The sequence below is a fragment of the Mesorhizobium sp. RCAM 05099 genome (genome assembly GCF_059683685.1).
Window position 1 is genome coordinate 3049458 of the sequence record NZ_CM185035.1, and the last position, 112463, is coordinate 3161920.

Sequence of the window (112463 nt, forward strand, 5' to 3'; positions counted from 1 at the left end):
CGGGTCCGCATCTGGGATGAGAGTGGCAAGATCGCCAACATGAAGACACGAACGTTTCGCGACTATGTCCCGCTGCTGCAGCAGGTGGTGACCAGGTTCGCGGCTGACAAGGCGTAGCCATTCGCGATCGAACAAAGAGGGAGGCACGGCCAGGACCATGCCTCCCTTCTTTTTGGCTTCCCCGGATGGCCCTACGACTATCCCTTGTGATGGACCTGCTGCAGCCCGTAGACCGGCGTCGGCAGGCCGACCTGCCGGGCCTTCAATTGCAGCGCCAGGAACTGCGAATAGTGGCGTGACTGGTGCAGATTGCCGCCATGGAACCACAACGCCTCCTGCTGCGTCGGTTTCCACATGTTGCGCTGTTCACCTTCCCAGGGGCCGGGATCCTTGGTGGTGTTCGAGCCGAGACCCCAGCATTTGCCGACCTTGTCGGCGACCTCCTTCGAGATAAGCTCCGCCGCCCAGCCATTCATCGAGCCGTAGCCGGTGGCGTAGACGATGACATCGGCCGGCAGTTCGGTGCCGTCGCTGAGCAGGACGGAATGTTCCTTGATCTCCTTCACGTCGACGCCGCTCTTCAGCTTGATGGCGCCGTCGATGATCAGCTGCGAGGCGCCGATATCGATGTAGTAGCCGGAGCCGCGCCTGAGATATTTCATGAACAGGCCCGAACCGTCATCGCCCCAGTCGAGCATGAAGCCGGCCTTTTCCAGCCCCTTGTAAAAGTCGGCATCGCGCTTCTTCATCTTTTCGTAGAGTGGGATCTGGAACTCGTGCAGGATCTTGTAGGGCAGGGAGGCGAAGATGAGGTCGGCCTTGGCCGTGGTCATGCCGTTTTGCACCGCCTGTTCCGAATAAAGCGCGCCAAGGCCGATATCCATCAGCGTGTCGGACTTGACGATGTGTGTGGTGGAGCGCTGCACCATGGTGACGTCGACGCCAGCTTCCCACAGTGCTGCGCAGATGTCGTGGGCGGAATTGTTCGAGCCGATGACGACCACTTTCTTGCCGGCATATTTATCGGGACCAGGATGCTTCGAGGAATGGTGCTGTTCGCCCTTGAAGTTCTCCATGCCCTTGAATTTGGGCAGATTGGGCCGGCCCGACATGCCCGTGGCCAGCACCAGCTGCTTCGGCTTCAGCGTGATGTCCTTGCCGTCGCGGTGGACCACGACGGTCCACTCCTTCGTCTTGTCGTCGTAGGAGGCGCTCTTGGCCTCGGTCGAGGACCAGTAGTTCAGCTCCATGACCTTGGTGTACATTTCCAGCCAGTCGCCGATCTTGTCCTTCGGCGAGAAGACCGGCCAGTTCTTCGGGAAATCGATATAGGGCAGATGGTCGTACCAGACGGGATCGTGCAGGCAGAGCGACTTGTAGCGCTTGCGCCAGCTGTCGCCGGCCCGCTCGTTCTTCTCGATGATGATGGTCGGCACGCCGAGCTGCCGCAGTCGCGCGCCGAGCGCGATGCCGCCCTGGCCGCCGCCGATGATCACCGTGTAGGGTTGCGTCTTGAAGCCGAGTTCGGCGGCTTCCTTTTCGCGCTCCTCCTTCCATGTCAGGCGGTTCTTGGCCGAACCATGCTTGGCGCCCATCGGCCGGGCGAAGCCCGCCGGCTCCTCGTGGCCTTTCAATTCGACCATGGTGGTCAGCAGCGTCCAGATCTTGCCGTCCTTCAGCCTGATATGGCCAAAGCCACGCGCCACCCCGGTCTCGAAACTGATCCAGCCTTCGATCAGCCCGCCGCTTTCTGTCGCGTCCTCGCCCTTGGCGATGGCAAGATGTGACGGCTTGATCTTCGACAGCTGGCTTTTCAGCATGTCGCGGACCTGATCGCGGCCCTCCATGGTCTTGATATTCCAGGTGAAGGTGACGAGGTCGCGCCAGTAACAATCCTCCTGAAAGCAGCTGACAGCCTTCTCAATGTCGTTGGCGGCAAGGGCGGCGCCGAATTGATCGAGCAGGTCGGACAGTTTCTTGTTTGGGGCCTTGTCGAGCATCAGCATTCCTCCCGTAAAATCCAAATCGTCATGGTGGCTCCTCCCGACTTGCAAGCCGGACGATCAGTATCGGCAGAGATGGCCGCCTTCGTCACGCCCCACCATAGTTTCCAGTGATTTCAATGGCTTGCCAAAAACAAGTCGAGGGAGAGCCGTTCACCCTCCGCCAGCAACGATGCAGGCGAAGAAGATATCCAAATGCGATCCGCACGTTTCCCTCTGCAAGGGAGCGGGCTGACCGGCGCGGGGACCGAACGGAATCCGGGGGAGCGGCGCGGGCCGCTTGCCGGGGCCAGGCAACGCAGCTGCGCGCCGACCGCCGGCTCGATTTTTTCCCGTTGACAGGTTGCCTTTCCCGCCCTTAGTGTCCGCCACCATGAAAACGGTACTCATTCTCGTAGGAAGGCGCGTGGGCAAGGCGGTGTAACCGCCGGGCGAAAACCTCCCATGCGCACACACAGGCTCCCTCGGGGGCCTTTTTTATTGCCTGAAACACGACTAAACGACCAGCAACGCCCAAATGGCGACAGTACGGGACCAGACCGATGAGCAACGGACAGAGTGAGCGGCGCGAAATGACGGGCGCCGAAATGGTGGTGCAGGCGCTGAAGGACAATGGCGTCAAGCATGTCTTCGGCTATCCGGGCGGTGCCGTCCTTCCGATCTACGACGAGATCTTCCAGCAGGACGAAGTCGAGCACATCCTGGTGCGCCACGAGCAGGGGGCCGGCCACGCGGCCGAGGGCTATGCACGCTCGACAGGCAAGGCCGGCGTCATGCTGGTGACCTCAGGCCCGGGCGCCACCAACGCGGTGACGCCGCTGCAGGACGCGCTGATGGATTCGATCCCGCTGGTCTGCCTGACCGGGCAGGTGCCGACCTCGCTGATCGGTTCGGATGCGTTCCAGGAATGCGATACGGTCGGCATCACGCGCCCCTGCACCAAGCACAACTGGCTGGTGAAGGACGTCAACGAGCTCGCCGCGACCATTCACGAGGCTTTCCATGTCGCGACGACCGGTCGTCCCGGTCCGGTGGTCGTCGACATCCCGAAGGACGTGCAGTTTGCCAAGGGCTTCTACGTCCCACCACAGATGGCGCCACGCACCAGCTACCAGCCCAAGGTCCAGGGCGATCTGGAAAAGATCAAGGCGGCGGTCGAGCTGATGGCCAGCGCCAGGAAGCCGATCATCTATAGCGGCGGCGGCGTGATCAATTCCGGCCCCGAGGCGAGCCATCTGCTGCGCGAGCTGGTCGATCTCACCGGTTTCCCGATCACCTCGACGCTGATGGGGCTCGGCGCCTATCCGGCATCGGGCAAGAACTGGCTGGGCATGCTCGGCATGCACGGCACCTATGAAGCCAACATGGCCATGCATGATTGCGACGTGATGATCTGCATCGGCGCGCGCTTCGACGACCGCATCACCGGCAGGCTGACCGCCTTCTCGCCGAACTCGAAGAAGATCCACATCGACATCGACCCATCGTCGATCAACAAGAACGTCCATACCGAAGTGCCGATCATCGGCGATGTCGGCCGGGTACTGGAGGATATGGTGCGGCTGTGGCGGGCGACCGCCAAGACCGACAAGAAGGCGCTCTATCCCTGGTGGGAGCAGATCGCCAAATGGCGCGCGCGCGACTCGCTCGCCTACAAGATGAACAACGACGTGATCATGCCGCAATATGCCATCCAGCGGCTCTACGAACTGACCAAGGGCATGGACACCTACATCACCACCGAGGTCGGCCAGCACCAGATGTGGGCCGCGCAGCACTATCATTTCGAGAAGCCGAACCGCTGGATGACGTCAGGCGGGCTGGGCACGATGGGCTACGGCCTGCCGGCGGCACTCGGCGTGCAGATCGCGCATCCCGACGCGCTGGTCATCGACATCGCCGGCGACGCCTCGGTGCAGATGACGATGCAGGAGATGAGCGCTGCCGTGCAGCACGACGCGCCGATCAAGATCTTCATCCTGAACAACCAGTATATGGGCATGGTGCGGCAGTGGCAGCAGCTGCTGCACGGCAACCGGCTGTCGCATTCCTACACCGAAGCGATGCCTGATTTCGTCAAGCTGGCGGAAGCCTATGGTGGCCACGGCATTCGTTGCGAGAAGCCGGACGAACTGGACGACGCGATCAAGGAGATGATCTCGGTCAGGAAGCCGGTGCTGTTCGACTGCCGCGTGGCGACGCTCGCCAACTGCTTCCCGATGATCCCGTCCGGCAAGGCGCATAACGAGATGCTGCTGCCCGACGAGGCGACCGACGAGGCGGTGGCCAACGCCATCGACGCCAAGGGCAGGGAACTGGTCTAGTCCGGCCGAGCCGAGGCAGGGCTGTCGCGAGAAAGCCGTGCGCAACAGAGAACTAGATCAAGAGTTTGAAATCGAGATTCATGTCATGAACGCACAGCTACAACCCACCGGCTCCGCCTATTTCATCGCCAAGGAAACGGAAAAGCCCGAGAACCACACGCTTTCGGTGCTGGTCGACAATGAGCCGGGCGTGCTTGCCCGGGTCATCGGCCTGTTCTCCGGGCGCGGCTACAACATCGAGAGCCTGACCGTCTCCGAGACCGAGCACGAGAAGCATCTGTCGCGCATCACCATCGTGACGCGCGGCACGCCGCATGTGCTGGAGCAGATCAAGCATCAGCTCGAGCGCATCGTGCCGGTGCACCGCGTGGTCGATCTCACCGTGCGCTCGCATGAGTTCGGCCAGGAGCGGCCGCTGGAGCGGGAGCTGGCGCTGGTCAAGGTTGCCGGCACCGGCGAAGCCCGCGTCGAGGCGCTGCGGCTGGCCGACGCGTTCCGCGCCAGCGTCATCGACGCCAACACCGAGCATTTCATTTTCGAGATCACCGGCAAGGGCTCCAAGATCGACCAGTTCATCGCCATCATGAAGCCGCTCGGCCTGGTCGAAATCTGCCGCACCGGTGTGGCGGCACTGAACCGTGGCCCGCAGGGCATGTAGGCCGCCCAAGCCGATCCAGATCTTCCACAAGCGCCAAACTCTGGCTCGGCCACAGGCCGGCCACTGGCCTTTGTGCGGCCATCGGAAAGAGACAATAGTGTTGACGTATCTGGGAGGATATCATGTCGCTTGACGCATTCCTCGCCTTGCTGGTCTACGCCTTCGTGACCTCGATCACGCCGGGGCCGAACAACCTCATGCTTCTGGCATCGGGGGTGAATTTCGGCATCGCCAGGACCGTGCCACACATGTTCGGCATCAGCATCGGTTTCCTGGTGCTGCTGGTGGCGGTCGGGCTTGGCCTTGGCGCGGTGCTGACGGCGTTTCCGGCACTGCATACCGCACTCAAGATCGCCGGCGGCGCCTATCTGCTCTACCTTGCCTGGAAGATCGCCATGTCGCGCTCGCTTGCCGGCAAGGGCGAGGCGAAGGGGCAACCGATGCGTTTCATCGATGCGGCTGCGTTCCAGTGGGTCAACCCCAAGGCCTGGGTAATGGCGATCACCGCCATGGCCGTCTATACCAATCCGCAGCATCCGTTCCTGTCGGTGGTGCTGATCTCGATCGCCTTCACCATCGTCAATTTGCCGAGCGTCTCGGTGTGGGCGGGCTTCGGCACAGCGCTGCGCGGTTTCCTGTCCGACCCGGTGCGGCTCAAGTGGTTCAACATCGCCATGGGCGTGCTGCTGGCGGCGACGCTTTGGCCGATGCTGCGTTAGGTCGCGGGCTGTCCTGTTCGGAATGAAGGCCGATGCACAGCCATTGTGCAGTGCACATTAAATCTTCGTAATGCCGTGTTTTGGCCCTTTTCCGCCCAAGGCATGTCCTATCTATTCGGCGAAATGGCGGCAAGAGGCCGTGATTTGCGCTAGAATAAGACCATCAGGCCACGGCGTGTCGGATGGAGAGGGCCTTTTGATCATGCGTGGGAAAGCCATCCTTTCATTGCTTGCGGTCGCCTGCGTAGGCGCCGCCTGGCTTTACCTTTCGCCCGACACGATGGGCAAATTTCAGCAGATCATCGGCGGAAAGCCGGTCGCGGCGTCGGACAAGGCGGCGGCCGGCAAGCAGGCCGGCGGCGGCAATGGCGCTCGCTCAGCCTCGATCGTTTCCGCGACAGCAACGACGGCTGATTTCCCGATCCGGCGCTACGCGATCGGCTTCGTCTCCTCTCCGGCCGTGGTCAGCATCAATGCGCGTGTATCCAGCCAGATCGTGTCTATCGACGTCAAGGACGGGCAGATGGTTAAGGCCGGCGATCTTCTGTTCTCGCTCGATGACCGCGCGCTGAAAGCGCAACTCGCCAAGGACCAGGCGACGCTCGCCAAGGACCAGGCGATGCTCGCCAGCTCGCAGTCAGATCTTCAGCGCGCCAAGGACCTTGTCGCCAAGCAAGCCGGCACGCAGCAAACCTACGATCAGGCGATGGCGGCGCAAAAGGCCGCGGCCGCGACCGTCGATGCCGACAAGGCGACAATCGACGCCGACAACGTCCAGCTTGGCTTTGCCGCGATCAGGGCGCCGATCTCCGGCAGGCTGGGCGCCGTCAATGTCGCTGTCGGCGACCTCGTCACCACCAGCAATGGCAACAGCAGCACGGCGACCCCGCTGGTGACGATCACCCAGATGGATCCGCTGCAGGTCAACTTCAACCTTCCCGAAAGCAATCTGGCCCTTCTGCACAAGGCGTTGGCGACGCCCCAGCAAGGTGCCGTGACGCTGATCAAGGACGGTGATCCGACGCCGGTCGGCAAGGGCACGCTCGATTTCGTCGATTCCAGCGTCGATACCGCTTCCGGCACGATCGCGACGCGGGCGAGCGTGCCGAACTCCGATCTCTCCTTGTGGCCAGGGCAGTATGTCAACGTCGTGCTCGATGCCGGCATCATGCCACAAATGACATCGGTTCCCACGGTCGCGGTGCAGCCCAGCCAGAAGGGGCCGTTCGTCTATGTGGTCAAGCCGGACAACACGGTCGAGATGCGGCCGGTGCAGGTGGCGCTGACCGAGGGTGAAAACAGTGCCATCAGCGAAGGTCTGAAAAGTGGCGAGAAAGTCGTCGTCGAAGGCCAGACAAAGCTGAAGGAAGGTGCCGCGGTGCGTGAAGGCAAGGCTTCAGCCGGCGCCGATGGCCAGGCCGTTCCCAAGGTTGCCGAGGCCGACAAGGCCGGCGAGGCACGCCAATGATTTCCGAATTCTGCATCCGCAGGCCGGTCGCCACACTGCTGATGTCGTTCGCCCTCGTGCTGGGCGGGCTTTTTGCCTACAAATTCCTGCCGGTGGCCGCACTGCCGAGCGCCGAGTTCCCGGTAGTCAATGTCTCGGCTTCGCTGCCGGGCGCTTCGCCGGAAACCATGGCGACCTCGGTGGCGACGCCGCTGATCAAGCAGTTCGCCACCATTGCCGGCATCGACTCGATCTCGACGACCAACTCGCTCGGCTCGACCTCGATCGCCATCCAGTTCGTGCTCAACCGGGATATCGACGCGGCAGCGGCCGACGTGCAGGCGGCGATCGCGCGCACGCAGCGCCAGTTGCCGCCGGAGATGACGGCGCCGCCGAGCTACCGCAAAGTCAATCCGGCCGACGCGCCGATCCTGTTGATGTCCCTGGTCAGCGACACGGTTCCGCTGACCGATCTCGATGCCTTTGCCGAGAATGTCATCTCGCCGTCGCTGTCGACAATCGACGGCGTGGCGCAGGTCTCGATCTTCGGCCAGCAAAAATACGCCGTGCGCGTCCAGATCGATCCGACAGCGCTTGCCGCACGTGGCATCTCGATCGACCAGCTGCAGACGGCGATTGCCTCGGCCAACAGCAACACGCCGCTCGGCGTGCTGCAGAACGACCAGCAGCAGCTGACCATCACGGCCAACACGCAGCTGACCAATGCGGCGGGATTTTCCGATCTCATCATCGCCACCAAGAACGGGCATCCGGTACGGCTGGGGGAGGTGACCCGCGTCATCGACTCGGTCGAGACCTCGACCACGGCGAGCTGGTATGACGGCACGCGCGCCATCATTCTGGCGGTGCAGCGTCAGCCCGACGCCAACACCGTCGACGTCGTCGACCGCGTCAAGGCGATGCTGCCATCCTTCCAGGACCAGATGCCGGCGGCGGCCAGCATCAAGCTGCTCAACGATCGCTCGACCTCGATCCGCGCCGCCGTCGACGACGTGCAGTTCACCCTGCTGCTCACCATCGCGCTGGTGATCATGGTGATCTTCCTGTTCCTGCGCCGGGTGACGGCGACGATCATCCCGGCGGTAGCGGTGCCGATCTCGCTGATCGCCACGCTCGGCGTGATGTTCCTGTTCGGCTTCTCGATCGACAACATCTCGCTGATGGGCCTGACGCTGGCGGTCGGCCTCGTCGTCGACGACGCCATCGTCATGCTGGAAAACATCTTCCGCCACATGGAGGAGGACGGGCTCTCGGCCTTCGAGGCATCGCTGAAAGGCGCGCGCGAGATCGGCTTCACCATCATCTCGATCTCGATCTCGCTGGTCGCCGTATTCATCCCCGTGCTCCTGATGGGTGGCGTCATCGGACGCATCTTCAACGAGTTCGCGGTGGTGGTCACGGTCGCCATCCTGGCATCGATGTTCGTGTCGCTGACGCTCACTCCGATGCTTTGCTCCAGGCTGCTGTCGGTGTCGAAGGCCGAGCGGGAAGCCGCGCACGGCGAGGGCCAGAAGCATAATTTCTTCATGCGCGGCTATGACTGGCTGCTGACCTTCTGCCTGCGCCACACATTCCTGGTTTTCCTGGTCTTCATCGCAACGGCGGCGGCGTCGGTCTGGCTGATCCAGATTTCGCCGAAAGGCTTCTTCCCGCAGGAGGACATCGGCCAGGTCTCGGTGACGACCATTGCGCGCCAGGACATCTCGTTCGATGCGATGGTGAAGCTGCAGGGGCAAGTGGCAAATGTCTTTTCCCACTCACCCTACGTCTCGCATGTCGCCTATTCGGCGGGCGGTGGCGGCAGGGCGCTCAACCAGGGTCAGCTCTATGTCCAGCTGAAGGACAAGGACCAGCGCCCCGACATCGACAAGGTGCTGTCGGACCTGCGCAAGCAACTCGCCAATGTGCCAGGCATCGAAACCTATATGCAGCCGGTGCAGAACCTCAGGCTAGGCTCGCGCTCTTCGGCAAGCGCCTACCAGCTGGTGGTGCAGGGCCTCGATACGGGCCAGACCGACCTCTGGGCGCAGAAGCTGAACGACGCCATGGCGGCCGATCATGCGACCTTCACCGACGTCACCGACGATCTGCAGAACAATGCCCTGCAGGCGACGCTGGTGGTCGACCGCGACAAGGCGGCGACGCTCGGCATCGATACCGACACGCTGCGCTCGAGCCTCTATGGCGGTTTCGGCACCCAGCAGGTCTCGACCATCTTCGGCTCGGCCGACAGCTACGAAGTCGTCATGGAGCTCGATCCGAAGATCGAGTGGTCGCCCGAGCGGATGCTGGCCATCCAGGTGAGGACGGCCAGCGGCAGCCTGGTGCCGCTCGGCGCCTTCGCCCGTGTCGACCGAACCGCCGGCGCCTTGACCGTCAATCAGCTTGGCCAGCTTCCGGCGGTGACGATCTCCTACAACCTGCCGCAAGGTGTGGCGCTCGGCGATAGCGTGACCCGCATCGACGCGCTGAAAGAGCAGATCGGCATGCCGAAGGCAATCTCGACCACCTTCGCCGGCACGGCCAAGACATTCCAGGATTCACTTGCAAACCAGGGCCTGCTGATCGGCGGTGCGATCCTCACCATCTATATCGTGCTTGGCATCCTCTATGAAAGTTTCATCCATCCGCTCACCATCCTGACCGGCCTGCCATCGGCGGTGCTGGGCGCACTGGTTGCGCTCAGGCTTGCGGGGATGGATCTGTCGGTCATTGCCGTCATCGGCATCCTGATGCTGATCGGCATCGTCAAGAAGAACGGCATCATGATGATCGACGTCGCGCTCGAATTGCGACGAGAAGGCATGTCGCCGGTCGAATCCATCCACAAGGCCTGCATCATGCGCTTCCGCCCGATCATGATGACGACGCTGGCAGCGCTGATGGGCACCATCCCGATCGCGCTCGGCACCGGCGCCAGCGCCGAACTGCGCCAGCCGCTCGGCGTGGCGGTGGTCGGCGGCCTTGTCGCCTCGCAGGCGCTGACCCTGTTCGTGACGCCGGTGATCTACGTCTACATGGAGCGTTTCTCCGGCTGGCTTATCGGGCTGTGGCCGAAGCGCGAAGTCGAACCGCGCCCAACCGAGGCGCCTGCCCAGCCGTCCCTGTTCGAGGTCGATGAGGAGCAGCTGGTCGAGCCGCAGAAGGCGGCGGCCGAATAGTGCCGACCCGCCGCGAACGCGCTGGCCCAAGCCGTCGCGCTTGCGGCCTTGTGTCTGCGATCGTAATTTGCCGTGATGTCACACGATCATGACCACGACAACGAACTCGATCCTTTTGCCTCGCGCGTGCGCGCGCTGGAGACGATCCTCACCCGCAAGGGGCTGATCGACCCGGCCGCGATCGACGTCATCGTCGACACCTACGAGACCAAGATCGGCCCGCGCAACGGCGCCAGGGTGGTGGCCAAGGCGTGGGCGGACCCGGAATTCGCGGCGTGGCTGAAGCGCGACGCAACGGCGGCGATCGGCTCGCTCGGCTATACCGGCCGTCAGGGCGAGCACATGCAAGCGGTGTTCAACACGGAGGACACCCACAACCTCGTCGTCTGCACCCTGTGCTCCTGTTACCCGTGGTCGGTGCTCGGCCTGCCGCCGGTCTGGTACAAGGCGCCGCCCTATCGTTCGCGCGCGGTCATCGATCCGCGCGGGGTGCTGGAGGAATTCGGGCTGATGCTGCCGGCCACCAAGAAGATCCGCGTCTGGGATTCGACCGCCGAACTGCGTTATCTCGTGGTGCCGATGCGGCCCGACGGCGCCGAGGGCTGGAGCGAGGAGCGGCTGGCCGACCTGGTGACACGCGATGCGATGATCGGCACTGCCCTGGCGAAGGAGCCGGCATGAACGGGCCGCAGGATCTCGGCGGGCAGATGGGCTTCGGGCCGGTGGCGCCGGAAACAGACGAGCCGTATTTTCATGCCGAATGGGAAAAGCGGGCGCTCGGCGTGACCTTATGCGCCGGTGCCATGGGCGCCTGGACCATAGATGAGAGCCGGCATGCGCGGGAATCGCTGCATCCGGCGGACTATTATGCCTCCAGCTATTATCAGATCTGGATCAAGGCGCTGGAGGTGCTGCTCAAGCGCCATGGCTTCGTCAGCGCGCGCGATCTGGCGGCAGGCACGGCGGTTGATCCGGCGGCAACCCCCAAAAGGGTGCTGAAGGCGGAAAACGTGCCGGCGGTGCTGGCCAAGGGCGGTCCCTGCGACCGGCCGGTGGCCACGCCAGCGCGATTCAAGGCCGGCCAGCATGTGCGGACCAAAAACTTCAACCTGACCGGCCACACGCGGCTGCCGCGCTACGCACGCGGCAAGCAGGGGGTCATCGAGGCCGTGCGCGACGGCTTCGTGTTTCCCGACAGCAACGCGCATGGCCAGGGTGAGAACCCGCAATGGGTCTATACCGTCGTTTTCGAAGGGGCTGAGATCTGGGGCGAGGGGGCTGACCCGACGCTGGCCGTGTCGATCGACGCCTGGGAGAGCTATCTTGAACCGGCATGAGGCAAACGAACACGCCGCCGGTTTGCCGGCGGGCGTCGATGCGCCGGTCTTCGCCGAGCCATGGCAGGCGCAAGCCTTCGCGATGACGGTCGCGCTGCACGACAAGGGCCTGTTTTCGTGGAGCGAGTGGGCAGAGGTACTGTCGACCGAAGTCAAGAAACCCGGCGCCGCGGCTGACGGCCATGACTACTACGAGCACTGGCTGGCGGCGCTGGAAGGCCTGCTGGCGTCCAAGGGGCTGGCCGGAAAGTCCGATGTTGACGCGATGGCTGAGGCCTGGGAACGCGCCGCACACGCGACCCCACACGGCAAGCCGATCCTGCTGGAGAACGATCCCGGGCCGACCGAATAAGTCATGGCGGCTTGCCCCGCCTGTTCCGTGCGTTCACTTTACGTTCCAGTTTGGGCCTGATAGCCTGACCCTTGCCGCCAAGGATTGATCGTGGTGGCCGCCGAGCTTGTCTTTCCCTCGCGAATCCGGTCTGTCGCACTGATGGAATTCTCTCCCCAACAGGACGAGGCGCTGCAAGCGGTCGCCCGCTGGCTCAAGACCGGCAAGCCGCAGTTGTTCCGGCTGTTCGGTTATGCCGGCACCGGCAAGACGACGCTGGCGCGCTATTTCGCTGAACATGTCGACGGCCAGGTTCAGTTCGCCGCCTTCACCGGCAAGGCCGCGCAGGTGCTGCGCTCGAAGGGCGCGGTCAACGCCCGCACCATCCATTCGCTGATCTACCGGCCAAAGGGCGAGGAATCGGTTGCCGACGAGGTCACTGGCAAGACCTCGATGTCGCCGACCTTTTCGCTCAACAGGCAGAGCCCGATCTCGCGCGCCAAGCTCGTCGTCATCGACGAATGCTCGATGGTCGACGAGCAGCTAGGCCGCGACCTGATGAGCTTCGGCACGCCGATCCTGGTGCTTGGCGACCCCGGCCAGCTGCCGCCGATCTCGGGCGGCGGCTTCTTCACCGACCACGAGCCGGATTTCCTGCTGACCGAAATCCATCGGCAGGCGCGCGACAATCCGATCCTGCGGCTGGCGCTCGATGTGCGCGAGGGCCGCGAATTCATGCGTGGCGATTACGGCACGGCGCAGGTGATCGGCAAGGAAGACGTCACTCAGGAACTCGTGCTGAAGGCGGACCAGGTGCTGGTCGGCACCAATCGCACCCGTCGCCGCTACAACCAGCGTCTGCGCGAGCTCAAAGGGTTCAATGCAGACTACCCGCAGGCGGGCGACAAGCTGGTCTGCCTGCGCAACGATCCGGCCAAGGGGCTGCTCAACGGCTCGCTGTGGAAGGTGATGACCTCGTCGCGCGAGACGGTGAAGCCGGGCATCAACCTTCTAGTTTCGCCGGAAGAGGATGATCCCGATCGCGGCGTCGCCAAGATCAAGCTGCTCAAGGCGGCCTTCGAGGATCCGGACGCCGATATTCCCTGGCAGCAGAAGAAGCGCTTCGATGATTTCGACTATGGCTACGCGCTGACCGTGCACAAGGCGCAGGGCTCGCAGTGGAACGAGATCGTGCTGTTCGACGAGAGCTGGGCCTTCAAGGAAACCCGCCAGCGCTGGCTCTATACCGCGATCACACGCGCGGCCGAACGGCTGACGATCGTCAGGTAAGTGTCTGCCGGGACTTTCGGACAGTGTTCCATTCGACGGCTGGCCTTTCCTCCCCGCGCTATTGATCCCCGATCGGTTCGGCATCGAGCCACTGCCGGGCCTCGGCTTCCTCCTCGGCACTGAAGTGCCTGAGCTCGACAGGAGCAGAAGCTGGCATGAGCCGCCGAGCGTCCGCAGTCCAGTCCGGTTCGCCGATCGCCGCGCAACGGCCGACATGCTCCAGCGCACGGATCGTGCCCTGTTTCAGCGTGTCGTCCGAAATGTCGACCCAATCGACGCCCTCGTGGTCGATCAGGCGCACGGCCACATCGATTCGCGGGTGGAGGGCATAGGCCGCCTCCAGCAGGCCGAACAGGTTTTCGGCGTCCGCGGCTGAAACATAACCGACGACGTCGATGGCAAAAAGGTCGTCGCGATCGGTGTCGATGCGGCGGATCGCCGGCACTGTGTCGAGAAAATTCATGGACGCTTCCTTTCGCGGACCAGTTCGTCTCCCTGGAACACCCGAAACCCCCTGTCTGTTCCCGCCAAAGGCATTATAGGTGGCGCGTCAAATGAATTCCGAGGCCGCTCCATGCCCGCAAAGCTCTCCGTCAATCTCAACGCCATCGCCATGCTGCGCAACCGGCGCGACCTGCCCTGGCCGAGCGTGACCGGTCTCGGCCGCATTGCGCTCGCGGCCGGGGCGCACGGCTTGACCGTGCATCCGCGCCCCGACGAGCGGCACACAAGACACTCCGATCTGCCTGAGATACGGTCGCTGATCGATGATGAGTTCCCGCGGGCGGAATTCAATATCGAGGGCTATCCGAGCGAGGATTTCCTGGTTCTTGTGGAAAAGCATCAGCCGGAACAGGTGACGCTGGTGCCCGACGACCCGGCCCAGGCGACCTCCGACCATGGCTGGAACTTTGCCGCCGAGGCGGCGTTCCTGACACCGATCGTCAAGCGTCTGAAAAAGGGGGGAGACTGTTGAATAACTAGCTGGAACCACCCCAGGGCACTGGAGCCGATTGGTTGGCGCCATGTCTGCCGAACCGGTCCACTTCATGCAGCGGCCAGCCGTCTTGCCAACAGTTGGAGGTTCTGAACCGCTGCGGCGAGAAGGAATTCTTCTTTTGCCCCGCTCAGGCCGCGTAGCCTCAATCGTCGAAACGCGATGTTGCGCTTGAGGTGGCCAAAGAGCCGCTCGATCCTCTTGCGCAGTCGCCGTGAGCGGGCATAGCTAGGTGTGTCGCGCAACGCTCGTACCTGATCACGCGCATCCTCGTCGAAAGATCGTGTAATTCGTCGCGCTGATCCGTCTGTGCAATCCAGCTTTGAGCGACAGGCGCCGCAGTCGGACGGGCGAGCGAAATAGACATTGGCGCGCGCGCCGATGTCCCTTCCCCGATAGGTCAATTGCCGACCTTCAGGACAGGTAAAGCTGTCGCTCTGCCTGTCATAGGAGAATGCGTCGCGGGTCAGTTTGCCGGCGGTCTGGTGTTGGCGTTCAATCACCGGGATATGCGGTTCGATACCCTGCTGCAGAAGCCAGCTTAGAAGACCGGCGCTGCCGTAAGCCTTGTCAGCTGCCAGCCGTTCAGGCGTCAGCCCAAGACGCTCGCGCGTCCGCAACACCATTGTCTTGGTTGTGTCCACCTCTGCGGCGAAGCGAGCCGGGCTGGCCTCGACGTCAAGAATGACGCTGGTTTCAGTGTCGATGTAGTAGTTGGTTGAATACCCGAAACGGCCACGTCCATGCTTGTTTGACCAGCCAGCTTGCGGATCAATCGGCGATATATGTTTCGGCGTCGAAGGTTCACGCTCATCTGGGGCCTGCGGCAGCGCTGCATCGAGAGCGTCGAGATACTCATGCACTGGCCGCGAGATAGTGCCACCGTCGGACCAGGCGGTTGCACCGGCGTCACCAGGAAGTTTCTTCTCCCAGCTCGCATCCGCCTCGATGAAGCTGGCATCGACTGCAGTATCCGTGCCTGAGACCAACCCAGCCGTGGCACAATGACCAACGATCTCCTCGAATAACTTTCGAAACAGATCCCCTTGGCGAAAGCGGCCGTAGCGGTTTTTGCTGAACGTTGAGTGGTCCGGCACAGCTCCGTTGAGGCCGAGCTTGCAGAACCAGCGGAATGCCAAGTTAAGATGAACGTCCTCGCAAAGCCTCCGCTCTGACCGAATGCCGTAGAGATACCCCACGAGGAGCATTCGTAGCATCAACTCGGGATCGATCGAAGGCCTGCCAGTGTGGCTGTAGCTTGAGGCGAGGTGCTCATGCACAAAGCTTAGATTAAGCGTCGCATCGATGCGTCTGAGTAGGTGACCGGCAGGTACGTGCTCATCAAGCCGAAACTCGTAGAAGAGTTGTTCTTGAAGAACGAGCCTGCCCATCATGACAAATCATCTCCAGCGCTCAGCAGAGAGATGGAATCACGTGTTGGGCGGCCATTCAAGCCGAGTTTTTCAACAGTCTCGGGGGCTTCCGCGTGTCGTTGTTTTCCGATCCGGACCCCGATTGTGTGACCGCCGCGCGCGACACTGGCGCCGACCGTATCGAGCTCTATACGGGTCCATATGGCAGCTATCATTCCGATCCAGCCAGAGCAGCCAAGGAACTGGAAAGACTTGGAAAAACCGCCGACGCCGCCTTCGCTGCCGGCCTTCAGGTCAATGCCGGGCACGATCTGGTGGTGAGCAATCTGCCTGCGCTGGTCAAGCGCATTCCGGCATTGGCCGAAGTGTCGATCGGACATGGGTTGACAGCCGACGCGTTGGAGTATGGCATGGCCGGCACGGTGGGGCGATTTCTGAAGGCTTGCGGGTGGTAGAGTGAGAAGCCTTGCGTTGCAGGTATGGCAGCCGTCGTGTGCAATTGATATCGTAGCATGAATAAGGCATCGCACGCTTATCGGGGAATGGTCGATGGCCCTTGCCAGCAGCGGTAGCGAGGCTCAAACCGTCGAACCATCGGGTCATTCCGCCGTCGAACAGCACAGCATCAAGGTCCTGATGCTCGGCGCACTTGGCGTCGTCTATGGCGATATCGGCACCAGCCCGATCTACGCCTTCCGCGAGGCGCTTCATGCTTCGCCCGGCACCGATACGCGCACCGATGTCCTGGGCGTGTTGTCGCTGATCGTCTGGGCGCTGACGATCATTGTGACCATAAAGTATGTTGCGTTCGTGCTTCGTGCCGACAACAAGGGCGAGGGCGGCACGCTGTCGCTGATGTCGCTTGCCCGCACCGCCTATCCCAAAGGCGCCCGCCTGATCCTGGCGATCGGGCTATGCGGCGCGGCATTGTTCTTCGGCGATGCGATCATAACCCCGGCCATCTCCGTGCTGTCCGCGGTCGAGGGCCTTGAGGTGGTGACGCCAACGTTGGACGCCTTTGTCGTCCCCATTACGCTGATCATCCTGGCCTTTTTGTTCTCGGTGCAGCGCTTCGGCACTGGCAAGGTGGCGGCCGTATTCGGACCGGTGACGGCTCTGTGGTTCTTGGCCATAGGCGTCGCCGGACTCTATCACCTGATGGACGATCCTTCGGTCCTGCTGGCGATCAATCCCTATTATGCCGTCGCCTATCTTGTCAGCACGCCGACCGCTGCTTTCGTCACCGTCGGCGCTGTATTCCTGGCCGTGACGGGAGCCGAAGCGCTCTATGTCGACCTCGGCCATTTTGGGCGCAAGCCGATCGTATTGGCATGGTTTTCCGTGGTATTTCCGTGCCTGCTGCTCAACTATTTCGGGCAGGGCGCCTTTGTCCTTGCCAATGGCGGCCGGCCGACCAATCCATTCTTTCAGATGCTGCCGGACTGGGCGCTCATGCCGATGGTGGGCCTGGCAACGGCAGCGACCGTTATCGCCAGCCAGGCTGTTATCTCAGGCGCTTTTTCGTTGACCCGCCAAGCGGTGCAACTCAACCTTTTGCCGCGCATCGAGGTGCAGCATACGTCCGAAATGCAGTCCGGCCAGATCTACATGCCGCGTGTCAACCTGCTTATCGCGATGGGGGTGATGGTGCTGGTTGTCGGTTTCGGCAGCTCGAGTTCGCTGGCTTCCGCCTACGGAATTTCCGTGACCGGCGAAATGCTGATGACGACCATCCTGCTGTTCGTGGTGATGCGCAAGCTGTGGAAATGGAAGCTGGCGCTCGCACTGGCCCTGGCCCTGCTGTTTGGCACCATCGATAGCGGCTTCTTCCTGGCCAATGTCGTGAAGATCGTCGAAGGCGGATGGGTCTCGATCACAGTTGCCTGCCTCATGGGGCTGATCATGTCGACATGGATCCGCGGCAGCCGCTATCTGTTCGACAAGACCCGCCGCAACGAGATCCCGCTCGATTTCCTCGCCGGCAATCTGTTGAAGAAGAAGCCGCAGCTGGTGTCCGGCACGGCGGTGTTCCTGACCAGCGATCCGCTCAGCGCGCCGACCGCGCTGATGCACAGCCTGAAGCACTACAAGGTGCTGCATGAGCAGAACGTCATCCTTTCGGTGGTGACCGCGCCGCAGCCGGTGGTGCCCGACAGCGACCGGGTCAAGATGGAGACGGTCAACGAGCTGTTCATGCGGGTGACGCTGACCTTCGGCTACATGGAGCAGCCCAACATCCCGCGCGCGCTGGCGATCTGCCGCAAACAGGGCTGGAAGTTCGACATCATGACGACGTCGTTCTTCCTGTCGCGCCGCTCGCTCAAGGCTTCGCCCAATTCCGGCATGCCGGTGTGGCAGGACCGGCTGTTCATCGGTCTGGCGCGCACCGCGGCCGACGCGACGGAGTATTTCCAGATCCCAACCGGGCGCGTCGTGGAAATCGGCACGCAAGTAGCTATCTAAGTGACATACGGCAGGTATTATGGGCGCACGCCGTGCCGGACGTAGCGGCAGATTCAGCCCACGAACATCGGATGATCAGCCATTTGCCTGAGCGGCCCAGTGCTGTAGGCATGGCAGCCATCACGCTACGGTACTTGATATTGCATCGCAGCAAGCGTAGAGCACCGCGCGCTTATCGGAGTGTCGTCCATGGCCCTTGCCAATGCTGGTAGTGAGGCAGAACCCGTCGAACAATCGAGCCATCCAGAAATCGAACAGCACAGCACCAAGGTGCTGATGCTGGGCGCGCTCGGTGTTGTCTATGGCGATATCGGCACCAGTCCGATCTATGCCTTTCGCGAGGCGCTGGTGGCGTCGTCCCATGGCGCCGTTGCTGATCGCGGCGATATTCTCGGTGTGCTGTCGCTGATCATCTGGTCGCTGACGATCATCGTGACGATCAAATACATCATGTTCGTGCTGCGCGCGGACAACCGCGGCGAGGGCGGCGTGCTGTCGCTGATGGCGTTGGCGCGCGGCAGTTTTCCGACGCGCTCGGCGGTGATCCTGGGCATCGGCATCGTCGGCGCCTCGCTGTTTTTCGGCGATGCCGTCATCACGCCGGCGATTTCGGTGCTTTCGGCGGTCGAAGGCATGAACGTTGTCACCCCTGCCTTCCAGCCCTACGTCGTGCCGCTGACGCTGGTCATTCTCGCAATAGTGTTCGCGGTGCAACGCTTCGGCACGGGCGGGGTGGGATTGGTCTTCGGTCCGGTGACTGCGGTATGGTTCCTGGCGATAGGCCTTTCAGGTCTCAACCATATCATCGCCGATCCGGAAATCCTGTGGGCGATCAGCCCGCACTACATTGTCGCGTTCCTGATCCATTCGCCCGACGTCGCCTTCGTGACGATCGGCGCTATCTTCCTGGCCGTCACCGGTGCCGAGGCGCTCTATGCCGATCTCGGTCATTTCGGACGCAAGCCGATCGTGCTCGCCTGGCTGTCGATCGTGTTTCCCTGTCTGCTGTTGAACTATGCCGGGCAGGGCGCTTTCGTGCTGGCGAAGAACGGTGTGGTCGGCCATCCGTTCTTCGAGATGAACGAGGGCTGGACGCTGATCCCGATGGTGGTGCTGGCGACCGCCGCGACGGTCATCGCCAGCCAGGCGGTGATTTCCGGTGCCTTCTCGCTGACCAGGCAGGCAGTGCAGCTCAACATGCTGCCGCGCCTGCAAATCCTGCACACGTCGGAACGACAGTCCGGCCAGATCTACATGCCGCGCGTCAACCTGTTGCTGGCGTTGGTGGTGATGCTGCTGGTCGTCGGCTTCGGCGAATCCAGCAAGCTCGCCTCGGCCTACGGCATCTCGGTGACCGGCAACATGCTGGTGACGACGGTGCTGCTCTATGTCGTGATGACGCGTATCTGGAAATGGCAGCTCTGGCTGGCAATCTCGCTGACGGCGCTGTTTGCCTTCATCGATATCGGTTTCTTCGCCTCCAACATCGTCAAGGTGTTCGAAGGCGGCTGGGCCTCGCTGGCGGTTGCCTTCACCATCGTGCTGGCCATGTGGACGTGGGTGCGCGGCAGCCGCTATCTGTTCGACAAGACCCGCCGCAACGAGATCCCGCTCGATTTCCTCGCCGGCAATCTGTTGAAGAAGAAGCCGCAGCTGGTGTCCGGCACGGCGGTGTTCCTGACCAGCGATCCGCTCAGCGCGCCGACCGCGCTGATGCACAGCCTGAAGCACTACAAGGTGCTGCACGAGCAGAACGTCATCCTCTCGGTGGTGACCGCGCCGCAGCCGGTGGTGCCCGACAGCGACCGGGTCAAGATGGAGACGGTCAACGAGCTGTTCATGCGGGTGACGCTGACCTTCGGCTACATGGAGCAGCCCAACATCCCGCGCGCGCTGGCGATCTGCCGCAAGCAGGGCTGGAAGTTCGACATCATGACGACGTCCTTCTTCCTGTCGCGCCGCTCGCTCAAGGCCTCGCCCAATTCCGGCATGCCGGTGTGGCAGGACCGGCTGTTCATCGGTCTGGCGCGCACGGCGGCCGACGCGACGGAGTATTTCCAGATCCCAACCGGGCGCGTCGTGGAAATCGGCACCCAGGTCGCCATTTGAGGGTGTAGAACGGGCCGATAGCCGAGGAGGCGGGAATGAGCGGCGAATTGGTGCTTGTCACCGGCGGATCCGGCTTCCTCGGCGCTCATTGTATTCTCGCCCTGAAGAAGGCCGGCTACCGCGTGCGCACGACCGTGCGGTCCGCCAAGCGTGAAGCCGATGTGCTCGCCATGCTCAAGGCCGGCGGCGCTGAGCCCGGAGTGGCACCCTCGTTCGCCATCGCCGATCTCATGGCCGATGCCGGCTGGCCGCAAGCCGTCGACGGTTGCGACTATATCCTGCATGTCGCCTCGCCCTTTCCGCCCGGCGTGCCGAAGCATGAAGATGAACTGATCATACCGGCCCGCGAGGGCGCGCTAAGAGTGTTGCGGGCGGCGCGGGACGCTGGGGTGAAGCGTGTCGTGCTCACCTCGTCCTTCGCGGCCATCGGCTATGGCAAGCTGCCGCCTGACGGCCGGCCGTTCACCGAGGCGAACTGGACCGATCCGACGGGCAAGGTCAGCGCCTATGTGAAATCGAAGACCCTGGCCGAGCGCGCGGCGTGGGATTTCATTGCCGCCGAGGGCAGGGCGCTGGAGCTTGCGGTCGTCAATCCGGTCGGCATCTTCGGACCGGTTCTCGGGGCCGACCATTCGACCTCCACCGAATTCATCCGGCGCATGATGGATGGCGCCATGCCTGGCTTACCGCGCCTGTCCTTCGGCGTCGTCGATGTGCGCGACGTGGTGGATCTGCATCTGCGCGCGATGACCAACCCCGCCGCCGGTGGCGAACGGTTTCTGGCGGTTGCCGGTGACTTCATGACCGTGCGGGAGATGGCCGAAACCTTGAGGGCACGGCTGGGCGACGCTGCGGCGCGCGTCTCGACGAGGGTGCTTCCCGACTGGCTGGTCCGCTTCGTCGGGCTGTTCAGCGCGGAAGCCGCGCAGGTCGTGCCGGAGCTGGGCAAGGCCAAGAACGCCACCAGCGAGAAGGCGGTGCGCATGCTCGGCTGGGCACCGCGACCACGCGAAGATGCGCTGGTCGCGACTGGCGAAAGCCTGATCCGGCTTGGGTTGCTGAAGACATCGAAGTAGCGGCGGAAAGCCGAGGCTTCCCGCCGCGCTGATCGTCAGGCGGCCAAAGCGGCTTTATTGGTCTCCAGGAACTGCTTCAGCGACTCCGATTTGCGGCCGGAAAGCTTTTCGACGGAGTCCGTCACCATGCCGAGGCCACCGACCCGCGTGGCGGCGTCGAACGATACGAGAAGCCGGGCGATGGGTTCGGGAAGGCCGGCCGACTTCATTCCCTCGGTCAATGCTTCGTCGGAAAGCTGGATGACCTGGATGGGCTTGCCGGTGACTTCGGTGACCAGCGCTGCGACCTCGGCGACAGTGTAGGCCTCGGGGCCGGTCAGCGTGTAGGTCGTGCTTTCGCGGGTGTCCGAGGCGAGCCCAGCAGCTATGGCAGCAGCGAGATCGTCACGTGCGCCATAGGAAATGGCACCATCGCCCGCCGATGTATACCATTGGCCCGATGCGAGGATCTGCGGCATCGCCATGAACAGGTTCTCGTCATACCAGCCATTGCGGAAGATCGTATGGGGGATGCCACTCGCCTTGATCGCCTGTTCGGTGTCGTAGTGGTCGGGGGCGAAGAGCACCGGTGAACCCGGCTCGGTGTTGGGCATCGAGGTGTAGAGCAAGTGGGCGACGCCTGCTTGCTTCGCGGCGGCGACGGCAGCGAGCTGCTGCTGGCGCCGCTTTCCTGGATCGCCAGTTCGTTGGTCGAGATGATGAGCACCCGGTCGGCGCCTTGAAAAGCCTCGGCGAGCGAAGCCGGATCGTCGAAGTCGGCCGCCCGGACGGCGACACCGCGCGCCGCCAGATCGGCAAGGTTGGCCGGCGTGCGGGTGGTGGCGATGATCCGAGCCGCCGGCACCTTCAATGTGTCCAGCAGGTGGTTGATGACGCTGCGGCCAAGCTGGCCGGAAGCGCCGGTGACGAGGAGAGTTTTGCTCATTGGTGATCCTGGCATGGGTCGGAGGGAAGGGGCGAGTGGTGGTCTCAAAAAGAGACCAGCACTAAAATAGGAATTGACCCCTGGCCGTAAAGAAGGCAGTTTTTCGGGAGGTAGGCACAGGCAAGGAACCAGCCGTGGACAGCACGATCGTCAATCTGAGATCCAAGCTCGAGATCTACAAAGCCATGACTGGCGGCGGAAACCTTGCCGATTGCCCGGTTCGCGATGTCATGCAGGGCCTTAGCGGCAAATGGAGTTCGCTTTTGATGGGAGCCCTGGCCGAGCAGCCATATCGCTTCGGCGAGTTGCGGCGGCTGGTGCCCGACATTTCGCAGCGCATGCTCACCCAGACGCTCCATGATTTGCAGCGTGACGGCTATGTGCATCGCGAGGTGTTCCCGACCAAGCCACCGAGCGTCGAATACAGTCTCACCGACCTCGGGCGGTCGATGTTCGGCGCCTTGCACCAGCTGATCCTGTGGGCCGAGCTCAATCATGACGCGGTGCGCGAGGCGCGCGCCGGTTTTGATGCCGCCCAGGCCTGAACGGCGACTAGTGCCGGGAGAGGCGGCTTGATTTAGTCCGGCCGCTGAAGGATTGTCCCGACCAATCCGGCTTTGGGGGCATTGGCATTTCCTACGATATCGCAATTGCGGGCGCCGGGCCGGCGGGGCTGGCGGTGGCGCTTTATCTCAGGCGTGCCGGACATCGGGTCACCGTGTTCGAGCGCTTCGAGGAGCCGAAGCCGGTCGGCTCCGGGTTGATCCTGCAGCCGACCGGGCTGACGGTGCTGGCCGATCTCGGCCTGCTCGATGACATACTGGCGCTGGGCAGCCGCATCGATCGGCTGCATGGCGCCGACGCCACGACCGGCCGCACCGTGCTCGATGTCCGCTATGATGCCCAGCGCGGTCGCCGTTTTGGCTTGGCTGTGCACCGGGCGGCCTTGTTCGGCGTGCTTTTCCGGGCCGCACAGCGCGAAGCGATCGCCATCGAGACCGGCGTCGAGATCGAGGCGCTGGAGGCTGGCGACCGGGCGACGCTGATCCGGGGCAACGGGCGAAGGGCAGGGCCGTTCGACCTTGTCGTCGACGCAAGCGGCTCAAAGTCGAAACTGCGGCGGTGCGCGGGCAATTCAGGCGCGCCGCGTCCACTCACCTATGGCGCGTTCTGGGCGTCGCTCGGCTGGCGCGGCGACGGCTTCGACGAGCATGCGTTGCTGCAACGCTACGACAGGGCCAGCGTGATGATCGGCGTGCTGCCGATCGGCCGGCCGGAGCCGGGCGCCGAAAAGATGGCAGCCTTCTTCTGGAGCCTCAAGCCGGCGGACACCGACGCGGTGCGCGCCCGGGGCCTCGACGCCTGGAAGGAGAGGGTGGTCCGGCTGTGGCCGCAGAGCGAGGCGTTCACCAGCCAGATCGACAGTTTCGACCAGCTTTCGCTGGCACGCTATGGCCACCACACGATGAAGCGGCCGGTCGGTCGGCGGCTGGCCGTCATCGGCGATGCCGCGCATTCGACCAGTCCGCAACTCGGGCAAGGGGCGAACATGGCGCTGCTCGACGCGGCGGCGCTCAGCCATGCACTGGCACGGACGGGCAACGTCGAAGCGGCGCTCGAAGCCTATGCGGCAGCGCGGCGCTGGCATGTGCGTGTCTTCCAGGCGCTGTCGCTGGCGTTCACGCCATTCTACCAGTCGGATTCCGTGGTGCTCCCGTTCATCCGTGACAGGCTGGTGGCGACGGTGGCGAAAATCCCGCCGGCGCCACAATTCCTCGCCTCGATGGTGGCCGGAACGGTCATCGATCCGTTCAGGCGGATCGGGCTAAAGGAGGCGCGCTGGCCGGATCGCTTCGGCGGATGAGGCTCGAAAGGCAGGATCCCTTCGCCTGCAGGAAGGCGTGCAGGCGCCGCGGATAGTCCGGCGCCACGGCGTGCTTGATCGAGGGGCGTCCGCTCAACGCCTGGCGCCAGGCCTTGACGAGCGGCTTGCCATCCAGAATGCCGAAATCGCCGATCCGGTCGAAGGCGTCGAAGTAGCGGAAGACTGGTCCGTAAACCGCGTCGACGAGCGAGAAGCGCTCGCCGGCGAACCATGGCCCGTTCCGTTCGGATCCCGCCAGCTCGGCCTCAAGGCGACCGAACATCGCCGAAAGAGCCTCGCTTTCCGCAAGGAAGCCTGCCTCGGTCGAGGCAGAATAGAAACGGCCGATGGCGTTGAGCATGGCCGAGCCGAACTCAATCCAGGCGCGATGCCGGGCGCGTGCATAGGGGTCGGCAGGGTGGAGGGGATTGGCTTGGGTGTCTTCGAGGAATTCGAGGATGACGGCGGACTCGAAGATTGCCGTCTGCTCGCCCTTTCGCTGCGTACGCAGCAGCGGCACCTTGCCCAGCGGCGAGATCGCCTTGAACCAGTCCGGCTTGTCGGCGAGGTCGATGTCGACGCGCTCGAACGGCACGCCCTTTTCGGCCAGCGAAATCGCGGCGCGTTGCACATAGGGGCAGAGATGGTGGCTGACCAGAATGAGCTTGTCGTCCATCTCACTCGCCCCAGACATAGTTCAACGCGCCGTCCTCGACGCGTGTCGACAGGAACATCAGGCGAGAACCCTTTGGCGCCGGACCGTCAAGGCGATCGCCTGATGCCATGTCGAAGGAAGCGCCGTGCCATTGGCAGATCAGCCTGCCGTCCTTGCAGTCGAGCGGTCCGCCGAAATGCAGACAAACATTGGCGGCGGCGCGGATGCGCTCGCCGCTGCGCCAGACATGGACCTCACGGCCGAAGAACGGCGCGATCATGCTGCCCGTCCGTGGAATGTCGTCAACCTTGCAGATTTCATGTTTCATGGGATTTGCCTTCCATGGTTAATGCAATTGCATCTATATAGATGCATGTGCATTAATAGTCAAGCTTGATGCACCTGCATCTATCGCCTAGGATGCAGTCATGACAGAGCAAGCCACGCCTTCGCCCGAAGCCATCAAGGCCTGGGCCCGCCTGATGCGGGTTTCGCGTCAGCTCATCGAACAGGCCGAAGACGCGCTGAAGGAAAGCGGCCTGCCGCCGCTTGCCTGGTACGACGTGCTGCATGAGCTGGCCGAAGCGGGCGAGGGCGGGCTGCGGCCGTTTCAATTGATCGAGCGCACACTGTTTGCGCAGTACAATATCTCGCGGCTGCTGGCGCGGCTTGAGGCCGATGGGCTGGTGGAGAAACTGCCGGTGGCCGATGACGGCCGCGGTCAGACTATCCGCATCACGGTCAAGGGTCGCGACACGCGCCGTCGGATGTGGTCCGTCTATGGACGATCGATCGCCGAACTGGTCGGCGCCAAACTCTCGGCGGATGAATTGAGCATGGTGTCGGCATTGCTTGGCCGGCTGCGCCATCCGCCTGCCAGCGATTGAGCAAACTCGCCGCACGCATTGTGCGGCTGCTTCGAGATATTTTTCAGTGCGTCCTCTTGCGCCAATCATCGAATTGCGCAATATGCCGAACCGTAACGTACGGTACGGCTGTCGTTTGAACCGCGCCGCCGCCACTATCAAACGGGAAAAAAGCGTGTTGCTGGCAAACGCCGACATCGACAACAGCCAAGCGCTGACGGAGCGGCAGAAGGCCGTTCTGGACGCGGCGCTTCGGCTGCTGGTCGAGGAGGGCGATCACCTGACCATGACCGCTGTGGCGCGCCGCGCGAGCTGTTCCAAGGAAACGCTCTACAAATGGTTCGGCGACCGTGACGGGCTGCTGACGGCGACGGTCCAATGGCAAGCCTCGAAAGTGCGGGTGGCTCCGGTCGACGGCAAGGGGCTCGATCTTGCCTCGCTGACGGCAAGCCTTGAGCGCTTCGCCTCGGACTGGCTGAAGGTGATTTCGAGCGACACCTCGATCGCGCTCAACCGCGTGGCGGTCGGCCATGCCGGTTCCGGCAAGGACGATCTCGGCGCCGTCGTGCTGGAGAATGGCCGTTTCGCGCTGGCCAAACGGCTGAAGCCGGTGCTTGAGGCAGGCCGGCAGGCCGGGCTGCTGGAATTTTCGGACGCCGAGACAGCGTTCCGCACCTTTTTCGGGCTGGTCGCCCGCGACGTGCAGATCCGTCTGCTGCTTGGCGACCGGCTGGAATTGACTGAGGCGGCGATTGGCGGCGATGCCGCACGGGCGACGCAGCAGTTTCTCGCTCTTCATGGAGCAAAACCGGGCCGCAAGGCCTCTGATTTATAAAACGGGAAGGAAGACAAAATGCGTGTCTATTACGATCGTGATGCCGATCTCAACCTGATCAAGGGCAAGAAGGTCGCCATCATCGGCTATGGCAGCCAGGGCAGGGCGCATGCGCTCAACCTCAAGGATTCCGGCGTCAAGGACATCGCCATCGGCCTCAAGGCCGGCTCGGCGACCGCCAAGAAGGTCGAGGCCGACGGGCTCAAGGTGATGAGCGTGGCCGATGCCGCCAAATGGGCCGACTTGATGATGATGGCGACGCCCGACGAACTGCAGGCAGACATCTACAGATCAGAGATCGCGCCGAATATACGTGACGGCGCTGCGATCGCCTTCGCGCACGGCCTCAACGTGCATTTCGGCCTGATCGAGCCGAAGGCTTCGGTCGATGTCGTCATGATCGCGCCGAAGGGGCCGGGCCACACGGTGCGCGGCGAATACCAGAAGGGCGGCGGCGTGCCGTGCCTGGTCGCCGTCAACCAGGACGCCTCGGGCAACGCACTTGATCTGGCTCTGTCCTACGCCTGCGGCGTCGGCGGCGGCCGTTCGGGCATCATCGAGACCAATTTCCGCGAGGAATGCGAGACCGATCTGTTCGGCGAGCAGGTCGTGCTGTGCGGGGGTCTGGTCGAACTGATCCGCGCCGGTTTCGAGACGCTGGTGGAAGCTGGCTACGCGCCTGAGATGGCCTATTTCGAGTGCCTGCACGAGGTCAAGCTGATCGTCGACCTGATCTATGAAGGCGGCATCGCCAACATGAACTATTCGATCTCGAACACCGCCGAATGGGGCGAGTACGTCTCGGGTCCGCGCATCATCACCGCCGAGACCAAGGCCGAGATGAAGCGCGTGCTGAAGGACATCCAGACCGGCAAGTTCACCTCGGAATGGATGCAGGAATACCGCGCCGGCATGTCGCGGTTCAAGGGCATCCGCCGCATGAACGACAGCCATCAGATCGAGGAAGTCGGGGCCAAGCTGCGCGCGATGATGCCGTGGATTTCGAAGAACAAGCTGGTCGACAAGGCCAAGAACTGACCGAAATCCAAATGCTCGAAGACCCAGTGGCTTCGAACGGCAAGAATCAAAAACGGCGCCACATGGCGCCGTTTTTTTCATTGTGTCTCAGCTACAGCTTAGCTCAGCTATAGGGCGACCAGCACTGCTGGCGCGGGCCGTTGTAGGGCTGGAACGTGTTGTCCCAGGCGCGATACGAGCGGTAGCGGTTATAGCACCACTGGACATGGGCGCTCGAAAGCCGGCCTGCGCGGTAGTAGCGGCGCGGCGGCGCGTCGTAGTAATTGTAATTGTTGTACATGCTGCCAAGGCCAAGCCCGAGGCCAAGGCCAAGGCCAAGGATCGCGGCGCTCGCACTGTCATCATAGTAGCGGTCGTGATAGTGGCGGTGTCGCCAACGCCAGTTGTTTCCACCGTTCCAGTTGCCGCCGTTCCAGTTGCCACCGTTCCAGTTTCCACCACCGTTCCAGTGTCGGTTGCCATTCCAATGGCCCGACCGGCGCCATCTCCAATTCTCGTTGTAGAGTTGCCGGTCATTGCCGCCCGCCCAACTGTCGCGGACTGGCGTGATCGTCGGCGCCGCCGTGCTTGTGGGAATCGACAGGTCCGGCTGCAAGATCGGGCCGGCCGCGGACGGTGCCGTGATGCTCGAGAGGATGCCGAGCGCTATCAGCCCGGATTTGACAGAGGAAGAAAAGAGCGAATTCATTGCACTCTCCAAGAGATACAGGCCCCACGCCCACCCTGGGAATGCGGCCAATGTGGACCTTTGCGTCTGAACGGCGGATGAACGGAAAGGTTCCGTCAACCATGGCGCGCACGCCGTCAGGACCAATCGATATCGACAGTGGTCCCGCGACCTTGTTTTCTCCCGCGCTTGTGGGCAAAGGTCAGGACATGTCGCTGCGCCTCGCCACCTTCAATGTCGAGAACCTGATGAACAGGTTCGATTTTTCCGGGTATCGCAACCAGCTCAACGAAGACCGCACGCTGGCGCTTTTCGATATCCAGAGCGAAGCCGAATACAAGATGCTGGAGCAGGCCCGCGCCATCGCGCAGTCCGACGACACGCGCCAGCTGACGGCGCTGGCGATCGCGGCGACCCGCGCCGACATCATCTGCATGCAGGAGGTCGACAATATCGAGGCGCTGAAGGCCTTCGAATACGGCTATCTGTTCAAGATGGTGGGGGAGGGTTACCGGCAGAAATACACCACTGCCGGGAACGATTCGCGCGGCATCGATGTGGCGGTGATGATGCGCGCCGAGACCGCGCAGGGCCAGCCGATCGAATTCGTGCGCATGACCAGCCACGCCTATGTCACCTTCGAGCAGTTCGGCCTGCACACGCCGGAACTGGAAGCGCTTGGCAATCAAGCCAATGAGCGCATCTTCCGCCGCGACTGCCTGGAAATCGATGTGACTGTCGGCGGCGTGCCGCTGACGCTCTATCTCGTGCATTTCAAATCGATGGGCTCGCCGCGCAACGGGCTCGACGGACGCGAGGCGACGATGCCGCTGCGCATCGCCGAGGCGCAAGCGGTGCGCCGCATTATCGAGGAGCGCTTCGGCAAGGATCATGCCGCCGACAAAAGCTGGGCGATCTGTGGCGACATGAACGATTACCGGCAGCGCGTGAAGATCGCCGGCGATGCCATCGACGGCTACCGCTTCGAGGTGGTCGATGAGAACCAGTCCTGCATCAACGTGCTGACGGCAGGCGGCTTTTGCGAGAACGTCGTCGAGCGGCGGCCGGAGATGAACCGCTGGAGCTTCTACCACACGCGAGGACCGGAAGAGCGGCACCTGTGCCAACTCGACTACATCCTGCTCTCCAAGGGGCTGGCGGAGAAGAACGCCACGGCCATTCCCGACATCATCCGCAACGGCCAGCCCTGGCGCACCATTTTTCCGCCGGGCCAGGAGGTGGACCGCTTTCCGCGCGCCGGCTGGGACCGGCCGAAGGCATCCGACCACTGCCCGGTGGCGATCACTCTGGACATGGCCTGATCACATGAGTTTCGATCTGCCGCGCAATGTCATCCTGCCGGTCGACGCCGTCGACGTCCGGCTCGATCCCGGTCCGCACCCCTTCGCGCTGGATAACGCGGAGGCGATCGCCGAGAACTGGCAGCGCGAGATATCAGCCAATCCGGCGCTGTTCGACGGCACGGTGGTGCTGCTGTCGCAACTCGCCTGGCGCGACAGCCGTCTCGTCGGACGCTGCCACGCGGTCAACTACTCCACGTTCATGCTATGGCGTAAGCGGCGCGAGAATTCGGGCGCCGAGCATGCCTATGCCCATGCCGTGCTGGTGGCCGGCGACAATGCGCTGGTGGCGATCCGCATGGGACCGCACACGGTCAATGCCGGCCGCGTCTACTTCGCCGCCGGCTCGTTCGAGCCGATCGATTTCCGCGACGGGCTGGTCGATGTCGATTTCAACATGATCCGTGAGGTGCGCGAAGAGACCGGCCTGGACCTGTCGGTTGCTGAACGCGGCCAGCGTTATCACGCTTTGTCGACGAACAGCGGCACGGTGATCTTTCGCCGCTATCACGAGCCGGCGCCTGCAGACGAGATCGCTCGGCGAATCTCGGCCTTTGTCGCGGCCGAGACTGATCCCGAGATCGAGGGGCCGGTGATCATCCGCCATGCCGCCGACCTGCCGGACGGGCTGTCGGCACACATGAAGCCGCTGATCGAGTGGCATTTCGCAGGCAAGGGTTAGCGGCGCGCCCTGATCTGTGCTGCCTTGCGATCGTTGCGGGCGGCGACGAAGAACAAGATAAATCCGATCCCCAGCAACCCACCCATGGCCAGTCCCATCGTCTGGCCGACAACCGCCTGAAAATCGGCGGTGACGCGGTCGGGGTTGGCCATGCCGAAGCGGGCAAGATACCACCAGATGCCGGCAAGGAAGGCTTCGATGATCACCATTACCAGGATCAGTCGCGCCTTCTTGCTCATCCGCTATTCCTCGACCGGAGATACCTTGCCCTAACATCGCGAACCGCACCGCGACAGTGGAGGCACAGCGCGGAAACGTCGAAAGTTGTGCAAAATCAAATCGGGTCCTATTCGTGCCGCAGCGCGTCGATCGGATCGAGGCGAGCGCCGCGCAGCGCCGGGAAGAAGCCGAACACCATGCCGATCAGCGCCGAAAAACCGACGGCGAGCAGGATGACCGCCGGGCTCGGCGCGAAGGGGATGGTCAGCGTCACCGCGGCGAGGCCGGCCAGCGCCAGCCCGATCAGGATGCCGATGATGCCGCCGAGCAGCGACAGCACCGTCGCCTCGACCAGGAACTGGATGAGGATGTGCTTTTCATGCGCGCCGATGGCGAGCCTGATGCCGATCTCGCGCGTGCGCTCGGTGACCGACACCAGCATGATGTTCATGATGCCGATGCCGCCGACCAGCAGGCTGACGCCGGCGACCGCGCCCAGCATGCCGGTCATGGTGGCGGTGGCGCTGGCCATGGCGTCGGCGATCTGGGTCATGTCGCGAATGGCGAAATCGCTTTCGCGGTCGGGCGTGATGCGGCGCGCATCGCGCAAAATGTCCTCGACGCGCGGCTGCAATTCGCTGGTCGGGGTGCGGTCGTCGGCGGCGATGTAGATGTTGTCGATGTCGCGGTTGCCGGCGATGCGGCGCTGATAGGCGTGCAGCGGCATCAGCACGACATTGTCCTGGTCCTGGCCGAAGCCGGTATAGCCCTTGGGTTCGAGCAGGCCGACGATCTTGCAGGAGGTGCGGTTGACGCGGATGATCTCACCCTCGGGGTCGCCGGCGCCGAAGAATTGCTGACGCACCGTCTCGCCGATCAGGCACACGCCGGTGCCCGAGCGGGTTTCGGAATCGCTGAACGGGCGGCCGGAAACCAGCTTCCAGTCGCGCGCGTCGAGATAGGCGCTGTCGGTGCCGGTGACGCCCGAGGTCAGGCTCTCGGTGCCGAAGATGACACGGACCTGCTTCTGCGAGGCCGGCGAAATGGCGCGCGCGCCGGTGAGATGCGCAACCAGCGCCGCAAGATCCTTCTCGGCCAGCGGACGCACCACCTGTTCGAGCCCGCCTGGACCCCCGGGACCGGCCGGGCGGCCGGAACGGACGACCAGCAGGTTGCTGCCGAGCTTGGAGATGTCGGCCTTGACCTTTTCGGTGGTGCCGGAGCCGATGGTGAGCATGGCAATGACGGCGGCAACGCCGATGACGATGCCAAGCAGTGTCAGGAACGAGCGCAGCACGTTGCGGCGGATCGAGCGGAGCGAGAGGCGGACGGTTTCCCAGATCATGGTCAGAGCCTTCCATCCCGACAGAACCGGGATGGGGCTCTATCTCTGTGTTCGGCCACGATCTTCTCCGAAAACCGGAGTCCACTTTTCGGGATCATGGCTGAGCCACTTCCAGCGTCGCGGTGTCCGAGGCGACGCGGCCGTCGACGAAGCGGATGGTGCGCTTGGCATATTCGGCGACATCGGCCTCGTGGGTGACCATGGTGATGGTCAGGCCAAGCTCCTCGTTCAGCTTCGTCAGCAGCTCCATGATTTCATGGGTGCGGGCGGTGTCGAGATTGCCGGTCGGCTCGTCGGCGACGAGCAGCGTCGGCCTTGTGACGATGGCGCGTGCGATCGCCACGCGCTGCTGCTGGCCGCCGGACAACTCGGCCGGCGTGTGGTGCTCGCGGCCGACAAGGCCGACCTGGGCCAGCGCCTGCATGGCGAGGTCGCGGCGCTCGCGGGCGGCAACGCCGCGATAGATGAGCGGCAACTCGACATTTTCCGCTGCGGTGGTGCGGGCCAGCAGATTGTAGCCCTGGAAGACGAAACCGACATAGAGGTTGCGCAGCATCGCGCGGCGGTTGCGGTCGAGCCTGCCGGCATCGATGCCCATGAAGGAATAGGTTCCGGCCGTCGGCGTGTCGAGGCAGCCGATGATGTTCATGGCTGTCGACTTGCCGGAGCCGGACGGGCCCATGATGGCGACGAATTCGCCACGCCTTATGGCAAGGACGACGCCGGCCAGCGCGTGGATCCGAGCCTCGCCCTGACCATAGCTCTTCCAGACCTTGTCGAAGGTGATGAGGTGCGCGCCCGAAGCCACGGCCTCAGCTCCGCTGCTGTGACGCGGTGATGACCTGAGCGCCTTCCTCCAGGCCCGAGGTGATCTCGGTCAGTTCGCCGTCGGTCGAGCCGATCTTGACGTTGACCGAACGGGGCCGCCCCTTCTCCAGCACGTACAGCGTGCGCGAACCGTCCGTGGCCGGCGGCGCGGCCTGGCGCTGGCGATTGCCGCCGGGACGCCCCATGCGGCCTGTGAACAGGTCGCTCAGGCTCCACGCGCGGGCCGCAGGTGCCGGGGGGCGATAGCGGAAGGCGGTGGCCGGGACGGTGAGCACACCCTTGGCCTGCCGGGTGACGACCGAAACGGTGGCGGTCATGCCGGGCCGCAGCAACAGCTCGTTGTTGTCGACCTCGAGCCGCGCATTGTAGGTGACGACGCCATCGGTGGTGACCGAGGCATAGGAGATGTCGCGGATCTCGGCATCGAACGGCCGCTCCGGGAAGGCGTCGACGGTGAAGCGGGCATGCTGGCCGGTCTTCACCGTGCCGATGTCGGCCTCGTCGACCGCCGCCACTAGTTCCATGTTCTTCAGGTCGGCGGCGATGATGAACAACACCGGCGCCTGCAGCGACGAGGCGACCGTCTGGCCGGGGTCGACCGAGCGCGTCAGCACGATGCCGTCGATCGGCGCATAGATGGTGCTGTTGGCGAGGTCGGTCTGCTGCGATTTCAGATCGGCATTGGCGATGGCGAGATTGGCTCGGGCGCTGTCGAGCGCCGCCTTGGAGCGGTCGCGCGTCGCGGTCGCCGCTTCGAGCGACTGGTCGGTTGCCATGCCGCGCTTGGTCAATGCCGCCGCGCGGATAAGCGAGCTTTCGTTCTCGGCAAGCGTTACCGTGGCGTCCTCGACATTGGCGGCCGCCGCCTTGGCGGACGCCTCCGCCCGCTCGATCTGCACCTGCAGCTTGGTGGTGTCGAGTGCGGCCAGCACATCGCCCTTCTTGACCTGCTGGTTCTCCTCGACGGATACCGAACGGACAATGCCGGAGAGCTGGCTGGAAATATCCACCTGGGTGAGGGGCTGCAGCGTGCCTGTCGCGGACACTTGGACAGTGAGGTCGGCCTTGGCGGCCGGCACGGTGGTGTAGTCGATCCTGGTGGGCGAGCCAGCATACCACTGATAGACGCCGAGGCCGGCGGCGAGCACGATCAGCGCCAGCAGCGCATAGAGCCAGCCACGCCGGCGCGACTTGCGCAGACCTCGTCTGTCGAGTCCGAGCGCGGTCTCGATGGCGGAATCCGATTCCGTCTTTGGCAGATTGACAATCTGGTCCACGCCGGACCCCTATAATGCGCAGTGTCCCTATCTGTGCACAGATCAGGCTTACTGGTTCGAATATCAAATTAAATTTCGCCCATGTTTGGATTGAGGCAGGAATGAAAACCCGGAACTACTTGCTTTACGATGTGTTTACGACCGAGCGGCTGGCCGGCAATCCGCTGGCCGTCGTGCTGGATTGCAAAGGCCTGGACACGCGCGCCATGCAGGCCATCGCGCGCGAATTCAACCTGTCCGAATCCGTTTTCGTGCTGCTGCCGGACAATCCCAAGCATAAAAACCGCATCCGCATCTTCACGCCCGACTATGAAATGCCATTCGCCGGCCATCCGACTGTTGGCGCCGCGATCGCGCTGGCCGAATTGGCCGAAGAGGGCGGCGCCGGCATCTTCGTGCTGGAGGAGAACATTGGCCCGGTGCGCTGCGCCGTCAGCAAGCACGATGGCGCCACCTTCGCCGAGTTCGACCTGGCCAAATTGCCGGAGCCGTTGAAGCTCGAGGCCGATCCGCACGCGATTGGCGCTGCCCTTGGCCTGGCGCCGCACGAAATCGGCTTCGAGAATCACCGCGTCGCGTTCTGGTCGGCGGGCGTGCCCTATGTGACCATCCCGGTTGCCAATCTCGAGGCGGCGGGGCGAATCCGGCTCGACAACCAGGCGTGGTCGGAGCTGGCACCGCGCAAGAGCGACTGGGCCTTCGCCAGCCCGTATGTCTATTGCCGTGAGACGGTGAACCACGAAAGCGCGTTCCATGTGCGCATGATCGTGCCGGGCACGCCTTCCTATGAGGACCCGGCGACCGGCTCGGCGGCGGCCGCCTTTGCCGGCGCCATCATGCATTTCGACGGCCCGACCGACGGTATTTCGCAGCTGTGGATCGAGCAGGGGCTGGAGATGGGCCGGCCGTCGCGCATCCGCCTCGAACTGAATGTCGAAGGCGGAAAACTGGCCTCGGCGCGCATCGGCGGCAACGCGATCAAGGTTGCGGAAGGCAAGCTGTTCGTCTGAGGCGTGCGGCACTTAAGCGATTTGTCGGGAAATGATTCCGGCAGGGCTGGACAGGACCGATGGTGGCGGCTATATGCCCGCCAACGCCGGTTTTTGCCGGCCGAGTGGGTGCGTAGCTCAGTTGGTAGAGCAGCTGACTCTTAATCAGCGGGTCCACAGTTCAATCCTGTGCGCACCCACCAAATTCTTCAAAGACTTGGTGGAAAGACCCTGAAAGCGAGACGCGTTTGGCGCGTCTCGGGCCATGCGCTGATCATGGCGCGGGCTTGCCGAGGCTGGCCTTGAACTTGACCTTCATGGCGATCTGGCCGGTCACGGTGATCTGCGATCCGGCGCCGCCGCCCATGCTACGGTCCCCGGCGTTGACGTTGGTGGTGACGCTGGTGACCTCGCAGGTCTCGGCAATGGTTTCGATCACCATGGCGCAACTGCCGGCCGCGACCTTGTAGAAGGAGCGAAGTCCAGCTTCCTGCTGCGCGGCGATGTCTTCGTCGTCCTTGACCGGAATGCTCATCGTGAGGCTGGACTGCATCTTGGCGAACCCGTCATCGCCGGGCCGCCGCGGTCGGCCTGTCTCGTCAAGGGCCTGAGAAAATGCCGATGCAACAGTGCCGAAAAGCAGTGCAACGATAATTGTCGACTTCAAATACATCGCTTGATCTCCCATGAGATTTTCTCGTCTCATGGAACAATCAAAACGGCGTTATTATTTTGGCTCAATCACGCTGAAAGTTTGACCGATTTACTTCTCCGAAACGCCAGCCTCGGCAAAACTTGCCATGCGGGCATGGCACTCCAGCGCCGAGCGCACGACGTTGACGGCAAGACACGCGCCGGAGCCTTCGCCGAGCCGCATGCCGAGATCGAGCAACGGCGGCAGGCTGAGGGCTTCGAGAAGACCGCGATGACCTGATTCCGCCGAGACGTGGGCGGCAATGGTGTGGGCGAGGCCTGTCGCATGCAGCCTTGCCAGCGGTGCTGCGGCGGCGGTGCAGACGAAGCCGTCGAGCAAGACGGGTATGCCCAGATGGCGGGCGGCGAGGGTCGCGCCGAAGATGGCGGCGAGTTCGCGTCCGCCAAGCGCGGCGGCGATGCCAAGCGGATCGGCAAGGACAGCGGCGTGGCGCTTCAGGCCGGCTTCGATGGCGACCACCTTGCGCTTCAGGCCGGCGTCATCGACGCCGGTGCCGCGTCCGGTCCATTTTTCCGCACCGCCTCCGAACAGCGCCGCCGAAATGGCGGCTGCCGGCGTGGTGTTGCCGATGCCCATTTCGCCGAAGCAGATGAGGTCGAGGTCCTTCGTCACCGCGTCGTAGCCGGCAGAGACGGCGGCGAGGAAGGCCTTGTCATCCATTGCCGGCACTTGCGTGAAGTCGCCCGTGGGATGATCGAGGTCGAGTGGGATGACGTCGAGTTCGGCGCCGGCGATGCGAGCAAGCTGGTTGATGGCAGCGCCGCCGCCAGCGAAATTCGCCACCATCTGCACGGTGACCTCCGAAGGATAGGCCGACACGCCTTGCGCGGTGACGCCATGGTTGCCGGCGAAGACGAAAACCTTCACCCGGTCGAGCCTGGGCATATCGCGGCCCTGCCAGCGCGCCAGCCATGCGGCGATTGTTTCCAGCCGGCCGAGGCTGCCTTGCGGCTTGGTCAGCGTGTCCTGGCGGTGGGCGACGGCAGTTGCGGCGGCATCGCTGCCGGCGGGCAGGTCGAGGCAGGCGGCGCGCAGTTCATCGAGTGATTTGAAGGGCATGGGGGCAAAGTCTCCGAAAGGGAATCAGGCCACAAGGAATCAGGAAAGGGCTACGGAAGCGACGAGCAGCACGGCGATCTCGCTCACCTGCTGCAAGGCGCCGATCGTGTCGCCGGTCTGGCCGCCGATCTGGCTGAGGCAAAGCGCGCGGAACGCGGCAAACAGCAGGCCAAGCAGGATGAGCGCGAAGACCGCACCACCGAGCCCCAGCAAGAGGAGCGGGATCGCACCGAGCACAGCGCCGGCGATAGCGGTTTCAGCAGAGACGGCGCCGGCGCCGGCAGAGAGGCCTTCGGACCGCGCGGGGGGCAAGAGATGCATGAAGGCGCCGAGCACGCCGCGCGAGGTCGCGTGTGCGGCCACCAGGGCGAAGAGGGCTTGCGTGGGGTCGACGAATTCCGAAAGCGCGCTCCAGCGGATCAGCAGCGACAGGGCCAGCGCCGCGGCACCATAGGCGCCGATGCGGCTGTCGCGCATGATCTCGAGTTTGCGGCCGCGCGAGTTGCCGCCGCCGAAACCGTCGGCGACATCGGAAAGCCCGTCCTCATGCAGGCAGCCGGTGGTGGAGAGGGTTGCCGCCAGGGCAAGGGCGGCCGCCGGGCCCATGGCAAGGCCAAACCTCTCCGCCGTGGCATAGACGATCGCGCCGATCAGCCCGATGGCGAGGCCGGGGACCGGTGCGGCCCAGATCGCGGCGGCAAGGTCGCGGCCGCGAAAATCGAAGACGGGCAATGGCAGGCGGGTGAAGAAGACCAGGCAGAGCGCGATATCATCGAGGATCTGCCTGGGCGAAAAGCTCGTGTTCTGGAACATGAGCCGGATCTTTTCCGAAAACCGATTGCCACTTTTCGGGATCATGCTCTAGCCCTCGCAATGGCGTGGAAGAAGGTGCCGCTGACATGGCCACGCCGGTAGCCAGAGGCGCCGATCGGATTGCCCTGGCCATCGGCCAGGTCGGCCAGTGGGTCGTCGTTCCCAGTCGCGGTCATTTGCGCATAGTGGAATTCGTGGCCGCGGATCAGTGCGCCAGCTGAGCCCAGCGGGCAATCGGCGCGCAGCCGCGCCTCGCGATAGCCAAGGTTCATTTTTCGTTTGGCGAAGCTGGTGGAATGGCCGAGCAGGCCGAGCATCCTGTGCGTCTCGGAAGCCGCATCCTCCAACGCTTCGCCGAGCACCATGAAGCCACCGCACTCGCCATGGATGGGCTTTGTCGCGGCGAAATTTGCCATGCCGCTCTTGAAGGTCCCCGCCGTCGCTAGCCGGCCGGCGTGAAGCTCGGGATAGCCGCCTGGCAGCCAGCAGACGTCGCAGTCGTCAGCAGGTGCTTCGTCGGCGAGCGGCGAGAACGGGACGATCTCGGCGCCGGCCTTGCGCCAATAGGCAGCGACATGCGGATAGAGAAAGGTGAAGGCGGCATCCTCGGCCAGGGCAATCCGCTGGCCGGGCGGCGCCAACGCGTCGTCGAAGCTGCCGGACGCCGGGGTGAGGGGGGTCGCCAGGGACATGATGGCGTCGAGGTCGAGCGACTTTTCAGCCATGTCGGCCAGCCGGTCGAGATGCGCCATCAGGTCATCATATTCGCCGGCCTGGACGAGGCCCAGATGGCGCTCGGGCAGGTTCAAGGTGGGATCGCGCAGGATGGCGCCGACGACCGGCAGGCCGATCGCCTCGATGGCGTCGCCGGACAGCCGGCGGTGACGCTCGCTGCCCAGCCGATTGAGCACGACGCCGGCCATGCGGACGTCCGGTTCGTAAGTGGCAAAGCCCTTGGCGACCGCTGCCGCCGTGGTCGACTGGCCGGATACGTCGAGCACCAAAAGCACCGGCAGGCCGTAGAGCCGGGCAAGATCGGCCGCCGAGCCGGTACGGCCCGGAGAGGCCGGAATGCCGTCGAACAGGCCCATGGCGCTTTCGAGGATGACGAAATCGGTATCGTCGGCCGCTTGCGCGGCGAGCGCGTTGAGCAGCGATGGCGGCATCGCCCAGCTGTCGAGATTGACGCCAGACAAGCCCGTGGCGGCGGTGTGAAAACCGGGATCGATATAATCGGGGCCGGATTTGGCGCCGCGCACTTTCAGGCCGCGCCGCGTGAGCGCGCGCAAGATGCCGATGGTGACGCTGGTCTTGCCCGAGCCGGAGCGCGGCGCGCCGATGATGATGGCGCGGGCCGTCATCTCCGGCCCGCCAGTGCCGCGCGCATGGCGACGATGCCGCCGACGACGATCAGTGCCGGCGAGGCGAGGCCAGCGGCGGCCGCTTCCTCGGCAATGGTGGCGAGCGTGGCGACGACGGTTCGTTCCTGCGGCGTCGTCGCGGCGACGATCACCGCCGCCGGCGTCGATGGCGCCAGCCCCCCATCGAGAAGGGCTGCGGCGATCAGCGGCAAATTGGCCATGCCCATATAGACCACGACAGGCTGGCCGGTGCGGGCGATTGCCGCCCAGTCAATGTCATCGTCGGTGCCGGCGGCGTGGCCGGTCGCCAGGATCACCGCCTTGTTGATGCCGCGCATGGTGGCCGGAATGCCGGTCGCGGCGAGCGCGCTGAGGCCCGAGGTCAGGCCGGGCAGAACGCGGAACGGGATGCCTTCCCGCGCCAGCGCCAGCGCCTCTTCGCCGCCACGGCCGAAAATATAGGGATCGCCACCCTTCAGCCTGACGACGCGGCGGCCGTCGCGCGCCAGCCTCACCAGCAGTGCGGTGATGTCGTCCTGTTTCATCGACGGCCTGCCGCCGCGCTTGCCGGCAAAGAAAAGCTCGGCATTTCCGGCGACGGCGACGACATCGGGGGAGACCAGCGCGTCGTAGACCAGCGCATCCGCCTCGGCCAGGGCCGCCAGCACTTCCAGGGTTAGGCAGCCTGGGTCGCCGGGGCCGGCGCCGGCCAGCCAGACATGGCCTGGCTCCAGCCGGCGTGGCTTGAAGTTCAGCCGGGCGAGCGCCTGTTCGAGCGTGGCGTTGTCGCCGTTGTTTTTGGTACCGCCGCTCACAATCCGTCCCGTCCGCGAAAACGCCGCTGGTAATGGGCGTCATACAATGAACTCTCGCCAAAACCTTCCGCCGCCAGCGAGCGGCCGACGAAGATGATCGCCGTGCGCTCCATCGGATCGGTCGCGAGCTGTGCCTCGATGGTCGCAAGTGTTCCGGTCAGCACGCGCTCGTCCGGCCAGGAGGCGCGGAAGACGATCGCCACCGGGCAATCGCCGCCATAATACGGCGTCAGCTCGGCAACGACGCGATCGATGGCGTGGATGGCCAGATGGATGGCGAGCGTGGCGCCGGTGCGTCCGAAACCTGCCAGCGTCTCGCCAGGCGGCATTTTTGACGCGCGGCCGGAGATGCGGGTCAGCACCAAGCTTTGCGCGACTTCGGGGATGGTCAGTTCGCGGCGAAGTGCTGCGGCGGCGGCGGCGAAAGAGGGCACGCCCGGGGTCAGCGTATAGGGAATGCCGTGCTTTTCCAGCCGGCGGATCTGCTCGGCAACGGCGCTCCACACCGACAGGTCGCCGGAATGCAGTCGCGCCACATCGTGGCCGGCCTTGTGCGCGTCGAGATACGCGGCCTCGATCTCGTCCAGCGACATCGGCGCGGTGTCGATCAGTCTGGTTCCCGGCGCGCAGTGCTGCAGCAAGTCGGGCGCGACGATCGAACCGGCATGGAGGCAGACCGGGCAGCTTGCCAGCAGCCTCGCGCCGCGCAGCGTGATGAGGTCGGCCGCACCTGGACCGGCGCCTATGAAATGAACGGTCATGGCGCATCTCCGCTGATGGCGATGGCGCAGGTGACCGGACCGAGCACCGTGCGGGGGCCGAGCAGTCTGGCGCCTTTGCCGGCAACGGCAAGGGCGGATGCCTCGGAAACCGATGGTGTTCCGGCCAGATCCTGCGACAGGCTGGAGCGGCTGATTGTGGCCGATGCGGAAGCCTCGATCGCGGCCGCTTCGGCGACGATGACCGGAAGATTGAGCTGGTGTCCGGCGGCAAAGACGGCCTTTTCGTCCTGCTTCAGAGGAACGGTCGCCAAGGCAGACAGCGCCGTCATCGTCAACCCATGCGCTTCGACAGCGGTTTCTATCGCCGCAAGCACGTCCTCGACGCTCACGCCTTTTCGGCTGCCGATGCCCGCGACCATCATGGCTTCACCCAGCTCCATTGCGTGACCGGCATCGCCGGCCGCCATGCCTGCATCGTGCCGACCGGCGAAGCGCGGGAAATGTTTATGCGGATGAGATCGCCGCCAAGCGAGACATGACGGGCAAGAAGCAGGGCCTCCATCTCCAGCGTCACCGCATTGGCGACGAGACGGCCGCCAGTGCGCAGGGCCTTGATGGCGGCGTTCAACACGCCGGCATCGCTGCCGCCGCCGCCGATGAAGATCGCGTCCGGCGTGTCTAGCCCGGCAAGCGCCCCGGGCGCGCTGCCTTGCACCACGAGAAGGCCGGGAACGCCACAGGCGGAGGCGTTGCGGCCAATGCGGGCGGCTCTGGTGGGGTCGGCCTCGATGGCAATAGTGCGCATGGACGGGTGAGCGAGCATCCATTCGATGCCGATGGAACCGGAGCCGGCGCCGATGTCCCACAACAGTTCGCCGCGCCTTGGCGCCAGCGTCGACAGGGTTATCGAGCGGATTTCGCGCTTGGTGATCTGGCCGTCATGGTCGAACAGATGGTCGGCAAGGCCAACGGTGAGCGGCAGCACCCGCGCCTGTGGATTCGAATCAATTTCGATCGCCAGCACGTTGAGCGGATTGATGTTTTCGAGGTCGAAGGTATCGGCGCGGGCCGTGCGCAATCTCTCGTTCGGCCCACCCAGCGCTTCCAGAACCGTCAGCCGCGATGCGCCGAAGTCGAGTTCGGCGAGCAGGCGGGCGATTGCCGCCGGCGCTTCGCCATCCGAGGTCAGCGCCAATATGCGCGCGTTCGGCTGGAGCCTAGGCCGGATCAGGTCGAGCGGCCGGCCGTGCAGCGAGACGGTTTCGATGTCCTGCAGCGCCCAGCCCAGTCGCGCGGCGGCCAGCGAAACGGCCGATGGCGCGGGAATGACATGCATTTCGTGCGGCTCGACCTTGCGGGCGAGGGTAACTCCGACACCATGGAAGAATGGATCCCCGGAGGCGAGCACACAGACGCGCCTGCCGGCAAGCGCCAGCACGTCAGCCATCTCCGTATCGAAAGGAACTGGCCAGGCGCGCGGCTCGCCCTTGGCGAAGGAAGCGACCAGCGCCAGGTGCCGCTTGCCGCCGAAGATGACTTCCGCCTGGGCGATCAGTTGCTTGGCCTCGTCGCCGAGACCCGCTAAACCGTCCTCGCCGATGCCGACGATCGTCAGCCATCGTGAGTTGAGCTTGGCACCGCGCGGACCCTCAGCAGGCATGATGACCCACCGCATTCTGATCCTCGGCGGAACCACCGAAGCCCGGCAGCTGGCTGGAATGCTGGCCGCGCGCGCCTCGGTCACGCTGTCGCTGGCCGGCCGCACCGAAAGCCCGGTGGCGCAGGGCGTGCCTGTACGAAGCGGAGGATTTGGCGGCGCCGAAGGACTGGCCGTCCATCTCCAAGAAACCGGCACCGATCTGCTGATCGACGCCACGCATCCCTATGCGGCGCAAATCTCCGCCAATGCCGCGCAAGCCGCGCGCGTAGCCGGGGTGCCGATCCTTGCCCTGCGGCGCCCGGGCTGGGAGCCTGTCGAAGGCGACCGCTGGACGCCGGTCGATACGGTTGGCGATGCCGTGCAAGCGCTTGGGCCGGCGCCGCGTCGCGTTTTCCTGGCACTCGGCCGGCAAGAGGTCGCCGCTTTTGAAGCGGCACCCCAGCACCATTACCTCATTCGCAGCGTCGACACGGTCGAACCCAAATTGGCGGTGCCCGATGCGAACTATCTGTTGGCTCGTGGCCCGTTTCGCGAGACCGAAGAACGCGCACTGCTCGAAAAACATCACATCGAAATCGTCGTGTCCAAGAATAGTGGCGGCGAAGCGACCTATGGCAAGATCGCCGCGGCGCGGGCGCTGGGTATCGAGGTGGTCATGGTGCGCAGGCCTGATCTGCCGGACGTTCCCTCGGCTGAAACCGTCGAAGCGCTGGCCGCGCTTATTGATCAACTTGGGGTCGATCATTTTCTCTGACCCGACGACGAGCGCGGCGTGTAGACCAGCGCCGGCTTCTCGCCGCGCCTGATGATCCGGGTTTCCGGCGAACCGATGATGATGCAGGTGGCCATGTCGGCCTTTCGCGCATCGACGTCGGCCAGCAGATAGACCTCGATGCGCTCGTCCGGGCGGCCCGCGGCGCTGCCGAAAATCACCGGCGTGGTGCCCGGCAGGATCGCGGTCAGGCATTCGAAAGCGCGGCCAAGTTGCCACGGGCGTGCCTTGCTGATCGGATTGTAGAGCGCGATGACGAAACCGGCGCCGGCCGCCGCCAGCAGGCGCAGTTCGATCAATTCCCAGGGCTTCAAATTGTCGGAAAGCGAAATGGCGCAGAAATCATGGCCAAGCGGCGCGCCGATGCGCGCGGCAACGGCCAGCATGGCGGTAATTCCGGGCACCACGGCGACATCGACCGCGCGCCATTCGGCCGGGCCGGCCTCGATCGCCTCGCAGACGGCGGCAGCCATGGCGAACACGCCGGGATCGCCACCAGAAACCACGGCGACGTCATGGCCCTCGGCCGCCTTGGTCAAGGCATCCTTGGAGCGGGCGAGTTCCTCGCGGTTGTCGGAGGCGACGCGGGTCTGGTCCGGGCGCAGCTCGAGCCGGTCGAGATAGGGCTTGTAGCCATAGAAGAACTTTGCCTGCGCCACTGCGCGGCTGGCTTCAGGGGTGACCTGATCGGTATTGCCGGGTCCAAGCCCGATGACGGTGAGACGGCCGTTCATGCTTCGGCTCCCAGCGCGCGGGGCCGGCCGGACCAGCCGGCGACCAGCACGATGGCGAAATAGGGGGCCTTGTCGTCCTTTTTGTCGGCAAGCCTCATCGACACGCTGCCCGGCATCGTGCCGCGCTCGACATAGACGGCACGCGTCACCTTGCCGGTCGCCTCCAGGGCGCGTCTGATCTTGGGCAGGTTGCGGCCGACCTTCATGATGACGGCGGCATCGGTGTCGGCCAGCCGGCGGGTCAACTCGAACTCGCTCATCGTGCCGGGCAGCACGGTCAGCACGTCGTCGCCCTGGACGATCGGCAGGCCGGTCGCCGACCAGCAGCCGGACATTGCGGTGATGCCGGGAATGACCTCGGTTGGAAAACGGTGGGCGAGGCGCACATGCAGATGCATGTAGGAGCCATAGAAAAGCGGATCGCCCTCGGAAAGCACGGCAACCATTCGGCCCGCCTCGAGGTGCTCGGCGACCTTCTCGGCCGACTCCTCGTAGAAAGCCGTGATCTGTGAGCGGTAGTCGTCGTGATCCTTGTCGATTTCGGTGGTGACGGGATAGAGCAGCGGCAGTTCCGTCATGCCGGGGCGGAACTGGGCTTCGACGATGGCGCGCGCGTTGCTGTTGTTGCCGCGCTTGGCGAAATAGGCCACGACATCGGCCTCGGCCAAGACCCGAGCGGCCTTCAGCGTCAGCAGTTCGGGGTCGCCGGGACCAGTGCCGACGCCGACGAGACGGCCTTTGGCAAGCGCGTTCACAGGCCAGCCCTCGCCAATGAATTGAGCGCGGCGGCGGTCATGGCGCTGCCGCCAAGCCGGCCTTGCACAATGGCATAGGGCACGCCGTAGGAATTCTCGGCCAGCGCATCCTTGGATTCCGCGGCCCCGACAAAGCCGACCGGCATGCCGATGATGGCCGCCGGCTTCGGCGCGCCGTCGCGCAATTTTTCCAGCAGATAGAAGAGCGCGGTCGGCGCATTGCCGATGGCGACCACCGAACCGGCTATGCGCTCGCCCCAAAGGTCGATCGCGGCGGCCGAACGGGTGTTGCCGATCTCCCTGGCGATTTCGTGCGTGCGCGGGTCGCGCAAGGTGCAGATCACCTCGTTGCCGGCTGGCAGCCGGGCGCGGGTGACGCCGTGGGAGACCATTTCCGCATCGCAGAAGATCGGTGCGCCCGCCGAAAGCGCCTTGCGCGCCGCGGCCACGAAATCGGTGGAAAAAACAAAATGCCTGGCGGCTTCGACCTGGCCGCAGGCATGGATCATGCGGATGGCGACATCGGCCTCGGCTTCGGAGAAGCGTGACAGGTCCGCCTCGGCGCGAATGATGGCGAAGGAGCGCTCGTAGATCGCCGTGCCGTCGTGGATGTAGTCGTAGGCGGCCATGCTCATTCCTGTCGGTAAGCCTCGGCGATGCCGGCCGCGCCGAGCCGTGTCAGGCAAGCGGCGGCTGTTTCGCCTGGAAGTCGTGCGCTGCGGATCATCGCCGCGACGCGGCTGATGCCGCGCGCGGCGTCATAGCGCGGCCTGTACCCGGCAGGAAGGGCCTTTGCCGTCGCGTTCACGACAAGTCCGGCTCCGTTCTCGTCGCCGACGACGGTCAGCGCCGCCGGGCCGGGGTGGGCGCAGCCCTTGGCGCAGCCGGAAATGTGCAGGGTGAAGTCGAGGGTGTCGGCATTGTCAGCGGCGATCGTCTCGGCAATGTCGCGCGTGGCGATCTGGCCGGATGCGCAGGCCGGCGCGCCGGGGCAAGCGGCAATGCGCGTGCGCGGATCGGAGGCGTCGGTGACGAAGCCGAGGGCGGCGGCTGTGTTTTGAAGGCGCTGATTGGCGGCCGGTGGGAGGCCAATGAAAAGCAACGCGCGCTGCGGAGCGGTGCGGATTTCGGTTGCGCCAAGGGCGAGGGCATACTGTGTGAGGTCGATGATCTTGCCTGCCGGCATGCTGCCATAGGGAAGTCCGATGCCGATGGCGGTGCCGTTGTTCAGATCGAAGAGGCCGATTGACGGGCGATCGTGCTCCAAGGCGCCCCCCTCTGTCCTGCCGGAGGGGGGCGCGAAGGAATGCCAGCCTGCGAGCGAGGTCAACTGTCGATCCGACAAATCCCGCGTGTGCGCTTCGCGGCCTTTTTCAGCGACCATCCTCAGTGCAGCGACGGCTTTGTCTCTCGCGGCATCCGCATCGACCTTTGCCAACACCTTCGCGTTTCGGCCGTCGCCCGCAACCGATACGCTCCAAACGATGTCGTTGTCGGCTCGTACCGCCTTCAGCCGCACATCGGCCATCATCGAACCCAGTCCGAGCTGCCCGCCGCCGTCCACAACGACCGACACTTTCGGGCCGAGCCGTGGCGTGAGCCCAGCTTCTTCAACCGCTACCCGAATTCGTTCAGCCAGCGGGCGCGGATCGGCAATCTCATATCGATCGATGCCCGCCAGCGGCCCGGTCTCGACCGGCAAGCCGGTGCGCACTGCGATGCCCAGCGCATCAACCTCGGTCGCCAGAAGTCGCGCGCTATCCGGTGTCAGGCCGCGTATCTGCAGACTGCCGCGCGCGGTGACTTCCATGATGCCGTTGCCGTGCCGCAGGGCGGACTCGGCCAGCCCGATCAACGACTTCGGCGACAATCCTCCTGCGACAGGGTTGAGCCGCACCAGCAGGCCGTCGCCGGTCTGCATGGGGGCTGCCAAAGCGGGGCAGGCGCCACGGCGCGAAAAGGCGTTCATGCTGCTACCTCAAGCGCCTCGGCCTCGGCAATCAGCGCGGCCAGATCGTCGTCGATGGAATTGCGCAAGGGATGCCACAGACCACGTCGGCGCGCCGACAGGAAGCGCTCGGCAATGACCTTCGCGGCGGCTGGGTTTTCGCGCAGGATGAAGGCGCGGACCTCGGGATCGCCGACATAGGCGTCGTGCACGGCCTCGATCAGCGTGCCCGATATGGCGTGGGTGGTTTCGGCGAAGCCGACCAACCGGTCGACCGTTTCAGCGAATTCGGAGGCGCCGCGCGGGCCATGTCGCATTTGGCCTGAGATGAAGCGCGGATTGACGGCGCGGGCACGCACCACGCGGGCCACCGCCTCGCCAACAGAGCGCGGCTTCGGCTTCTGCGGATCCGTGGTGTCGAGCACGATGACGTCGGCATTCCTGCCGAGGGCCGCAAGGGCGGCCGAAAAGCCGCCGATAAAGGCGACGTCGGCGGAGCCTTCGAGAATGTCGCGGCCGGGGTCGTCGCCGGTGTGGACGAGAAGATCGGCCTCGGCGATGCGGCCCTCGAAGGCGCCGGGCGTCGAGATGCCTTCGCCGCCTTCGCCGCCATAGGCATGCGAGGTGGCGTCGAGATAGGCGCGGCCGATCTCCTCGCGCGCCGCCCAGTCGCCGCTCGACAGCAAGTCCTCGACGCCGGCGCCATAGGTACCGGGCGAGGTGCCGAAAATACGCGGGCTGATCTTGCCGTCCGCGCGGGTTCTCGCCGCGAGCGGGTTTTCGGAATCCTCCTCGTCGCGGGCGGCAACGGCGTTGGCGGCGGCGTCGATCAGCGCGATCTGGGTCGGGAACATGTCGCGGAACAGACCTGAGATACGCCAGGTGACGTCGACGCGCGGGCGGCCAAGCGTGGCCGGCGGCAACACCTCGATGCCAGTGATGCGGCCGGTCGCGGCGTCCCATTGCGGCCGGCATCCCATCAGCGCCAACCCTTGAGCGATCTCCTCGCCGCCGGTGCGCAGCGAGGCCGAACCCCAGAGATCGATGACCAGGGAACGTGGCCAGTCGCCATGCGATTGCATGTAGCCGCGCACCACTTCCTCCGCCGCCGCTCTGCCCAGATCATAGGCGGTCGGTGTCGGCATGGTGCGCGGGTCCGAGGTGAACAGGTTGCGGCCGGTGGGCAGCACGTCAGACCGCCCCCGCGCGGGTGCGCCGGCCGGCCCAGCCTTGATATGGCGGCCATCGAGCGCGGCGAGCAATGCCGTCCTTTCGGCGGCCGCACTTTGGCGGCGCATGGCGTCGGGCTCATCCTCGGAAGCGCGGCCATAGATATGCAGCCCGTCCTTGATGGCGAAATCCTTGAGGTCGCAGAGCCAGGCGTCGATGCGGCGCAAGGCTTCGTCCGGCGCGTCGGTCCTGGCGACCCCGGCTTCGGAGGCGAGGCCGGTCTTTTGCGCGGTTTCGACGATCAGCTTGGCCAGACGATCGCGCCGGCGGCGGTCGAGCCCGTCGGCCTGTGCGTATTCGTCTACCAGCCGCTCAAGTCTGTGCTGGTTTTCGTCCAGTCCGGCGCCCGCCAGAGGCGGCGGCAGATGACCAAGGGTGACGGCGGCGATGCGCCGCTTGGCCTGCGCCGCCTCGCCTGGGTTGGAAACGATGAAGGGATAGATGACGGGAAGGGGACCGGTAACGATCTCTGGAAAGCAGTTTTGCGAGAGGGCAACCGTCTTGCCCGGCAGCCATTCCAGCGTGCCATGGGCACCGACATGGACAAGCGCATGGACACCGAGCGATTTGCGCAGCCACAGGCCGAAGGCGATCAGAGCATGGCGCGGCGGCAGCGTCGGGTCGTGGTAGTCGGCGCGGCGGTCGGCGGAACGGCCGCGATCGGGGGCAAGCGCGACGGTGATGTTGCCGAAGGTGACGGCGCGGAAGGGGAAGCCATTTTCGCCAATTCGCGTTTCCGGCTTTCCCCAAGCCGCCTCTACCGCATCGACTGCCGCCCTCGGCAATTCGGTCGAAAGGGAGCGATAGTCCCCCAGCCCCAGCCCGTCATTGCCGCGCTCCAGCAAATCCAGCAGCTCACGCGGCGTTTGCGGAATCCCCTCAACGGCGTAGCCCTGTTCGCTCAGATCGTGCAGCATCGCCAGCACGCTGGACGGTACGTCGAGGCCGACGGCATAGCCGGTGCGGCCGGGGGCGCTTGGATAGTCCGGGATGAGAATCGCGAGCTTGCGTTCGGCGCGTGGCGTCTCTTGCAGGCGAATGAAGGCCGCGACGCGGTTCGCAACTTGCTCGACGCGATCCGCTTCCGGCCGGTTGGCGAAGGCCCGGTGGCCAAGTGCGGGATCAGTCTCGCTCTCGCCCTTGAAGGAAATAGCGCCGGCAAGGATGCGGCCGTCCAATTCGGGCAGCACGACATGCATGGCGAGGTCGGCGGGCGCCAGTCCACGCTGGTTGTTCTCCCAGATGTCGCGGCGGGTGGTGGCGACGATGACCTGGAAGACCGGCACCCCGGCGCGGTCGAACAGGGTTTCGACGCCGGGTTCGGCGCCAGAGGCGAAAGCGGTCGCGGTGATGATGGCGGCGGGTTTCAGCGTGGCGAGCGCGGTCTCGACGAACGCCAGCGATGCCGGGTCCTTCAGGCTGGCGACGAAGATGGGGGCCGGGCGCATGCCGCGCTGCCGCAGCGCTTCAAAAAGGGCATCGATGGGCGCGATATCGGCGGCGAGCAGCATCGAGCGATAGAACAGGATGGGCACGACGTTTCCCTCCCCCTCGAAGGGAAGGCTGCGCTCCATGACGCCATGTCCCGGCGCGTAAAATCCAGCCTTCGGAACCGCGACCGGTTCGGCGACAGCCGCATCCGATCCCGCCAACCGTGCAAGCCGGTGCACCAGCGCGCTCATATTCGCCGGGCCGCCCTCGCGAAAATAGTCGAGCAGGCCATCGAGCTCTTCGCGCGGCAGCGTCGAGGCCTCGATCAGGCGCAGATCCTCGTCGCGGCACTCGCCGGGCAGCAGCGCCAGTTTTATGCCGCGGTCGCGGGCGACCGAGGCGAGCTGGTCGCAGCCATAGCGCCACCAATCGTAGCCGCCGAGGATGCGAACGAGGATGATTTTGGCGTGGCGGCCGACGCTGTCGACCCAGAGGTCGACGGACATCGGATGGCGCAGGTCACGAAGTGCGGCCAGCCGCATCGAGGGCAGGCGGGCGGCATCCGCCTTCCACGCCGCCGCCAGCCCGGCGAGATCGCTGTCGGTGAAGGACAGCGCCACGACATCCGCCGGCGTCTGCCGCAGATCGACCGGCTCGGCGAGGTCGTCGAGAGAGGCGGAGGTCGTGGTGAGGATGTGCATGGCGTTAAAATCAACCGGCGAGGATACGCTCGATCGCCGGGCGGTTCAGCCCCTTCAGGCCGATGACGACGAGGCGAGAGCGGCGGTCGTCCGCTGCGGTCCAGGCGCGGTCATAGTAATGATTGACGCGCGGCCCGACGGCTTGCAGCAAAAGCCGCATCGGCTTGCCGCCGACCTCGACGAAGCCTTTTACACGCAACACGTTTTCTTCCTCGGCTGCGGTGGCGACCCGTTTTGCCAGCTCTTCCGGGTTGGCGATCGACGAAATATCGATGACGAAGCTGTCGAAGTCGTCATGCTCGTGGTCGAGCTCGTCGTCATGGTGGGTCTTGCGGTTTTCGATGTCGTCCTCGACGGCGAGGCCGAGGCCGAGCAGCACCGAGGGATCGACCTTGCCCTGCGAGGTCGGCACGATCTTCACCGCGCGAGCGATGTGCTCATTGATGATGGCGTTGGCGCGGGCGGAGCCGGCGGCGTCCATCAGATCGCTTTTCGATAGGATGATCAGATCAGCGCAGGCGATCTGGTCCTCGAACACCTCCTCGACCGGATCGTCGTGGTCGAGCGTCCCATCCTGAGCGCGCTGCGCCTGCAAGGCGTCCATGTCGTTGGCGACGCGGCCTTCGGCCAGCGCCGGGCCGTCGACCACCGCGATGACGCCGTCGACGGTCACCCGGCTCTTCACAGTCGGCCACTGAAAGGCCTGGACCAGCGGCTTGGGCAAAGCCAAGCCGGAGGTCTCTATAAGTATATGGTCGACCTTCGGCGTCAGCGACAGGATCTGGTCGAGCGCCGGCACGAAATCATCGGCGACAGTGCAGCAGATGCACCCATTGGCCAGCTCAACGATGTTTTCCTCGGGGCAGGTGTCGATGCCGCAACCCTTCAGGATTTCGCCGTCGATGCCGATGTCGCCGAACTCGTTGACGATGATGGCGATGCGCTTGCCGCCGGCGTTTTCCAGGAGATGGCGGATCAGCGTCGTCTTGCCGGCGCCGAGGAAGCCGGTGACGACAGTGCAGGGAACACGGGAGACGGAGGCTGTCATATCTGGTCCTTCAGCATGTCGAGGGGAGGAATGCGGGCCACGAGGCCGCGCTTGAGGGAATCAGGACGGCCCCGCCATGGGATGAGGCCATCCGTCGAGGTGGCGAAGAGCTTTGCGCCGGTGACGAGATCGGCGCCGCTGGTCGCGCTCAGGTCGCCGAAGACGTAGCTCCAGCAGCCGTCGCGCAGGATCGCGGCACTCAGCCGGCGCTTGCAATTGCCGAGGCATTCAACGCTGCGGATGCGGATATTGTCGCCCGAGGCGGCGCGGCGTGTGTCGTCCGCAAGCAATTCGCCGGCACGGGGGTGGGCGTCGGAACCGGTTTCGTCGCGACAGGAGGCGCAGACGATCACGGTAACGCCGGTCAAGGCGTCATCGGACAATACGTCCGCTGTCTCAGCCGAAAAACTGCTGTCGCGTTCCAAATCAGGGCTCCTTGCCCGGAAAACCCGCCAGGCGATCGGATTCTTTATCTCTCAGACGGCAGGTCTCCTGGCTCGCGCGTCATCGCCTCGGGTGCCGCCTTCCCGGGAACATCCCAGTGGTTTTCGGCCCAGGCTCGTCGCTTACAGTTGCGGGGACAGCCGCGGATTTGAAATCTTGCGATCCCGCACCGCATTCCCTCTTGGCTCCTCCCTTTGCCGAGAGGAGACCGTCTGGACCGGATTTAGGCTTGTAGGGACAGCCGTGTCAACGCACGTCTACGACGCGGCAATGTCGGCAAGTGGCTGTCCGAGGTCGCCCGCTGGCGTCACTTCAATGCGTTCGAGGCCTAGCCAACCCTGCATCTGCTTCAATTCCTCGGACAGCTGGGCGGCGGTTTCGGCGGGTGCACCTGGCTCCGCATAGGCCGCATGGACACGCAGGACACTGGCCGGACGATCGGCCTTGAGGTCGACGCGGGCCACGATCCTGTCGCCGAGCAGGAACGGCAGGACGTAGTAGCCGTACTGCCGCTTTTCCGCCGGCGTGTAGATCTCGATGCGATAGTGGAAATCGAACAACCGCTCCGAGCGCGAGCGTTCGAAAACGACCGGATCGAACGGAGCCAGCAAGGCGCGCGCCTCGATTTTTCGCGGCACGCGGGCATCCCTATGAAGGTAAGCCGGCTTGTCCCAGCCTTCGACGCGCACCGGCAACAGCTCGCCGAGTTCGACCAGTTCCTCCAGCCGGCCTTTCATGTCGGCGGGCGACAGGCGGAAATAGTCGCGCAGGTCGCCGGCCGTCGCCACGCCGTGGGCACGAGCGGAAATGCGCAGCAGCTCGCGGTGCGCGTCCTCGGCGGCTGGCACCGGCAGATCGAGGATCGCCTGCGGCAGCACGCGCTCGGGCAGATCATAGACGCGCTCGAATCCGCGACGGTGCGCCGTGGTGATGCGGCCGGCCCAGAACAGCCATTCGAAGGCGTGCTTGGCATGGCTCCAGCCCCACCAGCCGCCCGAGCCTTTCTGGCCTTCCAGTGCCGAAGCGGCGATCGGGCCGCGCTCGACGACCGCGCGGTAGATCTCTTCGACATAGGCGGCGTGCTCGCGTCCCCATTTGGCCAGGCCCGAATACATTTCATCGCCGCGCTCGGCCCGCTGCATGCGCCAGCGCATCAGCGGGTATGTCTCGACCGGCAGGAACGAGGCCTCATGCGCCCAGTATTCGAACACGGTGCGTTTGCGCGTCACCGCTGCGTTGTCGAGCAAGGCGAGCGGGTAGGGGCCAAGCCGCGAATAAAGCGGCATGTAATGAGCGCGCACCACGGCGCTCACGGAATCGATCTGCAGCAGGCCGGTGCGGGCAAGCACGCGGGCCAGATGCCGTCGGCCGGGCGTGGCGGCCGGCCTGGCGTCGGCAAACCCCTGGGCGGCGAGTGCTATGCGCCTGGCCGTGGGAAGCGCGATTTTTTCCTTCATGCTGATGCGACTCTAATGGGGTTCGAGCTGGCAGGGATCGTGATTCCGCGGGGATGCTAGCAGGGTTTTGGCGGCATATATGTCAGGAGATAAAAGTGGAGTAAAAAGTGAAGGAAATCAAACAGGAGCGGATCGGACCAGTTTCCCCGTATATGCCGTCCAGGTCAGCGTTTTGAACAAGGTTTGACTTGCTTCGCCGGAAGTGCTGCGCTAACCCTCGCCGCGTTGCAGCATAGGCCCTTAAAACGGTTCAGCGGTTAAACTGTCACGCTTCCGCATTAGGGTCCGGTGCTGTAATCAAAATGGATTGGCGCCAACGGAAAGCCGAGCATGAACGCACTTCTCAGTTCGTACCTGCCCATCGTCCTGTTCATCGGCGTGGCGCTGGTTGTCGGCCTGGCGCTGCTGGCCGCACCGTTTCTGGTGGCCTACCGCAATCCCGATCCCGAAAAACTTTCCGCCTACGAGTGCGGCTTCAACTCGTTCGACGACGCCCGCATGAAATTCGACATCCGTTTCTACCTGGTGTCGATCCTGTTCATCATCTTCGATCTGGAAGTGGCCTTCCTGTTTCCTTGGGCAGTGTCGTTCTCGAAGATCGGCATGCTCGGTTTCTGGTCGATGATGGTCTTTTTGGCGGTGCTGACCATCGGCTTTGCCTATGAATGGAAAAAAGGAGCGCTGGAATGGGATTGAGCGACAGTTCCGGCACGCTCATCGCGCCGAAGCCCAAGGGCTTGATCGATCCCAACACTGGCAGGCCGGTGGGGGAGGACGATCCCTTTTTCCTCGAGATCAACAATGAGTTGGCCGACAAGGGCTTCCTCGTCACCTCCACCGAGGCGCTGATCACCTGGGCGCGCAGCGGTTCGCTGATGTTCATGACCTTCGGCCTTGCCTGCTGCGCGGTCGAGATGATCCACACCTCGATGCCGCGCTACGACTCGGAGCGGTTCGGCGTCGCGCCGCGCGCGTCTCCGCGCCAGTCCGACATCATGATCGTCGCCGGCACGCTGACCAACAAGATGGCGCCGGCGCTGCGCAAGGTCTACGACCAGATGCCGGAGCCGCGCTACGTCATCTCGATGGGCTCGTGCGCCAATGGCGGCGGCTACTACCACTATTCCTATTCGGTGGTGCGCGGCTGCGACCGCATCGTGCCGGTCGACATCTATGTGCCCGGCTGCCCGCCGAGCGCCGAAGCGCTGCTCTACGGCATTCTTCTGCTGCAGAAGAAGATCCGCCGCACCGGCACGATCGAACGGTAAATCCATGACCGCATCCCTGAGCGAACTGTCGACCTATCTCGGCGAGAAGCTGATCGGCCGCGTGAATGACGCTGATATCGCCTATGGCGAACTCACCGTTCATGTCGAGCCGCGCGATCTGGTCGAGGTGATGACCTTCCTGCGCGACGATGCGCGCTGCCAGTTCATCTCGATCATCGACGTCTGCGGCGCCGACTATCCGTCGCGGGCCAAGCGCTTCGACGTCGTCTATCACCTGTTGTCGCCGAAGCAGAACGTCCGCATCCGCGTCAAGGTGCAGGCCGACGAGGAGACGATGGTGCCGTCGATCACCGACGTCTATCCCGGCGCCGACTGGTTCGAGCGCGAGACCTACGATCTCTATGGCGTGCTGTTCTCGGGCCATCCAGACCTGCGCCGCCTGTTGACCGACTACGGTTTCGAAGGCCATCCGCTGCGCAAGGATTTCCCGCTGACCGGTTTCGTCGAAGTGCGCTACGACGACGAGGCCAAGCGCGTCATCTACGAGCCGGTCGAGCTCAAGCAGGAATTCCGCAATTTCGATTTTCTCTCGCCTTGGGAAGGGACGGATTACGTCCTGCCGGGCGATGAAAAAGCCAAGACGAATTGAGGCGCCAGAATGGCTGAAACCTCCGTCCGCAATTTCAACATCAATTTCGGCCCGCAACATCCGGCGGCGCACGGCGTTTTGCGTCTCGTGCTGGAGCTCGACGGCGAAGTCGTCGATCGCGTCGATCCGCATATCGGGCTGCTGCACCGCGGCACGGAAAAGCTGATCGAGGCCAAGACCTATCTGCAGGCGGTGCCCTATCTCGACCGGCTCGACTATTGCGCGCCGATGAACCAGGAGCATGCCTTCGCACTCGCCGCCGAGCGCCTGCTCGGCATCGACGTGCCGAAGCGCGGCCAGCTGATCCGCGTGCTCTATTGCGAAATCGGCCGCATCATGTCGCACATCCTCAATGTGACGACGCAGGCGATGGACGTGGGCGCGCTGACGCCGCCGCTGTGGGGCTTCGTCGAGCGCGAAAAGCTGATGGTGTTCTATGAGCGCGCCTCCGGTTCGCGCATGCATGCCGCCTATTTCCGCCCCGGCGGCGTCCACCAGGACCTGCCGCAGAAGCTGGTCGAGGACATCGGCAAGTGGATCGACCCGTTCCTGAAGTCGATCGACGACCTCGACGCGCTTTTGACCGGCAATCGCATCTTCAAGCAGCGCAATGTCGACATCGGCATCGTATCGCTGGCCGATGCCTGGGCCTGGGGCTTTTCCGGCGTCATGGTTCGCGGTTCGGGAGCGCCCTGGGATCTGCGCAAGTCGCAGCCCTATGAATGCTACTCGGAAATGGACTTCGACATTCCGATCGGCAAGAACGGCGACTGCTACGACCGTTATCTCGTGCGCATGGAAGAAATGCGCCAGTCGGCGAAGATCATGCGCCAGTGCGTCGATCTTCTGCTCGGCAAGGAAAGCACCGGCCCGGTGTCCAACCTCGACGGCAAAGTCGTGCCGCCCAAGCGCCAGGCGATGAAGCGCTCGATGGAAGCGCTGATCCATCACTTCAAGCTCTACACCGAGGGCTACCGCGTGCCGGCCGGCGAGGTCTATGCCGCCGTCGAGGCGCCAAAGGGCGAGTTCGGCGTCTATCTGGTCTCCGATGGCTCCAACAAGCCCTATCGCTGCAAGCTGCGCGCTCCCGGCTTCGCGCATCTGCAGGCCATGGATTTCCTCTGCCGCGGCCACATGCTGGCCGACGTCACCGCCGTTCTCGGCTCCCTCGACATCGTGTTTGGTGAGGTCGATCGCTAAATGTCAGTCCGCCGTCTCGCAGAAGCCAGCGTCCAGCCAGCATCCTTCGTCTTCAACCGGGCGAACGCGGCAGCGGCGAAGCAATGGATCAAGAAGTACCCGAAGGGCCGCGAACAGTCGGCGATCATCCCGCTTTTGATGCTGGCGCAGGAGCAGGAAGGCTGGGTCACGAAGGCGGCGATCGAGACGATTTCGGACATGCTCGGCATGCCTCGGATCCGTGGCCTCGAAGTCGCGACCTTCTACACACAGTACCAGTTGAACCCGGTCGGCACGCGCGCCCACATCCAGGTCTGCGGCACCACGCCCTGCATGCTGCGCGGCTCGGAAGCGCTGATGGATGTGTGCCGCTCCAAGATCCATCACGACCAGTTCCACACCAACGACAAGGGCACCTTGTCGTGGGAAGAGGTCGAATGCCTCGGCGCCTGCGTCAACGCGCCGATGGTGATGATCTTCAAGGACACGTTCGAGGATCTGACGCCGGAACGGCTTGCCGAGATCATCGATCTCTACGAGTCCGGCAAGGGTGCCTCGGTGGCCCCGGGACCGCAGAACGGCCGCACCGGCTCGGAGCCGGCCTCCGGCCTGACGACGCTGAAGAGCGAAAAGGCGATCCTCAAGTCGACCCGGGACAAGGAAGCCAAGGCAGCCACCAAGGCCGCCAAGGACGCGGCACCGGCGGCTGCCACCGCTCCGGCCGCAGCCGCACCGGCTGCGCAGGCATCGGCCGCGCCGGCGGCGCCTTCGAATGCCGGCAAGCCAAAGACCGACGCCCCGGAAACCAGCCCGGCCTTGAAGACGCCGTCAAAGACCAAGGTCGCGCCGGCGGCTGAAAAGGCGGCGAGTGTGGCCGCACCGCTGCATTCGGCCGCCAATGCCAACACGGCCGCTCCAGAGGTCGAGCAGGTCTCCAAGCAGCGCAATGGGCCCAAGACCAAGGCCGAGCCTACCGCCGCCTACAAGGCACCGGAAACCAAGGTGCCGGCCGCGAAGGCTGCCGCCAAACCGTCGCTGGAAGACAAGAACCGCCCGGCCGGCATCGCCAAGCCGGCGCTGGTCGACGATCTCAAGCTGATCTCCGGCGTTGGGCCGAAAATCGAGGGCATCCTGCATACGCTGGGCATCTTCACCTTCGCGCAGGTCGCGGCGTGGAAGAAGGCCGAGCGCGAGTGGGTGGACGGCTACCTCTCTTTCCAAGGCCGTATCGAGCGCGACGACTGGGTCAAGCAGGCCAAGGCGCTCGCCAAGGGCGGTGTCGCCGAATACATCCGCGTCTTCGGCAAGAAGCCGGTCTGAGGGACGAAAAATGCTCCAGGACAAAGACCGTATCTTCACCAACATCTACGGCCTCTTCGACAAGTCGCTGGCCGGCGCGATGGCGCGCGGCGCCTGGGACAACACGCCCGGCATCGTCGCCAAGGGGCGCGACTGGATCGTCAACGAGATGAAGGCGTCAGGCCTGCGCGGACGCGGCGGCGCCGGCTTCCCGACCGGCCTGAAATGGTCGTTCATGCCAAAGCAGAGCGACGGCCGGCCGAGCTACCTCGTCATCAATGCCGACGAATCCGAGCCTGGCACCTGCAAGGACCGCGACATCCTGCGCAATGATCCGCACACGCTGGTCGAGGGTGCGCTGCTCGCCGGTTTCGCCATGGGCGCGATTGCCGCCTACATCTATGTGCGCGGCGAGTTCATCCGCGAGCGCGAGGCGTTGCAGCGGGCCATCGACGAGGCCTACGAAGCCAAGCTGATCGGCAAGAACAATACCTCCGGCTACGACTTCGACATCTACATGCATCACGGCGCCGGCGCCTATATCTGTGGCGAGGAGACGGCGCTGCTCGAAAGCCTGGAAGGCAAGAAGGGCCAGCCCCGGCTGAAGCCGCCATTCCCGGCCAATGTCGGCCTCTATGGCTGCCCGACCACCGTCAACAATGTCGAATCGATCGCGGTGGCGCCGACCATCCTGCGTCGCGGTGCCGCCTGGTTCTCGTCCTTCGGCCGGCCGAACAATGTCGGCACCAAGCTGTTCTGCGTCTCCGGCCACGTCAACAACCCGTGCACGGTCGAAGAGGCGATGTCGATCCCGTTCCGCGAGCTGATCGAGACGCATTGCGGCGGAATTCGCGGCGGCTGGGACAACCTGCTCGCGGTCATTCCGGGTGGCGCCTCGGTGCCGCTGGTGCCGGCCGAGCAGATCATCGACACGCCGATGGATTTCGACGCGTTGCGCGACCTCAAGTCCGGCCTCGGCACGGCGGCTGTCATCGTCATGGACAAGTCGACCGATGTCGTGAAGGCGATCGCGCGGCTTTCCTACTTCTACAAGCATGAGAGCTGCGGCCAATGCACGCCGTGCCGCGAAGGCACTGGCTGGATGTGGCGGGTGATGGAACGGCTGGTGCGCGGTGAGGCGCAGAAGCGCGAGATCGACATGCTGCTCGATGTCACCAAGCAGGTTGAAGGCCATACGATCTGCGCGCTGGGCGACGCGGCGGCATGGCCGATCCAGGGCCTGATGCGGCATTTCCGTGGCGAGGTGGAGCGGCGCATCGACGAGTTTTCGCGCAACGCGCATCGGGCCGAGCCGGTGATGGTGGCGGCGGAATAGAAGAATTTGTGAATGCGGGCGAGAGCCCGAAGCGAGAAAGCCGGGGCGGGCGAACGAACAAACGACCAGGAGATATCTATGGCGCCGTATTCGACACCCCACCCTTTGATGCCCAATTTGGACCAGCTCGAGAAGATGAACCAGGATCTGACTAGGATGATGCCGAAGGAGATGGCGAGCGCCGTCAACCTTCTCGCGCACCCTGTCGCTGGTGTCGCGGCCATGTCGGCGCTCGGCATTGGGCTCGCCAACCACGCTTTCGGTGTCTGGATGGGCGCGCTTTCGGGCGCGGCCGAAGCCTCGCAGCGGCTGCTGCAGCCGATCGTCGACGACTTCGAGGCGCGCACCGAGCGCTTGTCGGAGATGGAAAGAAGCGCCTCCAAGGCGCGCGCGGCGACCAAGACCTTGATCGCCGAAGCCCAGTCCTTCGCGCAGGATGTGACCGACATGGTTGCCAGTGGAGGCAGCCGACACAGTGCCAGTCGTCGATGCCGGCCCGACAGCGGGCGCGGTTCCCGCCAGCTTGATGCCGGAGGATTTCAGGCAGCCCAAGGCCATGGACAAGCCGGCGAAGCCTTCGGACCTCAAGGCGATATCGGGCATCGGCCCGAAGCTGGAGACGGTGCTGAACGGTCTCGGCATCTGGACGTATGCCCAGATCGCGGCATGGACGCAGGAAGAGGTTGCCTGGGTCGAGGACTATCTGTCGCTCTCCGGCCGCATCAGCCGCGACGATTGGACTGCCCAAGCGGCGGCGCTCGCCGTCAAGAAGTGAATGAAATGCGGTACGCGGTTTCGATCGCGCCCGGAAAAAGAGATTGCGGGAAATCCGCAGGGGTTTGAGGCGAATGGCAAAGCTCAAGGTCGACGGGAAAGAGATCACTGTACCCGACCACTATACGCTGCTGCAGGCGGCCGAGGACGCAGGCGCGGAAGTGCCGCGCTTCTGCTTCCATGAGCGGCTGTCGATCGCCGGCAACTGCCGCATGTGCCTGATCGAGGTGAAGGGCGGGCCGCCCAAGCCGCAGGCATCCTGCGCCATGGGCGTGCGCGACCTGCGTCCGGGCCCGAATGGCGAGCCGCCGGAAATCTTCACTAACACGCCGATGGTCAAGAAGGCCCGCGAAGGCGTGATGGAATTCCTGCTGATCAATCATCCGCTGGATTGCCCGATCTGCGACCAGGGCGGCGAGTGCGATCTGCAGGACCAGGCGATGGCCTTCGGCGTCGATTCCTCGCGCTATCACGAGAACAAGCGCGCGGTCGAAGACAAGTATATCGGCCCGCTGGTCAAGACGGTAATGAACCGCTGCATCCATTGCACGCGCTGCGTCCGCTTCACCACCGAGGTCGCCGGCATCTCCGAGCTCGGCCTGATCGGCCGTGGCGAGGATGCCGAGATCACAACCTATCTCGAACAGGCGATGACCTCGGAGCTGCAGGGCAACGTCATCGACCTTTGCCCCGTCGGCGCGCTGACCTCGAAGCCCTTCGCTTTCCGGGCGCGGCCGTGGGAGCTGACCAAGACCGAATCCATCGACGTGATGGACGCCGTCGGTTCGGCGATCCGCGTCGACAGCAGAGGCCGCGAAGTGATGCGCATCCTGCCGCGCGTCAACGAGCAGGTGAACGAGGAGTGGATCTCCGACAAGACCCGCTTCATCTGGGACGGACTGCGCACGCAGCGCCTCGACCGCCCCTATGTGCGCAAGGATGGCAAGCTGGTTCCCGCGAGCTGGGCCGAGGCTTTTGCCGCGATCAAGGACGCGGTGTCGAAGGCGGCACCCGACAAGATCGGCGCCATTTCAGGCGATCTCGCCGCGGTCGAGGAAATCTATGCGCTGAAGCTGCTGATGGCTTCGCTTGGTTCGAAGAACACCGACTGTCGCCAGGATGGCGCGGCGCTCGATCCGTCGCTCGGCCGGGCCAGCTACATCTTCAACCCGACCATCGAAGGCATCGAGCAGGCCGACGCGGTGCTGATCATCGGCGCCAATCCGCGCTATGAAGCCTCCGTGCTGAATGCCCGCATCCGCAAGCGCTGGCGGGTCGGCAACCTGCCGGTCGGCGTCATCGGCGATATCGGCGACACGCGCTACGAGTATGAACAGCTGGGTGCCGGGCCGGATTCGCTCAAGGATCTGGCCGACGGCAATGGCAAGTTCTTCCAGACGTTGAAGAAGGCGACGCATCCGCTGATCATCGTCGGCCAGGGCGCTTTGGCGCGCGCCGATGGCGCCGCCGTGCTCGGCCAGGCGGCGAGACTCGCCGGCGCCGTCAACGCCGCACGGGCGGACTGGAACGGCTTTGCCGTGCTGCACAACGCGGCTGGACGCGTCGGCGGTCTTGATCTCGGCTTCGTGCCGGGCGAGGGCGGCAAGAGCGTTGCCGGCATGCTGGGCGAGATGGACGTGCTGTTCCTGCTCGGCGCCGACGAGATCGACATGGGCAAGACCGGCGGCGCCTTCGTCGTCTATATCGGCACCCATGGCGACGCCGGTGCGCACCGCGCCAACGTCATTCTGCCGGGCGCTGCCTACACCGAAAAATCGGGCACCTATGTCAACACGGAAGGGCGCGTGCAGCAGACCAATCGCGCCGGCTTCGCACCCGGCGATGCTCGCGAAGACTGGGCGATCATCAGGGCGCTGTCGGATGTGCTGGGCAAGAAGCTGCCATTCGATTCGCTGCCGCAGCTGCGCGCCAAGCTTTACGGCGAGTATCCGCATCTGGCCCGCATCGATCAGGTCGCGGCCGGTAATGCCGAGGACATCGCCAGGGTGGCGAAGCTCGGCGGGCGGCTGAACAAGGGCACGTTCACCTCGCCGGTCAAGGATTTCTACCTGACCAACCCGATCGCGCGGGCATCGGCCGTGATGGCGGAATGTTCGGCGCTGGCCAAGAGCGGCTTCAAGCAGGCGGCGGAATAAGCATGGACACTTTCTTCTCCTTTTACGTGCTGCCGGCGCTGCTGATCCTGCTCAAGTCGGTCGTGCTGATCGTCGTGCTGCTGGTCTTCGTCGCCTACATCCTCTACGCCGACCGCAAGATATGGGCGGCGGTGCAATTGCGCCGCGGTCCCAACGTCGTCGGCCCCTGGGGCACGCTGCAAGCCTTCGCCGACCTGCTGAAGTTCGTCTTCAAGGAACCGATCATCCCGTCCGGCGCCAACAAGGGTGTCTTCCTGCTGGCACCGCTGGTGTCCGCAGTGCTGGCGATCTCGGCCTGGGCAGTCATTCCGGTCAGTCAGGGCTGGGCGATCGCCAACATCAATGTCGGCATCCTCTATGTCTTCGCCATCTCCTCGCTCGAGGTCTATGGCGTGATCATGGGCGGCTGGGCGTCCAATTCAAAATATCCATTCCTCGGCGCGCTGCGTTCCGCGGCGCAGATGGTGTCCTACGAAGTCTCGATCGGCTTCGTCATCGTCACGGTTCTGCTCACCGCCGGCTCGCTCAACCTGTCCGACATCGTGCTGTCGCAGCATGACGGGCTTGGCACGCGACTTGGCCTGCCCAACACCTTCCTCGACTGGAACTGGCTGTCGCTGTTCCCGATGTTCATCATCTTCTTCATCTCGGCGCTGGCCGAGACGAACCGGCCGCCTTTCGACCTGGTCGAAGCCGAATCGGAGCTGGTCGCCGGCCACATGGTCGAATATTCGTCCACGCCGTTCCTGCTGTTCTTCCTCGGCGAATATGTCGCCATCGTGCTGATGTGCGCGCTGGCCACCATCCTGTTCCTCGGCGGCTGGCTGCCGCCCTTCGACTTCGCGCCGTTCACCTGGGTGCCCGGCGTCATCTGGTTCGTGCTGAAGCTATGCTTCGTGTTCTTCGGCATTTCCATGGTGAAGGCGTTCGTGCCGCGCTATCGCTACGACCAGCTGATGCGGCTCGGCTGGAAAGTGTTCCTGCCGATCTCGCTGTTCATGGTGGTCGCCACCGCAGCCTTCCTCAAGATCACGGGGTTTGCGTGATGTCCGCTCTGTCCCAAGCCGCAAAATCCCTGCTGCTGCAGGATTTCGTCAGCGCCTTCTTCCTGTCGATGCGCCAGTTCTTCGCGCCGAAGGAGACGATCAACTATCCGCACGAGAAGGGGCCGACCAGCCCGCGCTTCCGTGGCGAGCACGCGCTGCGCCGCTATCCCAACGGCGAGGAGCGTTGCATTGCCTGCAAGCTGTGCGAGGCGATCTGCCCGGCACAGGCGATCACCATCGAGGCCGGTCCGCGCCGCAATGACGGCACCCGCCGCACGGTGCGCTACGATATCGACATGGTGAAGTGCATCTATTGCGGCTTCTGCCAGGAAGCCTGCCCGGTCGACGCCATCGTCGAAGGGCCGAATTTCGAATTCGCGACGGAGACGCGCGAGGAACTCTACTACGACAAGGACAAGCTGTTGGCGAATGGCGACCGGTGGGAGCGCGAACTGGCGCGCAACATCTCGCTGGACTCGCCGTATCGCTGATATTTGACGCATGGACGGGGCGAGGGGCCTCGTCTAAGGACAACGCGGCTTGGAACCCGAGGCGGGACCAGGCCAAAGAAGCGGACAGGGTGAGAGCCCGTCCGGACAGGAACCCGGGGGAACCCCATGTTGAGTGGACTAGAGGCGGCCTTTTTCTACCTCTTCGCCTTTATCGCGGTGGCGGCGGCGTTCATGGTCATTTCGTCGCGCAACCCCGTGCATTCGGTGCTGTTCCTGATCCTGACCTTCTTCAACGCCGCCGGCCTTTTCATGCTGACGGGCGCCGAGTTCCTGGCGATGATCCTGCTCGTCGTCTATGTCGGCGCGGTGATGGTGCTGTTCCTGTTCGTCGTCATGATGCTCGACGTCGATTTCGCCGAACTGAAGAGCGGTGCCCTGCAATACGCGCCGATCGGCGCGCTGGTCGGGCTGATCCTGGCGGCGGAGCTGATTGTCGTGCTCGGCGGCTATACATTCGCGCCGCAGCTCGCCTCGACGGTCTCGAAACCCATCCCGGATCTCGCAACGCGTTCGAACACGGCCGCCCTCGGCGATATCCTCTATACGGACTACCTCTACTACTTCCAGATTTCGGGCCTCATCCTGCTGGTCGCCATGATCGGCGCCATCGTGCTGACGCTGCGCCACAAGGAAGGGGTCAAGCGGCAGTCGATCGCAGCCCAGGTCGGCCGTACGCCGGCGACCGGCATGGAAATCCGCAAGGTCAAGACGGGCGAGGGACTCTGAGATGGTTGTCGGCATCGCGCATTATCTGACCGTATCGGCGATCCTGTTCACGCTCGGCGTGTTCGGCATCTTCCTCAACCGCAAGAACGTCATCGTCATCCTGATGTCGATCGAGCTGATCCTGCTTGCGGTCAACATCAATTTCGTCGCGTTCTCGGCCTCGCTCGGCGATCTGGTCGGCCAGGTGTTCGCTCTGTTCGTGCTGACGGTCGCGGCGGCCGAGGCTGCCATCGGACTTGCCATTCTCGTCGTCTTCTTCCGCAACCGCGGCTCGATCGCGGTCGAAGACGTGAACATGATGAAGGGTTGACGGAACCACCATGTATCAGGCCATCGTCTTCCTTCCACTGCTTGGCTTCCTGATCGTCGGCCTGTTCGGCACGTCGCTCGGCGCCAAGGCGTCCGAATACATTACCTCCGGTTTCCTTGTGATCGCGGCGGTGCTGTCGTGGATCGCTTTCTTCAGCGTCGGCTTCGGCCATGGCGAGGTGTTCACCGTGCCGGTGCTGCGCTGGATCCAGTCCGGCGGGCTCGAAGCATCCTGGGCGCTCAGGATCGACACGCTGACGGTGGTGATGCTGGTGGTGGTCAACACCGTGTCGGCGCTGGTTCACATCTATTCGATCGGCTACATGCACCACGATCCGAACCGGCCGCGCTTCTTCGCCTATCTGTCGCTGTTCACCTTCGCCATGCTGATGCTGGTGACGGCTGACAATCTGGTGCAGATGTTCTTCGGCTGGGAAGGGGTGGGCCTCGCCTCCTACCTGCTGATCGGTTTCTGGTACAAGAAGCCGTCGGCCAACGCCGCCGCCATCAAGGCCTTCGTCGTCAACCGCGTCGGCGATTTCGGCTTCGCGCTTGGCATATTCGGCCTCTTCGTGCTGTTCGGCTCGGTCAACCTCGGCACCATCTTCGCCAATGCGGCGACGTTCATCCCCGCCGAAGGCGCCCCGCAGGGTGCTGCCGTGCTGACCTTCCTTGGCCATGCGCTGGACAAGCAGGCGGCAATGACCGTCGTCTGCCTGCTGCTGTTCATGGGCGCGATGGGCAAGTCGGCGCAGGTGCCGCTGCACACCTGGCTGCCGGACGCCATGGAGGGCCCGACGCCGGTGTCCGCGCTGATCCATGCCGCCACCATGGTGACGGCCGGCGTGTTCATGCTGGCGCGCCTGTCGCCGCTGTTCGAGCTGTCGCATTCGGCGCTGACGGTCGTGACCTTCATCGGCGCCTTCACCGCCTTCTTTGCCGCGACCGTCGGTCTCGTCCAGAACGACATCAAGCGCGTCATCGCCTATTCGACCTGCTCGCAGCTCGGCTACATGTTCGTGGCGCTCGGCGTCGGCGCCTATGGCGCCGCGATCTTCCACCTGTTCACGCATGCCTTCTTCAAGGCGCTGCTGTTCCTCGGCTCGGGCTCGGTGATCCATGCCGTCTCCGACGAGCAGGACATGCGCAAGATGGGCGGCCTGCGGAAGCTGATCCCGACCACCTACTGGATGATGGTGATCGGCACGCTGGCGCTGACTGGCGTCGGCATTCCGGTGACGGTCATCGGCACCGCCGGCTTCTTCTCCAAGGATGCCATCATCGAGAGCGCCTTTGCCGGCCACAATTCGGTTGCCGGCCTCGCCTTCGTGGCCCTGGTCATCGCCGCCTGCTTCACCTCCTTCTACTCCTGGCGGCTGATCTTCATGACCTTCCACGGCGAGCCGCGGGCAAGCCACGAGGTGATGCACCACGTCCATGAATCGCCGCCGGTGATGCTGGTACCGCTGTTCATCCTGGCCGCCGGCGCGCTGTTTGCCGGCATCATTTTCCACGGCGCCTTCATCGGCGAGGGCTATGCCGAATTCTGGAAGGCGTCGCTGTTCACTCTGCCGGACAACCACATCCTGCACGAGATCCACGAACTGCCGCTGTGGGTCGAGCTGTCGCCCTTCATCGCCATGCTGATCGGCTTCGCGCTGGCCTGGAAGTTCTACATCCGCTCGCCGGAAATGCCGGTGAACCTCGCGGCGCAGCATCGCGGGCTCTACGCCTTCCTGCTCAACAAATGGTATTTCGACGAGCTCTACGACTTCCTGTTCGTGCGGCCCGCCAAGCGCCTCGGCCATTTCCTGTGGAAGACCGGCGACGGCACCGTCATTGACGGTCTTGGTCCGGATGGCATTTCGGCACGTGTCGTCGATGTCACCAACCGCGTCGTCAAGCTGCAGACCGGCTACCTTTACCACTATGCCTTCGCCATGCTGATCGGCGTTGCCGCACTCGTCACCTGGATGATGCTCTGATGACCGCCTGGCCAATCCTCTCGCTGGTCACCTTCCTGCCGCTGGTTGGTGTGCTGCTCATCCTGTTCATCAACGATGACAGTGAAAACGCGCGCCGCAACATCCGCGCCATCGCGTTGTTGACGACGACGTTCACGTTCATCATCTCGCTGTTCATCTGGACCGGCTTCGACAATTCGCAGTCGGGCTTCCAGTTCGTCGAGAAGGTCGCCTGGCTCGATTCCGGCATCTCCTACCACATGGGCGTCGACGGCATCTCCATGCTGTTCGTCATCCTGACGACGTTCCTGATGCCGCTCTGCATCCTGGCGTCGTGGGAATCGATCGAGAAGCGCGTCAAGGCTTACATGATCGCCTTCCTGCTGCTCGAGACGCTGATGATCGGCGTGTTCTGCGCGCTGGATATCGTGCTGTTCTACGTCTTCTTCGAAGCCGGCCTGATCCCGATGTTCATCATCATCGGCGTGTGGGGTGGCAAGCGACGCGTCTATGCCTCGTTCAAGTTCTTCCTCTATACGCTGGCCGGCTCGGTGCTGATGCTGCTCGCCATCATGGCGATGTTCTATCAGTCCGGGACGACGGACATTCCGACGCTGTTGACGCACAACTTCCCGGCCAACATGCAGACCTGGCTGTGGCTCGCCTTCTTCGCCTCCTTCGCGGTGAAGATGCCGATGTGGCCGGTGCATACCTGGCTGCCCGATGCTCACGTCGAGGCGCCGACCGCCGGTTCGGTCATCCTGGCCGCCATCCTCTTGAAGATGGGCGGGTATGGCTTCCTTCGCTTCTCGCTGCCGATGTTTCCGCTGGCTTCCGAAATGTTCGCGCCTCTGGTCTTCGCGCTGTCGATCGTCGCCATCATCTACACCTCGCTGGTGGCGCTGATGCAGGAGGACATGAAGAAGCTGATCGCCTATTCGTCGGTGGCCCATATGGGCTTCGTCACCATGGGCATCTTCGCGATGAACCAGGAAGGCGTGCAGGGCGCGATCTTCCAGATGCTCAGCCACGGCCTCGTCTCCGGCGCGCTGTTCCTGTGCGTCGGTGTCATCTATGACCGCATGCACACGCGTGAGATCGCCGCCTATGGCGGGCTGGTCAACAACATGCCGAAATACGCCACCGTGTTCCTGATCTTCACCATGGCCAATGTCGGTCTACCCGGCACCAGCGGCTTCATCGGCGAGTTCCTGACAATGCTCGGCGTGTTCCGGGTCAACACCTGGGTGGCGTTCTTCGCCGCCACCGGCGTCATCCTGTCGGCCGCCTACGCGTTGTGGCTCTATCGCCGGGTGATCTTCGGCGCCTTGACCAAGGACAGCCTGAAGGGCCTGCTCGACCTGTCGACGCGCGAGAAGGTCATCATCTATCCGCTCGTCGTGCTGGTCATCTTCTTCGGCGTCTATCCCGCACCGGTCTTCGACGCGACGGCCGAATCGGTCAAGTCGCTCGTCACCAATGTCACTGCATCCATCGGCGCCGCGCAGACCGCGGCGGCGAACTGACCAGGGGTTTTGCGAACCATGACGCCGGACCTTCTCTCCAGCCTGTCGCTTTCGACGCCAGAGCTGATCCTTGCCATCGGCGCGCTGGCGCTGCTGATGGTCGGTGCCTATTCGCGGGCCAACACCGCCAACACCGTGACCGGCCTTGCCGTCGCCGTGCTGGTGATCGCTGGCGCCTGGCTGATCTTTTCCACGGGGCAGGGCAGCGCCTATGGTAACGCCTTCATCCAGGATTCCTTCGCCCGTTTCATGAAGGTGCTGGCCCTGATCGGCTCGGCTGTGACGCTGGTCATGTCGATGCGCTTTGCCAAGACGGAGCATTTCGACAAGTTCGAATATCCGGTGCTGATCCTGCTTTGCACGCTCGGCATGATGCTGATGATTTCGGCCAATGGCATGATCGGGCTCTATCTCGGCCTCGAACTGCAATCGCTGGCGATCTATGTGCTGGCGGCGATCAACCGCGACAATCTGCGTTCGACCGAGGCCGGCCTGAAGTATTTCGTTCTCGGCGCGCTGTCGTCGGGCATGCTGCTCTATGGCATCAGCCTGATCTATGGTTACACCGGCAACACCGGTTTCCAGGAGATCGCCACGGCGCTGGGCAGCGGCGAGCGCCAGCTTGGTCTCGTCTTCGGCCTCGTCTTCGTGCTGGCCGGCCTCGCCTTCAAGATCTCGGCGGTGCCGTTCCATATGTGGACGCCCGACGTCTATGAGGGCGCGCCGACGCCGGTGACGGCCTTCCCGGCGGCGGCACCCAAGATGGCGGCGATGGCACTGATGGTGCGCGTCACCATGGGGGCGTTCAAGCCGATCGCCGCCGACTGGCAGCAGATCATCGTCTTCATTTCGATCGCCTCGATGGCGCTCGGCGCATTCGCCGCCATCGGCCAGACCAACATCAAGCGGCTGATGGCCTATTCCTCCATCGGCCACATGGGATACGCGCTGGTCGGTCTTGCCGCCAACAGCCAGGCCGGCGTGCGCGGCGTTGCCATCTACATGCTGATCTACCTGGTGATGACGCTCGGCACCTTCGCCTTCATCCTCGCCATGCGGCGCAAGGAAGGCAATGTCGAGCAGATCAGCGATCTGGCCGGCCTGTCGTCGACCAATCCGATCATGGCGACGATCCTCACCATCCTGATGTTCTCGCTGGCCGGCATTCCGCCGCTCGCCGGCTTCTGGGGGAAATGGTACGTGTTCCTCGCCGCCATCAACGCTCATCTCTACGCGCTTGCGATCATTGGCGTGCTGGCCTCCGTGGTGGGCGCCTACTACTATCTGCGCATCATCAAGATCATGTGGTTTGACGAACCGGTCGGCGGCTTCGTGCCGATGGCCAGTGAACTGCGCCTCGTGCTCGGCGTCTCCGGCGCCTTCGTGCTGTTCTATGTGCTGATCGGCGGTCCGATCGGCACCTATGCCGAAGCCGCCGCCAAGACCTTTTTCTAGCCGGCATGGGATTTCGGCTGGCTCCTACCTCTGCGTCGGAAGGGTTCCGGCTCGAGGCGCATGACAGCGTCGGCTCCACCAATGCGCTGGCGCTGGACCACGCAAGGGCGGGCGACTCGGGCAAATTGTGGGTCGTTTCCAAGAGGCAGGAAAGCGGGCGCGGCCGCCGCGGCCGCGTGTGGGCGACGCCCGAAGGCAATCTGGCGGCGACGCTGCTTGTCATCACCAGTGCCGAGCTTCGCCTTGCCGCGACGCTCGGCTTTGTCGCCGGCCTGGCGCTTGCCGATGCGCTCGACGCCGTCGTCCCGAAGGGCCGGATCGCCATCGGCCTCGATGGTGCAAGCGCGGGCAAAAACCGGTTCGAGCTGAAATGGCCGAATGACGTGCTTGCCTCGGGCGCCAAGCTGGCCGGCATCCTGCTGGAATCGGCGATACTGGAAGGCGGCCGCTTCGCGGTGGCGGTCGGCATCGGCGTCAATGTGGTGGCTTATCCCGAGGATTTGCCTTATCCCGCGACTTCGCTCAATGCATTGGGCGCGACATGCGATGCCGAAACGCTGTTCCTGGCGCTATCGGATGCCTGGAGCGAGAATGCCAGGCTGTGGGATGAGGGGCGCGGACTTGCCGCTGTCAGGCGACGCTGGCTGGCTCGCGCAGCGGGGCTCGGCGGCGAGGTTGCTGTCAGAATTGACGGTAATGTGGTGCGTGGGGTGTTTGAAACCATTGACGAGGACTGCCGTTTCGTGATCCGCGACGATGAAGGTTCGGTTCTGACGATCGCCGCCGGCGACGTGCATTTCGGCGCGGTCGCGTCTGCCCGGATCTAACGGGCTTGGCCTGAGGGCCAGGAAGGAAAAAATCATGGCGAAAGCGGAAAACGCCGAACTCGTCTTCGTGCCGCTCGGCGGCGTCGGCGAGATCGGTATGAACTTCGCTCTCTACGGCTACGGTCCGCCGAGCGCGCGCGAGTGGATCGTCATCGATGTCGGCGTGACCTTTCCCGATGCCAGCCTGCCTGGCGTCGACCTGGTGCTGCCCGACACGCGTTTCATCGAAGAGAATCTCGCCAATCTGCGCGGCATCATCATCACCCATGCGCACGAAGACCACTATGGCGCGTTGCTCGACACCTGGCCGAAGCTGAAGGCGCCGGTGTGGATGACGCCGTTCAGCGCCGGCTTGCTGGAAGCCAAGCGGCAAGGCGAGCATGGCGCGCCGAAAATCCCGCTGACGATCTATCGGGCAGGGGAGAAATTCACCGTCGGCCCCTTCGAGATCGAAGCCATTCCGGTCGCGCACTCGATCCCCGAGCCGATGTCGCTGGCGATCACCACGCCTGCCGGCACCGTCATCCATACCGGCGACTGGAAGATCGATCCCGAACCGACGATCGGTCCGAAGACCGACGAGGCGCGCTTCCGCGCCTATGGCGACAAGGGCGTCCTGGCGCTGATCTGCGATTCGACCAATGCGATGAGGGAAGGCGAGTCGCCTTCGGAAGTGGCCGTCGGCGAAGGCCTCAAGGGCGTCATTCAGGCCGCCAAGGGCCGTGTCGCCGTCACCACATTCTCCTCCAATGTCGGGCGCATTGTCTCCATTGCCAAGGCGGCGCGCGATGCTGGCCGCCAGTGCCTGGTGCTTGGCCGCTCGCTGAAGCGGGTCATCGATGTGGCCGACGAGCTCGGCTACATGGACGGGCTGCCGGAGTTCATCGCCGAAGAGGATTTCGGCTTCGTCCCGCGCGAAAACCTCGTCATCATCTGCACCGGCAGCCAGGGCGAGCCGCTGGCGGCCCTTGCCAAGCTGTCACGCGACGAGATGAAATCGGTGTCGCTGACGGCTGGCGACACGGTGGTGTTTTCCTCGCGCACCATTCCCGGCAACGAGAAAGCGATCCTCGAGATCAAGAACCGCCTGATCGATCTCGGCATCAAGATCATCGAGGATGGCGACGCATTGGTGCATGTCTCCGGCCATCCGCGCCGCAGCGAATTGCGCAAGATGTATGAGTGGGTGCGGCCGCAGATCGGCGTGCCGGTGCATGGCGAAGCGGCGCATCTGGTGGCGCAGGGGTCGCTGATGTCGACCTCAGGCATAGGCCAGGTGGCGCAAGTGCGCGACGGCGACATGCTGAGGCTTGCCCCTGGCCCTGCCACCATCATCGACCAGGTGCCGTTCGGCCGCATCTACAAGGACGGCAGGCTGATCGGCACCGACCAGGCGATGGGCATTCGCGACCGGCGCAAGCTCTCCTTCGCCGGCCATGTCGCGGTCAATGTCGTGCTCGACGAGAAGTACGAGCTCGCCGGCGATCCCGATCTGGTGGCCATTGGCGTTGCCGAGGCCGACGCCGGCGGCGAGACGCTCGAGGACCTGATGATCGATGCGGCAATCGGCGCGGTGGACTCTATCCCCCGTCAGCGCCGAAAAGACCTCGACCTCGTGCAGGAAGCCGTACGGCGCGCGGTGCGCGGTGCGGCCAACGAAGCCTGGGGCAAGAAACCACTGGTGACGGTGTTCGTCACGAGGTGAGGAAGAGGGAGTAGGCCCTGCTCCTCCCCTGACTTTCCACGGAGCACCCTATGCTCGGACGCCTGAATCATGTCGCGCTTGCCGTGCCGGACCTGGCCGCGGCGGTTGCCGCCTATCGCAATACGCTCGGTGCCGAAGTCACCGAGCCGCAGGCGCTGCCGGAGCACGGCGTCACCGTGGTTTTCGTCAATGTCGGCAACACCAAGATCGAACTTCTCGAGCCGTTGGGCGAGGGCTCGCCGATCGCCGCCTTCCTCGACAAGAACCCTTCCGGCGGCATGCATCATCTTTGCTATGAGGTCGCCGATATCCTGGCCGCGCGCGACCAGCTCAAGGCTTCCGGCGCCCGCGTGCTGGGCGACGGCAACCCGAAGACCGGCGCCCATGGCAAGCCGGTGTTGTTCCTGCACCCGAAGGATTTCTTCGGCACGTTGATCGAACTGGAGCAATCATGAGCTGGGTTTCGTTCACCGCGCTGTTCTTCGCGACCTGGTGGGTGGTGCTGTTTGCCGTGCTGCCGTTCAGCATCAGAACGCAGGATGAGGATCATGACGTGACGCTGGGCACGGTTCCAAGCGCGCCGCGCGGTCCCCATATGCTGCGCGCCGTGGTGCGCACCACCATCGCCACGGCGGTTCTGATGGGCATTTTCTACGGCCTGACGCATGGGCTGGGATACAGCCTCAACGACATCCCGCACATCGTGCCGGACTTCGGCCAGACTCCAGCAAAATAGGCCGTCTGAGGACGGCATTTCTGTATGGTGGAGCCGAGGGCTTCGCTCTGGGACGCTGTACCGTTCTTCCGGTTCGACGGGTGCTGACGCAGGGTAAAGTGGTTTGGCGACTCGTTGCGCTAAGCAGGTGATTGCACAAAAAAAATGCAAGGCACAAGGCCTTGCAATTTAAACGCGTCCGATCTGTTTCCGGTTTCCGGTGGCAGCGAGTAACCGCGCCTAGATCGCATCCTCCCAAGACTTTGACCGCGTAGGAGAGCAGATTTTTTTCTACCCTCTCGGTTATCAGGGCACATTAGCCTAACGCGAATGAAAATGTCACGAAGAATTTTGCCTTGAAACGGGCATTCTCGTGCTGCACTGCACAATAGTGCGGCAGGCGTTGCTTGGGAAACGACCAATAGGGTCGGCGAGCTTTTACCACCCTTCCTGAATTGGCGCGCGTAAAGAATTGGAGCGCCCAGCCCGAAGAGGCTGGGCTCTCTCGCACGGTCGGCTGGAACCTACTTTGCGAAGCCGGCCTCAGCCATCGCTTTCTCGACCATGCCGATCCAGCCTTCGTTGGCACCCGGGAGGCGTCCCTCCGATTTCAGGCCGGTTAGCATGGCCAGCGCGGCCTTGAGATTTGTCGACGGGTCAACGCCAGCTACAGCCAGCTTATAGCGGCTGTAGGCGGCATCGACCGTGCGCTGGGCATTGCCCGGATCGGCTTGCGACTGCGTATTGGCGATCACGAAACCGGCCTGGTACTCGGCTGCCGCGCCGATTTTGTCCCCCTTGCTCATCAGCACGTCGCCGATCCGGTTGTGGCCAACCGCGAGATCGCGCTGCCATTCGGCATTGTCGGGATCGAGTTCGGCCAGATATTCCGCGATGGCCTGTCCGGAACGGCGGTTGGAGAGCGCTCCATCGAGGTCGCCAGCCTCGGCGTGAGCGTCGGCCACCTTGCCCAGCGCAAGCTCGAGGTCACGCCGCCACAGTGTGTTGCCGGGATCCCGCGCCACCAGCTTCCGCGCGATATCGACGCTGCGCTGGTAGGGCTCGAAAGCTTTTTCGTTGTGCCCGGTCAGCCGCTGCAGGTCGCCGATAGCGGTGAGGCTGACGGTGATGTCTCGCTGCAGTTCGGCGTCGTCCGGCATCTTCTTCGCCAGCGCCTCGGTGATCTGCAAGGACACCTCATATTCGGCGATCGAGCCTTCCAGGTCGTTGGTCAGCCTGAGCGCCAGCCCGACCTTGGAATGGCTGACGGAAAGGTCGCGCCGAAAGCCATCATCGTCTGGCGCTTTCTCGACCAGGAATTCGGCAACCTTGAGCGCTGAACGATAATTCGCCAGCGCGCCGGGTCCGTCGCCCGAACCCCGCATGGCATCGCCGATGCGGTTGAAGCAGACGGCGTAGTCGCGCAGATAGCCAAGCGTAGGCTCCTTTTCGAGGATCGCCTTCATCGTGGCGAGCGCCTGCGCGTAAAGCGCGATCGCGCCGGCGGTATCGCCCATCGCCTTCTTGACGTCGGCCACCTTGTTCTGGGCCACGGCAAGGTCGCGCTGGTGGTCGATCTTGTCGGGCTCGGCAGCCGCGCGTTTCTCGGCGGACTGGACCATGGAATCAAAGGCTTTGCCGGCTTCCTGCAAATGGCCGACAGTCGTTTCCAGCGTGCCGATCAGTTCCCAGGACAGTGTCTGCTGGTAGCGCGCGTCGTCCGGTATGTGGAAACCCTCGACATCAGCGTAGAGCGCCACGGCCTTGCGGTAGTCCTCAATGGCGAGGTCGTAACGCAGTTGCGCCCGCGAAGCGCCGCCGGCGAGATAATGCGTCGTTGCCTCTGATAGCGTACGTTCGATGAATCGGGTTTTCAGATCGTCGCGCGACTTGCCGTCGATATCCGCCGCCTTGCCAAGCAGCGCGCGTGCCTCGTCGAATGAGCCAAGTGCCAATTGCGCTTCGGCCTGTTGGCGCAGCGCCGTCACCTGCGGATCGGAGGAGGCGAAGTTGCGCAGATCGGCCCTGACTTTTGTGAAAGCGTCGGCCGCTTCCTGGAGTTTCTGTTGGCGCTGCCTTGGCTCCATCGCCTTGCCGTCGGAGGTGATAAGCGCGGCGTATAGCGGCGCTAGCGGCATGTCGGCGTTGGCCGCCACCGCCTCGACCTCGACGCGCAAGTCCGGCGTGACGTCGGCCATGGCGAGCAGCAGCCGATCGCGCTCGGGCAGGGCGTCCTTGCTGGCCTGTGCGGCGAAGAAAAGCTGCGGCAAGCCGCTCTCGACATAGGGAAGCTGTTTGCCGCGCGACAGGTCGTAGACCTGTTGCTGCACCAGCGTCAGCACGGAGCGTATTTCCAGCCCGTCCGTGGGCAGGAACTTGGCCAATGCGGCGGAAAATTCGGAGTTGCCAGATGCGCCGTCAGACGCCGTCTGTCCGGGCGCCGCGGAGAAGGCGAACAGCACGTTTTCCGCCCGGCCCATGCGTCCCAGCCCCGGCTTGGCCTCGGCTTTTACCTCTGGCGCGATGGACAGCACGCCGCGCCCTTCGCCAGATTTGCTGTCTCCGGATTCGCTGCCCCCGGATTGGCCAAAAGGATCGTTGCGGCACGCATCGAGCACCACGAGGCCGATCTTGCCGACCGCGGTCACTGTCTCACGCACCTCTTCTAGCGGAAGGGTTGTGGCCTTCAATCGATCCAGCGAAGACGGATCGGCATCGACCGGCAGAAGCCGGTTGTCGCCCGCGATCTCGACGCCATGACCGGAGAAATAGATCAGCGCGACATCCGCGCCGGCCGCATCGTCGCGAAAGTCCTCCAGCGCCCGGCGCATACGCTTCAAGTCACGGTTCGCTTCGGTGGTGACGTCGAAGCCGAGCTTTTTCAGCGCGGATTCGATCGTGCGGCTGTCGTTTACCGCGTTTTTCAGCGGACGGACATTCCGGTAGTCGTCGGCCGCCAGAATGAGCGCGACCCGCCGCTCGGCATGGGCCGCCGAGACGAAAAAGATCGCCAGGATGATTGCCAGGTAAAAACGCAATGATCCAATCCACCCGCAACTGACAGACTCCCACGGCTTGTCAGCGCAAGCAAGCCGGGCGCGACAAGATCCGGGAACTGAACGATTGCAGGCGCGAAGGCATCGATGTGCCGCCTTCGCCGGGTTTCCATTCCGTCATGAAATGGCTATGAAGCCGGGGCAAGCAGCCTGCGTCGCGCCGATTCCGGCGGGACCATCCTCTCTCACGGAACAGTCCATGCGTTTGTCGCGCTATTTCCTGCCTATACTCAAAGAAAATCCGCGCGAGGCCGAAATTGTCTCGCACCGGTTGATGCTTCGCGCCGGCATGATCCGCCAGCAGGGGCAAGGCAGTTTTTCGTGGTTGCCACTCGGCAAGCGGGTGCTGGACAAGGTCTGCCGCATCATCCGCGAGGAGCAGAACCGCGCCGGTGCGCTGGAAATCCTGATGCCGACCATTCAATCGGCCGATCTGTGGCGCGAAAGCGGTCGCTATGACGACTATGGCAAGGAGATGCTGCGCATCAAGGATCGCCAGGACCGCGACATGCTTTACGGTCCGACCAATGAGGAAGTGGTCACCGAGATCGTGCGCGCCTACGTGAAATCCTACAAGGACCTGCCGCTCAATCTCTACCACATCCAGTGGAAGTTCCGCGACGAAGTGCGGCCGCGCTTCGGCGTCATGCGCAGCAGAGAATTCCTGATGAAGGATGCCTATTCCTTCGATCTCGACTTCGAGGGCGCAAAGGCGGCCTATAACCGCATGTTCGTGTCCTATCTCAGGACTTTCACGCGCATGGGGCTGCAGGCGATTCCGATGCGGGCCGACACGGGGCCGATCGGCGGCGATCTCAGCCACGAATTCATCATCCTCGCCGACACCGGCGAGAGCCAGGTCTTCTGCCATCGCGACTATCTTTCGCTCGATGTGCCCGGCGAGACTACCGACTTCGCCAACGACGCCGAGATCGGCGACATCGTCAAGACGTGGACGACGCCCTACGCCGCCACCGACGAGATGCATGACGAGGCGGCCTGGGAAAAGATCGGCGAAAACGACAAGGTTTCGGCGCGCGGCATCGAGGTCGGCCACATCTTCCATTTCGGCGACAAATATTCCAAGCCGATGGGAGCCAAGGTGACCGGGCCCGACGGCAAGGATCATTTCGTGTCCGGGGGCTCCTACGGCATCGGGCCGTCGCGGCTGGTGGCTGCGATCATCGAAGCCAGCCATGACGACAACGGCATCATCTGGCCGGAAGCGGTGGCGCCGTTCGACATCGGGCTGATCAACATGAAGGCGGGCGACGCCGAGTGCGACCGGGTCTGCGACGAACTGCATGCCGCTTTCGTTGCCGCCGGCAAGGACGTGCTCTACGACGACACCGACCAGCGGCCCGGCGGAAAGTTCGCCACCGCCGATCTGATCGGCCTGCCGTGGCAAGTGATCGTCGGGCCCCGCGGCGTGGCCGCTGGCGAGATCGAGATCAAGAATCGCAAGACCGGCGAGCGCGAGACGCTGCCGGTCGCCGCCGTGAAACAGCGCTTCGGTGTCGCCGCATGAGCGAGGCGGTGGCGGCAAGACCGGTGGGCGCCGGACCCTTTTCCATCTTCGAGCGCATGGTCGCATGGCGCTATCTGCGCTCGCGGCGCAAGGAGACGGTGATTTCGGTGATCGCCTCGATCTCCTTTCTCGGCATCATGCTGGGGGTCGCCACGCTGATCGTGGTCATGGCGGTGATGAACGGCTTCAGGGCGGAGCTGTTGACGCGCATCCTCGGCGTCAACGGCCATCTGATCGTGCAGCCGCTCGATTCGCCGCTTGAGGACTATGCGCAGGTCGCCGGCCGCATCAATGGCGTGCCCGGCGTCAAATACGCCATCCCGCTGATCGACGGCCAGGTGCTGGCGCAAGGCAATGTCGGTGGCGGCACCGGCGCGCTGGTGCGCGGCATACGCGGCGAGGATCTGGGCAAGATCGCCATCGTCGCCGGCAACATCAAGCAGGGTTCGATCGCCGGTTTCGACACGGGCGAGGGCGTCGCCATCGGCAAGCGCATGGCCGAGAATCTCGGCCTGGCGCTTGGCGACACCATCACCTTGATCTCGCCGGACGGTGACGTGACGCCGCTGGGCACCACGCCGCGCATGAAGGGCTATCCGATCACCGCGATCTTCGAAGTCGGCATGTCGGAGTATGACAGCTCGATCGTCTACATGCCGTTTTCGGAAGCGCAGCTCTATTTCAACATGGACGGCCGGGCGCAGACGATCGAGATCTATGTCAACAATCCCGACGATGTCGACGCGCTGAAGCCGAAGGTGGAGGAGGCGGCGCAGCGGCCGATCGACCTCGTCGACTGGCGCCAGCGCAACGAGACCTTCTTTTCCGCCCTGCAGGTCGAGCGCAACGTCATGTTCATGATCCTGACGCTGATCGTGCTGGTGGCGGCGCTCAACATTATTTCCGGCCTCATCATGCTGGTGAAGGACAAGGGGCACGACATCGCCATCCTGCGCACCATGGGCGCTACCCGAGGGGCCATCCTGCGCATCTTCCTGATGACGGGAGCTGCAATCGGCGTGACAGGCACGCTCGCCGGCGTCCTGCTCGGCATCGTCATCTGCACCAACATCGAATCGATCCGCCAGTTCTTCTCCTGGATGACCGGCAAGGTGCTGTTCAACCCCGAGCTTTACTTCCTCAGCCAGTTGCCGGCGAAGATGGATCCGCGCGAGACCACCTACGTCGTCATCATGGCGCTCGGGTTGTCCTTCCCGGCAACGGTGTTTCCGGCGTGGCGGGCCGCCCGGCTCGATCCCGTCGAAGCCTTGAGGTATGAATGATGGCCGAGGCCATTATCGAGCTGAAGAGCGTTGAGCGGCACTACGTCCAGGGGCCGCGCAAGCTCACCATTCTCAACGGCGCCGATTTCTCGCTGAAGCGCGGCGAGATGGTGGCGCTGGTGGCGCCGTCCGGTAGCGGCAAGTCCACGCTGCTGCATACCGCGGGTCTGCTGGAGCGCCCCGACGCCGGCGACGTGATCCTGGCCGGTCGCGCCTGCGGACGGCTCTCCGACGACGAACGCACGTCGATCCGCCGCAACGATGTCGGCTTCGTCTACCAGTTCCATCACCTGCTGCCGGAGTTCACGGCGCTGGAAAACATCATGATGCCGCAGCTCATCAAGGGGCTGCCGCGCAAGGAGGCGGCCGAGCGCGCGGCGCAGCTGCTCGACTACATGCAGATCGGCAAGCGCGCGTCGCACCGGCCATCCGAACTCTCCGGCGGTGAGCAGCAACGCGTTGCCATCGCGCGTGCGGTTGCCAACGCACCGCTGGTGCTGCTGGCGGACGAGCCGACAGGCAATCTCGACCCGGTCACCGCCTCCTATGTGTTCGACGCACTGGGCGCACTGGTCAAGCAATCGGGCCTCGCGGCGCTGATCGCCACCCACAATCACGAACTGGCCTCGCGCATGGACCGGCGCGTCACGCTTGCCGACGGCAAGGTCGTGCCCCTCGGCTCGGGCTGATCTTCAGTCTCGCCATATCCCGCGGGCTCATCGATCGATAGTCCGCCACAAGAGCGTGTTTGCGCTCCACCGGGTGCTCGCCGCACGCCCGTCAACCTTTCCTTAACCCTGCCGATCTGATCGCCGGAAATTCCGGATGCGGCCGGATTCTGGTCGTTGACAATAGCACAAAATTAGAACAAATTGAGAACATATCAACAACAGGAGAGAGTTATGACCGATCTGGTTCAGGATGTCGTCTCGCTGGTCTGCATGAGCACCTTTCTCATTTCCATGGCGATCTGGATCGGAGCCATGTGAGCTGACGGCATCAGCCGCCGCTGTTGCTGCGCAATTCCAGGAAATGTGTGAAACGGTTTTCCCGGGAAAAGCGCCAAAACAAAAGGGACCGAGCAGTTCTGCGTTTCCCTGAAACGATGAATTGCTGCGGGCGGGCAAAGACCGCTCCGCCGTTAAGCTTTTCTTGCCCGTCGTGACGCTAGGGTATCCCTGCTGAGGCAAGGAGCAATGTCACGTGCCGCCCATCGTCACGGCCATCCTCGTGGCCAGCAATCTCGGGCTGATCTTTCTTTTGATGACCGTGCCGCTTGGTTTGCGCACGGTCAGGCTGAGCCGCCTGGTGGCGATGGACCGCCACCGCCTCTGGCAGGCGCTGTGGCCGCTGGGCAGCGATGCCGGCTGGGCTGGCGAGATCCTTTCCGCCGAGGCGCTGGACGGGAAGGGCCTGGCCCGCATCGTGCTGTCCTGGGAAGGCCGCGACGGCAAGCCGATCGAGCGCAAGTCGCAGTTCGAGGAGGTTGTCGAGGGTAGCCGTTTCTCGATGCGCGTCATCGAGGACACTGCGCTCGACGCCTCGTTCTGGGCGAACTACCGCGAAAGCGTCGAACTCGTTTCCGAGGGCGGCAGCACCCGGGTGACGTTCAGCCAGACCGATCGCTATCGCGGCGTTGCCTTCCTGGTGTTTCGCTATTTCGCCATGCGCCGCGAACTCGGCAAGCTACAGCGCTGGGCCAGGACCGGACAGTATCGCAAGGGCGGCTGGTTCGAGCATCCGCTGAGCCAGGTCGGCTTCGCGGGTCTTTCGGCGCTGATTCTGTGGCCGTTCTTCGGCCTTCACCTCGGCGGGCTGGCGCTGGCCGCGATCCTGACATCGGTCGTGGCCTTGCACGAGCTCGGCCACATGGCGGCGTTTCGCCTGATGGGGCACAGCAAGGCGCGGATGATCTTCATCCCGCTGCTCGGTGGCATCGCCATTGGCGGCCGGCCCTATGACAGCCGCTTCGAGGTGGCCTTCGTGGCGTTGATGGGCGCCGGTTTCTCCGCCTTCCTGGTGCCGGTCGTCATCGCCGCCAGTACCTTTGCCGGGGCGGAAGGACATCGGCTGGCGGCGATGCTGCTGGCAACGCTGGCTGGCTGCGTCGCCTTGTTCAACATTGCCAATCTTGTGCCGGTCTGGAAGTTCGACGGCGGCCAGGTGCTGCGCCAGATCTGCCCGGGGCCGATCGTGCTGGCGCTGGCTTCATTCTTCCTGCTCTCGGCCTTCCTGGCGCTTGGCCGGCAGGCCGGCTTCTCCTCCAACTTTCTGCTCGCGGCCGGAGCGATCTTTTCAATCCTCAGTCTTTTGACTGTGGGCAGCGGGGTAAAGCCGCGCCACGAGCTGAAGCCGATCCGCACTATCGATCGCCTCGTCATGGCGGCAGCGCTGCTGGCAGTGTTCGCAATCCACGGCTATGGCGTCTTGTGGGCCTCGGCGCAGCTGACCTGAACAGGCCCAGATAGGAAGCATCAACCGGTCTTGCGGGCAACTTCCAAATGCGAAGCCGTGGCGGGACCAAAGACGTCCTCGAAGGCGGATTTCAGCGCCAGGTCGAGATCGGCCATTGTCAGGGGAAGGCCGAGGTCGACGAGGCTGGTGACGCCGTGGTCCTGCACGCCACAGGGCACGATGCCGCCGAAATGATCGAGATCGGGTTCGACATTGATGGCGATGCCATGAAAGCTCACCCAGCGCCGCAGCCTGATACCGATGGCGGCGATCTTGTCCTCGGCCGGCGAGCCGTCCGGCAGGGCAGGACGATCCGGCCGCACCACCCAGACGCCGACGCGGTCCTCGCGGCGCTCGCCATGCACGTTGAAGGCGGCGAGTGTGCCGATGATCCACTGTTCGAGCGCTGCGACAAAGGCGCGGACATCCTCGCGCCGGCGTTTCAGGTCGAGCATGACATAGGCGACCCGCTGGCCCGGCCCATGGTAGGTGTATTCGCCGCCGCGCCCCGCCGCGAACACCGGGAAGCGGTTGGCGTCGATCAGGTCCTCGATGCGGGCGCTGGTGCCGGCGGTGTAGAGCGGCGGGTGCTCGACCAGCCAGACCATTTCGCCGGCGGTGCCGCTTCGGATCGCCTCTGCGCGAGCCTCCATGAAGGCAAGTGCATCGGGATAGGCGGTGAGGCCCGGTTCGATGCGCCATTCGACCGGCGCCGAACCGGGCAACGGCAGGAACGACGTGGCGATCTGGCTGCGTTCTGGCATGGCGTGTCGCTTTTTGCTTATGCCTATCGTACCCCAAAACCGCCTTGCACTTTTGGGCGATATGCATTTTGCCCTCCATATGGCGACATCAGGCGGAAACGTCCAGTTCCGGCCATGCTTTCCGATCCTGTGGAGTGTTATGCCAATCGATGGAGATTATTGCTTGCCGCGCACTTGTTTCGCCGGAAACGATTTGCTACACGCCGCGAGCCGGTCGGTTCCGGCTCCTACCACGTGCGGTCGTGGCGGAATTGGTAGACGCGCAGCGTTGAGGTCGCTGTGGGGCAACCCGTGGAAGTTCGAGTCTTCTCGACCGCACCATTCTCTCTTCCCAGAATCTGATCTGTGCCAGCCTCCGGCCCGTGCGGGCAGGGCTCACCTCGTTTGATATTCCCGCGCGCTACGCATCTTTCTTTTTGAGCATCGGATTTTCCCCAAACCGGTTTCCACTTTTGAGTCCGATGCTTTAGACCTGACAGGCACCTTTTCCGGGATCGCGATGGCGGGAGGCGCTGGTGGAAGGCCAGGACGAACGGACGACCGGCGCCAGGGCAGCCGACGAGCACCACGCCGACATCTATGGCGAGGACGGCGTTGTCCTTTCGTCCTTCTTGGCCCAGATCGGCGCGGCGATCGCCGATCGCGACACGCTTACGCTCAAGCATGAAGTCGACGATCTGCACCAGTCGGAGCTTGGCGACCTGCTCGAGGCGCTGCATCCCGAACAGCGCCGCCTGCTGGTCGAGTTGTTGGGCGCCGACTTCGATTTCTCCTCGCTGACCGAGGTCGACGAGGCGATCCGCATGGAGATCGTCGACAACCTGCCCAACGCGCAGATCGCGCAGGCGGTGCAGGGAGCTCGATTCCGACGATGCGGTCTACATTCTCGAAGACCTCGAAAAGGAAGACCAGGACGAGATCCTGTCGCAACTGCCGTTCACCGAGCGGATCAGGCTGCGCCGCTCGCTCGACTATCCGGAAGAGACGGCCGGCCGGCGCATGCAGACGGAGTTCGTCGCGGTGCCGCCGTTCTGGACGATCGGCCAGACCATCGACTACATGCGTGAGGACAGGAACTTGCCTGAGCGCTTCAGCCAGATCTTCGTCATCGATCCGACCTTCAAGCTGCTCGGCGCCATCGACCTCGACCAGATCCTGCGCACCAAGCGCGCGGTCAAGGTCGAGGAGGTCATGCATGAGACGCGGCACGCCATTCCGGCCACCATGGACCAGGAAGAGGCGGCGCGGGAATTCGAGCAATATGACCTGTTGTCGGCCGCCGTCGTCGACGAGAACGAGCGGCTGGTTGGCGTGCTGACCATCGACGACGTCGTCGACGTCATCCAGCAGGAAGCGGAAGAAGACCTCTTGCGCATGGGCGGTGTCGGCGACGAAGAGCTTTCCGACAGTATTTTTTCGACCTCGCGGTCGCGCGTTCCCTGGCTGCTGGTCAATCTTCTGACCGCCTTCCTTGCGGCTTCGGTGATCGGCCTGTTCGACCGCACGATCGAGCATATCGTGGCGCTGGCGGTGCTGATGCCGATCGTGGCCGGCATGGGCGGCAATGCCGGCTCGCAGACGATGACGGTGACGGTGCGCGCGCTGGCGACGAAGGATCTCGATATCTACAATGCCGGCCGCATCATCCGCCGCGAGATGGGCGTCGGCTTCATCAACGGTATCGTGTTCGCCATCCTGATCGGCATCGTCGCCGCGACCTGGTTCCACGACAACAATCTGGGCGGCATCATTGCCGCGGCGATGATCATCAACATGTTCGCGGCCGCCTTGGCTGGCATTCTGATCCCGCTGCTGCTCGACCGCTTCAAGGTCGACCCGGCGGTCGCCTCGGCGGTCTTCGTCACCACGGTCACCGATGTCGTCGGCTTCTTCGCCTTCCTTGGCATTGCCACGTGGTGGTTCGGGGTGCACTGAAGCGCGTGTCGCGCCGTCAATTGACTTTTACGTAAATGCCGTGCGAGGCTTGTTCGGGGTGCCATGTCGATTCCGGCATGGCATGGGTTTGGTTCGGGACAGAAGGGAACGCCGCATTGCGATCGCCCGGGATTCCGGCATTTGGAGTGACAATGCGGGAATACTATACGATCACCGAGCTGACCCGCGAATTCGACGTGTCGACGCGGACGCTGCGTTTCTATGAGGACGAGGGGCTGGTGCAGCCGGTGCGGCGTGGCCGCACGCGGCTGTTTCGCCCATCCGATCGCCACCTCATCCGCCAGATCATGCGCGGCAAGAGGCTCGGCTTCTCGATCAACGAGATCCGCGAAATCATCCAGATGTACAAGGAGCCTCCGGGCGAGGTCGGTCAACTCAAGCTGATGATCAAGCGGATCGAGGAAAAGCGCGAGGATCTGCGGCAGAAGCGCCGCGACCTCGAGGAGACGCTGGCCGAACTCGACCAGGCCGAAGAGTCGTGCGTCGAGCGGCTGGTGGAGCTCGGCGTCAACACCTGACCGGTGCGGTTGCTCCGATGTCTCGCCGCCAGGAACCGTGAAAGCTTGAACCGGCGATCGATCACGTCATGTTCATCACTCTCGCCTGGCTGTTTGTCGCCGCCGTCACCGTCCACAATCTGGAGGAGGCGGTTTTCCTGCCCGCCTGGTCCGAGCGGGCGGGGCGCTGGCATCGTCCCGTCGGGGCCAACGAATTCCGCTTCGCGGTGTTCGTGCTGGTTGTTCTTGCTGGCGTTGCGGCTTTGCTCGCCACCGTGCAGGGACGGGAGAGTTTCGGCGCCTACGTCCTGTCGGGCTATGCGCTTGCGATGCTGCTCAACGTGGCTTTTCCACATCTGCTCGTCACAATGGTCACGCGCCGCTATATGCCGGGGACCGCGACCGCTCTCGCACTGAACCTGCCGGTCACCGCGGCTCTGCTGCATCAGGCATTTCGCGAGGGATATATTTCGGCGACCGGCTTCGCCTTGTCAGCGCCCGCCGTCGTCCTGGCCATCGTGCTGCTGATCCCGGTGCTGTTTTATGTCGGCCGGAAACTGCTTCCGGACACGGCAGGCGCGCCACACAAGGCTTCGGACTGATCCGCCGCGCCTCAGATCCAGCGCCGCACGCGTTTGGCGTAGTCGCGGTATTTCTTGCCGAACTTCGCCGCCAGGATCTTTTCCTCTCCCTCGATCGCGACCTTCTGCGTGGCGAAGGCGGCGATGAAGGCAAACAGCAGGAACCATGCGATCCCCGAAACAAAGCCGACGCCGATCAACAGCAGCGCGTTGGCCAGATACATCGGATTGCGGGTGATGCCGAAGGGACCTGTGGTGACAAGGTGATCGGGCACCGCATTGGGGTTGAGCGTTGTCTTGGCTCGGGTCATCGTGCGGATCGCGGTGAACCAGAGTGCCGCGACGCCGAACAGCGCCACCCAGCCGGCGGCGAACAGGATGTCGCCGAGCAGGTCGCCGATCCAGGGCAGGGGATAGAAAAGACCGAGGGCGACGCTGATAGCGATGGCGGCGATGTAGATCAGCGGCGGCCACGGTATGAGGCCCGGCTTCGGCTGGTTCTCGGTCATTGTGCCCCTCCCTCAGTCATCTTGTCTTCGGTCTTGGCGGTGCACATGCCGGCGAGATCGGACAGATGCGCCTTCCAGTCCGCAGTCTGGTCGTTGTTGTAGAGGCGATCAAGAGAGGCCTCGCCCTCGAGCGTGTCGAGCATGCACACACAATAGCTCGCACAGAATTCGGTGTCGCGCGACTGCTCGCACGACAGTTGGCAGGTCTTCAGGAAATTCACCTGCGGGGTTTCGACCTTGGCCGGCATCACTTGCGAAAACAGCCAGACACAGCCGATCAGCAGCGGCTGGTGGATCAAATAGAAAGCCAGGCTGTGCCGGCCGATGAAGACCAGCGGATTGGCCCAACGACCCGGCGTGAGGCTCGCCAGGCGCGCCCGTAGGCCGGAGGCGGAGGCGAGTTTCGCCGCGGCGATGCCGAGGAGCACCGCGCCGAACCAGGGGAACAGCGGAACGTAGTCATTGGAGCGCGGGCTGGTTGCCGAGAGGCCGACCCACAACAGCCACGGATGGTCGAAAGCCTCGAGGCGCAGATAGACGGGCGCCGCGATGACGAGCGCGGCAACAACAAGCGTCAGCAGCGCCGGCAGCCGAAGGAACAGCAGGCCAAGCAGGCTGGCGAGTGCAATTTCGTGCAGGATGCCGAAGAAGATGAAGCCGTCCGGCGTGGCGATGCGGGTGACGACCGAAATGGCGATCGCCGCTCCGGCGACCATGGCGAAACGCTTCCAGAAGCCGTTCCAGCGGATCCGCCGGCCATGGGCGAGGTACAGGCTGACACCGACCAGGAACAGGAAGGTCGAGGCGATGCAGCGCGCGTAGATCTTCCACAAGCCGAAGGCGGTCAGGCCAGGATCGGTGTAGCCGAAGAATTCCAGATCCCAGGTGAAATGGTAGCTCGCCATGGCGATGAGCGCGATGCCGCGCACGATGTCGATGGCGATGATGCGCTTCGGTTGATCCTGAACGGGTGCGGTCGGCGTATGGATGCTCATGGTCTCGCGATCTGAATCAGCCCCGCATGACGACTATCACGGTTGCACCGGACAAAAGAAGCTGACCATGCGTGCTTCGATGCCGATTGCCCGTGGACAGCAGCGTCGGGATTCCCTGAGGTGCAAAGATCCAACTGCGCCGCGTCAGGCTCGCTTTGGGCCAGCGCTAGAAAGCCTTTGACCGATTTCGCATTTTACCGGGAAGGCGTCGGTTTCCTGTTACCGGGGGGATGGATCGCGGCGGCAGATTTGATGCCGCGATTCTGCTTTGGGGAAGCAATGTCCACCCATGTGCGCCATCCGATCTGGCTTCCGGCCCTCAAGGCCGCGGATGCGCGTACATTCGCCTCGCTCTATGCGGTCGAATCCTTCGCACGCGCCACGGTCTCGAGCGTCATCCCGATCCAGGCCTACGAGATCCTCCACAACGAGCAGATCGTCTCGATCCTCTACACCATCGTGGCGTTGCTCGGCCTGTCGGTGACGCTGTTCATGCCGATGCTGATCCGCCGTTTTGCCCGGCGCTGGGTCTACACCGCCGGTGCGTGCCTGCTGGCCATCGGCTCGCTGTTCTTCGTCACGCACACGCTTGCCGGGCAACTGGCCGGTATGCTGTGCCGCGTGATGGGCGCCAGCGCGCTGTCGATCACGCTCAACCTCTACATCATGGACCACATCCGCAAGACCGACTTCATGCAGGCCGAATCGCTGCGCATGGCGTGGTCGATGTTCGCCTGGACGGGCGGGCCGACGCTCGGCATCTTCCTCTACACGCGCTTCGGCATCTATGCCGCGCATGGTGCCGTGGCCGTGTTCGCTCTTGCCCTGCTGGCGCTGTTCTGGACCTACCGGCTTGGCGACAACCCCTCGATCCGCCCGGGCAAGACCCGGCCCGCCAACCCACTCGCCAATATCGGCCGCTTCGTCGCGCAACCAAGGTTGAGGCTGGCATGGCTGATCGCCTTCGGCCGTTCCTGTTTCTGGACGACGTTCTTCGTTTATGGGCCGCTGTTCATGGTGATCACCGGCGAGGGCAAGCTGGCCGGAGGCCTCCTGGTTTCGGCAGGCAATGCGCTGCTGTTCATGGCCATCTTCTGGGGCAAGGCGGGAAAACGCTTCGGTGGCCGCAGGACCATGACATTCGCCTATTTCGCCATGTCGGCGATGCTTATGGCGGCGGGCGCGGTGGGCGTAACCGAACCGTTGCTCACCGGTGCCTTCCTGCTGTGCGGCGCGTTCTTCACCATTGCGCTCGACGCGCTGGGCTCGACAGCCTTCATGCGCTCGGTGCGCTCCTATGAGCGGGCGCAGATGGCGGCGGTCTACCGCACCTATCTCGACTTTTCCGAACTGACGCCGCCACTGGTCTATTCCGTGGTGCTGGCCTTCTTCGGGCTCGGCTCGGTGTTCGTCACGCTCAGTCTGCTGGCGGCGGTTTGCGGCTTTGTGACCTGGCGGTATCTGCCGAAGTCGCTGTGAGGATCAGGGCGCCGGCGAAAGCGCCGCGTGCCGCTCGCGCACCCAGTTGTGGAAGCGATGCAGATCATACTCCTCGGGCATCAGCACGCCGGCCTTGTGGCGCATCGAGCGCAGGCCCTTCTGGTTGACCTCGCAGATTGCCGCATCCTCCTCCAGCACCTGGGTGCCGAAGGCGATGATGTTGTCGATGTCGGTCGCAGGGAGCGCCTCGGGCGCGAACAGCCATTCGGCGACAAGCTCGGTCTGCTCGGGGCCAAGCGGCACCAGCCGCACCGTGCGAACATAGTCGACATGGCCGACAATGAACATCGACGGCAGGTTGGTGGCATAGGTCTGGCCGGCGGCGCGTTCGGCTGGTGTGAGGCCGGTGAAGACCGGCCCGTGCGCCTGGCCGTCACGCGACCATGTCTGCGCGCCCTCGCGCAAACCGCCGGAAAATTCCGGCGCGTCATTGTCGGCGTGACGGGCCCAGTTGGGGTCGTCGTGCCGGCTCATCAGGCCGCGGCCATAGATCGGCACCAGCCGCGACAAGTCCTTGTGGACGCCCGGGCAGTGCAGGCATTCGTTGAAGTTTTCCCAAAAGATCTTCCAGTTGCAGTTCATCACCTTGCGCAGCACATGGCCGCTCACCAGCGTCTCCAGCGGCCAGTTGCCGAGATCGCCGGAGGCGGGATCGAAGCATGACTGGGCCGAGGTGGTGGCATCCTCCTGCAAATTGACGAAGACGAAGCCGCGCCACACCGACAGCGCGACGCGATAGAGCGGATGGTTGGCCTTGTCGAAGCCATCCGGCAGCGATTTCGACGGCACGCGCACGAGATCGCCGCGCAGCGAGTAGGACCAGGCATGATAGGGGCAGGTGATCAGCCGCGCCTTCAGCCGCCCCTCGCTTTCCTGGCAAAGCTGCGAGCCGCGATGCCGGCAGGTGTTGTGGAAGGCGCGCAGTTCGCCGGTCTCGTCGCGCAACAGGACGATTTCCTGCGTGCCGACGCGGAAGGTGCGGAAGCAAAGCGGTTGGGCAAGGTCGGTTTCGCGGCAGACGAGCAGCCAGCTTCTGTACCAGATCGCATCGAGGTCGCGCTGATAGCTGTCCGCGTCCCAATAGGCTGACGATGGCAGCGTCGGCTCGGCCCGGGTGAGGCCGTTATAGGGATCGTGCTGGCTCGGGCTGGGCTGCATGGCTGGCGTCCTGTGACGCGTCAGCCGACACCCGGCCAGGAAAATTGTCAATTGCCGCACCGGTGGACCGCCTGGTGGCACGACGCATTCACGATGGTTGGCGGTGGAATTTGGTTTGCCGGAGGCGACGATTCTGCCTATAGTCGCTGATGTCGTCGGTTCCATTTTGGAGCCAAGAGGGAATGCGGTGCGGGCGAGTTTTCGCCCAATGCCGTGGCTGCCCCCGCAACTGTGTGCGGTAGTCCTCTCCATATGCCACTGAAGATTTCTCTTCGGGAAGGTGGGGAAGGGCGCTGAACCGCGAGCCAGGAGACCTGCCGGCGACAGGAAACTGACTTCGATGCCCTCGGGTGGAGGGCGAAAGGACAAGACATGAATACCGCTTCCGTCTCGCTCGGCGCTTCCGTCTCCTCGCAGTCGCGCTTCATGCAGCTAGCTCTTGCTGCGTTTCTCGGCATTTTCGTGATGGGCTTTGTCGGCTTCTCGCATATCGATGCGGTCCACAATGCCGCCCACGACTATCGCCATTCGATGGCGTTTCCCTGCCACTGACAAGGGTCTGACATCATGAACCTGTTTCGCAACGTCGTGTTCATCGCGGCGATCGCAGGGCTCGTGGCCGGCGTCGTTCTCGCCAGCATGCAGGCCTACGCCACCGTGCCTCTGATCCTGAAGGCGGAAGTCTACGAACAGGCCGGCGGCGGCCATCACCATGACCACGCCGCACCGGCCGCAACAGATACCAATGCCATGAGCACGGCCGCCCCGGCGGCGAATGCCATGAGTTCTGCCGCGCCGGCGCAAGCAGCCGCTCCGGCGGCGGAAGACGAAGGCTGGGCGCCGGCCGACGGTTTCGAGCGTTTCGCCTTCAGCGTGCTTGCCAATATCGTCACCGGAATCGGCTTCGCCCTGATCCTGGTCGCGGTCTCCGAATTCGCCGGGGGCATCGGCAATTGGCGTCAGGGCGTGTTCTGGGGACTGGCCGGCTTTGCCGTGTTCACGCTGGCGCCGGGCCTCGGCCTGCCGCCGGAACTGCCGGCCATGCCGGCGGCCGATCTCACCCAGCGCCAGATCTGGTGGTGGGCAACGGTTGCGGTGACCGCGGCCGGTCTTGGCCTAATCGCCTTCCGCAAATCGCTGCCGCTGGCGATCTTGGGTGTGGCCTTGATCGTGGCACCGCATGTCGTTGGCGCGCCACAGCCCGACAGCTTCGAGACAGCGATCCCGGAGGGCCTCCACCACCAGTTCGTGGTGGCGGTGACGCTGACCAATCTGGTGTTCTGGCTGGTGCTTGGCGTGGTTGTTGGGGTGGTGCGCGGCCGCTTCACCGGCACCGCGACCAGCCTGCGCGACAGCTTTGCCTGATCGCAGCAAGCTGACTTTCATCATCGGTGGCGCGCGCTCCGGCAAGAGCGCGCACGCCGAAACGCTGGCGACGGCCTTGCGCTCGCCATGGGCCTATATCGCCACGGCTCAAGCCTATGATGACGAGATGCGTGAACGCATCGCGCTGCACCGGTCGCGACGCGGCGAAGGCTGGACGACCCTCGACGCGCCGCTCGATCTGACCGGCGCGCTGGGGACCTTGCCGGACAATCAGCCGGTGCTTGTCGACTGCCTGACGCTGTGGTTGACCAATCACATGCTGGCCGAACATGATCTCGACCTGGAATGCCGGCGGCTGGCGGCTGTGCTGTCGCGGCCACGCGGGCCGTGGTTCGTGGTTTCCAATGAAGTCGGGCAAGGTATCGTGCCGGACAATGCACTGGCTCGCCGTTTCCGCGATGCCGCCGGCCGGCTCAACCAGCAGGTCGCCGCGGTCGCCGATACGGTGCTGCTGATGGTGGCGGGGCTGCCGCTCAAGGTGAAATGACATGACCGAGATCGACCAAAAGGAAGAAGAACGCCATCGCGCCAAGATGGCCAAGCGCAAGGCGGTGCAGGATGCCGAGGTCGCGGCCAAGACGATCGAGAAGGGCCTGCTCATCGTCAACACGGGCCCAGGCAAGGGCAAGACGACAGCCGCCTTTGGTCTTGCGCTGCGGATGCTCGGCTATGGCAAGCGCGTCGGCGTCGTCCAGTTCATCAAGGGCAAATGGCATACCGGCGAGAAGGACGCCTTTGCCGCCTTCGGCGACCGCGTCGTCTGGCATGCGATGGGCGAGGGGTTTACCTGGGAGACACAGGATCTGAAGCGCGACATTGCCGCCGCCGAAGCTGCATGGGCCAAGGTGCTGGAGCTGATGACCGATCCGTCGATCAGCCTGCTCGTACTCGACGAATTGAATATCGCGCTGCGCTACGACTACCTCGATCTCGACAAGGTGGTTGCGGCGCTGAAGGGCCGGCGCGAGGGCCTGCATATTGTCGTCACCGGCCGCAACGCCAAGCCGGCGCTGGTCGAGGCAGCCGACCTCGTCACCGAAATGGGCGTGACCAAGCATCATTTTTCGGCGGGCGTGAAGGCGCAGCAGGGGATTGAGTTCTAGCGCCCTTACCTCCCCTTGTGGGGAGGGGTCTTCGGCGGTGAGATCACACCACAATGAAAACAGCCGAGACCAAACCGAACAGCGTGATCAGCAGATAGTCGGCCACGCGATAGACTTTCAGCGCTCGCCTTATGTCGATGCTGTCGGCGTCGCGCCGCCCGCCTTCGCCCATGAAGACGTCATCCACCAGCACGCCGCCATAGCTGCGCGGTCCGGCGAGCGCCAGACCGAGCGCACCGGCCATCGCCGCCTCCGGCCAGCCGGCATTGGGTGAGCGGTGTTTTTTCGCGTCGCGCCACACCGCATGCCAGGCGCCGCGGGGATCGGCACCCCTGACCAGGAAAGCCGCCAGCACGATCAGCAGCGCGCTCAGCCGCGATGCCGGCAGGTTGATCCAATCGTCGAAGCGCGCCGCCGCCCAGCCGAAAGCCTCGTGGCGCGGGGTGCGGTGGCCGATCATCGAATCGGCGGTGTTGGCTGCTTTGTAGGCGGCGCCGCCGGCGAGGCCGCCGACGCCGGTCCAGAAGGCGGGGGCGACGATGCCGTCGGAAAAATTCTCGGCCAGGCTCTCGACCGCCGCGCGGCAGACGCCCGCCCGGTCAAGCGCTTCTGGATCGCGGCCGACGATTCGCGAGACGGCAACGCGACCCAAAGCGAGGCCACCGGTGTCGAGCGCGTCGGCCACGGCCTCGACATGTTCGTAGAGGCTCTTCTGCGACAAAAGCGACGTCGCCAGAATGGCGGCAATGATCAGTCCCATGGGGATGAACCAGAGCAGGATCTGCACGCCGAGGCCGATCACCGCCGGTACCAGGACGATGACCAGCAGCGCCTGGGTACCACGCCGGCGACGCAGCGCGTCGGGATCAGTCGCGTGGTTGAGCCTGCGGTCGAGAAAGGATATCAGCCTGCCAAACCACGTCACCGGATGGCCGATGGCGCGAAACAGCCAGTCCGGGTAGCCCAGGACGAATTCGACGGCCAATGACAGGAAAGCGATCAGGACTGACATGAAGCTTCTTGATGGAGCGGTGGCGGCGGTGGATCATGGTGGAAGTCTTGGCCGGGCGAGGGCGCTGTTCCCCAACGCCGTGCTGCCTTTCGTCGACCTCTCGACCGGTATCAATCCGCACTCCTATCCGCTTTTCGGCCTGCCCGCCACCACCCTGTCGCGGTTGCCGGAAGCGGCGCGCGCCCACGATCTGGTTGAGGTCGCGGCCAGCGCCTATGGCGCGCCTTCGCCGATCAACGTCGTGGCAGCCCCCGGCACGCAGATCCTGTTGCCGCGCGTCGCATCGCTGATCGCGCCCGGCAAGGCGCTGGTGCTGGGCCCAACCTATGCCGAACATGCGCGGGCAGCGGCGATCGCCGGGCACGCGGTGACGGAAGTCGACGATTTCGCGGCTTTGGCGGGAGCCGACCTTGCCATCGTCGTCAATCCCAACAATCCGGATGGACGGGTCATCGAGCGCGACAGGCTGCTGGCGCTTGCCGCCGGAATGCGCGCCAAGGTCGGGCTGCTCGTCGTCGATGAGGCGTTCATGGATGTCGGCCCGCGTCAGCACAGCCTCGCCGGTGATGTCGAACAGGGCGGCATCGTCGTGCTGCGCTCGTTCGGCAAGTTCTTTGGCCTGGCCGGACTGCGGCTCGGTTTTGCGCTTTCCGACGCGGCGACGATCAAACGGCTGGACATGCAATTCGGACCATGGGCCGTCGCCGGCCCGGCGCTGGAATACGGCATCCGCGCGCTTGCCGACACAGGCTGGCAGGACGCGATGCGGGCATTCCTGACGGATGCATCGACGCGACTCGATGCGCTGTTCGGCCGCTTCGGCGTTCCTGTCGAGGGCGGCACCACGCTGTTCCGCTATGTCAGTCTGCCGGATGCCGCCGATCTGTTTTCCGCGCTTGGCGAGTGCGGCATCCTGCTTCGCCATTTCCCGGGCCGACCAAACGTGCTGCGCGCCGGCCTGCCGGGCAGTCAGGAGGAATGGCAGCGGCTCGAATCCGCTCTTGCCGGCTGGGCGTCGCGGCGCGACGATGGCGCCAAGGAGATCGCGCGATGATGATCCATGTCTGTTCGCTGGCAAAGGTCGAGGAAACAGTTGCGAGGACCGGCGCTGAGCGGCTGTTGTCCCTGCTGGCAGCGGGAACCGAAGTGGTGCGCCCAGCTTCGATCGCCAGGGAAAACCATCTGCATCTGGTCATGCATGACATCGCGGTGGCGCAGGACGGCATGACCATGCCGGGCGAGGAGCATGTCCGCAACCTGCTCGATTTCGGGCGCCGCTGGGACCGGGCAAGGCCGATGGTCGTCCATTGCTATGCCGGCATCAGCCGCTCGACCGCTTCGGCCTATATCATCGCGGCCGCGCTGGCGCCGAAACGCGACGAGGCCGAGCTGGCACGGACATTGCGGGCGCTGTCGCCATCGGCGACACCCAATCCGCGTCTGATCGCGGTGGCCGACGCGTTGCTCGGTCGCGAGGGCCGCATGATCGAGGCGATCCAGGCGATAGGGCGCGGCGCCGATGCCTTTGAAGGCACGCCCTTTGCCCTCACGATCGACAGCTGAAAGCTGCTACTTCAGCCACTCGGCAAGCTTGGCCTTGCGCACATCCCTGAGCAGGCTGATGAACCCGTCGGCTTGGTATTCTGATGTCAGCCGGCCTTTCTCGGCGGTCGCGATGCTGGCGTCGCCGACCACGCCGTTGGGGTTGAGATCGCTGGCGATCCAGGCAAAGGCATGGGTGCCGGTGTGGCGCAGCAGCGCGAATTCCTTTTCGGCCCGCGCGACGTTGGAAACGAAGTTATCGGCCTTGCCCATGTCGACGAGGTCCGGCCGGAAATGCAGCATCAGCGAGGTCTCGACATCGCCGCCATGGATGCCGTGACGGTCCTCGAGCTCGGTGTACATGCCGGCCGGCCGGCCAAAACGTTGCCAGCTGGTCTTCACCGCCAGCATTTTTTCGCGCACGCGCAATTCGCGCGTGACGATGCCCATGATCTCCTCGTTGCCGCCGTGCGAGTTGACGACGATCAGCTTGCGCACGCCGGCTCGTGCGATCGACTGGCCCAGTTCGGTCCAGGCCTCGATCAATGTCGGTGCCGGCAGAGTGAGGGTGCCCGGTGCGTGGAGATGCTCGTTCGACTTGCCAACCGCCTGGACCGGCAGGATGCGGATATCGAGATCGTCGGGCAGGCGGGCGATCACCGTGTCGAGCATGCCGTTCATGATCGAGGTGTCGGTCGAAACCGGCAAATGCGGACCATGCTGTTCGATCGCCGCCAGCGGCAGCACGGCGATCGTCGCCTCCGGATCGATCGAGGCGTATTCAGTAGTCCGGTAGTCGCCCCACCAGGCGCGTCTTTTTGCAGCGGTCATGTCATGCCTCTTCGATGAACGGCCAGACCTAGCGCGGGACGGGCGGCCTGTCGATCACCCAGCTGCGATGGCCTCGACCTCGACCTTGAATTCGGGCCGGGCGAAGCCGGAGACGATCATCAGCGTCGACGCCGGTGCCGGGCTGGAAAACAACCGGTCGCGGATGTCCATATAGGGCCGCAGATGCGCGCGGTCGGTGACATAGGCGTTGATGCGCACGATATCCCCGAGCCCCAGCTCGGCTTCGGCGAGGATCGCGGCGATGTTCTTGAAGCAGAGTTCGGCCTGCGCGCCGGCGTCCTCGGGAATCTGGTCGTCCGCCGTGATGGCGACCTGGCCCGAGCACAGCACCAGCCGCTTTCCAGCGGGCACCTCGACGCCGTGGCTGTAGCGGGCAAAGGGTGGCTTGATCGACTTCGGGGTGAGGAACTTGAACATGGCAATCTCCGGTTTCCCGGTAGCCTAGGACCGGATGCGTTACACCTTCAAGATGGCGGTGCATGTCGCTGGGGCGATTGTGGACAGGCGTTCAAAAAATAGGCACGATGCCTCCCGTACAGCATGACCCGTCCGCCTCCGGCATGGCAATGTCGTTCACGCGGGCGGTCCCGGTACGAGGCGCCGGTGGCATGTGTCTTGCTTCTTGAATCTTTGGTGTCGAGCCTGGCGCGTGGCGCGCCGGAGCAAACAAAGGGTGGTGTCGATGTACGGAAAACAGAAGATCTCGGTGGCGGTGGTGGCCCTGCTGGCGGCCAGCACGTTCGGCGCGGCGGCGAATGAAAAAGTCACCTTCGGCACCAACTGGTTGGCCGAGCCGGAGCATGGCGGATATTATCAGGCCGTGGCGGACGGCACCTACGCCGCCTGCGGCCTCGACGTCACTATCATGCAAGGCGGCCCGCAGGTCAGCGGCCGGCCGATGCTGCTGGCCGGCAAGATCGATTTCTACATGGGCGGCAATCTGCTGTCGGCCTTCGATGCTGTCCAGCAAGGCATTCCGATGCGGGTGGTGGCGGCCGACTTCCAGAAGGATCCGCAGGTCATCATGTCCCACCCCGGCGAGGGGCTGGACAAATGGGAAGACCTGAAGAATGCGGAGCAATATATTCTGGGCGACGAAGGCGTGCAGACCTTCTTCCAATGGATGGTCACTGCGCTCGGCTTCGACGCCGCCAAGCGCGCGCCCTACACCTACAACACCGCGCCTTTCCTCGCCAACAAGAAGTCGATCCAGCAGGGCTACGTCACCTCCGAGCCATTCGCGGTCAAGAAGGAAGGCGGCTTCGTGCCGAACCAGTTCCTGCTTGCCGACTATGGCTGGGACACCTACTCGACGACGATCGAAGTAATGCAGGACACGATCGACAAGAAGCCGGAGGTGGTCCAGTGCTTCGTCGATGGCTCGGCCAAGGGCTGGTACAAATATCTCTACGGCGACAACAAGGCCGCCAACGACATGATCAAGAAAGACAATCCTGACATGACGGACGACCAGATCGCCTTCTCGATCGAGCAGATGAAGAAGTTCGGCCTTGCCGATTCCGGTGACACCGACAAGCTCGGTATCGGCGCCATGACCGACGAACGGATCAAGAGCTTTTACGACAAGATGGTCAAGGCCAAGGTCACGCCCGAAGGCATCGACATCAAGAAGGCCTACACACTGACCTTCGTCAACAAGGGTGTCGGGCTCGAGCTGAAGAAATAGGCCGGTCCCGGCATGATGCAGGAAAAGGTGGCGCAGACGACGGCGAGCGCGTCCGGCGTGGTTCCGACGTTGCTGGCGCTGCGTGGCGTCGGCAAGGTCTTTTCCAATGGCGTGACGGCGCTCAGCGACGTCAACCTGACGATCCGCGAAGGCGATTTCCTCAGCCTGCTCGGACCGTCTGGTTGCGGCAAGTCGACGGCGTTGCGGCTGATTGCCGGCCTGTCGACGCCGACCTCCGGAGTGCTCGACTGGCGTGCCGATGGCTCGCTCGATCGTTCGAACATCGGCTTCGTCTTCCAGGAGCCGACGCTGCTGCCCTGGGCCAGCGTCTTCGACAATGTCTGGCTGCCGCTCCGGCTGAAGGGCGTCAGCCGCGCCAAGGCGGCCCCGGCGGTGATGGAGATGCTGGCGCGGGTGCACCTGACCGGCGTCGAGGACGCGGTGCCGCGCGAGCTCTCCGGCGGCATGAAGATGCGCGTCTCGATCGCGCGCGCCATGGTGACGAAACCGCGGGTGCTGTTGATGGACGAGCCGTTCGCGGCACTCGATGAGATCACGCGCTTCAAGCTGAACAACGATCTGCTCGAACTGTGGCAGGACGAACGCTTCACCGTCGTCTTCGTCACACACAGCGTCTTTGAAAGTGTCTTTCTCTCCAACCGCGTCGTCGTCATGGCGGCGCGGCCGGGCCGGGTGTTCGACGAACTCGCGATCGAGGCGTCCTATCCACGTGACGAGGCGTTTCGCACCTCGCCCGACTATGCCGCGCTCTGCCGGCAGACCTCCGATGTGCTGGTCAACGCCATCAATTCAACAGCAGGCGCCCATCATGACGGCCATTGACGAGAGGGTCCTCAAGCTCGATCCCGAGGAAGCGCGTCGGGTACGCCAAGAGCGGCTCGAGCGGATCGGCCGGTGGATTCTGCCGCTGGCGATCATGATCCTGGCGATCTGGCTGTGGGATCGCATCTGCGTGTGGAACGCGATCCCGCAATACATCCTGCCGCGCCCGGGCGTCGTGTTGTCGACGCTCTACAGCGATGCCGGCCTGCTGTTCTCCTCGCTGCTGGTCACCTTGCGCATCACCTTCCTCAGTCTGCTTCTGGCTGTGGTTGGTGGAGTCGGGCTGGCGGTGCTGTTCGCGCAATCGAAATGGGTCGAGATGTCGTTCTTCCCGTTCGCCATCGTGCTGCAGGTGACGCCGATCGTGGCGATCTTTCCGCTGATCAACATCTATGTCGACAACCAGACGACCAAGCTTCTGCTGTGCGCCTGGATCGTCGCCTTCTTTCCGATCCTCTCCAACACAACGCTCGGTCTCAACTCCGTCGACCGCAATCTGCGCGACATGTTCAAGCTCAATGGCGCGACGCGCTGGCAGCAGTTGCGGTATCTGCGGCTGCCGGCGGCGATGCCGTATTTCCTGGGCGGGTTGAAGATCGCCGGCGGCCTGTCGCTGATCGGCGCCGTGGTGGCCGAGTTCGTCGCCGGCGCCACCGGCCAGTCGTCGGGGCTCGCCTCGCGTATCATCGAGGCCGGCTACCGGCTCAACGCACCACGGCTGTTCGCGGCGCTGTTCCTGATCTCGCTCACCGGCATCCTGATTTTCCTGGTGCTGTCGCTGATTTCGCATCTCATTCTGCGGCGCTGGCACGAAAGCGCGCTGAAGCAGGAGCGCTAGTGCCTTGATCCCGAACACTGGTTCATACCGGCTCACCAACGCCCGGCTTCACGCGTCCCTGACACCGGGATTTGGCGCCGCTTTCGACCGTGATGGTTTCGCGCTTGCCGACATCGCTGTCGCTGACGGCAAGATTTCCAGCATCACCGCGCATGGTCGATCGAAAGCGCCTGCCGATGCGATCGACCTCGCTGGCCGCATCGTTCTGCCGTGCTTCATCGACTGCCACACGCATATCGACAAGGGCCATATCTGGCCGCGAAAACCCAATCCCGACGGCACGTTCATGGGAGCGCTGAACGCCGCCGGCGCCGATCGCGCGGCCCGCTGGAGCGCCGAGGACGTGGCGCGGCGCATGGATTTTTCTCTGCGCTCAGCCTACGCGCACGGCACCAGGGCGCTGCGCACCCATCTCGACAGCGTCGCGCCGCAGGAGGAGATCTCCTGGCCGGTGTTCGAGACGATGCGCGAGAGATGGCGCGGCCGCATCGAAATGCAGGGCGCGTGCCTGATCGGCATCGAGGGCGTGCGCGACAGGAAGTGGTTCGACAGGTTGGCGAAAAGAGTTGCCGCCGCCAAGGGTGTTCTCGGTGTCGTCACCTATATGGTGCCGGACCTGGAGGAACTGCTCGACCACGTCTTCGCGCAAGCCATCCAGCATGGCCTCGATCTCGATTTCCATGCCGACGAGACCGACGACGTTGCCGCGATCTCGCTCAAGAAGATCGCCGAGGCCGCTCTGTGGAACGGCTTCGAGGGCAACATCCTCGTCGGCCATTGCTGCTCGCTGGCGCGCCAGCCGGATCTCGATGTGCTCGATACGCTCGACAAGGTGGCGAAAGCGGGGTTGGCAGTCGTCTCTCTGCCGATGTGCAATCTCTATCTGCAGGACCGGCGCGGCGATCATACCACGCCGCGCTGGCGTGGCGTGACGCTGCTGCACGAGATGAAGGCGAGGGGCATTCCGGTCGCCGTCGCCTCGGACAACACGCGCGATCCCTTCTATGCCTATGGCGACCTCGACATGCTCGAGGTCTACCGCATGGCGACGCGCATCCTGCATTTCGATCATCCTGTCGCCGACTGGCCGCAAGCGGTCGCCGCGACGCCGGCCAGGGTGATGCGGCTCGATGGTCTCGGCACGCTTGCGGCTGGCGGCGATGCCGACTTCATCGTGTTCAAAGGTCGAAGCTGGACTGAATTGCTGTCGCGCCCCGAATCGGATCGCATCGTCGTGCGCGGCGGTCGTGCTATCGATCGGCAATTGCCCGACTATGCCGAACTCGACGAACTGATGGTGGAATGATGGATGTTTCGGCGCTCAAACGTGATCTCGAAGGCCTGAAGCTCGACGACAATCCAGCCATCGTCCAGCAGAAAAGCCGCGACTTCTACTGGTACAGCCCGGTGCTGAAGCAGCAGCTCGACCATGTTACCGGCGACCTGATCGTGACGCCGAAGAGCGAGGCCGAGGTGATCCGCGTGCTTGCCGCCTGTCATCGCCATGGCGTGCCGGTGACGCCGCGTGGCAGCGGCACCGGCAATTACGGCCAGGCGATGCCGCTTTCGGGCGGCGTGGTGCTCAATCTCGCCGAGATGAACGAGATCAAGTCGATCGCGCCAGGGCGCGTGGTGACCGGACCGGGTGCGATCCTGGCCGATATCGACAGGGCGACGCGGGCGCATTCCGGCCAGGAGCTGCGCATGTCGCCATCGACCTACAACACGGCCTCGATCGGCGGCTTTGTCGCCGGCGGTTCTGGCGGTGTCGGCTCGATCCGCTGGGGTGGCTTGCGTGATCTCGGCAATGTCATCCGGCTGAGGACGGTGACGATGGAGGCCGAGCCGCGCGTCATGGATCTCACTGGCGAGGACGTGCTGAAGGTCATGCACGCCTACGGCACCAACGGCATCATCACCGAGGTCGAGATGCCGCTGACCGCCAGCTACGACTGGATCGACGTCATCGTCGGCTTTGACGATTTCATGGACGCGGCAGGCTTCGGCAACGACCTCGCCGTCCAGGACGGCATATTGGCGAAGCTGATAACACCGATTGCCGCGCCTATCCCTTACGATTATTTCAAGCGGCACCAGCGGTTCTTCCGGCGCGAACAGAGCATCGTCGTGTGCATGATCGCGCCACACGCGATGGATGCCTTTGTCGCCTTCACGGCGCGCAGCAAGGGCGAGATCGTCTTCCGCGCTGACCATGAGGCCGATCTCAAGGGGTTGCCGCCGGCCTATGAGCTGACGTGGAACCACACGACTTTGCGCGCCATCAGGGTGGACCCTGCTATCACCTATCTGCAGGCGCGCTATCCGTCGCCGGATCATCTCGCCCATGTCAAGGCGATGGTCGATCGCTTTGGCGACGAGGTACCGGCGCATCTCGAATTCATCCGCTTTGATGGCGCGATCGGTGTCGCGGGGTTGCCACTGGTGCGCTTCACCACGGCGGAACGGCTGGACGAGATCATCCGCATCCATGAGGACAATGGCTGCTGGATCTTCAACCCGCACCGCTACACGCTGGAGGAGGGCGGCATGAAGCAGACGGACGAGGTGCAACTCGCCTTCAAGCGCGAGACCGATCCGCAGGGGTTGCTCAATCCGGGCAAGATGATCGCCTGGGAAAACCCGGACTACGACTATCGCTCGGGCCGGACATTCCTGTTCAAGGGGCTGCAAAAGGCAGGCTGATGAACATCCTTGTCCTCTACGCCCATCCGGTCGAGACCAGCTTCAATGCCGGCCTGCATCGGATGATCGTCGAGCGACTGACGGCAGCGGGCCATACGGTCGACGACTGCGATCTCTACACCGAGGATTTCGACCCACGGCTGACGCGCAAGGAGAGGCTGGACTACCACAATCAGCGCGGCGTCACCGACGCCGTGGCGCCTTATGTCGAGCGCCTGCTGCGGGCCGATGCACTGGTGCTTTCCTATCCTGTCTGGAATTATGGCTTTCCGGCGATCCTGAAGGGCTTTTTCGACCGCGTCTTCCTGCCCGGCGTGTCCTTCAAGCTGGTCAACGGCAAGGTGCAGCCATCACTGCACAACATTCGCAAGGTCGCCGCGGTCACCACCTATGGCGGCAGCCGGTTCCGCGCTGTGCTGATGGGCGATCCGCCGCGCAGGCTGATCAAGCGAATGCTGCGTGCCACGGTAAAACCGGGCGCGCCGGTGAGCTATCTCGCGCATTACGCGATGAACCTGTCGACCGATCAAACGCGCGATGCCTTCACGGCCAAGGTCGCGGCCAGCATGGACGGCTTCTGATGCGCGCGCTGGTGGTTTACTGCCATCCGGTGCCGGAGAGTTTCTGTGCGTCCATTCGCGACAGCGCCGTCGAGGTGTTGACGCGAAGAGGCTGGGAGGTGCGGCTGCTCGACCTCTATGCCGAGAACTTCAATCCGGTGATGGGCTGCGACGAGCGGCGTTCCTACAATGACCGGGCACCGCAGGACCCGGCGCTGAAGCCGCATTTCGAGCTGCTCAACTGGGCCGAAGCGATCCTATTTGTCTATCCGACCTGGTGGTACGGGCTGCCGGCGATGCTGAAGGGCTGGCTCGACCGTGTGTGGGCGACCGACGTCGCCTTCAAGCTGCCGGCCGGCAAGGGACGGATCAAGTCAATGATGACGCATGTGACCAAGGTCGGTGTCATCACCACCTGCGGCGCGCCGACCTGGTGGAGCGTCGTCGTCGGCCAGCCCGGCCGCAAGACCCTGCTGCGCGGCATGCGGGCGCTGTGCGCGACTCGTTGCCGGACCTTCTTCCTGGCGCACTATCTGATGGATTCCTCGACTCCACGGAGCCGGGCGGCGTTTCTGGCGAAGGTGAGGGCGAAGCTGGAGCGGTTTTGAGCCGGCGGAATTAGCGTCCTTCTCCCCGTCGAACGGGGAGAAGATGCCGGCAGGCAGATGAGGGGCAGCACGAACTCGCGAACGCCGGCGCCGCCCCTCATCCGGCCCTTCGGGCCACCTTCTCCCCGTGAAACGGGGAGAAGGGAAGACTGCGCTACATCCTGGTCCGCTCCGCCTTCGGATCATACATTGGCTTCAGCGATGCCTCCGCCGCAAACCGCTCACCGGCGATTTCGATCTCGTAGGATGAGGCCAGTACATCCGCCTCGCTCTCGCCCTGGCACGGCACATAGCCCAGCCCGATGGCGCCGCCGAGGTGATGGCCGTAATTGCCCGAGGTGATCGGGCCGACGATCTTGCCGTCGCGCAGGATCGCCTCGTTGTGGAAGAGCAGCGGTTGCGGGTCCTTCAGGCGGAACTGGACCAGCCTGCGGTTCAATCCGGCTTCCTTCTTGCGCAGCACGGCATCGCGGCCGATGAAGTCGCCCTTCGCCGTCTTGACCGCGAAACCGAGGCCCGCTTCCAGCACATTGTCCTCATCGGTGATGTCGTGGCCGAAGTGGCGAAAAGCCTTTTCGATGCGGCAGGAATCCAGTGTGTGCAGGCCGCAGAGCTTCAGGCCAACATCCGCGCCCGCCTCGTCGATCGCCTCGAAGACATGGGCGGCCTGGTCGGTCGAGACATAGAGCTCCCAGCCGAGTTCGCCGACATAGGTGACACGGTGGGCGCGGGCCAGCCCCATGCCGATCTCGATCTCCTGAAACGTCCCGAACGGGTTGGCCCCGTTGGAGAAATCGTTCGGGCTGACCTTCTGGATCAGCTTCCGCGCATCCGGACCCATCAGGCAGAGCACGCTTTCGGCCGCTGTCACATCGGTGATGACGACGAATTCGTCGGCCAGGTGCTTGCGCAGCCAGGCCAGATCGCGCTGCAGCGTGGCACCGGGAACGACGAGGAAGTAGGCGGTTTCCGACAGCCGCGAGACGGTCAGGTCGCTCTCGATACCGCCGCGCCGGTTGAGCATCTGGGTGTAGACGATCTTGCCCGGCGCCACGTCCATGTCATTGGCGCAAAGCTTTTGCAGGAAGGTACAGGCGTCGCGGCCCTCGACACGAATCTTGCCGAACGAGGTCATGTCGAACAGGCCGACCTTGTTGCGGACCGCCAGATGCTCCTCGCGCTGGTTGTCGAACCAGTTCTGCCGTTTCCAGGAGTAGCGGTATTCATGCTCCTGCCCCTCGCGAGCGAACCAGTTGGCGCGCTCCCAGCCGGCGACCTCGCCGAACACGGCGCCACGCGCCTTCAGATGCTCATGCAAGGGCGAACGCCTGACATTCCTCGACGTCGCCATCTGGCGATAGGGGAAATGGTCGGCATAGAGCAGTCCGAGCGTCTCGGAGACGCGCTCCTTGAGATAGCGGCGGTTTTTCTGGAACGGCTGGGCGCGGCGGATGTCGACTTCCCACAGGTCGAAGGGCGCTTCGCCGTCGTTGATCCACTGCGCCAGCGCCATGCCGGCGCCGCCGGAGGAGACGATGCCGATCGAATTGTAGCCGGTTGCCATCCAGTAGCCGGACAGTTCGGGCGCTTCGCCGAGATAATAGCGGTCGTCCGGCGTGAAGCTTTCGGGACCATTGAAGAAGGTATGGATGCCGGCCGTGGCCAGCATCGGCATGCGGTTGACGCCCATTTCGAGGATCGGTTCGAAGTGGTCCATGTCCTCGGGCAACTGGTCGAAGCAGAAATCCTCGCGGATGCCGTCCATGCCCCAGGGCTTGGCCACCGGCTCGAAGGCGCCGAGCATCATCTTGCCGGCATCTTCCTTGTAGTAGGCACACTCGTCGGGCACGCGCAGGACGGGCAAGCGAGTGAGGCCAGGGATCGGCTCGGTGACGAGATAGAAATGCTCGCAGGCATGCAGCGGGATGGTGACGCCATTTTGCGCGCCAAGTTCGCGCGCCCACATGCCGGCGCAGTTGACGATGATGTCGGCTTCGATGGTGCCTTGTTCTTCGCCCTGTACCCAGGATACGCCGGTGACGCGGCCGGCCTTGGTGTGGACCTTGGTGACCTTCACATTCTCGACGATGGTGGCGCCGCGCTGGCGCGCCCCTTGGCCAGCGCCATGGCGATGTTGGCGGGGTCGCATTGGCCGTCGAGCGGCAGATGCACGGCGCCGACCACGTCGGACACATTGAGATGCGGGTACATCTGCTTGACTTCATTGGGCGAAATCTCGCGGACATCGACATCGAAGGCGCGGGCGAGCGACGCCTGCCTATAGATCTCGTGCTTGCGCTCCTCGGTCAGCGCCACGGTGATCGAGCCGACCTGCCGCATGCCGGTGCCGACATCGGTCTCCGCTTCCAGCTTGACGTAGAGGTCGGCCGAATATTTCGCCAACCGCGTCATGTTCTGCGAGCCGCGCAACTGGCCGATCAGGCCGGCAGCATGCCAGGTCGTGCCCGACGTCAGCTGCTTGCGTTCCAGGAGCACGATGTCGGTCCAGCCGAGCTTGGCCAGGTGATAGGCGACCGAACAGCCGGAGACGCCGCCGCCGATGATGACGGCGCGGGCTTTGGTAGGGATGGCTTTGGGGGCAGGGGTGTTCATGCGGCCTCGCGGCGATAGCTGGAAACAAAGCGTCGCAGCCGCAGCGCTGCTTCCTGCAGCACGGGCTCTGGCTGGCAGAGGCTGATGCGGATGTGGCCCGCGGCCGCCTCGCCGAAGCTGGAGCCAGGCATCACGCCGACCTTTTCCTTGTCGAGCAGGGCCCAGGCGAATTTCTCGTCGTCGGATTCGACGGCTGATATGTCGAGCATGACATACATGCCGCCTTCGGAACCGCGAACGCTGACATTGTTCATGCCGCGCACGGCGTCGAGCAAGACAGTGCGGCGCGCCGCATAGCGTTCCGCGATCTCCTTGACGCCGTAACCGTTCTCGAGCGCCTCGGCGCAGGCGATCGAGATGAAGGCCGGCAAGCCGTAAGTGGTCACCAGATTGAGATTGACCAGCAGCGTGATCATCGCTTCAGGACCGGTCAGCCAGCCCATGCGCCAGCCGGTCATGCCGTGGCTCTTGGACATCGAATTGATGACCAGCGTGCGCTCGGCCATGCCGGGCAGCGCGCGCGGCGAGACATGCTCGCCGCCGCCCAGCGTCCAGTAGACCTCGTCAGAAAGCAGCCAGAGATCGTGCTCCCTGCAGATTTGCGCCAGCTCTTCCAGCCGCTGGCGCGAATAGACCGCGCCCGTCGGGTTGTTCGGTGTGTTGATGAGGATGGCGCGGGTGTTCGGTCGAATTGCCGCGCGGATCATGTCGGCGCGCGGCTGGAAGCCGTCCTCGGCGGGCGTTTCGACCACGGTGAAATCGGCGCCGGCCGCACTGAAGGTGTTGGGATAGGTAGCGTAGTACGGCGCCACCACGATGGCGTGGTCGCCCTGGTCGAGAACAGCCTGTACGGCGGCATAGAGCGCGGCCTGCCCACCTGGCGTGGCGATCACCTGGTTGGGGTTGGTCGCGACGCCGGTGCAGGCGGTCGAGGCTGCCGCCATCGCCTTGCGCAGGCGCGGCAGGCCGGGAAGCGGGGTGTAGTGGTGATTGCTGCCGCGAACCGCGGTCACGCAAGCTTCGATCGTTTCCGAAGGCGTGTCGAAGTCGTGGTCGCCGACCGAGAGCATGATGATGTCCTCGCCGGCCTCCTTGCGCGTCCAGGCCTCGAAATGGACTTCCCAGCCATCCTTGCCCGAGGGCACGATGCCGGAAATGCGCGATGATGGTCTAGGCATGTATATCTCCCGAAATTTCATAGCCGGCCTGTTCGAGCCGGTCGCGCAGGGCGGCGATATGCGGCGGCCCGACTTCGCAGCAGCCCCCGACGATGTCGGCGCCGGCCTCTATCCAGCCAATCGCCTGCGCGGCATAGGCGTCCGGACCGAGGTCGTGGCGGGCGTGCAGTACATCGACGGTGCCGCCGTGCTTAAGCGCCTCTGTCGAGGTGAAGCCGTTGGCGTAGGCGCCGACCGGGCCGCCGAGGTCGATCAGTTCAGGCAAGGCCGCGGCGATCGCTTCCGGACGGCAGCAGTTCAATAGCCGCGCCGCTACGGGCAAGCCGTCGAGCGCGCTTGCCGCGGTGGCTATCGTCTCGCCGCTGCGCAGCCGCGGCTTGCCGTGATCGGCCAGTGTCCACGACACCCATACCGGCTTGCCGCTTTCCGATGCGGCGGTGACCGCCGCACGCGCCTCATCGGCCGACGCCATGGTCTCGCACAGGAACAGATCGACCCCGTCGGCCTGCTCGGCGACGATGCGGCGGTAGATGTCGAGCGTGTCCTGGTATGAAATGGTCAGTGCCGGCGCGTAGCTGCCGAAAAGCGGTGACAGGCAGCCGGCGATCGCTGTGTCGCCGGCCTCGTCACGGGCCTGCCCGGCCAATTCGATGCCGCGCTTCTGCAACGGCTTGAACAGGTCCTCGGCACCCTCGCGCGCCAGGCGTTCGGGCGTCGCCGAATAGGTGTTGATGGTGATGATTCGGGCGCCGGCGCGGATGAATTCGGCGTGCAGGTCGCGCACCAGATCGGGTTCGTCGATCAGCACCCTGGCCGACCACAGCGGCGTCGGCTCGGACTTGCTGCGGCGAACCAGTTCCTGGCCCATGCCGCCATCGGTGAGGACGACTTTCTTCATGCGCGCAGCCTCTCGTTCTTCGGATCCCATAGCGGCTCGTCTTTCTGGACGACCGCCTTGAAACGCTCGCCAAAGATTTCGACCTCGACGCTCGTTCCCGGTTCCGCCAGATCGGCGCGCAGCATGCCGAGCGCGATCGACTTGTCGACGCGATGCCCCCAGCCTCCGGATGTCGTCTCGCCGACGATCTGGCCGTCATGCCACAGCGTCGACATGTAGGGCGCGTCGCAATCGCCGGGATTTTCGACGACCAGCGTGACGAAACGCTTCGTCACGCCTTGCTGTTTCTCATTCTGAAGTGCCGCCTTGCCTCGGAAGTCGGGCTTGTCCCATTTGACGAAGCGCTCCAGCCCGCCCTGCAGGATCGAATAGTCGGTAGAGAGGTCGCCCTTCCAGGTGCGGTAGCCTTTTTCGAGCCTGAGTGAGTCCAGCGCGTACATGCCGAACGGTTTCAGCCCGTGCTTCTGGCCAGCGGCGCAGACGGCGTCGAAGATGGCGGCGGTGTCGTCGACCCCGGTGTGGATCTCCCAGCCGAGTTCGCCGGCGAAGGACACGCGCACAAGCTTCGCCCAACGGCCGGCGATCTTTGTTTCCTGATGCGTCAGCCATGGCAAAGCGAGGTCGGCTTCGCAGACATCGGCGAGGATTTTTCGCGAGTTTGGACCGGCCAGGATCTGGGTGGAGAATTCCTCGGTCCGGTCGATCAGCTTGAAGGCCGCATCCCTGGGCATGCGCGATTTCAGCCATTCGAAATCGTGCCATTGCGCAACCGCCGCGGTGATCAGCGTCATCACATTCTCGTCGTGACGCACGACGGACATTTCGGTGACGATGCGGCCCTTGTCGTCTGCGAAATAGACGAGGCCGATGCGGCCGGGCTTGGGCACCAGGCCGGTGACCTGAAGGCTCAGCCACTCGGCGGCCCCCGGGCCCTCGAGGTTGAAGCGCGAGAAGCCCGGCAGGTCCAAAATGCCGGCCGCGTCACGCACGGCGAGGCACTCTTCGCGCACGCGATGCTGCCACGGCCCATCGCGGCGGAAGGTCAGCGTGGCTTCCTCGGAGATGTCGTCGCCGTCCTGCGCGTACCACGTGGCGCGCTCCCAGCCATTATAGGCGTCGAAGCGGGCACCGAACGCCTTGATGCGGTCGTGGATCGGCGACAGCTTGCGGTCGCGCCCCTCCGGCCATGCATGGCGCGGAAACTGGATGGCGTATTCGTTGCCGTAGATCTCCATGCCCTTGGCGACGCAGTAGTCAGGCTCGGACGCAAAGGAGGTGAAGCGGCGCGGATCGCACGACCACATGTCCCATTCGGTCTGGCCCTGCGTCACCCATTCGGCCAGCACCTTGCCGGCGCCGCCGCCCTGGGCGATGCCGAAGGTGAAGACGCAGGCTTCGAAGGCATTGGGGACGCCGGGCATCGGGCCGATCAGCGGATTGCCATCCGGCGTGTAGGGGATCGGGCCGTTGATGACTTTGGACAGGCCTGCCGTGCCCAGGATCGGCACGCGGGCGACAGCGTCGGCCAGATAATGTTCCAGCCGGTCGAGGTCGTCGGGGAACAGCTGGAAGGAAAAGTCTTCCGGCATCGGATCGTTGTGGGTCGCCCAATGCGCGCGGCAATTGCGCTCATAGGGGCCGAGATTCATGCCGTTCTTTTCCTGGCGCAGGTAGTAGGAGGTGTCGACATCGCGCAGCAGCGGCAGTTTCTTGCCCTGTTCCCTGGACCATGCCGCCAGCTCGGGAATCTCCTCGAACAAGATGTACTGATGGCTCATCACCATCATCGGCACGTCGCGGCCGAACATTCGGCCAACTTCGGCGGCGCGATAGCCGGCGGCATTGACGACGATCTCGCAGCGGATCTCGCCTTGCGCGGTTTCGACCACCCATTCACCGTTCTCGCGGCGCACGCCAGTGACCGGGCAGAAGCGGATGATCCTGGCGCCCAAGTCGCGCGCGCCCTTGGCCAATGCCTGGGTGAGCTGCGCCGGATCGATGTCGCCGTCGCTTGGGTCGTAGAGCGCGCCTTGCAGGTCGTGCGTCTCGATGAAGGGATAGCGGTGCTTGATCTCGTCGACGCCGACGACGTCGATGTCCATGCCCTGATAGCGGCCCATGCCCTTGGCGCGCTGGAATTCCTGCATGCGTTCGACCGAGTGGGCGAGCCGCAGCGAGCCGGTGACGTGATAGTTCATGGGATAGTCGACCGCTTCGGCCAGGCCGCGATAAAGCTCGGTCGAATAGCGCTGCATGTTCATCAGCGACCAGGACGAGGAGAAGGTCGGCACATTGCCGGCGGCATGCCAGGTCGAGCCGGAGGTCAGCTCGTTCTTTTCGAGCAGCACGCAGTCGGTCCAGCCCGCCTTGGCGAGGTGATAGAGCGAGGACGCGCCGACGGCACCGCCTCCGATGATCACCACGCGCGCCGTGCTCGGCAAACCGGCCATATTCTTCTCCCATATCTTCAGCGCGCTGCGCTTCTATTTTAGTTTTGATGCATGTCGTCGTCCCAAAACCGCCGCGCGCCTTGGGCGACATGCACTCAATAAACCGGCGGCGAAACCACCCAGATGACAACCGCCGGCTCGGCACCCGGATTGCGCCAGCGGAAAGGCTTGCCCTCGAAGCGAAAGGAGTCGCCTTCGCCGAGCCGATGCCAGATGCCGGCAATTTCGATGTCGAACGTTCCGGACGCGACGTATCCGGCCTCCTCGGTAGGCCGACGCGCCTCGATCTTCAGCTCCGCGCCCGGTGCGAAGACCGAACGCAGCATCTCGAAGCTACCGCCGAGATCGGGTGACAGAAGCTCCTCCATCAGTCCGGATTCGCTTGTGCCAAGCGTGCGCCGGCTGCCGGCGCGCACGACCACGCCGCGCTCGCTTTCGACCGGCACGTCATGGCTGAAGAACAGGCTGACCGGCACGCCGAACAGTTCGGCGAAGGCTCTGAGATCGCTGAGCGATGGCGCCGAGAGGCCGCGCTCGACCTGGCTGACCCAACCGACCGAGCGGCCGAGCTTCAGGCCGATCTCCGCAAGTGTCAGCCCGCGCGCCTTGCGCAGCGCCCTGATATCGCCGGCCAGCACGCGTTCGTCAGGCCCCTGCAATGTTCGTGCGGTAGGTGAAGGCAAAACGCTCACTTCATGAAAAAGAACGGTCAAATTTCATGAGAAATCAAGCTCGTGAAAAAATCAAGTAGATTTTCACAGATGCTCAAGATTTGCTTGCACGATTTTGATGGTTCATGCAAAGGCTCGGCCGCGAGCGGCGAGTGGGGACGTCCGAGCGAGACAAAGGGTAAGGGACGGCCCATGCTGGAGAATAACCCAGGAATCGCGCGTGATGCCGAGATCGTCGACGAGGCGATCCTGTCGCGCCGCTCGGTGCGGGCATTCCTGCCCGACATGGTCGATGACGACACCATCCGAGAGATTCTGTCGGTTGCGGCCCGGGCTCCATCGGGCACCAACATGCAGCCATGGCGGGTCTACGTCACCAAGGGCGAGACCAAGCAGCGGATCACCGACGCCATCCTCAATTCCGGCATCCGCGCCGAGAAGGCCGACTGGGACGAGTACCGCTACTACCCCACCCAGTTCTTCGAGCCCTATCTGACCCGACGGCGCGCCAACGGCTTCGGCCTCTATGGCGCGCTCGGCATCGGCCGCAGGGAGGTCGACAAGATGCGTGCCCAGCACGACCGCAACTTCGTCTTCTTCGACGCGCCGGTCGGCATGATCTTCACCATCGACCGCCGCCTCAACCAGGGTTCATGGATCGACTACGGCATGTTCCTGCAGAACATCATGGTCGCGGCGCGAGGCAGGGGCCTGCACACGTGTCCGCAGGCCGCGTTCGCGCCCTATCACCGGCAGATCAGGCCGGTGCTCAACATTCCCGACGAGGAGATCGTCGTCTGCGGCATGGCGCTTGGCCATGAGGACATCTCCAAGCCCGAAAACGCCTTCCGCACGGACCGCGTGCCGTTGGAAGAGTGGGTTTCGTTCAGCGAGTAGACCGGCCACGCAGGGAACCGGCAACGTCAACTATTCCGTATTCATCTGCACGCCGTGACCGCTGACATGGGCGCCATCGCGTGGCGTCAGCTTGAGATAGGCCAGCAGCGCGCAGAGCGTGATGGCGCCTTCGATCACAAACAGAATCCGGAAATCCCTGGCCACGGCCGGACCGCCTCCGGCCAGGAACGACAGCGTCGCGGCCGCCAGGCCGACGCTGATCGCGACGGCGAGTTGCCACAGTATGTAGTAGAGCGCGCTGAAGCGGGCGAGCTGTTCGGGCGCGATGTCGGAATAGGCGAGGTTGCCGGTCGAGGCCCACTGCATCGAGCGGAAGACGCCGAAGACGAAGATATAGGTGAGCGTGATCCAGACCGGCGTCGTCGCCTGCATCAGGGCAAAACCAGCCACCAGACAGGCAACGATGGGCGTGTTGAAGACCAGCACGCGGCGAAAGCCGAAGCGGTTGAGAATGCGCGGCATGAACAGACGCATCACCAGCGATCCGATGGCCGCCACGAAGGTGAGCGATCCCGCCTGCACCGCGCTCATGCCGAAGCCGAGCTGGAACATCAGCGGCAGCAGGAAGACGACGGAGCTGAGGCCGATCGTGTCCAGCCCGCCACCGGTGAGGAAGGAGATGCGGAAGGTGCGGATGCGCAGAAGCTTGAGGTCAAGCAGCGGATTGCGGACGCGCAAGCAGTAGAACGAGGCGGCCGTCAGGATGAGGATCGCAAGCGCAAGTTCAGCAGCGATCATGCCGCCAGCCGCGTCCTTCGCGGCGAGTGAGTCCATGCCGAAGACCAGCAGCACCATGCCGCTGCCGACCAGCAGGAAGCCCGGAAAATCGAACGGCGTGCGCACTGGCTTGGTCATAGTCGGAAACAGCGAGGCGGCAAGCACGGCCGCTGTCAGCGCGAAGGGTACGTTGATGAAGAAGATCCAGCGCCAGGAGATGTAGGTGGTCAGCGCGCCGCCGACGAGCGGGCCGACCAATGGCCCGGACTGGCCGGCCAGCGAGATGTACATGTTGATCTTGAGCGTGCGGCTGCGCGGAAAGGTTGACAGAATGACGACCTGGCCGAGCGTGCCCATCAGCGCGCCGCCGAAGCCTTGCAGCGCCCGCGCCCCGACCAGCATCCAGATATTGTCGGACAGCCCGCACAGCGCCGACGAAGTGGCGAACACCAGCAAGGCGAAGCAGTAGACGTTGCGCAGGCCAAAGCGGTCGGCGGCCCAGCCGCCAAGCGGCATCGAGATGATCAGGCTGGCTACATAGACGGTGATCAAGAGGCCGAGCTGGCTGGGCGGGCGGCCGAGACTTTCGCTGATGCCGGGTAGCGCCGTCACCACGACATTCTGGTCGAGGCTGGTCATGAAGACGCCGCAGGCAACCGTCAGCGGCAGCAGGAACATGGCTCTGGCCGACACATCGGCGCGATCGGTGGCGCCGGCGGATATTTCTGCAGTCATGGAGATGTTCGAACCAAACGAATGTGCCGACGCTGAGACGGGATTTATCCCTTGGGCCGGCTAGACGGCCACGCTTTGCCACCATGGTCGTCCGCAGCGGAATTCTCTAGCGGCAGAACCGGTTGGCCTTGATGCCAGAAGCAGAGGCGGAGCGACCATCCGGCCGCGCCAGTTAGAGCAATTCAGGGAACGGCGAATTGCTCTAACTCCTTGTCTTGACGCAACTCCGAAGGGAAAACGCTGTGCGCTTTTCCCGGGAAAACCGTTTCAGACTTTTCCTGGGATTGCTCTATTGCACCTCGTAGCCGACTTCCTCGCTGGCGTGGCAGAGCGCCTTCCAGAACGAGCGGGCGAACGAGCGAAAGACATAAATGTCGAACTGGTCGGTGCCGGTGCGCTGGATCTGGGCGAAGACGTCGTGATGGGTGGTCGAGCGGCCGGCGCCAACCGGGAAGGCCGGCAGCGCGAAGTCGATGGCGAAGAACTTCGCCAGCACCCATTCGGCCTTCGGCCCGGCAATGCGAATGGCGGTGCGGCCATGCGAAAGATCAGTCACCGTGCCGATGGCCGGGGTCACCACCTTGGCGAATGCCGCGGCCAGTCCTTCGGCTTCGTCGGCGACGGTGAATTTTCCCGGTGCGAAGCCGAACACCGACTTCACGCCGTCGCTCAAGCCACCGCCGGCACCATCGGGCAGCGCAAGCCCGGTGACGGTGCGGATGGCTGATATCAGCGCCTTTTCCTCACCGGGCCAGGCCGCCAGCTGCACGATCGAACCCGGCCGTGTCTCGGTCAGGATGATCTCGACGCCATGCTCGAAATTGCCGTGCGAGCCGACGTGAAACTCCGGCTCAAGGGGCGATTGACGCTCAACCATGCATGCGGGTCCCTTCCGGATCGAAGAAGTGGTTGGAGACGATCTCGACCGGTCCGAAG

General features: G+C 64.0%; 102 protein-coding genes, 2 tRNA genes, 6 pseudogenes and 2 riboswitches (2 of these 112 cut by a window edge). Of the genes and pseudogenes, 67 read left to right on the plus strand and 43 right to left on the minus strand.

Features of this window, described 5'->3' with window-relative positions; all coding sequences use genetic code 11:
• Positions 1 to 117, plus strand: partial view of a (R)-1-hydroxy-2-trimethylaminoethylphosphonate oxygenase gene (gene tmpB, locus AC56QQ_RS14990; protein ID WP_489862022.1) — the final stretch only. 471 nt of this gene lie to the left of the window's left edge; the window shows 117 of its 588 coding nt (coding positions 472–588); the start codon falls outside the window, past its left edge; the stop codon is at positions 115 to 117.
• Positions 118 to 197: 80 nt separating this feature from the next.
• Here the strand turns inward: tmpB and AC56QQ_RS14995 are convergent, their stop codons facing one another.
• Positions 198 to 2000 (minus strand): NAD(P)-binding domain-containing protein, encoded by a 1803-nt coding sequence (locus AC56QQ_RS14995; protein ID WP_497128250.1) that lies wholly within the window; start codon positions 1998 to 2000, stop codon positions 198 to 200.
• A 545-nt stretch (positions 2001 to 2545) separates the two neighbouring features.
• Here AC56QQ_RS14995 and AC56QQ_RS15000 point away from each other — a divergent pair.
• From AC56QQ_RS15000 to AC56QQ_RS15040, 9 genes are all read left to right on the plus strand, one after another.
• Complete coding sequence (locus AC56QQ_RS15000) at positions 2546 to 4327, plus strand: acetolactate synthase 3 large subunit (protein ID WP_489862020.1); 1782 nt, start codon at positions 2546 to 2548, stop codon at positions 4325 to 4327.
• A gap of 85 nt (positions 4328 to 4412) precedes the next feature.
• Positions 4413 to 4985: an acetolactate synthase small subunit gene (gene ilvN, locus AC56QQ_RS15005; RefSeq protein WP_091580555.1), complete on the plus strand. Its 573-nt coding sequence runs from the start codon at positions 4413 to 4415 to the stop codon at positions 4983 to 4985.
• Between the two features lie 122 nt (positions 4986 to 5107).
• A complete protein-coding gene (locus tag AC56QQ_RS15010; protein WP_497128252.1) occupies positions 5108 to 5704 on the plus strand; it encodes a LysE family translocator in 597 nt (198 codons plus the stop codon).
• Positions 5705 to 5906: 202 nt separating this feature from the next.
• Positions 5907 to 7172 carry an efflux RND transporter periplasmic adaptor subunit gene (locus AC56QQ_RS15015; RefSeq protein WP_497128254.1) on the plus strand — a complete coding sequence of 422 codons (1266 nt, stop codon included), beginning with the start codon at positions 5907 to 5909 and terminating at the stop codon, positions 7170 to 7172.
• Positions 7169 to 10333 carry an efflux RND transporter permease subunit gene (locus tag AC56QQ_RS15020; RefSeq protein WP_497128256.1) on the plus strand — a complete coding sequence of 1055 codons (3165 nt, stop codon included), beginning with the start codon at positions 7169 to 7171 and terminating at the stop codon, positions 10331 to 10333. The genes AC56QQ_RS15015 and AC56QQ_RS15020 overlap by 4 nt, the downstream gene beginning before the upstream one ends.
• A gap of 75 nt (positions 10334 to 10408) precedes the next feature.
• A complete protein-coding gene (nthA, locus tag AC56QQ_RS15025) occupies positions 10409 to 11014 on the plus strand; it encodes a nitrile hydratase subunit alpha (protein WP_497128258.1) in 606 nt (201 codons plus the stop codon).
• Positions 11011 to 11670, plus strand: a complete 660-nt coding sequence (gene nthB / locus AC56QQ_RS15030) for a nitrile hydratase subunit beta (RefSeq protein ID WP_497128260.1) — start codon at positions 11011 to 11013, stop codon at positions 11668 to 11670. The genes nthA and nthB overlap by 4 nt, the downstream gene beginning before the upstream one ends.
• Positions 11657 to 12022 (plus strand): nitrile hydratase accessory protein, encoded by a 366-nt coding sequence (locus AC56QQ_RS15035; protein ID WP_497128262.1) that lies wholly within the window; start codon positions 11657 to 11659, stop codon positions 12020 to 12022. Before nthB ends, AC56QQ_RS15035 begins: the two co-directional genes overlap by 14 nt.
• Before the next feature lie 141 nt (positions 12023 to 12163).
• Complete coding sequence (locus AC56QQ_RS15040; protein WP_091580570.1) at positions 12164 to 13291, plus strand: ATP-dependent DNA helicase; 1128 nt, start codon at positions 12164 to 12166, stop codon at positions 13289 to 13291.
• A gap of 58 nt (positions 13292 to 13349) precedes the next feature.
• On the opposite strand, the gene AC56QQ_RS15045 is transcribed toward AC56QQ_RS15040, so the two are convergent.
• Positions 13350 to 13754 (minus strand): SpoIIAA family protein, encoded by a 405-nt coding sequence (locus tag AC56QQ_RS15045; RefSeq protein WP_497128264.1) that lies wholly within the window; start codon positions 13752 to 13754, stop codon positions 13350 to 13352.
• A 111-nt stretch (positions 13755 to 13865) separates the two neighbouring features.
• Between AC56QQ_RS15045 and AC56QQ_RS15050 the strand changes: the two are divergent.
• Positions 13866 to 14258 (plus strand): annotated as a pseudogene (locus AC56QQ_RS15050) (pyridoxine 5'-phosphate synthase); the annotation flags it as partial.
• 80 nt (positions 14259 to 14338) lie between these two features.
• On the opposite strand, the gene AC56QQ_RS15055 reads toward AC56QQ_RS15050, so the two are convergent.
• On the minus strand, positions 14339 to 15682 hold the full coding sequence (locus tag AC56QQ_RS15055; RefSeq protein ID WP_497128266.1) for a transposase: 1344 nt from the start codon (positions 15680 to 15682) through the stop codon (positions 14339 to 14341).
• A 77-nt stretch (positions 15683 to 15759) separates the two neighbouring features.
• Between AC56QQ_RS15055 and AC56QQ_RS15060 the strand changes: the two are divergent.
• The 4 genes and pseudogenes from AC56QQ_RS15060 to AC56QQ_RS15075 form a co-directional block, all read left to right on the plus strand.
• A pseudogene (locus AC56QQ_RS15060) lies at positions 15760 to 16116 on the plus strand (pyridoxine 5'-phosphate synthase); the annotation flags it as partial.
• Between the two features lie 94 nt (positions 16117 to 16210).
• Positions 16211 to 18124: a potassium transporter Kup gene (locus tag AC56QQ_RS15065; protein WP_497128268.1), complete on the plus strand. Its 1914-nt coding sequence runs from the start codon at positions 16211 to 16213 to the stop codon at positions 18122 to 18124.
• 189 nt (positions 18125 to 18313) lie between these two features.
• Positions 18314 to 20233 (plus strand): potassium transporter Kup, encoded by a 1920-nt coding sequence (locus tag AC56QQ_RS15070; protein WP_489862011.1) that lies wholly within the window; start codon positions 18314 to 18316, stop codon positions 20231 to 20233.
• A gap of 35 nt (positions 20234 to 20268) precedes the next feature.
• Positions 20269 to 21309 (plus strand): SDR family oxidoreductase, encoded by a 1041-nt coding sequence (locus tag AC56QQ_RS15075; RefSeq protein ID WP_489862010.1) that lies wholly within the window; start codon positions 20269 to 20271, stop codon positions 21307 to 21309.
• 35 nt (positions 21310 to 21344) lie between these two features.
• Here the strand turns inward: AC56QQ_RS15075 and AC56QQ_RS15080 are convergent.
• Positions 21345 to 22234 (minus strand): annotated as a pseudogene (locus tag AC56QQ_RS15080) (NmrA family NAD(P)-binding protein).
• A gap of 185 nt (positions 22235 to 22419) precedes the next feature.
• On the opposite strand from AC56QQ_RS15080, the gene AC56QQ_RS15085 reads away from it, so the two are divergent.
• Positions 22420 to 22779, plus strand: a complete 360-nt coding sequence (locus tag AC56QQ_RS15085) for a winged helix-turn-helix transcriptional regulator (RefSeq protein ID WP_489863475.1) — start codon at positions 22420 to 22422, stop codon at positions 22777 to 22779.
• Positions 22780 to 22859: 80 nt separating this feature from the next.
• The gene (locus AC56QQ_RS15090; protein ID WP_497129011.1) at positions 22860 to 24098 is read left to right on the plus strand and encodes an FAD-dependent oxidoreductase; all 1239 of its coding nucleotides are present in this window, start codon (positions 22860 to 22862) and stop codon (positions 24096 to 24098) included.
• On the opposite strand, the gene AC56QQ_RS15095 is transcribed toward AC56QQ_RS15090, so the two are convergent.
• Together AC56QQ_RS15095 and AC56QQ_RS15100 are read right to left on the minus strand one after the other, a co-directional pair.
• A complete protein-coding gene (locus AC56QQ_RS15095) occupies positions 24046 to 24774 on the minus strand; it encodes a glutathione S-transferase family protein (RefSeq protein ID WP_497128270.1) in 729 nt (242 codons plus the stop codon). The genes AC56QQ_RS15090 and AC56QQ_RS15095 overlap by 53 nt on opposite strands.
• Position 24775: 1 nt before the next feature.
• A complete protein-coding gene (locus AC56QQ_RS15100; RefSeq protein WP_497128272.1) occupies positions 24776 to 25081 on the minus strand; it encodes a Rieske (2Fe-2S) protein in 306 nt (101 codons plus the stop codon).
• Positions 25082 to 25181: 100 nt separating this feature from the next.
• Between AC56QQ_RS15100 and AC56QQ_RS15105 the strand changes: the two genes are divergently transcribed.
• The 3 genes from AC56QQ_RS15105 (at position 25182) to ilvC (ending at position 27492) form a co-directional block, all read left to right on the plus strand.
• Positions 25182 to 25640, plus strand: a complete 459-nt coding sequence (locus AC56QQ_RS15105; RefSeq protein ID WP_497128274.1) for a MarR family winged helix-turn-helix transcriptional regulator — start codon at positions 25182 to 25184, stop codon at positions 25638 to 25640.
• Between the two features lie 82 nt (positions 25641 to 25722).
• On the plus strand, positions 25723 to 26454 hold the full coding sequence (locus tag AC56QQ_RS15110) for a TetR/AcrR family transcriptional regulator (protein WP_497128276.1): 732 nt from the start codon (positions 25723 to 25725) through the stop codon (positions 26452 to 26454).
• A gap of 18 nt (positions 26455 to 26472) precedes the next feature.
• Positions 26473 to 27492, plus strand: coding sequence for a ketol-acid reductoisomerase (ilvC, locus tag AC56QQ_RS15115; RefSeq protein WP_091575578.1), 1020 nt, complete (start codon positions 26473 to 26475; stop codon positions 27490 to 27492).
• A gap of 103 nt (positions 27493 to 27595) precedes the next feature.
• Here ilvC and AC56QQ_RS15120 read toward each other — a convergent pair whose 3' ends face one another.
• Entirely contained in the window at positions 27596 to 28180 is a 585-nt protein-coding gene (locus AC56QQ_RS15120; RefSeq protein WP_497128278.1) for a BA14K family protein, read from the minus strand.
• Positions 28181 to 28368: 188 nt separating this feature from the next.
• On the opposite strand from AC56QQ_RS15120, the gene AC56QQ_RS15125 reads away from it, so the two are divergent.
• The gene (locus AC56QQ_RS15125; RefSeq protein ID WP_497129013.1) at positions 28369 to 29481 is read left to right on the plus strand and encodes an endonuclease/exonuclease/phosphatase family protein; all 1113 of its coding nucleotides are present in this window, start codon (positions 28369 to 28371) and stop codon (positions 29479 to 29481) included.
• Between the two features lie 4 nt (positions 29482 to 29485).
• Complete coding sequence (locus tag AC56QQ_RS15130) at positions 29486 to 30202, plus strand: hypothetical protein (RefSeq protein ID WP_497128280.1); 717 nt, start codon at positions 29486 to 29488, stop codon at positions 30200 to 30202.
• Here the strand turns inward: AC56QQ_RS15130 and AC56QQ_RS15135 are convergent.
• The 4 genes from AC56QQ_RS15135 to AC56QQ_RS15150 all read right to left on the minus strand — a co-directional run bounded on the left by AC56QQ_RS15135 (position 30199) and on the right by AC56QQ_RS15150 (position 33871).
• Positions 30199 to 30441 (minus strand): hypothetical protein, encoded by a 243-nt coding sequence (locus AC56QQ_RS15135; protein WP_497128282.1) that lies wholly within the window; start codon positions 30439 to 30441, stop codon positions 30199 to 30201. The two genes, AC56QQ_RS15130 and AC56QQ_RS15135, sit on opposite strands and share 4 nt — an antisense overlap.
• A gap of 107 nt (positions 30442 to 30548) precedes the next feature.
• Positions 30549 to 31766: an ABC transporter permease gene (locus AC56QQ_RS15140; protein ID WP_497128284.1), complete on the minus strand. Its 1218-nt coding sequence runs from the start codon at positions 31764 to 31766 to the stop codon at positions 30549 to 30551.
• Positions 31767 to 31860: 94 nt separating this feature from the next.
• On the minus strand, positions 31861 to 32574 hold the full coding sequence (locus AC56QQ_RS15145; protein ID WP_497128286.1) for an ABC transporter ATP-binding protein: 714 nt from the start codon (positions 32572 to 32574) through the stop codon (positions 31861 to 31863).
• Between the two features lie 4 nt (positions 32575 to 32578).
• A complete protein-coding gene (locus tag AC56QQ_RS15150) occupies positions 32579 to 33871 on the minus strand; it encodes an efflux RND transporter periplasmic adaptor subunit (protein WP_497128288.1) in 1293 nt (430 codons plus the stop codon).
• A gap of 101 nt (positions 33872 to 33972) precedes the next feature.
• On the opposite strand from AC56QQ_RS15150, the gene AC56QQ_RS15155 reads away from it, so the two are divergent.
• Positions 33973 to 34881: a PhzF family phenazine biosynthesis protein gene (locus tag AC56QQ_RS15155; protein ID WP_497128290.1), complete on the plus strand. Its 909-nt coding sequence runs from the start codon at positions 33973 to 33975 to the stop codon at positions 34879 to 34881.
• Between the two features lie 106 nt (positions 34882 to 34987).
• A tRNA-Lys gene (locus AC56QQ_RS15160) sits at positions 34988 to 35063 on the plus strand.
• Between the two features lie 71 nt (positions 35064 to 35134).
• Here AC56QQ_RS15160 and AC56QQ_RS15165 read toward each other — a convergent pair.
• The 8 genes from AC56QQ_RS15165 to cbiE all read right to left on the minus strand — a co-directional run bounded on the left by AC56QQ_RS15165 (position 35135) and on the right by cbiE (position 42005).
• The gene (locus AC56QQ_RS15165; RefSeq protein WP_497128292.1) at positions 35135 to 35533 is read right to left on the minus strand and encodes a hypothetical protein; all 399 of its coding nucleotides are present in this window, start codon (positions 35531 to 35533) and stop codon (positions 35135 to 35137) included.
• Between the two features lie 90 nt (positions 35534 to 35623).
• Positions 35624 to 36634: a nicotinate-nucleotide--dimethylbenzimidazole phosphoribosyltransferase gene (gene cobT / locus AC56QQ_RS15170; RefSeq protein WP_497128294.1), complete on the minus strand. Its 1011-nt coding sequence runs from the start codon at positions 36632 to 36634 to the stop codon at positions 35624 to 35626.
• Positions 36635 to 36673: 39 nt separating this feature from the next.
• Entirely contained in the window at positions 36674 to 37447 is a 774-nt protein-coding gene (gene cobS, locus AC56QQ_RS15175) for an adenosylcobinamide-GDP ribazoletransferase (protein WP_497129015.1), read from the minus strand.
• Between the two features lie 41 nt (positions 37448 to 37488).
• The gene (locus tag AC56QQ_RS15180) at positions 37489 to 38808 is read right to left on the minus strand and encodes a cobyrinic acid a,c-diamide synthase CobB (protein WP_497128295.1); all 1320 of its coding nucleotides are present in this window, start codon (positions 38806 to 38808) and stop codon (positions 37489 to 37491) included.
• Positions 38805 to 39623 carry a uroporphyrinogen-III C-methyltransferase gene (cobA, locus tag AC56QQ_RS15185; protein WP_497128297.1) on the minus strand — a complete coding sequence of 273 codons (819 nt, stop codon included), beginning with the start codon at positions 39621 to 39623 and terminating at the stop codon, positions 38805 to 38807. The genes AC56QQ_RS15180 and cobA overlap by 4 nt, the downstream gene beginning before the upstream one ends.
• A complete protein-coding gene (gene cobM, locus AC56QQ_RS15190) occupies positions 39620 to 40384 on the minus strand; it encodes a precorrin-4 C(11)-methyltransferase (protein WP_497128299.1) in 765 nt (254 codons plus the stop codon). Before cobM ends, cobA begins: the two co-directional genes overlap by 4 nt.
• Positions 40381 to 40767, minus strand: coding sequence for a cobalamin biosynthesis protein (locus tag AC56QQ_RS15195; protein ID WP_489861996.1), 387 nt, complete (start codon positions 40765 to 40767; stop codon positions 40381 to 40383). The genes cobM and AC56QQ_RS15195 overlap by 4 nt, the downstream gene beginning before the upstream one ends.
• On the minus strand, positions 40764 to 42005 hold the full coding sequence (gene cbiE / locus AC56QQ_RS15200; RefSeq protein ID WP_497128302.1) for a precorrin-6y C5,15-methyltransferase (decarboxylating) subunit CbiE: 1242 nt from the start codon (positions 42003 to 42005) through the stop codon (positions 40764 to 40766). The genes AC56QQ_RS15195 and cbiE overlap by 4 nt, the downstream gene beginning before the upstream one ends.
• Position 42006: 1 nt before the next feature.
• On the opposite strand from cbiE, the gene AC56QQ_RS15205 reads away from it, so the two are divergent.
• Positions 42007 to 42759: a cobalt-precorrin-6A reductase gene (locus AC56QQ_RS15205; protein WP_497128304.1), complete on the plus strand. Its 753-nt coding sequence runs from the start codon at positions 42007 to 42009 to the stop codon at positions 42757 to 42759.
• Here AC56QQ_RS15205 and AC56QQ_RS15210 read toward each other — a convergent pair.
• The 8 genes from AC56QQ_RS15210 to AC56QQ_RS15245 all read right to left on the minus strand — a co-directional run bounded on the left by AC56QQ_RS15210 (position 42747) and on the right by AC56QQ_RS15245 (position 52525).
• Positions 42747 to 43511: a precorrin-3B C(17)-methyltransferase gene (locus AC56QQ_RS15210; RefSeq protein WP_497128306.1), complete on the minus strand. Its 765-nt coding sequence runs from the start codon at positions 43509 to 43511 to the stop codon at positions 42747 to 42749. The two genes, AC56QQ_RS15205 and AC56QQ_RS15210, sit on opposite strands and share 13 nt — an antisense overlap.
• Positions 43508 to 44266, minus strand: coding sequence for a precorrin-2 C(20)-methyltransferase (locus tag AC56QQ_RS15215; RefSeq protein ID WP_497128308.1), 759 nt, complete (start codon positions 44264 to 44266; stop codon positions 43508 to 43510). The genes AC56QQ_RS15210 and AC56QQ_RS15215 overlap by 4 nt, the downstream gene beginning before the upstream one ends.
• Complete coding sequence (locus AC56QQ_RS15220) at positions 44263 to 44895, minus strand: precorrin-8X methylmutase (RefSeq protein WP_497128310.1); 633 nt, start codon at positions 44893 to 44895, stop codon at positions 44263 to 44265. Before AC56QQ_RS15220 ends, AC56QQ_RS15215 begins: the two co-directional genes overlap by 4 nt.
• 2 nt (positions 44896 to 44897) lie before the next feature.
• Complete coding sequence (cobG, locus tag AC56QQ_RS15225; RefSeq protein WP_497128312.1) at positions 44898 to 46235, minus strand: precorrin-3B synthase; 1338 nt, start codon at positions 46233 to 46235, stop codon at positions 44898 to 44900.
• On the minus strand, positions 46232 to 49576 hold the full coding sequence (gene cobN / locus AC56QQ_RS15230) for a cobaltochelatase subunit CobN (protein ID WP_497128314.1): 3345 nt from the start codon (positions 49574 to 49576) through the stop codon (positions 46232 to 46234). Before cobN ends, cobG begins: the two co-directional genes overlap by 4 nt.
• 10 nt (positions 49577 to 49586) lie before the next feature.
• Complete coding sequence (cobW, locus tag AC56QQ_RS15235) at positions 49587 to 50624, minus strand: cobalamin biosynthesis protein CobW (protein ID WP_489861989.1); 1038 nt, start codon at positions 50622 to 50624, stop codon at positions 49587 to 49589.
• Positions 50621 to 51049: a DUF1636 family protein gene (locus AC56QQ_RS15240; RefSeq protein ID WP_497128316.1), complete on the minus strand. Its 429-nt coding sequence runs from the start codon at positions 51047 to 51049 to the stop codon at positions 50621 to 50623. Before AC56QQ_RS15240 ends, cobW begins: the two co-directional genes overlap by 4 nt.
• A 40-nt stretch (positions 51050 to 51089) precedes the next feature.
• Positions 51090 to 51296: riboswitch (cobalamin riboswitch) on the minus strand.
• 29 nt (positions 51297 to 51325) lie between these two features.
• Complete coding sequence (locus tag AC56QQ_RS15245) at positions 51326 to 52525, minus strand: winged helix-turn-helix domain-containing protein (protein WP_497128318.1); 1200 nt, start codon at positions 52523 to 52525, stop codon at positions 51326 to 51328.
• A gap of 330 nt (positions 52526 to 52855) precedes the next feature.
• On the opposite strand from AC56QQ_RS15245, the gene AC56QQ_RS15250 reads away from it, so the two are divergent.
• From AC56QQ_RS15250 to AC56QQ_RS15340, 19 genes and pseudogenes are all read left to right on the plus strand, one after another.
• Entirely contained in the window at positions 52856 to 53221 is a 366-nt protein-coding gene (locus tag AC56QQ_RS15250) for an NADH-quinone oxidoreductase subunit A (RefSeq protein ID WP_010910112.1), read from the plus strand.
• Positions 53212 to 53793, plus strand: a complete 582-nt coding sequence (locus AC56QQ_RS15255; RefSeq protein WP_227346756.1) for a NuoB/complex I 20 kDa subunit family protein — start codon at positions 53212 to 53214, stop codon at positions 53791 to 53793. The genes AC56QQ_RS15250 and AC56QQ_RS15255 overlap by 10 nt, the downstream gene beginning before the upstream one ends.
• 4 nt (positions 53794 to 53797) lie before the next feature.
• Positions 53798 to 54403 (plus strand): NADH-quinone oxidoreductase subunit C, encoded by a 606-nt coding sequence (locus AC56QQ_RS15260; protein ID WP_091575556.1) that lies wholly within the window; start codon positions 53798 to 53800, stop codon positions 54401 to 54403.
• Positions 54404 to 54412: 9 nt separating this feature from the next.
• Positions 54413 to 55603 carry an NADH-quinone oxidoreductase subunit D gene (locus tag AC56QQ_RS15265; protein ID WP_497128320.1) on the plus strand — a complete coding sequence of 397 codons (1191 nt, stop codon included), beginning with the start codon at positions 54413 to 54415 and terminating at the stop codon, positions 55601 to 55603.
• Entirely contained in the window at positions 55604 to 56902 is a 1299-nt protein-coding gene (locus tag AC56QQ_RS15270; RefSeq protein ID WP_497128323.1) for an NADH-quinone oxidoreductase subunit E, read from the plus strand.
• A gap of 10 nt (positions 56903 to 56912) precedes the next feature.
• Positions 56913 to 58217 carry an NADH-quinone oxidoreductase subunit NuoF gene (nuoF, locus tag AC56QQ_RS15275; RefSeq protein WP_091575553.1) on the plus strand — a complete coding sequence of 435 codons (1305 nt, stop codon included), beginning with the start codon at positions 56913 to 56915 and terminating at the stop codon, positions 58215 to 58217.
• Positions 58218 to 58295: 78 nt separating this feature from the next.
• Positions 58296 to 58992, plus strand: a pseudogene (locus tag AC56QQ_RS15280) (helix-hairpin-helix domain-containing protein).
• A gap of 73 nt (positions 58993 to 59065) precedes the next feature.
• Entirely contained in the window at positions 59066 to 61147 is a 2082-nt protein-coding gene (gene nuoG / locus AC56QQ_RS15285) for an NADH-quinone oxidoreductase subunit NuoG (protein ID WP_497128325.1), read from the plus strand.
• Positions 61148 to 61149: 2 nt separating this feature from the next.
• Positions 61150 to 62193, plus strand: a complete 1044-nt coding sequence (gene nuoH, locus AC56QQ_RS15290; protein ID WP_497128327.1) for an NADH-quinone oxidoreductase subunit NuoH — start codon at positions 61150 to 61152, stop codon at positions 62191 to 62193.
• Entirely contained in the window at positions 62193 to 62684 is a 492-nt protein-coding gene (gene nuoI, locus AC56QQ_RS15295) for an NADH-quinone oxidoreductase subunit NuoI (RefSeq protein ID WP_023812382.1), read from the plus strand. The genes nuoH and nuoI overlap by 1 nt, the downstream gene beginning before the upstream one ends.
• A 126-nt stretch (positions 62685 to 62810) precedes the next feature.
• Positions 62811 to 63431 (plus strand): NADH-quinone oxidoreductase subunit J, encoded by a 621-nt coding sequence (locus AC56QQ_RS15300; RefSeq protein WP_497128329.1) that lies wholly within the window; start codon positions 62811 to 62813, stop codon positions 63429 to 63431.
• Between the two features lies 1 nt (position 63432).
• On the plus strand, positions 63433 to 63741 hold the full coding sequence (nuoK, locus tag AC56QQ_RS15305) for an NADH-quinone oxidoreductase subunit NuoK (protein ID WP_091575549.1): 309 nt from the start codon (positions 63433 to 63435) through the stop codon (positions 63739 to 63741).
• Between the two features lie 10 nt (positions 63742 to 63751).
• Positions 63752 to 65725, plus strand: coding sequence for an NADH-quinone oxidoreductase subunit L (gene nuoL / locus AC56QQ_RS15310; RefSeq protein WP_497128332.1), 1974 nt, complete (start codon positions 63752 to 63754; stop codon positions 65723 to 65725).
• Positions 65725 to 67230 (plus strand): NADH-quinone oxidoreductase subunit M, encoded by a 1506-nt coding sequence (locus tag AC56QQ_RS15315; RefSeq protein ID WP_489861981.1) that lies wholly within the window; start codon positions 65725 to 65727, stop codon positions 67228 to 67230. Before nuoL ends, AC56QQ_RS15315 begins: the two co-directional genes overlap by 1 nt.
• Before the next feature lie 18 nt (positions 67231 to 67248).
• Positions 67249 to 68685, plus strand: a complete 1437-nt coding sequence (gene nuoN / locus AC56QQ_RS15320; protein ID WP_497128334.1) for an NADH-quinone oxidoreductase subunit NuoN — start codon at positions 67249 to 67251, stop codon at positions 68683 to 68685.
• A gap of 5 nt (positions 68686 to 68690) precedes the next feature.
• Entirely contained in the window at positions 68691 to 69512 is an 822-nt protein-coding gene (locus AC56QQ_RS15325; RefSeq protein WP_489861979.1) for a biotin--[acetyl-CoA-carboxylase] ligase, read from the plus strand.
• Between the two features lie 34 nt (positions 69513 to 69546).
• Positions 69547 to 71217 carry a ribonuclease J gene (locus AC56QQ_RS15330; protein WP_489861978.1) on the plus strand — a complete coding sequence of 557 codons (1671 nt, stop codon included), beginning with the start codon at positions 69547 to 69549 and terminating at the stop codon, positions 71215 to 71217.
• Positions 71218 to 71267: 50 nt separating this feature from the next.
• The gene (mce, locus tag AC56QQ_RS15335) at positions 71268 to 71672 is read left to right on the plus strand and encodes a methylmalonyl-CoA epimerase (RefSeq protein WP_489861977.1); all 405 of its coding nucleotides are present in this window, start codon (positions 71268 to 71270) and stop codon (positions 71670 to 71672) included.
• Positions 71669 to 71953, plus strand: coding sequence for a DUF1467 family protein (locus tag AC56QQ_RS15340; protein ID WP_489861976.1), 285 nt, complete (start codon positions 71669 to 71671; stop codon positions 71951 to 71953). Before mce ends, AC56QQ_RS15340 begins: the two co-directional genes overlap by 4 nt.
• 503 nt (positions 71954 to 72456) lie before the next feature.
• Here the strand turns inward: AC56QQ_RS15340 and AC56QQ_RS15345 are convergent.
• On the minus strand, positions 72457 to 74970 hold the full coding sequence (locus AC56QQ_RS15345) for a caspase family protein (protein ID WP_497128337.1): 2514 nt from the start codon (positions 74968 to 74970) through the stop codon (positions 72457 to 72459).
• 217 nt (positions 74971 to 75187) lie between these two features.
• Between AC56QQ_RS15345 and proS the strand changes: the two genes are divergently transcribed.
• The 4 genes from proS (at position 75188) to AC56QQ_RS15365 (ending at position 80253) form a co-directional block, all read left to right on the plus strand.
• Positions 75188 to 76516: a proline--tRNA ligase gene (proS, locus tag AC56QQ_RS15350; RefSeq protein ID WP_497128340.1), complete on the plus strand. Its 1329-nt coding sequence runs from the start codon at positions 75188 to 75190 to the stop codon at positions 76514 to 76516.
• A complete protein-coding gene (locus tag AC56QQ_RS15355) occupies positions 76513 to 77799 on the plus strand; it encodes a lipoprotein-releasing ABC transporter permease subunit (RefSeq protein WP_497128343.1) in 1287 nt (428 codons plus the stop codon). The genes proS and AC56QQ_RS15355 overlap by 4 nt, the downstream gene beginning before the upstream one ends.
• The gene (locus tag AC56QQ_RS15360; RefSeq protein WP_256751256.1) at positions 77796 to 78488 is read left to right on the plus strand and encodes an ABC transporter ATP-binding protein; all 693 of its coding nucleotides are present in this window, start codon (positions 77796 to 77798) and stop codon (positions 78486 to 78488) included. Before AC56QQ_RS15355 ends, AC56QQ_RS15360 begins: the two co-directional genes overlap by 4 nt.
• Positions 78489 to 79002: 514 nt before the next feature.
• On the plus strand, positions 79003 to 80253 hold the full coding sequence (locus AC56QQ_RS15365; RefSeq protein WP_497128346.1) for a site-2 protease family protein: 1251 nt from the start codon (positions 79003 to 79005) through the stop codon (positions 80251 to 80253).
• Between the two features lie 20 nt (positions 80254 to 80273).
• On the opposite strand, the gene lipB is transcribed toward AC56QQ_RS15365, so the two are convergent.
• Entirely contained in the window at positions 80274 to 81017 is a 744-nt protein-coding gene (gene lipB, locus AC56QQ_RS15370) for a lipoyl(octanoyl) transferase LipB (protein ID WP_489861972.1), read from the minus strand.
• Positions 81018 to 81253: 236 nt separating this feature from the next.
• On the opposite strand from lipB, the gene AC56QQ_RS15375 reads away from it, so the two are divergent.
• From AC56QQ_RS15375 to AC56QQ_RS15390, 4 genes and pseudogenes are all read left to right on the plus strand, one after another.
• Positions 81254 to 81338, plus strand: a tRNA-Leu gene (locus tag AC56QQ_RS15375).
• Between the two features lie 194 nt (positions 81339 to 81532).
• Positions 81533 to 82952 (plus strand): annotated as a pseudogene (gene mgtE, locus AC56QQ_RS15380) (magnesium transporter).
• Between the two features lie 152 nt (positions 82953 to 83104).
• Positions 83105 to 83491: a MerR family transcriptional regulator gene (locus AC56QQ_RS15385; RefSeq protein ID WP_112618641.1), complete on the plus strand. Its 387-nt coding sequence runs from the start codon at positions 83105 to 83107 to the stop codon at positions 83489 to 83491.
• A gap of 68 nt (positions 83492 to 83559) precedes the next feature.
• Positions 83560 to 84072: an HXXEE domain-containing protein gene (locus tag AC56QQ_RS15390; protein WP_489861971.1), complete on the plus strand. Its 513-nt coding sequence runs from the start codon at positions 83560 to 83562 to the stop codon at positions 84070 to 84072.
• A gap of 11 nt (positions 84073 to 84083) precedes the next feature.
• On the opposite strand, the gene AC56QQ_RS15395 is transcribed toward AC56QQ_RS15390, so the two are convergent.
• Positions 84084 to 84560 (minus strand): methyltransferase family protein, encoded by a 477-nt coding sequence (locus tag AC56QQ_RS15395; protein WP_497128349.1) that lies wholly within the window; start codon positions 84558 to 84560, stop codon positions 84084 to 84086.
• Positions 84557 to 85555 (minus strand): heparan-alpha-glucosaminide N-acetyltransferase, encoded by a 999-nt coding sequence (locus tag AC56QQ_RS15400; RefSeq protein WP_489861969.1) that lies wholly within the window; start codon positions 85553 to 85555, stop codon positions 84557 to 84559. Before AC56QQ_RS15400 ends, AC56QQ_RS15395 begins: the two co-directional genes overlap by 4 nt.
• Positions 85556 to 85834: 279 nt before the next feature.
• Between AC56QQ_RS15400 and AC56QQ_RS15405 the strand changes: the two genes are divergently transcribed.
• Positions 85835 to 87034: an MFS transporter gene (locus tag AC56QQ_RS15405; RefSeq protein WP_497128352.1), complete on the plus strand. Its 1200-nt coding sequence runs from the start codon at positions 85835 to 85837 to the stop codon at positions 87032 to 87034.
• Positions 87035 to 87037: 3 nt separating this feature from the next.
• Here the strand turns inward: AC56QQ_RS15405 and AC56QQ_RS15410 are convergent, their stop codons facing one another.
• A complete protein-coding gene (locus tag AC56QQ_RS15410; RefSeq protein ID WP_489861967.1) occupies positions 87038 to 88213 on the minus strand; it encodes an aromatic ring-hydroxylating oxygenase subunit alpha in 1176 nt (391 codons plus the stop codon).
• A 139-nt stretch (positions 88214 to 88352) separates the two neighbouring features.
• Positions 88353 to 88549, plus strand: a riboswitch (cobalamin riboswitch).
• Positions 88550 to 88585: 36 nt separating this feature from the next.
• Between AC56QQ_RS15410 and AC56QQ_RS15415 the strand changes: the two genes are divergently transcribed.
• The 4 genes from AC56QQ_RS15415 to cobO are packed head-to-tail and all read left to right on the plus strand — an operon-like array spanning position 88586 to position 90702.
• Positions 88586 to 88765 carry a CbtB domain-containing protein gene (locus AC56QQ_RS15415; RefSeq protein WP_091575531.1) on the plus strand — a complete coding sequence of 60 codons (180 nt, stop codon included), beginning with the start codon at positions 88586 to 88588 and terminating at the stop codon, positions 88763 to 88765.
• A gap of 15 nt (positions 88766 to 88780) precedes the next feature.
• Positions 88781 to 89578: a CbtA family protein gene (locus AC56QQ_RS15420; protein WP_489861966.1), complete on the plus strand. Its 798-nt coding sequence runs from the start codon at positions 88781 to 88783 to the stop codon at positions 89576 to 89578.
• Entirely contained in the window at positions 89571 to 90086 is a 516-nt protein-coding gene (cobU, locus tag AC56QQ_RS15425) for a bifunctional adenosylcobinamide kinase/adenosylcobinamide-phosphate guanylyltransferase (protein WP_489861965.1), read from the plus strand. Before AC56QQ_RS15420 ends, cobU begins: the two co-directional genes overlap by 8 nt.
• A 1-nt stretch (position 90087) precedes the next feature.
• Positions 90088 to 90702, plus strand: a complete 615-nt coding sequence (cobO, locus tag AC56QQ_RS15430; RefSeq protein ID WP_489861964.1) for a cob(I)yrinic acid a,c-diamide adenosyltransferase — start codon at positions 90088 to 90090, stop codon at positions 90700 to 90702.
• Between the two features lie 43 nt (positions 90703 to 90745).
• Here cobO and cbiB read toward each other — a convergent pair whose 3' ends face one another.
• Positions 90746 to 91714, minus strand: coding sequence for an adenosylcobinamide-phosphate synthase CbiB (cbiB, locus tag AC56QQ_RS15435; RefSeq protein ID WP_489861963.1), 969 nt, complete (start codon positions 91712 to 91714; stop codon positions 90746 to 90748).
• Between cbiB and cobD the strand changes: the two genes are divergently transcribed.
• Both cobD and AC56QQ_RS15445 read left to right on the plus strand, forming a co-directional pair.
• Entirely contained in the window at positions 91713 to 92768 is a 1056-nt protein-coding gene (cobD, locus tag AC56QQ_RS15440) for a threonine-phosphate decarboxylase CobD (RefSeq protein WP_489861962.1), read from the plus strand. The two genes, cbiB and cobD, sit on opposite strands and share 2 nt — an antisense overlap.
• The gene (locus AC56QQ_RS15445; RefSeq protein ID WP_497129017.1) at positions 92768 to 93277 is read left to right on the plus strand and encodes a tyrosine phosphatase family protein; all 510 of its coding nucleotides are present in this window, start codon (positions 92768 to 92770) and stop codon (positions 93275 to 93277) included. Before cobD ends, AC56QQ_RS15445 begins: the two co-directional genes overlap by 1 nt.
• 6 nt (positions 93278 to 93283) lie before the next feature.
• On the opposite strand, the gene AC56QQ_RS15450 is transcribed toward AC56QQ_RS15445, so the two are convergent.
• Both AC56QQ_RS15450 and AC56QQ_RS15455 read right to left on the minus strand, forming a co-directional pair.
• Positions 93284 to 94087 (minus strand): creatininase family protein, encoded by an 804-nt coding sequence (locus AC56QQ_RS15450; RefSeq protein WP_489861961.1) that lies wholly within the window; start codon positions 94085 to 94087, stop codon positions 93284 to 93286.
• Positions 94088 to 94141: 54 nt separating this feature from the next.
• Positions 94142 to 94525, minus strand: coding sequence for a RidA family protein (locus AC56QQ_RS15455; RefSeq protein ID WP_497128354.1), 384 nt, complete (start codon positions 94523 to 94525; stop codon positions 94142 to 94144).
• Between the two features lie 265 nt (positions 94526 to 94790).
• Here AC56QQ_RS15455 and AC56QQ_RS15460 point away from each other — a divergent pair, with 265 nt between their 5' ends.
• Genes AC56QQ_RS15460 through AC56QQ_RS15490 form a run of 7 tightly spaced genes read left to right on the plus strand, consistent with a single transcriptional unit; the run spans position 94791 to position 101347 of the window.
• A complete protein-coding gene (locus tag AC56QQ_RS15460) occupies positions 94791 to 95795 on the plus strand; it encodes an ABC transporter substrate-binding protein (protein WP_489861959.1) in 1005 nt (334 codons plus the stop codon).
• A 12-nt stretch (positions 95796 to 95807) separates the two neighbouring features.
• Positions 95808 to 96638 (plus strand): ABC transporter ATP-binding protein, encoded by an 831-nt coding sequence (locus AC56QQ_RS15465; protein ID WP_497128358.1) that lies wholly within the window; start codon positions 95808 to 95810, stop codon positions 96636 to 96638.
• Complete coding sequence (locus AC56QQ_RS15470) at positions 96625 to 97476, plus strand: ABC transporter permease (protein ID WP_489861957.1); 852 nt, start codon at positions 96625 to 96627, stop codon at positions 97474 to 97476. Before AC56QQ_RS15465 ends, AC56QQ_RS15470 begins: the two co-directional genes overlap by 14 nt.
• A gap of 4 nt (positions 97477 to 97480) precedes the next feature.
• A complete protein-coding gene (locus AC56QQ_RS15475) occupies positions 97481 to 98782 on the plus strand; it encodes a cytosine deaminase (protein ID WP_489861956.1) in 1302 nt (433 codons plus the stop codon).
• Positions 98782 to 100179, plus strand: coding sequence for an FAD-binding oxidoreductase (locus AC56QQ_RS15480; RefSeq protein WP_489863471.1), 1398 nt, complete (start codon positions 98782 to 98784; stop codon positions 100177 to 100179). The genes AC56QQ_RS15475 and AC56QQ_RS15480 overlap by 1 nt, the downstream gene beginning before the upstream one ends.
• On the plus strand, positions 100179 to 100760 hold the full coding sequence (locus tag AC56QQ_RS15485; protein WP_489861955.1) for an NAD(P)H-dependent oxidoreductase: 582 nt from the start codon (positions 100179 to 100181) through the stop codon (positions 100758 to 100760). Before AC56QQ_RS15480 ends, AC56QQ_RS15485 begins: the two co-directional genes overlap by 1 nt.
• Positions 100760 to 101347 carry an NAD(P)H-dependent oxidoreductase gene (locus AC56QQ_RS15490; protein ID WP_489861954.1) on the plus strand — a complete coding sequence of 196 codons (588 nt, stop codon included), beginning with the start codon at positions 100760 to 100762 and terminating at the stop codon, positions 101345 to 101347. Before AC56QQ_RS15485 ends, AC56QQ_RS15490 begins: the two co-directional genes overlap by 1 nt.
• Before the next feature lie 154 nt (positions 101348 to 101501).
• Here AC56QQ_RS15490 and AC56QQ_RS15495 read toward each other — a convergent pair.
• From AC56QQ_RS15495 to AC56QQ_RS15515, 5 genes and pseudogenes are all read right to left on the minus strand, one after another.
• A pseudogene (locus tag AC56QQ_RS15495) lies at positions 101502 to 103960 on the minus strand (GcvT family protein).
• Positions 103957 to 105138 carry a pyridoxal phosphate-dependent aminotransferase gene (locus AC56QQ_RS15500; protein ID WP_489861953.1) on the minus strand — a complete coding sequence of 394 codons (1182 nt, stop codon included), beginning with the start codon at positions 105136 to 105138 and terminating at the stop codon, positions 103957 to 103959. The pseudogene AC56QQ_RS15495 and the gene AC56QQ_RS15500 overlap by 4 nt, the downstream one beginning before the upstream one ends.
• Complete coding sequence (locus AC56QQ_RS15505) at positions 105131 to 106036, minus strand: homocysteine S-methyltransferase family protein (RefSeq protein WP_497128361.1); 906 nt, start codon at positions 106034 to 106036, stop codon at positions 105131 to 105133. Before AC56QQ_RS15505 ends, AC56QQ_RS15500 begins: the two co-directional genes overlap by 8 nt.
• The gene (locus AC56QQ_RS15510) at positions 106033 to 108486 is read right to left on the minus strand and encodes a GcvT family protein (RefSeq protein ID WP_497128364.1); all 2454 of its coding nucleotides are present in this window, start codon (positions 108484 to 108486) and stop codon (positions 106033 to 106035) included. Before AC56QQ_RS15510 ends, AC56QQ_RS15505 begins: the two co-directional genes overlap by 4 nt.
• 95 nt (positions 108487 to 108581) lie before the next feature.
• Entirely contained in the window at positions 108582 to 109178 is a 597-nt protein-coding gene (locus AC56QQ_RS15515) for a helix-turn-helix domain-containing protein (RefSeq protein ID WP_497129019.1), read from the minus strand.
• A gap of 171 nt (positions 109179 to 109349) precedes the next feature.
• Between AC56QQ_RS15515 and AC56QQ_RS15520 the strand changes: the two genes are divergently transcribed.
• Entirely contained in the window at positions 109350 to 110054 is a 705-nt protein-coding gene (locus AC56QQ_RS15520) for a nitroreductase (RefSeq protein WP_489861950.1), read from the plus strand.
• A 30-nt stretch (positions 110055 to 110084) separates the two neighbouring features.
• Here the strand turns inward: AC56QQ_RS15520 and AC56QQ_RS15525 are convergent, their stop codons facing one another.
• From AC56QQ_RS15525 to AC56QQ_RS15535, 3 genes are all read right to left on the minus strand, one after another.
• Positions 110085 to 111527 carry an MFS transporter gene (locus tag AC56QQ_RS15525; RefSeq protein ID WP_497128366.1) on the minus strand — a complete coding sequence of 481 codons (1443 nt, stop codon included), beginning with the start codon at positions 111525 to 111527 and terminating at the stop codon, positions 110085 to 110087.
• Positions 111528 to 111816: 289 nt separating this feature from the next.
• Entirely contained in the window at positions 111817 to 112404 is a 588-nt protein-coding gene (locus AC56QQ_RS15530) for a sarcosine oxidase subunit gamma (RefSeq protein ID WP_497128369.1), read from the minus strand.
• Positions 112397 to 112463, minus strand: the end of a protein-coding gene (locus tag AC56QQ_RS15535) for a sarcosine oxidase subunit alpha (protein ID WP_497128372.1). 2927 nt of this gene lie beyond the right edge of the window; only the last 67 of its 2994 coding nucleotides appear in the window; its start codon lies beyond the right edge, outside the window — the gene reads right to left on this strand; the stop codon is at positions 112397 to 112399. The genes AC56QQ_RS15530 and AC56QQ_RS15535 overlap by 8 nt, the downstream gene beginning before the upstream one ends.

What these genes read in the sequence shown, in the direction of transcription:
- AC56QQ_RS15205 (WP_497128304.1), top strand. Translation starts at nt 42,007, where the DNA reads ATGACCCACCGCATTCTGATCCTCGGCGGAACCACCGAAGCCCGGCAG.
- AC56QQ_RS15245 (WP_497128318.1), bottom strand. Translation starts at nt 52,525, where the DNA reads ATGAAGGAAAAAATCGCGCTTCCCACGGCCAGGCGCATAGCACTCGCC.
- AC56QQ_RS15360 (WP_256751256.1), top strand. Translation starts at nt 77,796, where the DNA reads ATGATGGCCGAGGCCATTATCGAGCTGAAGAGCGTTGAGCGGCACTAC.
- nuoK (WP_091575549.1), top strand. Translation starts at nt 63,433, where the DNA reads ATGGTTGTCGGCATCGCGCATTATCTGACCGTATCGGCGATCCTGTTC.
- AC56QQ_RS15155 (WP_497128290.1), top strand. Translation starts at nt 33,973, where the DNA reads ATGAAAACCCGGAACTACTTGCTTTACGATGTGTTTACGACCGAGCGG.
- AC56QQ_RS15135 (WP_497128282.1), bottom strand. Translation starts at nt 30,441, where the DNA reads ATGAGCAAGAAGGCGCGACTGATCCTGGTAATGGTGATCATCGAAGCC.
- AC56QQ_RS15015 (WP_497128254.1), top strand. Translation starts at nt 5,907, where the DNA reads ATGCGTGGGAAAGCCATCCTTTCATTGCTTGCGGTCGCCTGCGTAGGC.
- AC56QQ_RS15410 (WP_489861967.1), bottom strand. Translation starts at nt 88,213, where the DNA reads ATGCAGCCCAGCCCGAGCCAGCACGATCCCTATAACGGCCTCACCCGG.
- AC56QQ_RS14995 (WP_497128250.1), bottom strand. Translation starts at nt 2,000, where the DNA reads ATGCTCGACAAGGCCCCAAACAAGAAACTGTCCGACCTGCTCGATCAA.
- nthB (WP_497128260.1), top strand. Translation starts at nt 11,011, where the DNA reads ATGAACGGGCCGCAGGATCTCGGCGGGCAGATGGGCTTCGGGCCGGTG.
- AC56QQ_RS15340 (WP_489861976.1), top strand. Translation starts at nt 71,669, where the DNA reads ATGAGCTGGGTTTCGTTCACCGCGCTGTTCTTCGCGACCTGGTGGGTG.
- nthA (WP_497128258.1), top strand. Translation starts at nt 10,409, where the DNA reads ATGTCACACGATCATGACCACGACAACGAACTCGATCCTTTTGCCTCG.
- AC56QQ_RS15330 (WP_489861978.1), top strand. Translation starts at nt 69,547, where the DNA reads ATGGCGAAAGCGGAAAACGCCGAACTCGTCTTCGTGCCGCTCGGCGGC.
- cbiE (WP_497128302.1), bottom strand. Translation starts at nt 42,005, where the DNA reads ATGCCTGCTGAGGGTCCGCGCGGTGCCAAGCTCAACTCACGATGGCTG.
- AC56QQ_RS15480 (WP_489863471.1), top strand. Translation starts at nt 98,782, where the DNA reads ATGGATGTTTCGGCGCTCAAACGTGATCTCGAAGGCCTGAAGCTCGAC.
- AC56QQ_RS15405 (WP_497128352.1), top strand. Translation starts at nt 85,835, where the DNA reads ATGTCCACCCATGTGCGCCATCCGATCTGGCTTCCGGCCCTCAAGGCC.
- AC56QQ_RS15525 (WP_497128366.1), bottom strand. Translation starts at nt 111,527, where the DNA reads ATGACTGCAGAAATATCCGCCGGCGCCACCGATCGCGCCGATGTGTCG.
- AC56QQ_RS15255 (WP_227346756.1), top strand. Translation starts at nt 53,212, where the DNA reads ATGGGATTGAGCGACAGTTCCGGCACGCTCATCGCGCCGAAGCCCAAG.
- AC56QQ_RS15125 (WP_497129013.1), top strand. Translation starts at nt 28,369, where the DNA reads ATGTCGCTGCGCCTCGCCACCTTCAATGTCGAGAACCTGATGAACAGG.
- cobD (WP_489861962.1), top strand. Translation starts at nt 91,713, where the DNA reads ATGAAGCTTCTTGATGGAGCGGTGGCGGCGGTGGATCATGGTGGAAGT.
- AC56QQ_RS15075 (WP_489862010.1), top strand. Translation starts at nt 20,269, where the DNA reads ATGAGCGGCGAATTGGTGCTTGTCACCGGCGGATCCGGCTTCCTCGGC.
- AC56QQ_RS15520 (WP_489861950.1), top strand. Translation starts at nt 109,350, where the DNA reads ATGCTGGAGAATAACCCAGGAATCGCGCGTGATGCCGAGATCGTCGAC.
- AC56QQ_RS15400 (WP_489861969.1), bottom strand. Translation starts at nt 85,555, where the DNA reads ATGAGCATCCATACGCCGACCGCACCCGTTCAGGATCAACCGAAGCGC.
- AC56QQ_RS15095 (WP_497128270.1), bottom strand. Translation starts at nt 24,774, where the DNA reads ATGGACGACAAGCTCATTCTGGTCAGCCACCATCTCTGCCCCTATGTG.
- AC56QQ_RS15110 (WP_497128276.1), top strand. Translation starts at nt 25,723, where the DNA reads ATGCCGAACCGTAACGTACGGTACGGCTGTCGTTTGAACCGCGCCGCC.
- AC56QQ_RS15415 (WP_091575531.1), top strand. Translation starts at nt 88,586, where the DNA reads ATGAATACCGCTTCCGTCTCGCTCGGCGCTTCCGTCTCCTCGCAGTCG.
- AC56QQ_RS15390 (WP_489861971.1), top strand. Translation starts at nt 83,560, where the DNA reads ATGTTCATCACTCTCGCCTGGCTGTTTGTCGCCGCCGTCACCGTCCAC.
- AC56QQ_RS15260 (WP_091575556.1), top strand. Translation starts at nt 53,798, where the DNA reads ATGACCGCATCCCTGAGCGAACTGTCGACCTATCTCGGCGAGAAGCTG.
- AC56QQ_RS15270 (WP_497128323.1), top strand. Translation starts at nt 55,604, where the DNA reads ATGTCAGTCCGCCGTCTCGCAGAAGCCAGCGTCCAGCCAGCATCCTTC.
- AC56QQ_RS15315 (WP_489861981.1), top strand. Translation starts at nt 65,725, where the DNA reads ATGACCGCCTGGCCAATCCTCTCGCTGGTCACCTTCCTGCCGCTGGTT.
- AC56QQ_RS15325 (WP_489861979.1), top strand. Translation starts at nt 68,691, where the DNA reads ATGGGATTTCGGCTGGCTCCTACCTCTGCGTCGGAAGGGTTCCGGCTC.
- nuoH (WP_497128327.1), top strand. Translation starts at nt 61,150, where the DNA reads ATGGACACTTTCTTCTCCTTTTACGTGCTGCCGGCGCTGCTGATCCTG.
- cobT (WP_497128294.1), bottom strand. Translation starts at nt 36,634, where the DNA reads ATGCCCTTCAAATCACTCGATGAACTGCGCGCCGCCTGCCTCGACCTG.
- AC56QQ_RS15500 (WP_489861953.1), bottom strand. Translation starts at nt 105,138, where the DNA reads ATGCCTAGACCATCATCGCGCATTTCCGGCATCGTGCCCTCGGGCAAG.
- nuoI (WP_023812382.1), top strand. Translation starts at nt 62,193, where the DNA reads ATGTCCGCTCTGTCCCAAGCCGCAAAATCCCTGCTGCTGCAGGATTTC.
- AC56QQ_RS15300 (WP_497128329.1), top strand. Translation starts at nt 62,811, where the DNA reads ATGTTGAGTGGACTAGAGGCGGCCTTTTTCTACCTCTTCGCCTTTATC.
- AC56QQ_RS15265 (WP_497128320.1), top strand. Translation starts at nt 54,413, where the DNA reads ATGGCTGAAACCTCCGTCCGCAATTTCAACATCAATTTCGGCCCGCAA.
- AC56QQ_RS15490 (WP_489861954.1), top strand. Translation starts at nt 100,760, where the DNA reads ATGCGCGCGCTGGTGGTTTACTGCCATCCGGTGCCGGAGAGTTTCTGT.
- AC56QQ_RS15000 (WP_489862020.1), top strand. Translation starts at nt 2,546, where the DNA reads ATGAGCAACGGACAGAGTGAGCGGCGCGAAATGACGGGCGCCGAAATG.
- AC56QQ_RS15220 (WP_497128310.1), bottom strand. Translation starts at nt 44,895, where the DNA reads ATGGCCGCCTACGACTACATCCACGACGGCACGGCGATCTACGAGCGC.
- AC56QQ_RS15505 (WP_497128361.1), bottom strand. Translation starts at nt 106,036, where the DNA reads ATGAAGAAAGTCGTCCTCACCGATGGCGGCATGGGCCAGGAACTGGTT.
- AC56QQ_RS15445 (WP_497129017.1), top strand. Translation starts at nt 92,768, where the DNA reads ATGATCCATGTCTGTTCGCTGGCAAAGGTCGAGGAAACAGTTGCGAGG.
- nuoF (WP_091575553.1), top strand. Translation starts at nt 56,913, where the DNA reads ATGCTCCAGGACAAAGACCGTATCTTCACCAACATCTACGGCCTCTTC.
- AC56QQ_RS15010 (WP_497128252.1), top strand. Translation starts at nt 5,108, where the DNA reads ATGTCGCTTGACGCATTCCTCGCCTTGCTGGTCTACGCCTTCGTGACC.
- lipB (WP_489861972.1), bottom strand. Translation starts at nt 81,017, where the DNA reads ATGCCAGAACGCAGCCAGATCGCCACGTCGTTCCTGCCGTTGCCCGGT.
- AC56QQ_RS15020 (WP_497128256.1), top strand. Translation starts at nt 7,169, where the DNA reads ATGATTTCCGAATTCTGCATCCGCAGGCCGGTCGCCACACTGCTGATG.
- nuoG (WP_497128325.1), top strand. Translation starts at nt 59,066, where the DNA reads ATGGCAAAGCTCAAGGTCGACGGGAAAGAGATCACTGTACCCGACCAC.
- cobS (WP_497129015.1), bottom strand. Translation starts at nt 37,447, where the DNA reads ATGTTCCAGAACACGAGCTTTTCGCCCAGGCAGATCCTCGATGATATC.
- AC56QQ_RS15105 (WP_497128274.1), top strand. Translation starts at nt 25,182, where the DNA reads ATGACAGAGCAAGCCACGCCTTCGCCCGAAGCCATCAAGGCCTGGGCC.
- AC56QQ_RS15070 (WP_489862011.1), top strand. Translation starts at nt 18,314, where the DNA reads ATGGCCCTTGCCAATGCTGGTAGTGAGGCAGAACCCGTCGAACAATCG.
- AC56QQ_RS15040 (WP_091580570.1), top strand. Translation starts at nt 12,164, where the DNA reads ATGGAATTCTCTCCCCAACAGGACGAGGCGCTGCAAGCGGTCGCCCGC.
- nuoN (WP_497128334.1), top strand. Translation starts at nt 67,249, where the DNA reads ATGACGCCGGACCTTCTCTCCAGCCTGTCGCTTTCGACGCCAGAGCTG.
- cobO (WP_489861964.1), top strand. Translation starts at nt 90,088, where the DNA reads ATGACCGAGATCGACCAAAAGGAAGAAGAACGCCATCGCGCCAAGATG.
- AC56QQ_RS15465 (WP_497128358.1), top strand. Translation starts at nt 95,808, where the DNA reads ATGATGCAGGAAAAGGTGGCGCAGACGACGGCGAGCGCGTCCGGCGTG.
- nuoL (WP_497128332.1), top strand. Translation starts at nt 63,752, where the DNA reads ATGTATCAGGCCATCGTCTTCCTTCCACTGCTTGGCTTCCTGATCGTC.
- AC56QQ_RS15510 (WP_497128364.1), bottom strand. Translation starts at nt 108,486, where the DNA reads ATGGCCGGTTTGCCGAGCACGGCGCGCGTGGTGATCATCGGAGGCGGT.
- ilvN (WP_091580555.1), top strand. Translation starts at nt 4,413, where the DNA reads ATGAACGCACAGCTACAACCCACCGGCTCCGCCTATTTCATCGCCAAG.
- AC56QQ_RS15120 (WP_497128278.1), bottom strand. Translation starts at nt 28,180, where the DNA reads ATGAATTCGCTCTTTTCTTCCTCTGTCAAATCCGGGCTGATAGCGCTC.
- cobM (WP_497128299.1), bottom strand. Translation starts at nt 40,384, where the DNA reads ATGACCGTTCATTTCATAGGCGCCGGTCCAGGTGCGGCCGACCTCATC.
- AC56QQ_RS15530 (WP_497128369.1), bottom strand. Translation starts at nt 112,404, where the DNA reads ATGGTTGAGCGTCAATCGCCCCTTGAGCCGGAGTTTCACGTCGGCTCG.
- AC56QQ_RS15065 (WP_497128268.1), top strand. Translation starts at nt 16,211, where the DNA reads ATGGCCCTTGCCAGCAGCGGTAGCGAGGCTCAAACCGTCGAACCATCG.
- AC56QQ_RS15085 (WP_489863475.1), top strand. Translation starts at nt 22,420, where the DNA reads ATGACTGGCGGCGGAAACCTTGCCGATTGCCCGGTTCGCGATGTCATG.
- AC56QQ_RS15100 (WP_497128272.1), bottom strand. Translation starts at nt 25,081, where the DNA reads ATGAAACATGAAATCTGCAAGGTTGACGACATTCCACGGACGGGCAGC.
- AC56QQ_RS15210 (WP_497128306.1), bottom strand. Translation starts at nt 43,511, where the DNA reads ATGAACGGCCGTCTCACCGTCATCGGGCTTGGACCCGGCAATACCGAT.
- AC56QQ_RS15195 (WP_489861996.1), bottom strand. Translation starts at nt 40,767, where the DNA reads ATGATGGTCGCGGGCATCGGCAGCCGAAAAGGCGTGAGCGTCGAGGAC.
- AC56QQ_RS15140 (WP_497128284.1), bottom strand. Translation starts at nt 31,766, where the DNA reads ATGATCTGGGAAACCGTCCGCCTCTCGCTCCGCTCGATCCGCCGCAAC.
- AC56QQ_RS15420 (WP_489861966.1), top strand. Translation starts at nt 88,781, where the DNA reads ATGAACCTGTTTCGCAACGTCGTGTTCATCGCGGCGATCGCAGGGCTC.
- AC56QQ_RS15455 (WP_497128354.1), bottom strand. Translation starts at nt 94,525, where the DNA reads ATGTTCAAGTTCCTCACCCCGAAGTCGATCAAGCCACCCTTTGCCCGC.
- AC56QQ_RS15385 (WP_112618641.1), top strand. Translation starts at nt 83,105, where the DNA reads ATGCGGGAATACTATACGATCACCGAGCTGACCCGCGAATTCGACGTG.
- AC56QQ_RS15355 (WP_497128343.1), top strand. Translation starts at nt 76,513, where the DNA reads ATGAGCGAGGCGGTGGCGGCAAGACCGGTGGGCGCCGGACCCTTTTCC.
- AC56QQ_RS15180 (WP_497128295.1), bottom strand. Translation starts at nt 38,808, where the DNA reads ATGACGGCCCGCGCCATCATCATCGGCGCGCCGCGCTCCGGCTCGGGC.
- AC56QQ_RS15165 (WP_497128292.1), bottom strand. Translation starts at nt 35,533, where the DNA reads ATGTATTTGAAGTCGACAATTATCGTTGCACTGCTTTTCGGCACTGTT.
- AC56QQ_RS15460 (WP_489861959.1), top strand. Translation starts at nt 94,791, where the DNA reads ATGTACGGAAAACAGAAGATCTCGGTGGCGGTGGTGGCCCTGCTGGCG.
- ilvC (WP_091575578.1), top strand. Translation starts at nt 26,473, where the DNA reads ATGCGTGTCTATTACGATCGTGATGCCGATCTCAACCTGATCAAGGGC.
- AC56QQ_RS15130 (WP_497128280.1), top strand. Translation starts at nt 29,486, where the DNA reads ATGAGTTTCGATCTGCCGCGCAATGTCATCCTGCCGGTCGACGCCGTC.
- mce (WP_489861977.1), top strand. Translation starts at nt 71,268, where the DNA reads ATGCTCGGACGCCTGAATCATGTCGCGCTTGCCGTGCCGGACCTGGCC.
- AC56QQ_RS15045 (WP_497128264.1), bottom strand. Translation starts at nt 13,754, where the DNA reads ATGAATTTTCTCGACACAGTGCCGGCGATCCGCCGCATCGACACCGAT.
- AC56QQ_RS15055 (WP_497128266.1), bottom strand. Translation starts at nt 15,682, where the DNA reads ATGATGGGCAGGCTCGTTCTTCAAGAACAACTCTTCTACGAGTTTCGG.
- AC56QQ_RS15250 (WP_010910112.1), top strand. Translation starts at nt 52,856, where the DNA reads ATGAACGCACTTCTCAGTTCGTACCTGCCCATCGTCCTGTTCATCGGC.
- AC56QQ_RS15395 (WP_497128349.1), bottom strand. Translation starts at nt 84,560, where the DNA reads ATGACCGAGAACCAGCCGAAGCCGGGCCTCATACCGTGGCCGCCGCTG.
- cobN (WP_497128314.1), bottom strand. Translation starts at nt 49,576, where the DNA reads ATGCACATCCTCACCACGACCTCCGCCTCTCTCGACGACCTCGCCGAG.
- AC56QQ_RS15450 (WP_489861961.1), bottom strand. Translation starts at nt 94,087, where the DNA reads ATGACCGCTGCAAAAAGACGCGCCTGGTGGGGCGACTACCGGACTACT.
- AC56QQ_RS15470 (WP_489861957.1), top strand. Translation starts at nt 96,625, where the DNA reads ATGACGGCCATTGACGAGAGGGTCCTCAAGCTCGATCCCGAGGAAGCG.
- proS (WP_497128340.1), top strand. Translation starts at nt 75,188, where the DNA reads ATGCGTTTGTCGCGCTATTTCCTGCCTATACTCAAAGAAAATCCGCGC.
- cobG (WP_497128312.1), bottom strand. Translation starts at nt 46,235, where the DNA reads ATGAACGCCTTTTCGCGCCGTGGCGCCTGCCCCGCTTTGGCAGCCCCC.
- cobW (WP_489861989.1), bottom strand. Translation starts at nt 50,624, where the DNA reads ATGACAGCCTCCGTCTCCCGTGTTCCCTGCACTGTCGTCACCGGCTTC.
- AC56QQ_RS15485 (WP_489861955.1), top strand. Translation starts at nt 100,179, where the DNA reads ATGAACATCCTTGTCCTCTACGCCCATCCGGTCGAGACCAGCTTCAAT.
- cbiB (WP_489861963.1), bottom strand. Translation starts at nt 91,714, where the DNA reads ATGTCAGTCCTGATCGCTTTCCTGTCATTGGCCGTCGAATTCGTCCTG.